This window comes from Paraburkholderia sp. RL18-101-BIB-B (assembly GCF_046026985.1).
Classification (GTDB): Bacteria; Pseudomonadota; Gammaproteobacteria; order Burkholderiales; family Burkholderiaceae; genus Paraburkholderia.
The window spans coordinates 1-107,302 of sequence record NZ_JARESV010000028.1 but is presented as its reverse complement, the minus strand read 5'-3'; the positions used below and the strand labels follow the sequence as shown (position 1 = coordinate 107,302).

At 62.6% G+C, this 107,302-nt stretch carries 111 protein-coding genes and 3 pseudogenes; 58 read left to right on the top strand and 56 right to left on the bottom strand.

Features of this window, described 5'->3' with window-relative positions; genetic code table 11:
• Positions 1 to 138 precede the first annotated feature (138 nt).
• From P0D73_RS30600 to P0D73_RS30590, 3 genes are read left to right on the top strand one after another with little or no spacing between them, the layout of a single operon-like run.
• A complete protein-coding gene (locus P0D73_RS30600) occupies positions 139 to 447 on the top strand; it encodes a Dabb family protein (protein WP_408314154.1) in 309 nt (102 codons plus the stop codon).
• Entirely contained in the window at positions 362 to 1,213 is an 852-nt protein-coding gene (locus tag P0D73_RS30595) for a sugar phosphate isomerase/epimerase family protein (RefSeq protein ID WP_408180304.1), read from the top strand. The genes P0D73_RS30600 and P0D73_RS30595 overlap by 86 nt, the downstream gene beginning before the upstream one ends.
• Before the next feature lie 40 nt (positions 1,214 to 1,253).
• Entirely contained in the window at positions 1,254 to 2,222 is a 969-nt protein-coding gene (locus P0D73_RS30590; RefSeq protein WP_408180303.1) for a Gfo/Idh/MocA family protein, read from the top strand.
• Between the two features lie 68 nt (positions 2,223 to 2,290).
• On the opposite strand, the gene P0D73_RS30585 is transcribed toward P0D73_RS30590, so the two are convergent.
• Positions 2,291 to 2,587, bottom strand: coding sequence for a hypothetical protein (locus P0D73_RS30585; RefSeq protein WP_494478261.1), 297 nt, complete (start codon positions 2,585 to 2,587; stop codon positions 2,291 to 2,293).
• A gap of 122 nt (positions 2,588 to 2,709) precedes the next feature.
• Between P0D73_RS30585 and P0D73_RS30580 the strand changes: the two genes are divergently transcribed.
• The gene (locus P0D73_RS30580; protein ID WP_408180302.1) at positions 2,710 to 3,291 is read left to right on the top strand and encodes a LysR family substrate-binding domain-containing protein; all 582 of its coding nucleotides are present in this window, start codon (positions 2,710 to 2,712) and stop codon (positions 3,289 to 3,291) included.
• 72 nt (positions 3,292 to 3,363) lie between these two features.
• Here P0D73_RS30580 and P0D73_RS30575 read toward each other — a convergent pair whose 3' ends face one another.
• From P0D73_RS30575 to P0D73_RS30560, 4 genes are all read right to left on the bottom strand, one after another.
• On the bottom strand, positions 3,364 to 4,662 hold the full coding sequence (locus P0D73_RS30575; RefSeq protein WP_408180301.1) for an L-fuconate dehydratase: 1,299 nt from the start codon (positions 4,660 to 4,662) through the stop codon (positions 3,364 to 3,366).
• 111 nt (positions 4,663 to 4,773) lie between these two features.
• Positions 4,774 to 5,712: an ABC transporter substrate-binding protein gene (locus tag P0D73_RS30570; protein WP_408180300.1), complete on the bottom strand. Its 939-nt coding sequence runs from the start codon at positions 5,710 to 5,712 to the stop codon at positions 4,774 to 4,776.
• Positions 5,713 to 5,797: 85 nt separating this feature from the next.
• Entirely contained in the window at positions 5,798 to 6,823 is a 1,026-nt protein-coding gene (locus tag P0D73_RS30565; RefSeq protein WP_132378608.1) for an ABC transporter permease, read from the bottom strand.
• A 17-nt stretch (positions 6,824 to 6,840) separates the two neighbouring features.
• Positions 6,841 to 8,352, bottom strand: coding sequence for a sugar ABC transporter ATP-binding protein (locus P0D73_RS30560; protein ID WP_408434274.1), 1,512 nt, complete (start codon positions 8,350 to 8,352; stop codon positions 6,841 to 6,843).
• Between P0D73_RS30560 and P0D73_RS30555 the strand changes: the two genes are divergently transcribed.
• A complete protein-coding gene (locus P0D73_RS30555; RefSeq protein ID WP_165923937.1) occupies positions 8,351 to 8,488 on the top strand; it encodes a hypothetical protein in 138 nt (45 codons plus the stop codon). The genes P0D73_RS30560 and P0D73_RS30555 overlap by 2 nt on opposite strands.
• Positions 8,489 to 8,675: 187 nt before the next feature.
• Here the strand turns inward: P0D73_RS30555 and P0D73_RS30550 are convergent, their stop codons facing one another.
• A complete protein-coding gene (locus P0D73_RS30550) occupies positions 8,676 to 8,882 on the bottom strand; it encodes a hypothetical protein (RefSeq protein WP_106278507.1) in 207 nt (68 codons plus the stop codon).
• A 234-nt stretch (positions 8,883 to 9,116) separates the two neighbouring features.
• Between P0D73_RS30550 and P0D73_RS30545 the strand changes: the two genes are divergently transcribed.
• From P0D73_RS30545 to P0D73_RS30520, 6 genes are all read left to right on the top strand, one after another.
• Positions 9,117 to 9,281, top strand: coding sequence for a hypothetical protein (locus P0D73_RS30545; protein ID WP_408434271.1), 165 nt, complete (start codon positions 9,117 to 9,119; stop codon positions 9,279 to 9,281).
• A gap of 55 nt (positions 9,282 to 9,336) precedes the next feature.
• A complete protein-coding gene (locus tag P0D73_RS30540) occupies positions 9,337 to 9,570 on the top strand; it encodes a hypothetical protein (protein ID WP_408283661.1) in 234 nt (77 codons plus the stop codon).
• Between the two features lie 14 nt (positions 9,571 to 9,584).
• On the top strand, positions 9,585 to 9,791 hold the full coding sequence (locus P0D73_RS30535; protein ID WP_408180297.1) for a hypothetical protein: 207 nt from the start codon (positions 9,585 to 9,587) through the stop codon (positions 9,789 to 9,791).
• 106 nt (positions 9,792 to 9,897) lie between these two features.
• Complete coding sequence (locus P0D73_RS30530) at positions 9,898 to 10,620, top strand: TetR/AcrR family transcriptional regulator (protein ID WP_408434268.1); 723 nt, start codon at positions 9,898 to 9,900, stop codon at positions 10,618 to 10,620.
• Between the two features lie 108 nt (positions 10,621 to 10,728).
• A complete protein-coding gene (locus tag P0D73_RS30525) occupies positions 10,729 to 12,066 on the top strand; it encodes a sensor histidine kinase (RefSeq protein WP_408283664.1) in 1,338 nt (445 codons plus the stop codon).
• Positions 12,067 to 12,276: 210 nt separating this feature from the next.
• A complete protein-coding gene (locus P0D73_RS30520) occupies positions 12,277 to 12,462 on the top strand; it encodes a DUF3563 family protein (RefSeq protein ID WP_408283666.1) in 186 nt (61 codons plus the stop codon).
• Between the two features lie 245 nt (positions 12,463 to 12,707).
• On the opposite strand, the gene P0D73_RS30515 is transcribed toward P0D73_RS30520, so the two are convergent.
• The 11 genes from P0D73_RS30515 to P0D73_RS30465 all read right to left on the bottom strand — a co-directional run bounded on the left by P0D73_RS30515 (position 12,708) and on the right by P0D73_RS30465 (position 22,564).
• Positions 12,708 to 12,968, bottom strand: coding sequence for a hypothetical protein (locus tag P0D73_RS30515; RefSeq protein WP_408434265.1), 261 nt, complete (start codon positions 12,966 to 12,968; stop codon positions 12,708 to 12,710).
• A gap of 217 nt (positions 12,969 to 13,185) precedes the next feature.
• Positions 13,186 to 14,232, bottom strand: coding sequence for a branched-chain amino acid ABC transporter permease (locus P0D73_RS30510; protein ID WP_408283671.1), 1,047 nt, complete (start codon positions 14,230 to 14,232; stop codon positions 13,186 to 13,188).
• A gap of 8 nt (positions 14,233 to 14,240) precedes the next feature.
• Positions 14,241 to 15,125 (bottom strand): branched-chain amino acid ABC transporter permease, encoded by an 885-nt coding sequence (locus tag P0D73_RS30505; protein ID WP_408434262.1) that lies wholly within the window; start codon positions 15,123 to 15,125, stop codon positions 14,241 to 14,243.
• Between the two features lie 14 nt (positions 15,126 to 15,139).
• Entirely contained in the window at positions 15,140 to 15,910 is a 771-nt protein-coding gene (locus P0D73_RS30500) for an ABC transporter ATP-binding protein (protein ID WP_408283676.1), read from the bottom strand.
• Positions 15,891 to 16,661 (bottom strand): ABC transporter ATP-binding protein, encoded by a 771-nt coding sequence (locus P0D73_RS30495; protein WP_408283679.1) that lies wholly within the window; start codon positions 16,659 to 16,661, stop codon positions 15,891 to 15,893. Before P0D73_RS30495 ends, P0D73_RS30500 begins: the two co-directional genes overlap by 20 nt.
• A gap of 47 nt (positions 16,662 to 16,708) precedes the next feature.
• Entirely contained in the window at positions 16,709 to 17,398 is a 690-nt protein-coding gene (locus tag P0D73_RS30490) for a DUF2848 domain-containing protein (RefSeq protein WP_408283681.1), read from the bottom strand.
• A gap of 56 nt (positions 17,399 to 17,454) precedes the next feature.
• Complete coding sequence (locus P0D73_RS30485) at positions 17,455 to 18,690, bottom strand: ABC transporter substrate-binding protein (protein WP_408314176.1); 1,236 nt, start codon at positions 18,688 to 18,690, stop codon at positions 17,455 to 17,457.
• A gap of 59 nt (positions 18,691 to 18,749) precedes the next feature.
• Positions 18,750 to 20,093 (bottom strand): amidase, encoded by a 1,344-nt coding sequence (locus P0D73_RS30480; RefSeq protein ID WP_408314178.1) that lies wholly within the window; start codon positions 20,091 to 20,093, stop codon positions 18,750 to 18,752.
• A gap of 2 nt (positions 20,094 to 20,095) precedes the next feature.
• Positions 20,096 to 20,482 carry a cupin domain-containing protein gene (locus P0D73_RS30475; RefSeq protein WP_408180286.1) on the bottom strand — a complete coding sequence of 129 codons (387 nt, stop codon included), beginning with the start codon at positions 20,480 to 20,482 and terminating at the stop codon, positions 20,096 to 20,098.
• Between the two features lie 40 nt (positions 20,483 to 20,522).
• Positions 20,523 to 22,001, bottom strand: a complete 1,479-nt coding sequence (locus P0D73_RS30470) for a 4-hydroxyphenylacetate 3-hydroxylase family protein (protein ID WP_408180285.1) — start codon at positions 21,999 to 22,001, stop codon at positions 20,523 to 20,525.
• Between the two features lie 32 nt (positions 22,002 to 22,033).
• Positions 22,034 to 22,564 (bottom strand): flavin reductase family protein, encoded by a 531-nt coding sequence (locus P0D73_RS30465; RefSeq protein ID WP_408180309.1) that lies wholly within the window; start codon positions 22,562 to 22,564, stop codon positions 22,034 to 22,036.
• Between the two features lie 276 nt (positions 22,565 to 22,840).
• Here P0D73_RS30465 and P0D73_RS30460 point away from each other — a divergent pair, with 276 nt between their 5' ends.
• Positions 22,841 to 24,064: an IscS subfamily cysteine desulfurase gene (locus P0D73_RS30460; protein ID WP_408283989.1), complete on the top strand. Its 1,224-nt coding sequence runs from the start codon at positions 22,841 to 22,843 to the stop codon at positions 24,062 to 24,064.
• 65 nt (positions 24,065 to 24,129) lie between these two features.
• Here the strand turns inward: P0D73_RS30460 and P0D73_RS30455 are convergent, their stop codons facing one another.
• The gene (locus P0D73_RS30455) at positions 24,130 to 24,672 is read right to left on the bottom strand and encodes a MarR family winged helix-turn-helix transcriptional regulator (RefSeq protein WP_408283691.1); all 543 of its coding nucleotides are present in this window, start codon (positions 24,670 to 24,672) and stop codon (positions 24,130 to 24,132) included.
• A 123-nt stretch (positions 24,673 to 24,795) separates the two neighbouring features.
• Between P0D73_RS30455 and P0D73_RS30450 the strand changes: the two genes are divergently transcribed.
• Positions 24,796 to 25,380, top strand: coding sequence for a hypothetical protein (locus tag P0D73_RS30450; RefSeq protein WP_408283693.1), 585 nt, complete (start codon positions 24,796 to 24,798; stop codon positions 25,378 to 25,380).
• Positions 25,381 to 25,551: 171 nt separating this feature from the next.
• Here the strand turns inward: P0D73_RS30450 and P0D73_RS30445 are convergent, their stop codons facing one another.
• On the bottom strand, positions 25,552 to 26,175 hold the full coding sequence (locus tag P0D73_RS30445) for an LOG family protein (protein ID WP_408283696.1): 624 nt from the start codon (positions 26,173 to 26,175) through the stop codon (positions 25,552 to 25,554).
• Positions 26,151 to 26,519, bottom strand: a complete 369-nt coding sequence (locus P0D73_RS30440; protein ID WP_408283697.1) for an NAD(P)H-dependent oxidoreductase — start codon at positions 26,517 to 26,519, stop codon at positions 26,151 to 26,153. The genes P0D73_RS30445 and P0D73_RS30440 overlap by 25 nt, the downstream gene beginning before the upstream one ends.
• A gap of 278 nt (positions 26,520 to 26,797) precedes the next feature.
• Here P0D73_RS30440 and pdxR point away from each other — a divergent pair, with 278 nt between their 5' ends.
• From pdxR to P0D73_RS30425, 3 genes are all read left to right on the top strand, one after another.
• Complete coding sequence (pdxR, locus tag P0D73_RS30435) at positions 26,798 to 28,219, top strand: MocR-like pyridoxine biosynthesis transcription factor PdxR (RefSeq protein ID WP_408180280.1); 1,422 nt, start codon at positions 26,798 to 26,800, stop codon at positions 28,217 to 28,219.
• Positions 28,220 to 28,345: 126 nt separating this feature from the next.
• Entirely contained in the window at positions 28,346 to 28,801 is a 456-nt protein-coding gene (locus P0D73_RS30430) for a carboxymuconolactone decarboxylase family protein (protein ID WP_132378624.1), read from the top strand.
• 178 nt (positions 28,802 to 28,979) lie between these two features.
• The gene (locus P0D73_RS30425) at positions 28,980 to 29,300 is read left to right on the top strand and encodes a DMT family transporter (protein ID WP_408314185.1); all 321 of its coding nucleotides are present in this window, start codon (positions 28,980 to 28,982) and stop codon (positions 29,298 to 29,300) included.
• A 25-nt stretch (positions 29,301 to 29,325) separates the two neighbouring features.
• On the opposite strand, the pseudogene P0D73_RS30420 reads toward P0D73_RS30425, so the two are convergent.
• The 6 genes and pseudogenes from P0D73_RS30420 to P0D73_RS30395 all read right to left on the bottom strand — a co-directional run.
• Positions 29,326 to 29,610 (bottom strand): annotated as a pseudogene (locus P0D73_RS30420) (polyamine ABC transporter substrate-binding protein); the annotation flags it as partial.
• Positions 29,611 to 29,799: 189 nt separating this feature from the next.
• The gene (locus P0D73_RS30415) at positions 29,800 to 30,903 is read right to left on the bottom strand and encodes a nucleoside hydrolase (RefSeq protein WP_408434258.1); all 1,104 of its coding nucleotides are present in this window, start codon (positions 30,901 to 30,903) and stop codon (positions 29,800 to 29,802) included.
• Positions 30,904 to 31,025: 122 nt separating this feature from the next.
• The gene (rbsK, locus tag P0D73_RS30410) at positions 31,026 to 31,958 is read right to left on the bottom strand and encodes a ribokinase (RefSeq protein ID WP_408283706.1); all 933 of its coding nucleotides are present in this window, start codon (positions 31,956 to 31,958) and stop codon (positions 31,026 to 31,028) included.
• A gap of 89 nt (positions 31,959 to 32,047) precedes the next feature.
• Complete coding sequence (locus P0D73_RS30405) at positions 32,048 to 33,049, bottom strand: ABC transporter permease (RefSeq protein WP_408283709.1); 1,002 nt, start codon at positions 33,047 to 33,049, stop codon at positions 32,048 to 32,050.
• A gap of 2 nt (positions 33,050 to 33,051) precedes the next feature.
• Complete coding sequence (locus P0D73_RS30400) at positions 33,052 to 34,665, bottom strand: sugar ABC transporter ATP-binding protein (RefSeq protein WP_408434255.1); 1,614 nt, start codon at positions 34,663 to 34,665, stop codon at positions 33,052 to 33,054.
• Between the two features lie 72 nt (positions 34,666 to 34,737).
• On the bottom strand, positions 34,738 to 35,703 hold the full coding sequence (locus P0D73_RS30395; RefSeq protein WP_132378634.1) for a sugar ABC transporter substrate-binding protein: 966 nt from the start codon (positions 35,701 to 35,703) through the stop codon (positions 34,738 to 34,740).
• Between the two features lie 122 nt (positions 35,704 to 35,825).
• Here P0D73_RS30395 and P0D73_RS30390 point away from each other — a divergent pair, with 122 nt between their 5' ends.
• Complete coding sequence (locus P0D73_RS30390; protein ID WP_408180268.1) at positions 35,826 to 36,770, top strand: LysR family transcriptional regulator; 945 nt, start codon at positions 35,826 to 35,828, stop codon at positions 36,768 to 36,770.
• Positions 36,771 to 36,790: 20 nt separating this feature from the next.
• On the opposite strand, the gene P0D73_RS30385 is transcribed toward P0D73_RS30390, so the two are convergent.
• Positions 36,791 to 37,747: a nitrilase-related carbon-nitrogen hydrolase gene (locus tag P0D73_RS30385; RefSeq protein ID WP_408434281.1), complete on the bottom strand. Its 957-nt coding sequence runs from the start codon at positions 37,745 to 37,747 to the stop codon at positions 36,791 to 36,793.
• A gap of 92 nt (positions 37,748 to 37,839) precedes the next feature.
• On the opposite strand from P0D73_RS30385, the gene P0D73_RS30380 reads away from it, so the two are divergent.
• The 3 genes from P0D73_RS30380 to P0D73_RS30370 all read left to right on the top strand — a co-directional run bounded on the left by P0D73_RS30380 (position 37,840) and on the right by P0D73_RS30370 (position 40,442).
• A complete protein-coding gene (locus tag P0D73_RS30380) occupies positions 37,840 to 38,739 on the top strand; it encodes a LysR family transcriptional regulator (RefSeq protein ID WP_408180266.1) in 900 nt (299 codons plus the stop codon).
• A 245-nt stretch (positions 38,740 to 38,984) separates the two neighbouring features.
• Entirely contained in the window at positions 38,985 to 40,025 is a 1,041-nt protein-coding gene (locus P0D73_RS30375) for a fatty acid desaturase (RefSeq protein ID WP_408434252.1), read from the top strand.
• Between the two features lie 72 nt (positions 40,026 to 40,097).
• Positions 40,098 to 40,442: a non-heme iron oxygenase ferredoxin subunit gene (locus P0D73_RS30370; RefSeq protein ID WP_408434249.1), complete on the top strand. Its 345-nt coding sequence runs from the start codon at positions 40,098 to 40,100 to the stop codon at positions 40,440 to 40,442.
• A 72-nt stretch (positions 40,443 to 40,514) separates the two neighbouring features.
• Here P0D73_RS30370 and P0D73_RS30365 read toward each other — a convergent pair whose 3' ends face one another.
• Positions 40,515 to 41,522, bottom strand: a complete 1,008-nt coding sequence (locus P0D73_RS30365) for a LacI family DNA-binding transcriptional regulator (protein ID WP_408434246.1) — start codon at positions 41,520 to 41,522, stop codon at positions 40,515 to 40,517.
• A 388-nt stretch (positions 41,523 to 41,910) separates the two neighbouring features.
• Between P0D73_RS30365 and P0D73_RS30360 the strand changes: the two genes are divergently transcribed.
• The 10 genes and pseudogenes from P0D73_RS30360 (at position 41,911) to P0D73_RS30315 (ending at position 49,161) form a co-directional block, all read left to right on the top strand.
• A complete protein-coding gene (locus P0D73_RS30360) occupies positions 41,911 to 42,735 on the top strand; it encodes an isocitrate lyase/PEP mutase family protein (protein ID WP_408434243.1) in 825 nt (274 codons plus the stop codon).
• Positions 42,736 to 42,932: 197 nt separating this feature from the next.
• Entirely contained in the window at positions 42,933 to 43,652 is a 720-nt protein-coding gene (locus tag P0D73_RS30355) for a hypothetical protein (protein WP_408434240.1), read from the top strand.
• A gap of 138 nt (positions 43,653 to 43,790) precedes the next feature.
• Positions 43,791 to 43,886: a LysR family transcriptional regulator gene (locus tag P0D73_RS30350; protein ID WP_408180308.1), complete on the top strand. Its 96-nt coding sequence runs from the start codon at positions 43,791 to 43,793 to the stop codon at positions 43,884 to 43,886.
• A gap of 132 nt (positions 43,887 to 44,018) precedes the next feature.
• A pseudogene (locus tag P0D73_RS30345) lies at positions 44,019 to 44,543 on the top strand (LysR substrate-binding domain-containing protein); the annotation flags it as partial.
• A gap of 17 nt (positions 44,544 to 44,560) precedes the next feature.
• On the top strand, positions 44,561 to 45,523 hold the full coding sequence (locus P0D73_RS30340; RefSeq protein ID WP_408434237.1) for an alkene reductase: 963 nt from the start codon (positions 44,561 to 44,563) through the stop codon (positions 45,521 to 45,523).
• A gap of 200 nt (positions 45,524 to 45,723) precedes the next feature.
• Positions 45,724 to 46,167, top strand: a complete 444-nt coding sequence (locus tag P0D73_RS30335; RefSeq protein ID WP_132378654.1) for a hypothetical protein — start codon at positions 45,724 to 45,726, stop codon at positions 46,165 to 46,167.
• 73 nt (positions 46,168 to 46,240) lie between these two features.
• Complete coding sequence (locus P0D73_RS30330; protein WP_408180259.1) at positions 46,241 to 46,624, top strand: hypothetical protein; 384 nt, start codon at positions 46,241 to 46,243, stop codon at positions 46,622 to 46,624.
• A 152-nt stretch (positions 46,625 to 46,776) separates the two neighbouring features.
• Complete coding sequence (locus P0D73_RS30325; RefSeq protein WP_408434235.1) at positions 46,777 to 47,940, top strand: patatin-like phospholipase family protein; 1,164 nt, start codon at positions 46,777 to 46,779, stop codon at positions 47,938 to 47,940.
• Between the two features lie 214 nt (positions 47,941 to 48,154).
• Positions 48,155 to 48,865 (top strand): SDR family NAD(P)-dependent oxidoreductase, encoded by a 711-nt coding sequence (locus P0D73_RS30320; protein ID WP_408180257.1) that lies wholly within the window; start codon positions 48,155 to 48,157, stop codon positions 48,863 to 48,865.
• Between the two features lie 59 nt (positions 48,866 to 48,924).
• Positions 48,925 to 49,161 (top strand): tautomerase family protein, encoded by a 237-nt coding sequence (locus tag P0D73_RS30315; RefSeq protein ID WP_132378662.1) that lies wholly within the window; start codon positions 48,925 to 48,927, stop codon positions 49,159 to 49,161.
• Positions 49,162 to 49,202: 41 nt separating this feature from the next.
• Here the strand turns inward: P0D73_RS30315 and P0D73_RS30310 are convergent, their stop codons facing one another.
• Positions 49,203 to 50,303 carry an NAD(P)H-dependent flavin oxidoreductase gene (locus tag P0D73_RS30310; RefSeq protein WP_408434231.1) on the bottom strand — a complete coding sequence of 367 codons (1,101 nt, stop codon included), beginning with the start codon at positions 50,301 to 50,303 and terminating at the stop codon, positions 49,203 to 49,205.
• A gap of 164 nt (positions 50,304 to 50,467) precedes the next feature.
• Between P0D73_RS30310 and P0D73_RS30305 the strand changes: the two genes are divergently transcribed.
• The gene (locus P0D73_RS30305) at positions 50,468 to 51,379 is read left to right on the top strand and encodes a LysR family transcriptional regulator (RefSeq protein ID WP_408434228.1); all 912 of its coding nucleotides are present in this window, start codon (positions 50,468 to 50,470) and stop codon (positions 51,377 to 51,379) included.
• Between the two features lie 39 nt (positions 51,380 to 51,418).
• On the opposite strand, the gene P0D73_RS30300 is transcribed toward P0D73_RS30305, so the two are convergent.
• Positions 51,419 to 52,423 (bottom strand): FUSC family protein, encoded by a 1,005-nt coding sequence (locus P0D73_RS30300; protein ID WP_408283995.1) that lies wholly within the window; start codon positions 52,421 to 52,423, stop codon positions 51,419 to 51,421.
• A gap of 426 nt (positions 52,424 to 52,849) precedes the next feature.
• Between P0D73_RS30300 and P0D73_RS30295 the strand changes: the two genes are divergently transcribed.
• The 3 genes from P0D73_RS30295 to msrA all read left to right on the top strand — a co-directional run bounded on the left by P0D73_RS30295 (position 52,850) and on the right by msrA (position 54,313).
• Complete coding sequence (locus tag P0D73_RS30295) at positions 52,850 to 53,275, top strand: Ohr family peroxiredoxin (RefSeq protein ID WP_408283737.1); 426 nt, start codon at positions 52,850 to 52,852, stop codon at positions 53,273 to 53,275.
• Positions 53,276 to 53,363: 88 nt separating this feature from the next.
• On the top strand, positions 53,364 to 53,636 hold the full coding sequence (locus P0D73_RS30290) for a hypothetical protein (protein WP_408283740.1): 273 nt from the start codon (positions 53,364 to 53,366) through the stop codon (positions 53,634 to 53,636).
• Between the two features lie 170 nt (positions 53,637 to 53,806).
• A complete protein-coding gene (msrA, locus tag P0D73_RS30285; protein ID WP_408180252.1) occupies positions 53,807 to 54,313 on the top strand; it encodes a peptide-methionine (S)-S-oxide reductase MsrA in 507 nt (168 codons plus the stop codon).
• 128 nt (positions 54,314 to 54,441) lie between these two features.
• Here msrA and P0D73_RS30280 read toward each other — a convergent pair whose 3' ends face one another.
• Positions 54,442 to 54,903: a MarR family winged helix-turn-helix transcriptional regulator gene (locus tag P0D73_RS30280; protein WP_121309326.1), complete on the bottom strand. Its 462-nt coding sequence runs from the start codon at positions 54,901 to 54,903 to the stop codon at positions 54,442 to 54,444.
• 226 nt (positions 54,904 to 55,129) lie between these two features.
• Between P0D73_RS30280 and P0D73_RS30275 the strand changes: the two genes are divergently transcribed.
• Positions 55,130 to 56,356, top strand: coding sequence for an NAD(P)/FAD-dependent oxidoreductase (locus P0D73_RS30275; RefSeq protein ID WP_408180251.1), 1,227 nt, complete (start codon positions 55,130 to 55,132; stop codon positions 56,354 to 56,356).
• 56 nt (positions 56,357 to 56,412) lie between these two features.
• Entirely contained in the window at positions 56,413 to 57,501 is a 1,089-nt protein-coding gene (locus P0D73_RS30270; protein ID WP_408180250.1) for an alpha/beta hydrolase family protein, read from the top strand.
• A gap of 16 nt (positions 57,502 to 57,517) precedes the next feature.
• On the opposite strand, the gene P0D73_RS30265 is transcribed toward P0D73_RS30270, so the two are convergent.
• The 3 genes from P0D73_RS30265 to P0D73_RS30255 form a co-directional block, all read right to left on the bottom strand.
• A complete protein-coding gene (locus P0D73_RS30265; protein WP_408180249.1) occupies positions 57,518 to 57,922 on the bottom strand; it encodes an ester cyclase in 405 nt (134 codons plus the stop codon).
• A gap of 63 nt (positions 57,923 to 57,985) precedes the next feature.
• On the bottom strand, positions 57,986 to 59,158 hold the full coding sequence (locus tag P0D73_RS30260; protein WP_408180248.1) for a glycosyltransferase family 9 protein: 1,173 nt from the start codon (positions 59,156 to 59,158) through the stop codon (positions 57,986 to 57,988).
• A gap of 267 nt (positions 59,159 to 59,425) precedes the next feature.
• Complete coding sequence (locus P0D73_RS30255) at positions 59,426 to 60,589, bottom strand: MFS transporter (protein WP_408434224.1); 1,164 nt, start codon at positions 60,587 to 60,589, stop codon at positions 59,426 to 59,428.
• A gap of 192 nt (positions 60,590 to 60,781) precedes the next feature.
• On the opposite strand from P0D73_RS30255, the gene P0D73_RS30250 reads away from it, so the two are divergent.
• Complete coding sequence (locus tag P0D73_RS30250; protein WP_408314215.1) at positions 60,782 to 61,213, top strand: PRC-barrel domain-containing protein; 432 nt, start codon at positions 60,782 to 60,784, stop codon at positions 61,211 to 61,213.
• A gap of 69 nt (positions 61,214 to 61,282) precedes the next feature.
• Here the strand turns inward: P0D73_RS30250 and P0D73_RS30245 are convergent, their stop codons facing one another.
• A complete protein-coding gene (locus P0D73_RS30245) occupies positions 61,283 to 62,272 on the bottom strand; it encodes a substrate-binding domain-containing protein (protein WP_408314216.1) in 990 nt (329 codons plus the stop codon).
• Between the two features lie 90 nt (positions 62,273 to 62,362).
• On the bottom strand, positions 62,363 to 63,697 hold the full coding sequence (locus tag P0D73_RS30240) for a leucine-rich repeat-containing protein kinase family protein (RefSeq protein ID WP_408434222.1): 1,335 nt from the start codon (positions 63,695 to 63,697) through the stop codon (positions 62,363 to 62,365).
• A 281-nt stretch (positions 63,698 to 63,978) separates the two neighbouring features.
• Here P0D73_RS30240 and P0D73_RS30235 point away from each other — a divergent pair, with 281 nt between their 5' ends.
• Together P0D73_RS30235 and P0D73_RS30230 are read left to right on the top strand one after the other, a co-directional pair.
• On the top strand, positions 63,979 to 64,611 hold the full coding sequence (locus P0D73_RS30235) for a methylated-DNA--[protein]-cysteine S-methyltransferase (protein WP_408283759.1): 633 nt from the start codon (positions 63,979 to 63,981) through the stop codon (positions 64,609 to 64,611).
• Between the two features lie 128 nt (positions 64,612 to 64,739).
• A complete protein-coding gene (locus P0D73_RS30230; RefSeq protein ID WP_408180243.1) occupies positions 64,740 to 65,045 on the top strand; it encodes a panthothenate synthetase in 306 nt (101 codons plus the stop codon).
• A 73-nt stretch (positions 65,046 to 65,118) separates the two neighbouring features.
• On the opposite strand, the gene P0D73_RS30225 is transcribed toward P0D73_RS30230, so the two are convergent.
• Together P0D73_RS30225 and P0D73_RS30220 are read right to left on the bottom strand one after the other, a co-directional pair.
• Entirely contained in the window at positions 65,119 to 66,000 is an 882-nt protein-coding gene (locus tag P0D73_RS30225; protein WP_408434219.1) for a GNAT family N-acetyltransferase, read from the bottom strand.
• Positions 65,982 to 67,223, bottom strand: coding sequence for a Zn-dependent hydrolase (locus P0D73_RS30220; RefSeq protein WP_408283765.1), 1,242 nt, complete (start codon positions 67,221 to 67,223; stop codon positions 65,982 to 65,984). The genes P0D73_RS30225 and P0D73_RS30220 overlap by 19 nt, the downstream gene beginning before the upstream one ends.
• Positions 67,224 to 67,369: 146 nt before the next feature.
• Here P0D73_RS30220 and P0D73_RS30215 point away from each other — a divergent pair, with 146 nt between their 5' ends.
• On the top strand, positions 67,370 to 67,972 hold the full coding sequence (locus P0D73_RS30215) for a phosphatase PAP2 family protein (protein ID WP_408283768.1): 603 nt from the start codon (positions 67,370 to 67,372) through the stop codon (positions 67,970 to 67,972).
• Positions 67,973 to 68,028: 56 nt separating this feature from the next.
• Here P0D73_RS30215 and P0D73_RS30210 read toward each other — a convergent pair whose 3' ends face one another.
• Together P0D73_RS30210 and P0D73_RS30205 are read right to left on the bottom strand one after the other, a co-directional pair.
• On the bottom strand, positions 68,029 to 69,021 hold the full coding sequence (locus P0D73_RS30210; RefSeq protein ID WP_408180239.1) for a helix-turn-helix domain-containing protein: 993 nt from the start codon (positions 69,019 to 69,021) through the stop codon (positions 68,029 to 68,031).
• A gap of 86 nt (positions 69,022 to 69,107) precedes the next feature.
• Entirely contained in the window at positions 69,108 to 70,694 is a 1,587-nt protein-coding gene (locus tag P0D73_RS30205) for an alpha/beta hydrolase family protein (protein ID WP_408180238.1), read from the bottom strand.
• A 102-nt stretch (positions 70,695 to 70,796) separates the two neighbouring features.
• Here P0D73_RS30205 and P0D73_RS30200 point away from each other — a divergent pair.
• A pseudogene (locus tag P0D73_RS30200) lies at positions 70,797 to 71,003 on the top strand (SDR family oxidoreductase); the annotation flags it as partial.
• Between the two features lie 154 nt (positions 71,004 to 71,157).
• Here P0D73_RS30200 and P0D73_RS30195 read toward each other — a convergent pair.
• Positions 71,158 to 71,865 carry a dienelactone hydrolase family protein gene (locus P0D73_RS30195; protein WP_132378700.1) on the bottom strand — a complete coding sequence of 236 codons (708 nt, stop codon included), beginning with the start codon at positions 71,863 to 71,865 and terminating at the stop codon, positions 71,158 to 71,160.
• Between the two features lie 226 nt (positions 71,866 to 72,091).
• Positions 72,092 to 72,985: an SDR family oxidoreductase gene (locus P0D73_RS30190; RefSeq protein WP_408434216.1), complete on the bottom strand. Its 894-nt coding sequence runs from the start codon at positions 72,983 to 72,985 to the stop codon at positions 72,092 to 72,094.
• A gap of 175 nt (positions 72,986 to 73,160) precedes the next feature.
• Here P0D73_RS30190 and P0D73_RS30185 point away from each other — a divergent pair, with 175 nt between their 5' ends.
• On the top strand, positions 73,161 to 74,507 hold the full coding sequence (locus P0D73_RS30185; protein WP_408434213.1) for a PQQ-dependent sugar dehydrogenase: 1,347 nt from the start codon (positions 73,161 to 73,163) through the stop codon (positions 74,505 to 74,507).
• 66 nt (positions 74,508 to 74,573) lie between these two features.
• Here P0D73_RS30185 and P0D73_RS30180 read toward each other — a convergent pair whose 3' ends face one another.
• The 3 genes from P0D73_RS30180 to P0D73_RS30170 all read right to left on the bottom strand — a co-directional run bounded on the left by P0D73_RS30180 (position 74,574) and on the right by P0D73_RS30170 (position 78,500).
• Positions 74,574 to 75,584 (bottom strand): porin, encoded by a 1,011-nt coding sequence (locus P0D73_RS30180; protein ID WP_408434278.1) that lies wholly within the window; start codon positions 75,582 to 75,584, stop codon positions 74,574 to 74,576.
• A 306-nt stretch (positions 75,585 to 75,890) separates the two neighbouring features.
• The gene (locus P0D73_RS30175; protein WP_408434210.1) at positions 75,891 to 77,528 is read right to left on the bottom strand and encodes a methyl-accepting chemotaxis protein; all 1,638 of its coding nucleotides are present in this window, start codon (positions 77,526 to 77,528) and stop codon (positions 75,891 to 75,893) included.
• Positions 77,529 to 77,732: 204 nt separating this feature from the next.
• Entirely contained in the window at positions 77,733 to 78,500 is a 768-nt protein-coding gene (locus tag P0D73_RS30170) for a DUF899 domain-containing protein (RefSeq protein ID WP_408180234.1), read from the bottom strand.
• 107 nt (positions 78,501 to 78,607) lie between these two features.
• Here P0D73_RS30170 and P0D73_RS30165 point away from each other — a divergent pair, with 107 nt between their 5' ends.
• Together P0D73_RS30165 and P0D73_RS30160 are read left to right on the top strand one after the other, a co-directional pair.
• Positions 78,608 to 79,828, top strand: coding sequence for a helix-turn-helix domain-containing protein (locus tag P0D73_RS30165; RefSeq protein WP_408434206.1), 1,221 nt, complete (start codon positions 78,608 to 78,610; stop codon positions 79,826 to 79,828).
• Between the two features lie 32 nt (positions 79,829 to 79,860).
• Positions 79,861 to 80,493 carry a Vgb family protein gene (locus P0D73_RS30160; RefSeq protein ID WP_408434203.1) on the top strand — a complete coding sequence of 211 codons (633 nt, stop codon included), beginning with the start codon at positions 79,861 to 79,863 and terminating at the stop codon, positions 80,491 to 80,493.
• A gap of 55 nt (positions 80,494 to 80,548) precedes the next feature.
• Here the strand turns inward: P0D73_RS30160 and P0D73_RS30155 are convergent, their stop codons facing one another.
• A complete protein-coding gene (locus P0D73_RS30155; protein WP_408434200.1) occupies positions 80,549 to 81,433 on the bottom strand; it encodes a LysR family transcriptional regulator in 885 nt (294 codons plus the stop codon).
• 118 nt (positions 81,434 to 81,551) lie between these two features.
• Here P0D73_RS30155 and P0D73_RS30150 point away from each other — a divergent pair, with 118 nt between their 5' ends.
• Positions 81,552 to 82,430 (top strand): SDR family oxidoreductase, encoded by an 879-nt coding sequence (locus tag P0D73_RS30150; RefSeq protein ID WP_408434197.1) that lies wholly within the window; start codon positions 81,552 to 81,554, stop codon positions 82,428 to 82,430.
• 157 nt (positions 82,431 to 82,587) lie between these two features.
• Here P0D73_RS30150 and P0D73_RS30145 read toward each other — a convergent pair whose 3' ends face one another.
• Positions 82,588 to 82,893, bottom strand: a complete 306-nt coding sequence (locus tag P0D73_RS30145; RefSeq protein WP_408314236.1) for a hypothetical protein — start codon at positions 82,891 to 82,893, stop codon at positions 82,588 to 82,590.
• A 122-nt stretch (positions 82,894 to 83,015) separates the two neighbouring features.
• On the opposite strand from P0D73_RS30145, the gene P0D73_RS30140 reads away from it, so the two are divergent.
• From P0D73_RS30140 to P0D73_RS30130, 3 genes are all read left to right on the top strand, one after another.
• Entirely contained in the window at positions 83,016 to 83,693 is a 678-nt protein-coding gene (locus P0D73_RS30140; protein ID WP_408180227.1) for a hypothetical protein, read from the top strand.
• A 107-nt stretch (positions 83,694 to 83,800) separates the two neighbouring features.
• Positions 83,801 to 84,664, top strand: a complete 864-nt coding sequence (locus P0D73_RS30135; protein WP_408180226.1) for an intradiol ring-cleavage dioxygenase — start codon at positions 83,801 to 83,803, stop codon at positions 84,662 to 84,664.
• A 105-nt stretch (positions 84,665 to 84,769) separates the two neighbouring features.
• A complete protein-coding gene (locus tag P0D73_RS30130) occupies positions 84,770 to 85,876 on the top strand; it encodes an SDR family oxidoreductase (protein WP_408434194.1) in 1,107 nt (368 codons plus the stop codon).
• On the opposite strand, the gene P0D73_RS30125 is transcribed toward P0D73_RS30130, so the two are convergent.
• A complete protein-coding gene (locus P0D73_RS30125) occupies positions 85,850 to 86,632 on the bottom strand; it encodes an IclR family transcriptional regulator (protein WP_132378724.1) in 783 nt (260 codons plus the stop codon). The genes P0D73_RS30130 and P0D73_RS30125 overlap by 27 nt on opposite strands.
• Before the next feature lie 233 nt (positions 86,633 to 86,865).
• Here P0D73_RS30125 and P0D73_RS30120 point away from each other — a divergent pair, with 233 nt between their 5' ends.
• The 3 genes from P0D73_RS30120 to P0D73_RS30110 all read left to right on the top strand — a co-directional run bounded on the left by P0D73_RS30120 (position 86,866) and on the right by P0D73_RS30110 (position 90,571).
• Positions 86,866 to 88,242, top strand: a complete 1,377-nt coding sequence (locus tag P0D73_RS30120; RefSeq protein ID WP_408434191.1) for an MFS transporter — start codon at positions 86,866 to 86,868, stop codon at positions 88,240 to 88,242.
• A gap of 60 nt (positions 88,243 to 88,302) precedes the next feature.
• Positions 88,303 to 88,758 carry a type II 3-dehydroquinate dehydratase gene (locus P0D73_RS30115; RefSeq protein ID WP_408434188.1) on the top strand — a complete coding sequence of 152 codons (456 nt, stop codon included), beginning with the start codon at positions 88,303 to 88,305 and terminating at the stop codon, positions 88,756 to 88,758.
• Positions 88,759 to 89,062: 304 nt separating this feature from the next.
• Complete coding sequence (locus P0D73_RS30110; protein WP_132379474.1) at positions 89,063 to 90,571, top strand: MFS transporter; 1,509 nt, start codon at positions 89,063 to 89,065, stop codon at positions 90,569 to 90,571.
• A 43-nt stretch (positions 90,572 to 90,614) separates the two neighbouring features.
• Here the strand turns inward: P0D73_RS30110 and kdgD are convergent, their stop codons facing one another.
• The 3 genes from kdgD to P0D73_RS30095 all read right to left on the bottom strand — a co-directional run bounded on the left by kdgD (position 90,615) and on the right by P0D73_RS30095 (position 94,420).
• On the bottom strand, positions 90,615 to 91,532 hold the full coding sequence (gene kdgD, locus P0D73_RS30105) for a 5-dehydro-4-deoxyglucarate dehydratase (RefSeq protein WP_408283813.1): 918 nt from the start codon (positions 91,530 to 91,532) through the stop codon (positions 90,615 to 90,617).
• 74 nt (positions 91,533 to 91,606) lie between these two features.
• Complete coding sequence (gudD, locus tag P0D73_RS30100; protein ID WP_408314242.1) at positions 91,607 to 92,956, bottom strand: glucarate dehydratase; 1,350 nt, start codon at positions 92,954 to 92,956, stop codon at positions 91,607 to 91,609.
• A gap of 132 nt (positions 92,957 to 93,088) precedes the next feature.
• Positions 93,089 to 94,420, bottom strand: a complete 1,332-nt coding sequence (locus P0D73_RS30095) for an MFS transporter (RefSeq protein ID WP_408434185.1) — start codon at positions 94,418 to 94,420, stop codon at positions 93,089 to 93,091.
• Between the two features lie 424 nt (positions 94,421 to 94,844).
• Here P0D73_RS30095 and P0D73_RS30090 point away from each other — a divergent pair, with 424 nt between their 5' ends.
• The 5 genes from P0D73_RS30090 (at position 94,845) to P0D73_RS30070 (ending at position 99,455) form a co-directional block, all read left to right on the top strand.
• Positions 94,845 to 95,555, top strand: a complete 711-nt coding sequence (locus P0D73_RS30090; protein ID WP_132378736.1) for a FadR/GntR family transcriptional regulator — start codon at positions 94,845 to 94,847, stop codon at positions 95,553 to 95,555.
• 258 nt (positions 95,556 to 95,813) lie between these two features.
• Positions 95,814 to 96,560 carry an SDR family oxidoreductase gene (locus P0D73_RS30085; protein WP_408434182.1) on the top strand — a complete coding sequence of 249 codons (747 nt, stop codon included), beginning with the start codon at positions 95,814 to 95,816 and terminating at the stop codon, positions 96,558 to 96,560.
• Between the two features lie 81 nt (positions 96,561 to 96,641).
• The gene (locus P0D73_RS30080) at positions 96,642 to 97,763 is read left to right on the top strand and encodes a Gfo/Idh/MocA family protein (protein WP_408434179.1); all 1,122 of its coding nucleotides are present in this window, start codon (positions 96,642 to 96,644) and stop codon (positions 97,761 to 97,763) included.
• Positions 97,764 to 97,840: 77 nt separating this feature from the next.
• Complete coding sequence (locus tag P0D73_RS30075) at positions 97,841 to 98,425, top strand: TetR family transcriptional regulator C-terminal domain-containing protein (protein WP_408283827.1); 585 nt, start codon at positions 97,841 to 97,843, stop codon at positions 98,423 to 98,425.
• A gap of 13 nt (positions 98,426 to 98,438) precedes the next feature.
• Positions 98,439 to 99,455 (top strand): LysR family transcriptional regulator, encoded by a 1,017-nt coding sequence (locus P0D73_RS30070; protein WP_408434177.1) that lies wholly within the window; start codon positions 98,439 to 98,441, stop codon positions 99,453 to 99,455.
• A 119-nt stretch (positions 99,456 to 99,574) separates the two neighbouring features.
• On the opposite strand, the gene P0D73_RS30065 is transcribed toward P0D73_RS30070, so the two are convergent.
• The gene (locus P0D73_RS30065) at positions 99,575 to 100,684 is read right to left on the bottom strand and encodes an alkene reductase (RefSeq protein WP_408434174.1); all 1,110 of its coding nucleotides are present in this window, start codon (positions 100,682 to 100,684) and stop codon (positions 99,575 to 99,577) included.
• A 235-nt stretch (positions 100,685 to 100,919) separates the two neighbouring features.
• Positions 100,920 to 102,179, bottom strand: a complete 1,260-nt coding sequence (locus P0D73_RS30060; RefSeq protein ID WP_408434171.1) for an MFS transporter — start codon at positions 102,177 to 102,179, stop codon at positions 100,920 to 100,922.
• A gap of 185 nt (positions 102,180 to 102,364) precedes the next feature.
• On the opposite strand from P0D73_RS30060, the gene P0D73_RS30055 reads away from it, so the two are divergent.
• Positions 102,365 to 103,282 (top strand): LysR family transcriptional regulator, encoded by a 918-nt coding sequence (locus tag P0D73_RS30055; RefSeq protein WP_408434168.1) that lies wholly within the window; start codon positions 102,365 to 102,367, stop codon positions 103,280 to 103,282.
• A gap of 19 nt (positions 103,283 to 103,301) precedes the next feature.
• Here the strand turns inward: P0D73_RS30055 and P0D73_RS30050 are convergent, their stop codons facing one another.
• Genes P0D73_RS30050 through P0D73_RS30040 form a run of 3 tightly spaced genes read right to left on the bottom strand, consistent with a single transcriptional unit; the run spans position 103,302 to position 106,303 of the window.
• Complete coding sequence (locus P0D73_RS30050) at positions 103,302 to 103,616, bottom strand: AtuA-related protein (protein ID WP_408180213.1); 315 nt, start codon at positions 103,614 to 103,616, stop codon at positions 103,302 to 103,304.
• A gap of 1 nt (position 103,617) precedes the next feature.
• Positions 103,618 to 104,973 carry an acyclic terpene utilization AtuA family protein gene (locus P0D73_RS30045; RefSeq protein WP_408434165.1) on the bottom strand — a complete coding sequence of 452 codons (1,356 nt, stop codon included), beginning with the start codon at positions 104,971 to 104,973 and terminating at the stop codon, positions 103,618 to 103,620.
• 25 nt (positions 104,974 to 104,998) lie between these two features.
• Positions 104,999 to 106,303, bottom strand: a complete 1,305-nt coding sequence (locus P0D73_RS30040) for a CitMHS family transporter (RefSeq protein WP_408180211.1) — start codon at positions 106,301 to 106,303, stop codon at positions 104,999 to 105,001.
• 99 nt (positions 106,304 to 106,402) lie between these two features.
• Here P0D73_RS30040 and P0D73_RS30035 point away from each other — a divergent pair, with 99 nt between their 5' ends.
• Positions 106,403 to 107,296 (top strand): LysR family transcriptional regulator, encoded by an 894-nt coding sequence (locus tag P0D73_RS30035; RefSeq protein WP_408180210.1) that lies wholly within the window; start codon positions 106,403 to 106,405, stop codon positions 107,294 to 107,296.
• Positions 107,297 to 107,302 lie beyond the last annotated feature (6 nt).

The following is a 107,302-nucleotide window of genomic DNA, read 5'->3' as shown; positions in this document are numbered from 1 at the left end:
CGCGTTCGCGCCCGGTGCGCTAAGCGTCCCCCCCCCCCCCGGGGGGGGGGGCGCACGTTTGTCGCGGGCGGTTGCCCCCCCCCCCCCCGGGGGGCGCGGCGGCTCGCGTTCTTCGAGCAGATCCGGCGGCTCACCGAAGTGCCCGGCATTGCCTTCACGAACTTTCAGTGCGGACCCAATGTGTCGCCGGAAGGCTACGGCATGAACTTCGCCGACGGCTTCATGATGGACTTCGAGAGCCGCGCGGCCTGCTTTGCGTATCTCGCACACCCGACGCATCAGGCGATCGGCGCGCGTCTGCTCGAAGCACTCGATGGCGGCGCGCAAGGCCTGCTCGTGTTCGATATCGATCTGGAAACTTATGAGAAACCTTCAGGGAAGACTCGACCTGTGCTCCATCAATACCGCCACGCTGGGGCATCGGGAGCCGCTCAGTCGCACGATTGACCGCATCGCCAGAGCCGGTTTCGGCGGGATTGCGCCGTGGCGTCGCGAAGTCGACGAAGCCGACGTCGTGCAGATCGCGAGACAGATCAAGGCGCTCGATCTCACGGTAACGGGCTATTGCCGCTCGACTTACTTGCCGGCGACGACATCGGCGGAATTCGCGGCGAACGTCGAAGCCAACCGCGCTGCGTTGCGTGACGCGGCCACCCTCGGCGCGCGTTGCTTCGTGATGGTGGTCGGTGGACTGCCCGAAGGCAGCCGGGATCTGACGAGCGCGCGAAACCAGGTTACAGAGGGCATTGCGATGCTGCTAGAAACCGCTCGCGACTGCGGTGTGCCGCTTGCGCTCGAACCGCTGCATCCGGTGTACGCAGCTGACCGTGCCGTGCTCAACACCATCGCGCAGGCATTGGAAATTTGCGAGCGCGTGGATAATGATCGCAGCGGAATGATCGGCGTCGCCGTGGATGTCTATCACTGCTGGTGGGACCCCGCGCTGACGGCGTCAATCGAGGCAGCGGGCCGCGCCGAGCGACTTCTTGCGTATCACGTGTGTGACTGGCTGCGCGAAACGCGCGACGTGTTGCTCGATCGAGGCATGATGGGCGATGGCGTGATCGACCTGCCCGCCGTTCGGCAAACCATTGAACGAGCCGGCTACGATGGGCTGATCGAAGTCGAAATTTTTTCCGCGCAAGACTGGTGGCGGCGTGATCCGGAAGAAGTTCTGGCAATCTGTGCCGAACGTCTGCAGAGCGTCTGCTGACAGCGCAACGCGGAACCGCATCAACAATAAAGGAAAGACAATGACAGACAGAGTCCGTTGGGGCGTATTAGGCGCCGCAAAGATCGCGAACAACTTCGTGGTGCCGGCCCTGCAACGATCGCGCAATGGCCGGGTGACTACGGTAGCCAGCCGCGATCACGCCCGCGCGCAGGCTTTCGCGACGAAGCATGATATCGCGCATGTATCGTCCAGCTATGAGGAAGTGATCGCGAGCCCGGACGTGGATGCGATCTATATTCCACTGCCGACGGCAAGCCACTTCGAATGGTGCAAGAAGGCAATGCTCGGCGGCAAGCACGTGTTGTGCGAGAAGCCGATTGCCATGAGTGCGGCCGAGGTGCAGGAACTGATCGCGTTGCGCGATCAAACGGGTCTTGTATGCGCCGAAGCGTTCATGGTGGCGCATCATCCGCAGTGGACCTTTGTGCGCGATAGTCTTGCACAAGGCTTGATCGGCGAGCTCAAGCTGGTTGAAGGCTCATTTACCTACTTCAATGACGACCCCGACGCGCTCAAGAACAACCTCGCACTCGGCGGCGGCGGCGTGCGAGACATCGGCGTATATCCGGTCGTCACTACGCGTCTTGCCACCGGCCTGGAACCCGATCGCGTCCAGAGCGAGGTCGTGTTGGACCCGCGTTTCGGCACCGACCGGTTCGCCCGCTGCGTCGCGGATTTTCCGGGGTTCACGCTGAGCTTCTATTGCGGCACACAAATGGCGCGCCGCCAGCACATGATCTTTCATGGCACCAAAGGATGGCTGAGCGTCGATGCGCCGTTCAATCCGGGAAGCTATGGCCCTGCGCAAGTCCGCCATCGTTCAAATGAAACAGGCAATGAACACTTGCAGAAATTCAGCGATGTAGACCAGTATCAGGCGATGGTAGAGGACTTCTCGGACACGGTCATCGGCCGCAAAACCGGACTCGCATTTTCTCTCGAGAGTTCGCTTGCCAATCAGCGCGTCATCGATCAGATACTTCGCTGACGATTAGAACGTCAGGCGGCCAGATCGTCGGATGAACCGCCAATCACGCCGCCACATTAAACGAAACCCTAGAACAAGGTGCGAATGCCGACGCGCACCGCCGTCGACGATTGGCCGGTACTCACATACTCGCCGTTTGCAAACACCGGCGCCACGCCACCGCCGAGAAACACAGGCGCCGCGCCGCCTGATGCACGCAGATACGTTGCACTCGTGTAGACGTCGGTACGCTTGGACAACGCATAGTCGAGCAGCGCCGTCACGTTCTGCCACTTCTGCCCTTCGAGTTTGCTATACCAGTAGCCGCCCATCAGCGTGGTGGCGGGCGTTAGCTGGAATACTTCGTTGGCCTCGTAAGTGGTCATAGAGCCGCTGTCGTCGCGAACGCGGAAATGCACATCGGTGAACAGGAGACGAGTAAGGCTACGGCCGAAGCGGTAACTGCCGCCAATGCCGAAGCTGCTGACGCTATACGAACGCGTCTTCGTTGTCGCCGCTTTTCCCGCGTCTGATTCACGCTTACCGCACGCAGCGGCCGAAGGTGAATATCTCGTTGCTCGAGCTGTCCTCGTCGTTGCAGATCGAGGCGATCGAACAGCGTGAGCTGGATGTCGGTTTGCTGCGGTTGCCGGACAACACGCCGCGGACCGAACTCGTTTTCACGCCGTTGATGGAAGAGCCGTTGCTTGTTGCCATGCATGCCGGGCACCGCCTGGCGAAGGCCACGTCGATCAAGATCAAGGATTTGCGCGGCGAGCCGTTTATTGCGTATCCGCGCGCCGCGGGTGTGGCCGTGTCGCAGCAGATACTTGCGCTGTGCGCGAAACGCGGCTTTGAACCGCAGGTGGTGCAAGAAGCGCAGCAGGCTTCGACGTTGATCGGCCTGACGGCGACAGGGCTTGGCATTGCGTTGGTGCCGGCTACGTTGCAAACCATCGCGGTGCCCGGCGTCGTGTTCAGAACGCTCGATGAGACCGACACCACGACTACGTTATATATCGCGCACCGTTACGGCGATGCGAACGCGCGAGCCATGCAATTTGCGGAGCTTGCGCTGGGGTTGCGGTAAGACGTCGAACCAAGAGAATCAGCGCTGCACAATTCAGCGCAACGCTTTCGCAGACTCAAGTCGGGCCACACCTCACCCCTTCCACGCTGCCCCCTCAGGAAAGTCATACTCATCAAGCGACGCCGCATGCATCTCGATGCTGTAACCCGGACGCTGCGGCGGCATATAACGGCCATGGCGGATCACAACCGGATCGACGAAATGCTCATGCAAATGATCCACGTATTCGAGCACCCGGTTTTCCAGTGACGCCGACACGCAGATATAGTCGAACAGCGAAATGTGCTGGACGTACTCGCACAATCCGACACCGCCCGCATGCGGGCACACCGGCACGCCGAATTTCGCCGCCATCAGCAGGACGATGATCACTTCGTTCAGCCCACCCAGGCGGCAGCTATCGACCTGACAGAAGTCGATGGCCCGCGCCTGCAGCAACTGCTTGAACATCACCCGGTTATGACAGTGCTCGCCCGTCGCGACGCCGATCGGCCGAATCCGCTCGCGGATGGCCGCGTGACCGAGAATGTCGTCGGGACTCGTGGGCTCCTCGATCCACCACGGATCGAATTGCGCCAGGCGCCGCATGTTCGCGACCGCTTCGTCGACATCCCACACCTGGTTCGCGTCCATCATCAGCTTCAGATCCTCGCCGATTTCTTCGCGCAGGATGCGAGCACGGCGCATATCCTCTTCGAGATTGCCGCCCACCTTCTGCTTGAAGTGCGTCCAACCCTGCGCGACGCCTTCACGCGCGAGCCGGCGGATCTTGTCGTCGTCGTAGCCGAGCCAGCCGGCCGATGTCGTGTAGGCCGGATAGCCTTGTGCAAGCATCTCCTTTTCGCGTTCGCCGCGCGTTTTCGCGTGACGATGCAGCATGGCGATGGCCTCCTCCGGCGTGATCGCATCCGTCACGTAGCGGAAATCGAGGCAACGCACGAGTTCTTCGGGGCTCATGTCGACGAGCAGCTTCCACACGGGCTTGCCTTCCGCTTTGGCCCACAGATCCCAGGCCGCGTTGACGACAGCCGCCGTCGCCAGATGAATCGCGCCCTTGTCCGGGCCGATCCAGCGCAACTGGCTGTCCGACGTCAGCGCGCGCCAGAAAGCGCCCATGTTCGCGGCGATATCCTCGAGCCGTTTGCCGACGATCAGCGGAGCAAGCGCCTGTACCGCGGTCACGCAAATCTCGTTGCCGCGTCCGATCGTGAAGGTAAGGCCGTGGCCAGTGAGCGCGTCGGGCGAATCAGTTTCGAGCGTGACGTAGGCGGCGGAATAATCCGGCGCGGCGTTCATTGCATCGGAGCCGTCCAATGAGCGCGAGGTGGGAAACCGAATGTCACGGACGGACAGCTTGGTGATCGTGGGCATCTGAACACTCTCCTCTGCGGCAGCCATCGACTTCGGTCCAAAAGCCAACAGGGCCGTGGCATCGAACGACGCCGCGACCCATCCCCTCTCACCGCGTTCAGGCGGCGACGATCAATCGTAGAGCACGGCTGCGATCTTCGGATCGGTCATATTGGTCTTGTCGTACCAGTAGAAGCCCGTGTCGACTTTCTTGGGCAGCTTCTCGCCCTTGAGCGCCTTCACCGCGGAGTCGACCACGCACTTGCCGATGCCGACCGGGTTCTGCGTAATGGCGCCGGCCATCAAACCCGAATTGATGTCGTCCTTCTGCTCCTTGCCGGAGTCGAAGCCGATCAGCACCAGTTTTTTGCCGGATTCCTTGACTCCGATCGCGGCACCTGCGGCCGAGCCCTCATTCGCCCCGAATATGCCCTTGAGATTGGGGGTGGCCTGGATCATCGTCTTGGCAATTTCCGCCGACTTCAAATGGTCGCCGCCGCCATATTGGACTGAAACGATCTTGATGTTCGGGTGCTTCGATTTCATTTCATTCAGGAAGCCATCGCGGCGATCGACGCCGGTGCGGCTCGTCTGATCGTGCACGATCACGCCGACTTCGCCGGCATTGCCGATCGCCTCGGCCATCTTGTCGGCGGCGAGGGCAGCCGCGGCGAGGTTATCCGTTGCACACGTCGTCAGCGGAATATCGCTGTCCACGCCGGAGTCGAAAGCGATCACGGGTATCTTGCCGGCCTGCGCGCGCTTTAACAGCGGAATGGCCGCCTTGCTATCGAGTGCGGCGATGCCGAGCGCCTGCGGCTTCTTGGCTAGCGCGGCCGAGAGCATGTCGATCTGCTTGTCGACCATGGCCTCCGTTTCCGGCCCCTCGAAGGTGATCCTGACGTTGTGCTCCTTGGCCGACTGTTCCGCGCCGGCTTTGACGGCCTGCCAGAACTGATGCTGGAAGCCCTTCGAAATGAGCGGGATGTAGGTGTCCGCATATGTCACGCTCGTCCCGCCAATGAGAGCGCCAACGCCTACCACGACACCGATTAGTTTTCTTTTCAACATGGTGTTTCTCCTCCTAAGATGGGCTATCAACTTCAGCCGTTGGGGAGCTTATGGCGCTCCATTCCTTATCCTGCCCCGCGTCGCGTCAGCTTTTCTTGCGCCGCAAAATATCGCCGTAGACCGCGAGAATGATGATGAGACCGGTCACCACGATCTGCCATTCCTGCGCGACGGACATGATGCGCAGACCGTTGGTCAGCACGCTCATGATGAACGCTCCGATGATCGTGCCGAGAATCGTGCCCGCGCCGCCGCTAAGAGAAGTCCCGCCGATGACCACGGCCGCGATCGCTTCGAGTTCGTACCCTTGGCCTAGCGCCGGCTGGGCCGAATTCAGGCGCGAGGCGATGAGCAGACCGGCGACGCCGCAAATCGCTCCGCTCAGACCGTAAATGGCGATCTTCCACCGATCGACATTCACGCCGGACAGGCGCACCGCCTCTTCGTTGCTGCCGAGCGCGAAGGTATAACGGCCGAGCGCAGTGCGATTGAGCGTGATCGAACTCACCACCGCCAGGAAAAACAGAATCAGGACCGCGTTCGGAACAGGCAGGCTCGGCAACAGGTCACCGATCAGCGAATCCTGCGAGATCATGTAGAAGTTTTCGGTGTCGGTGAAATAGATCGGCTTGTCGGCCGAGACGACCAGTGAAAGCCCTTTCAGCAGCATCATCATGCCGAGCGTGGCAATGAACGGCGGTATTTTCATTTTCGCCGTGAGGGTGCCCGAAACGGTCCCGCAGATCGCGCCCGTGCCAATCGCGGCAAGGACGCCGGTCCACATCGGCAAATGCCAATAGGTCAGAAACACGCCGCAAATCACCGCGGTAAAAGTCATCAACGTGCCGACGGACAAATCGATGCCTCCGGTAATGATGACGAACGTGCAGGCGATCGCCAGCACGCCGTTGACCGCCGTCGCCTGCAGAATCCCGAGCATGTTGTCCATCTGCATGAAAGCGGGAGACGCGAAGCTGAAAAACACCAACAGCAGGATCAGGCTCCCGAAGGCGAGCAGCTTTTGCAAAGCGGTCGGCGTGAAGACGCGGGCTCTAAGGCTCGAGGACCTCTTTTTATTGCCCAGCGCCGAAGTGTCCGATTGCAGTGTCATAAGAGACCTCTCGAGGCTCACGCCGCGTTTAGGGGTTCGCGCTGCGTGGCCAGTTGCATGATGCGCTCTTGGGTCGCTCCCGTCGCAGGAAGTTCGCCGGTGATGCGGCCCTCGCACATTACGACGATGCGGTCGCTCATGCGCAGGATTTCCGGCAGTTCCGACGAGATCATTACGATTGCCTTGCCCTGATCCGCGAGCGAGCGCAGAAGCTTGTAGATTTCACTTTTAGCGCCGACGTCGATGCCGCGCGTCGGCTCGTCGAAGAAGAGCACGTCGCAGTCGCGCTCGAGCCATTTCGCAATGACGATTTTCTGCTGATTGCCGCCCGAGAGCAGCCGCACCTCCTGCGTCGCGGAAGGCGTGCGAATGGCGAGCAGATTGATGAAATGCGCGGCGGTCTGGCGTATCTGCGTACGGCGCAGGAAAAAGTTCAGCGACAGGAATTTGCGCAAGTTGGACATCACGATGTTCGATTCGACGCTCATTCCGGTCGCAAGGCCGAAGCGCTTGCGGTCTTCCGATAGATAGCCGATACCGCGCGCCACCGCATCGCTCGGATTCCTGATCGTCGCTTTCACGCCTTTCACGACGATCTCGCCCGATTCGATCGGATCGGCGCCGAACACCGCGCGGGCGACTTCGGTACGACCGGCGCCCATCAAGCCCGCAAAACCCAGTATCTCGCCCTTGCGCAGCGCAAAGCTCACGTCTCTGACCAGCGGGCCGGCGTTCAGATTGGTGACTTCGAGTGCGACCTCGCCCTGGTTGGCGATGTGTTGGGAAGGCGCGGCGTCGGTCAAGGTGCGCCCGACCATCATGCCGATGATCGCCTGCACGCTGGTGTCTTTCGCCTCGACCGTTGCCACATATTCACCATCGCGCAACACGGTGACGCGGTCGGCAATCTGCTTCAACTCATCCATCTTGTGCGAGATATAGACGATCCCCACGCCCCGGCCCTTCAGCTCGCGGATGATGCGGAACAGCTCGGCGATTTCGGCGTCGTTGAGCGCCGAGGTCGGTTCGTCCATGATCAGGACGCGCGAGTCGTAGGACAAAGCCTTGGCGATCTCGACCATCTGCTGCTTTGCGACGGTCAGCGTGCTGACCACCGCGCGCGGGTCGAGACTCACATGCATGCGGGCGAGAATGTCGTGCGCCTGCGCGTTGAGCTTGTCTTCGTCGAGGAACAGTCCGAGTCGCCCGCGTGGCTCGCGGCCGATGAACATGTTCTGCGCGACGGTCAGATGGTTCATCAGCTGGAGTTCCTGATGAATGATGCCGACGCCCACGGCCTGCGCCTCGCGCGGGCTCTGGAAATCGACCGGCTGGCCGTCATAGATGATTTCGCCGGTATCCCGCGTGTACACGCCAGCGAGGATTTTCATCAGCGTCGACTTGCCGGCGCCGTTCTCGCCCATTAGCGCGTGGACTTCGCCCGTCATGAGCTCGAACTGGACTTCGTGAAGCGCCCTCACGCCGGGAAAGCGCTTGCTGAGCCGTTTGACGGAAATGAGCGGGGTCATGATGCGGATCGAACGACAAATCCGCGAGCGCCGCTGGCCTCATTGCGAGGAGCGGATCGAAAAAACGTGGAACCCCGCTGCGCCGGGCGCCGCCGGGTATCGCAGTGCAAAGACGGACGGTGCAAAGCGCGGTTGAAATCGCAACGAGAAGCCAGACGCATTGCTGGGCCCTCAAATCGATGTGCCACGATTTTACGACGCTGGACCTCGCCGGCTCAAGGTTAGGCATTCCCTAATAGGACGAGACTCCTGAATGCGTCGCTTGCCTGCTTCCCACTATTTGATTTGTCGCCGATTTCAGGCCGATGCGTTGGCCTTCAATATCAGAACAGTTGAGCGCCAAGCTCGCGCAGGCTGTTCCATTTCACGGTGCTGACAAAAGTGCGACCCGTGGTGTCGAGCGATTCAATCATCGCTCGCTGGCCGCGCGCTTCGGCGACAACGCGCACGATGCGCGCCTGGTAGCGCAGCAGCGCGCCAATCGGCGGGCACAGCGCTTCCCGGCGGATCCGCGATCGTTTCTTTTCCATACCCAATCTATCTAGATGTCCAGCGAGTTGCAGGGCCGCCGACTATCCACGGCGTCTCTACGCGCGATGCTACCAGGTTGGCCGGCAATGGTCCAGGCCGTCTAGCGGCGCTCGGCTTGGCCTCGCGTTGCACCGACCGTCGGCCGCGAAGCTTACGTTAGCCTGAAGCCGTGCTAATTCATCGCTAATTCAAGCCCGATACCCTCATCGTCATGGTAACGATGGGGATGACCCATGGCCGACGTGCTTGAATGGCTCATAGATATCTCGGTGGCGAGCGCGAGTGCCGCAGCCACCGGCTCGATCTTCCCGCTGCTGGTCGGCGTGGCCTGCGAGACGCGCCGGCACGTCGTCAAACATCGCGATGCCGGCAGGATGGAAAAGCACAGCGCCTTGTGAAAATCGGTGCAATTGCAACGACCGCGGCAGTTCGAACGCCTGCGCGCCGACATCAATGAACGCAAACATCCGCATCGGGATCAGCGAGCCAGTTTTAACGACAATCCATTCCCATATATTTTTACAGTGCAAAGATGACTTGACCGGCGTCACGCTAGGAGACGATATTTTTACCATTGTAAAGATTTGCGCTCGACGCGACCAGCGCGGTGATTCGATCAGTGGCACTACTGGAATTCCGGATCGCGCTAATGGCGCAGCCTGCCGCGCAAACAGGGAATCCATTTGATGACAGCCACCTGTATGAATACGCTTGGCGATGAACGTTTAGACACCTTAAGTGAAATAGCGATCGATTGTTTGGGCATCGAGCCCCTCGCTTCGCCAGTACAAAGGCAGGACGCGCGCTTTGTCGTGGTCCGCGCCGAAGATATTGCTCGCGCCCTCGAGAGCGCTTACGACGTCGGCCTGATCAACGGATACCGGCTGCATAGGCTGAACGGCATGTAGTCCGCGACGTATGGGTCGATATTTTCAGCGCGAAGATTTTGACTTTCCCCTTTCAGTCGGCCAATATATCTTTTCACTGTAAAAATACTGCTTGCGACCAACAACCATGAAAGAAGCAACGTCACGCCGCAAAGCGTCCGCGTCTCCAAAAACTACTGCCCCAGCCGATCACTCGTCACGCGACAAGCCCTATCATCACGGCGCCCTGCCCCACGCGTTGCTTGAAGCGGCGGAGGTCGTACTACGGCGCGACGGCATTCGCGGTCTGACATTGCGCGCTATCGCGCGCGAGGCCGGCGTATCGCATACGGCGCCCCAGCATCATTTCGGCGACACGGCTGGGGTGTTGAGCGAACTTGCCGCCAGCGGACACCGGCGGCTCGCCGCTTCCATGGCGGAGCAGGCGGACGGTATCGAAGCGGGCCAGGCGCGGCGCAAAGCCATCGCCCGCGGCTACGTCAGCTTCGCGGTGGCCAATCCGGATTTGCTGCACCTCATGTCGCGCAACGAAATGCTCGACGCGGCGCGCCCTGCTCTCACGCAGGCTCGGCAAGTGTCGGCGCGCGCCCTGGCCGGCGTATTCAGCGCGCCAGCCGAACGCACGGAGGAGGATAGATCCTCATTCGGCCGAACCACTGCGGCTCAGGCCATCGCCATGACTGCGGGCTGGGCCTACGTTCACGGACTTGCTTTGCTTCTGATCGACGGACGCCTGAATGCGCTGGCCGCATCCGCCGACGGCATACGAAGCGCCGAGGATCTGGTGGAAGCCGCGATCGAGCACGTCCAGATCGTTCCCGCCGAGCCCGCGGGCAAAGGCCGAAAATGAACTGGAAGGCTCACGCCGCGATGAAGCAACGCTCATGCTGAAGCCAATAACGGGAACGCGTGCTTCCTCTCGCGGCCTCGCCACTCGTTCCTTCTGACGTTCACATCCATGCTCAAATCGCTCCGCAACCAACTCGTTATCGCAATCGGCGCCGTGGTGAGCCTGTTCGCCATTCTGCAGGGCGTGAGCTCCTACCAGTTCTGCGTGGCAGGCATGAGCGCGGTGCTCGATCTGCGCATGGAACAGGTCGCATCGCGTTTGCGAGTTGGCTTCGGCGACGGCATCCCGACGGTTCCGGCGCGCGGGTCGCAAGACGCTCGCGATATTTTCATCGTCATCTGGAAAGAGGGCGAAACACAGCCCGTGCGATCCACCGAGCCATCGCTGCTCCTGCCGCGCGATGCGGCCACCGGTTTCACGTCGCCGGTGGTCAATGGCGAACGGTGGCGGATCTATACGGCGCGTGACGGCGCTCAGACTGTCCAGGTCGCACAGCGCCTGTCAGTACGTCATGAGATCGAGGAGACCGCCGCGACCAAGACCCTATGGCCGATCGTCGTGTTGATTCCGCTCGTCTGGGCCGCGGTGATCTTTGTCGTGAGCCGTTCGTTGCGGGAACTGAATCGGCTCGGCAACGAGGTCCGCGTTATCGACGTGAACCATCTGCAAGCGTTGCCGCTCACAGGTGTGCCCACCGAACTGCTGCCGTTCATCCGCTCCATCAATCTGATGATCGAGCGGCTTGCCCGCTCCGTCGAGAGTGAGCGCAAATTCATTTCCGATGCCGCGCACGAGTTGCGAACACCGCTCACGGCTCTGCAATTGCAGGCTGACAATCTGCAACGAGACATCATGCCCAGCAATCAGGAACGGTTTCGCGCGCTTCAAGGCGGGATCACGCGCAGCAGCAATCTGATTTCGCAGTTGTTGCGGCTCGCGCGCGCGGACGCGCCGCCCGTCGGCCAATCTCTGACACGGGCGATGGTCAGCGTCGATGTCGCGGCCGCCGTCGTCAACGCCATTGCCGACGTGTTGCCGATCGCCATGCAGCGTGGCATCGATATCGGCGCGGACGAAATGGTCAGCGCCAACGTGCGCGCAATCGAACTCGACGTCGGCACCGTGATCAAGAACCTCGTCAGCAATGCGGTTCGCTATACGCCCGACGGTGGCACGATCGATTTGTCGACCCGCGTGCAGAACGGAATGGTGGATGTCGAAGTGACGGACACCGGTCCCGGCATTGACGAAACCCTGCTGCCCCGCGTGTTCGATCGTTTCTTTCGCGCCAATACGGACATTGAGGGCAGTGGGCTCGGGCTCTCGATTGTGAAGGCGATTGTCACGCGGTATGGCGGGACGGTGACGCTCCGCAATCGCAGCGACGGACAGTCCGGCATCGTTGCCACGGTCAGTTTTCCAATTGAACCGGCCGGTGCTGCTTGATGGGCGGCGTACCCGGTTGCCGGAAACTGCGTGGCGCAATCTTGCGGCTCAACCTGCTCGGCGCATAACATCGCCCGGCGTTCATCGCCATCGTTCACCGCTCATTTGCAACTCATTCTTCGCGCCTACGATGATGTTCATCGACGGGCAGCGCTTCATTTCAAGGCCATTCATTCATCACGCTCGTCGTACTAACGAACGGAGCACGTCATGTTTGAAAAATTTGCCAAGGGCCTGGGTTCACTCTTCTTCGACTCACGAGACCGCCAACGCGACGCGTTTCTGGCCGAAGCGGTCGATTTCGCCGACCTCGAAAACCGCATGCGAATGATCGAGATGAACCATCAACCGTTCGCGTTTTATTCGCGCGACGCGTCCCGAGTACGGGCCGATTGACCCGCCTCGACGGCGGCACCGAAATGCAATAGCTGAGCGTGAAACGCGGGAGGACTGCGAAGGTCGGTCCGTGCCCGCGCAAATTGCCGGAAACAGGGAAGCCCAGTACGGTCGGCATTCGATATCGCCATAGGCCCGGTTAGACACCGAGTCCAGTTGACGACTCGCAAGCGTTGAACCGGCGATTACTGCCCGACATGTGTCGAGCGTAATCGCCGGTTGCGTTTTAATGTCTGCGTCATTATTTAGTGACGGAGGTAAATCGAATTCAAGCCCACGTTCGAGTTCGGACGCAGCAGTTCGGCTGGCATTGCGCCGACGTGCGCGCCGTGGTTACCGATAGCCGGAGTGGTATGCGTCGACATCGGCGGTGAATCGACACCGACGACTTCATAGGCCACCATCTCGACCTGCATTTCATCGACCTGGGCGACAGGTTGTGCGAACGCCGCAGTCGGCAAAGCGATCATGGCGGCGAGCAGTGTGGTGCGGAAAAACTTGTTCATGGTAATGCTCCTTCAAAGTTGCAGCTTCATTCTGGGTATGGGATACGGCTCGGGCTCTTGCAACGTCGCTTGCCAGGTCGATCCCGGCGCCGTCCGCAAATTAACGGCGGCAGTTCGATGCGGCGAAGTCACCGCGGCATCGATCTTTTCCACGACGATTGCCAACCACGAGAACATATTGCGCGCCCAGAATTAGCGCTGAATGAGGGAGCCCGGCTTACCCGCCCTGCCCTTCGGCCAGCCCGGCCCGCACCGCTTCGTGCTGAGCCGGACGTTCGAGACCGCGGGCTCGCATGCGCCCGCGCCGCTCCATCCATTGCGCGCATTCCCCGACGATGCCGCGTCTGAACAGCAAGACGCAGGCTACGAACATCACGCCGGTCAGCAAACTGACCGACTCGCCCAACCCCTGAAACCACGCGATCTGCGTCACATCGGCCAGCCAGCCGCCGAACGCCGCCAACCTGGATTCCAGCACGACGACGATCACCGCCCCCACCACCGGACCCAGCCGCGTTCCAAGCCCGCCGATCAGCGTCATCAGAATGACCGTACCGGATAGCGTCCAATGCACATCCGAGAGAGTCGCAAAACCCAGCACCAGCGTCTTCATCGCACCGGCAAGCCCCGCCATTGCCGCTGATAGTACGAACGCGAGAAGCTTGAAGCGGTCCACATCGTAACCAAGGGAAATCGTCCGTGCTTCGTTCTCTCCCAACGCCGTGAGGATTCTGCCAAACGGAGAATGAATGACGCGGCCAAGAAAGAGAAAGACGACCGCCGTAATCGACAGGATCACGAAATACAGTGTTAGATCATTCTCGAGCGGAAGCACGCCGAACAGACGCCCGCGCGGCACACCTTGCAAGCCATCTTCACCGCCCGTAAACGGCGCCTGAACGCAGAAAAAGAACAGCATCTGGGCAAACGCCAGCGTCACCATTGCAAAATAGATTCCCTTGCGCCGAATGGCGAAGAGCCCGAATATCAGTCCGAGCGCCGCGCCCACGCCGGTACCGAAAAGCAGTGCCACTTCCGGCGAGTAGCCGTGATCCCGCATGGCGCTGCCCGCGATGAAGGCGGCCCCGCCGAAGAACGCCGCGTGCCCGAACGACAGCAAGCCGACATAACCGAGCAGCAAATCCAGCGAGCACGCGAACAGGGCGAAACACATCAGCTTCATCAAGAACACCGGGTACGCACCCAGCCACGGAGCGACGGCCAAACAGCCCAATACGAGAGCCCCTACAATCCAGTTTCGCATGATGTGCCTCACTTCGAATTGCCAAAAAGACCGCTTGGGCGCACGAGCAGCACGAGCGCCATGATCACGAATACGACTGTCGCCGACCCTTCCGGATAAAACATCTTGGTCAGCCCTTCGATCAGGCCAAGGCACAGACTGGTAATGACCGACCCCGCGATCGATCCCATCCCGCCAATCACGACGATCGCGAACACGGTGATGATCACGCTCTGGCCCATCAGCGGCGACACCTGCATGACGGGTGCGGCAAGAACGCCGGCCAGCGCGGCAAGTGCCACCCCGCTGCTATAAGTCAACGTAACCATGGCCGGCACATTGACGCCGAATGCCGCCACCAGCTTCGGGTTCTCTGTCGCCGCGCGCAGCAGCGCGCCGAGGTTGGTCCGCTCGATCGTCCACCAGACTCCGGCACACACGAGCAACGACGCCACCACCACCCATCCCCGATACGCGGGCAGCACCATGAAACCGAGCTGCATGCCTTGCATCAACGCTTCGGGCGCGGAATAAGACATGCCCGATGCGCCATAAAAAGACCGGCCCAGCCCTTCTATAATCAGCGTCAGGCCCAACGTGAGCAGCAGACCGTACAGATGATCGAGCTTGTAGATCCGGCGCAGCATGGTCCGCTCGACGAGCGCCCCTAACGCGCCGGCCACGAATGGTGCGGCGATGAGCATCGGCCAATAGCCGAGAGCCAGATAGTTCGTGCCCATCCATGCCAATAGCGCACCGAGCATGAAGAACGCGCCGTGCGTGAAATTGATGACGTTCAGAAGCCCGAAAATGACGGACAAGCCCAGGCTCAAGACGGCATAGAAGCAGCCGTTCATGAGACCGAGGACCAGTTGGCTGGAGAACGCCGTAAGCGGAATACCAAAGATTTCCACGATGATCTTCCTGTTCAAACGTTGAGCAGTTCCTGAAGCACGCCCGTCTTTGCGGCTAGAAGGCTTGCGTCGAATGTTTCGACGATCTGCCCGTGCTCCATCACGTAAAAGCGATCGGCGAGCGGCGCGGCAAACCGGAAGTTCTGTTCGACTAGCAACACCGTAAAGCCGCGCGACTTGAGAAGCGTGATGACCCGCGCGAGCGTCTGGACGATCACGGGCGCGAGCCCCTCCGAGATTTCGTCGAGTAGCAGCAGGTTGGCTCCTGTGCGCAGAATCCGCGCAATCGCCAGCATCTGCTGCTCGCCGCCCGACAGGCGCGTGCCCTGACTCGCTCTGCGTTCCGCGAGGTTTGGAAAAATCTCGTAGATCTCTTCGAGCGACATGCCGGTCGCATTCGACACCGGCAGTCGCGGCGGCAGCAGCAGGTTTTCTTCGCACGACAAGCCCGCGAAGATGCCGCGTTCCTCCGGGCAATAACCTACTCCCAATCGCGCGACACCTTGCGGCGGCATCCCGATCGTTTCCCGGCCGTTCACGCAGATCGAGCCTCGCCGTGCGTCGGTGAGACCCATGATGGATTTGAGCGTCGTGCTGCGCCCGGAGCCATTGCGTCCCAACAACGTGACCACTTCGCCGCGTGCGGCGCGAACCTCGACGCCATGCAGAATGTGCGATTCCCCGTACCACGCATGCAGTCCCTTGATACTCAGAACATCGGCAGGCGCTTCCTGGTTGCCGGACGGTGCCGGACTCTTCAGGCGTTCAGTGTTCAAGCGATCCATTTTCGGTCCCCATGTAGGCTTCCCGTACCCGAGGGTCGGCGGCGACGGCTTCGTATGCGCCTTCCGCCAGGATCTCCCCGCGCTGCAGCACAGTGATCGTGTCCGAGATGCTGGAAATGATTTTCATGTTGTGCTCGACCATCAAAATCGTTCGACCGGTCGATACCTTCTTGATCAGCGCCGTGACTCGATCGACATCCTCATGCCCCATGCCTTGCGTCGGTTCGTCGAGCAACATCAGAACCGGGTCCATCGCGAGCGTCGTGGCAATTTCGAGCGCTCGCTTGTGGCCGTACGACAGCTCAGCGGTTTTGACGTCGGCAAATGCGGCGAGGCCCACTTCATCGAGCAATTCCAGCGCGTGTTTCCTAAGCCGGCCGAGAACCGCGCTACTCATCCAGAAACGGAACGACACGCCGAGCGCGCGTTGCAGTCCGATACACACGTTCTCCACCGGGCTCAGATGCGGAAATACCGCGGAGATCTGGAACGATCGAATCACCCCGCGTCGGGCAATCGACGCAGGCGCCGCGCGCGTGATCTCCTTGCCGTCGAAGAAAATCTGTCCTGATGTCGGCGTCAGAAACTTGGTCAGCAGGTTGAAGCAGGTCGTCTTGCCGGCCCCGTTCGGCCCGATTAGCGCGTGGATCGTGCCGCGCCGGACGCGCAAATCGACGGCGTTGACAGCCGTGAAGCCGTTGAACGACTTGGTGAGGCTGCTGGTTTCAAGAATCAGGTCGGTGTGCACCATACCCGCTCTCCTCGTCCCTTGGACGCGTGCGTTGTAAAAAGACGGCTTCAGCCGACCACGGGGAGCGTCTCGATTGCATAGCTATGGGTCAACGAGCGCCGCAGGATCGGATCTTCGAGTTCGATGTCGAAGCGCTCGGCCGGCCTGATGCCACCGAACGCGGCGAGCGTGCCGCACAACATGGCCGTGCCATCCACGAACCGGCCGTCACGACGCGCAAACTCGTCGAGCAGATCCTGCGGCGAGCGCATGGCTGTCACCTTGCCCTGCTGATACAGCACGCGCTCGCCGTCGATCGTCGCGTAGGAACGCAACACCAGTTCATCCCAATGGCCAGCAACCTCGCTCAGGCGCCAGAGCTTGCGTGAACACGGCTTGCCGCACATCTGCTTCGATACGGTGATGCCGTAGGTTTCCACTTCGCGATCGGTGTGGTCGGATGCGATACCGACGAACGTTTCGCCAGCATCCTTCAACAAAACGAATTCCACTTCGCCGCTGCTCTGCGTGCCTGTCGCCTGGATCTTCGGAGTCGGTTCGAGCCGTTCGGCCGCGACACGGTAAAAGACGGGTGTATAGGCGGGCCGCTTGACGCCCAACTCTTCCAGCTCGCGAATGTGTTTTTCCATAGCGACGGTATCGCGGCCAGTCCAGCCGGCGATGACCAGCGTATCGATCGAGATCGTTCGTACGAACGAACCCTGACAGTCCTCGACCTCAAACGAGATTTCTTTCATCACAGTCTCCTTGTAGGCGTGTGCCCGTTCGGCGCTCCGGCCACACGCGATTCGATTCAGTTGGATTTCGCGGTGACGAGCGGACAACGGCTCGCGCTGAGCGGCGCGAACGCTTCCTGCGCCGGAATGACCTGCTTGATCGTGTAGTAGTCCCACGGCTTTTTTGACTGCTGCGGACTCTTGACCTCGGCCAGATACATGTCGTGGACCATCAGGCCGTCGGCGCGAATCGTGCCGTTCCTGGCGAAGAAATCGTCGACCGGGGTCTTCCTCATTTGCGCCATGACCGTGTCGGCCGCGTCGGTTCCGCTTGCCTTGACGGCTTTCAGGTAGTGCAGTGTCGATGAATAGACGCCTGCCTGGACCAGCGTCGGCATGCGCCCGGTTCTCGCGAAGAAGCGTTGCGACCAGGCGCGGCTCGCGTCGTCACGGTCCCAATAGAAGGGCGTGGTCAGCATCATTCCCTGCGCAGCCTGCAGGCCAAGGCTGTTGATGTCGCTGATGAATAGCTGCAAGCCCGCGATTTTCTGTTTGCCTTGCCCGATCACACCGAACTCGCGTGCCGTCTTGATCGCATTCACGGTATCGCTGCCGGCGTTGGCAAGGCCGATCACCTTTGCTTTCGATGCCTGCGCCTGCAACAGATAGGACGACAGATCCGAAGAGTTGATCGGATGCTTTGCCTTGCCCACAACCTTGCCTCCGGATGCCGTCAGCGCGGCGGTCGCGTCCTTTTCCAGCGACGCGCCGAGCGCATAGTCGACGGTCAGAAAGAACCAGGTGTTGTCGCCGCTGCGCGCCATCGACTTCACGAGGCTCGTGGTGAACGCATACGTGTCGTACGAGTACTGAATCGTGTACGGCGAGCAATCTTCATTGCTGAGCCGCGTGGTTCCGGCGCCGCTTGCAATGGCGATCCGATGCTTTTCCTTCGCCACGTTCGACACCGCCAGCGCGACGGACGACGGCAACAAATCCTCCACCATGTCCACGTGCTGGTTATCGAACCAATCCCGCGCGACCGTGGCGGCCACATCGGTCTTGTTCTGATGATCGGCGCTGATCACTTTGATGGGGACGCCATTGACCTTTCCACCGAAATCCTCCGCCGCCATCTGCGCAGCGACAACGGAGCCTTTTCCACCGATGTCGGAGAAGATGGAAGACATATCGGTGAGCACACCGATTTTCACCACGCCGCCATTGGTCATGACCGGATCGGCGGCATGGGATAGACCGGCGCACAGCATCGCCGCGGCTGGCACCGCGGTAAGTACGAGACGTTTGAACATGGACTCCTCCTTGATTTGAATAGCGAGCGTGGTGCCCGACGGCTGACCAGCACGCGACGTCAGCCGGTTCGACGCAGAATCGCTTCGACACCCGCGCCGATTGCGAGCAGACGCCGGTCGCTCATGTGCCGTCCCATCAACATCACGCCGACGGGCGCGCGGCCCGCCTCGTGACATGGAATGGACAAGGCGCATAGATCGAGCATGTTGGCAATCGACGGATTGCGCAGTAGCAGCCGATTTGTCGATGTATAGACACGCTCGTCGGCAAGCTCCGCGATGCGTGGCGCGATAATGGGCACGGTCGGACACACCACGGCATCGAATGGCTGCAATTCGACATCGGCTTGCCTGCACAGCAGCGAGCGGCGAGCTTTGGTGCGGAGATATTCGGCTGTGCTTTGCTGGCTGCCGAAACGGATGCGGGACAGAACCCGCGGGTCATACTGATTCGCCTGGTTGCAAATCATATTCACGTGCCACGCCCACGCTTCGGCCGCTACCAGTCCGCCGTGCAGCGTCAACTCGGCGAGTGCGTTCCAGCTGTCGAATTCCACTTCTCGCAGAATCGCGCCGGCTGCCGCGAGTCGGGAGAGCGTGCGCTCGAATGCGCTGGCCACGTGCGCGTCCATGTCGTCGAGCACCGGTTTCGCCGGCACGGCGAGGCGCAAGCCACGTACCGAAGATGGCGGCGTTGGCGCGTCCGTTTCGCCTGCCATGACCGAATCGATCGAGGCACAGCACGCGACGCTCGGCGCCATCGATCCGACCGAGTCGTAACTGCACGACAAGGGCACCGCGCCGTCCAGTGGAATACGCGACGCGGTGGGCTTGAAACCGGTCACGCCGCACAAGGCCGCGGGAATCCGGCACGAGCCGCCCGTGTCCGAGCCGATCGCGGCTGCCGCCATGCCGTCCGCCACCGACACCGCCGCACCGGACGACGACCCGCCGGGAATGCGCGCTGTCTCGCGACCGAATGGATTGGCCGGCGTCCCGTAGTGCGGATTGATGCCGAGCCCCGAGTACGCAAACTCCGTCATGTTGGTGCGGCCCACGAATACGGCGCCGGCCGCACGCAACCGGCCAATCGCCACGGCATCGCGCGTGGCTGCGTGCTCAGGCAGAACGCGTGCCCCCGCCCGGGTGATCTCGCCTTGTACATCGAAGAGATCCTTGACCGAAATCGGGATGCCGGCGAGCGGGCCCGCGACGCCGTATCGCCGCAACGCATCGCTCGTCATCGCCTGCGTCGCCGCCGCGGGGCTGATGCCATGCGGGAAGACTCTCGCGCCCTCACCCGCATCGGCCTCGATGCTCTCGACACATGAGGCGAGCAGCGCCTGTGCGTCGAGATGGCGATCGGCGAGCTGAATACGCAGGGCGTCGATGGCGGGCAGCATGATCAGGCCGGATCGAAGTAGTGAATCTCGAGCAGCACGCAGCCCTTTTCCGACTTGAACGGGCCGTGGTAGGCGCCAGGCGGTCGCACCGCATAGGTGTAGCCCTTGAACGGCGTGCCGCCCTGACCGACTTCGTCGTTGCCGACCGTCAGGTCGCCTTCCACCAGAAACACTTCTTCCCAGTAGTCGTGCACAAACGCCTTTTTCGTAAAGAGCCCGGCAGGCAAGCGCAGCAAACGCGTGCGGCTGCCTTTCCTGTTGTCCGTATCCAGCGAGCCGGAAAGAATCAGTTCCTGCGCGCCGGAAGCGGGATCGTAGCCTTCCGGCAATTGCCAGCCCTGCTGCATTTCCAGCGTGTGAAACTCGTCATGAAGTTTGTTGATTGCCATGCTGCTCTCCTGTGTGAGTTGGAATCGGTGCAATGCGAAATCAGGCGGCCTGCAAGGTCGCGAGTTCGGCGCCGAGCGAGTAGCTCGACAACATCTCGTCGACGAGGCCCGTTGCGCGCGGCCAGTCGTACGTGCGGAATGCGTGGCCCTTCGTGACGAACGACGCGCCCGCATAAAACAGTTCGTATTGGTTGTGGCGCGACGCGAACTCGGAGCCGACGGCGTCCCACGCGAGCTTGAAGAACTTGACGCGTTCCTCCGGGCTGCAGACAGGTGACTTCTGGGTCTTTTCTATGATGCGCAGGAGGTCCGGATTCTCGAAGTCGCGAATGCTCGACGGCAGCATGATCATTCCGCCGCCCGCGAGTTCGCGCAGCGTGTTGAGCACCTTCGAATACAGTTGCTGGGTGACGACCTGCGAGCCGTAAAGCATGTTGCGGTCCGGTACGAAGTAGCCGTTTTCCACGTGGCCTTTCGCCTCCATGCCGTAGACCCACGCTTCCACCATCGACGCTTCAGAGGCGAGTTGCCCCAACGTTTCGCGGACCTGCGGGAAGCTGTTGGTCCCGTTGATTTCCGTGATCTTCAGCGCGAGACCGACGAGGAAGCGCAGCTTGACCATCAGGCGTACCTGGCACTGGTAGTTCTGATAGCTGTGGGCGGGCGTCGCGTGGAATTGCTTCGCGCACATCGCCACGTCGCCGGCCACGAAGATGCGCTCCCACGGCACTTTGACATCGTCGAAGTACAGCACCGCGTCGTTTTCGTCGTACCGGCTCGACAAAGGATTGTCGAAAACCGAAGGCGAGTTCTCTTCGTACGATTTGCGCGACATCACCTTCATACCCTTGGCATTCATGGGTATGGCGAATGACAACGCATACATCTCGTCGCCCGGGCGCAGCGGCTGGATGCAACTGCAGAAGACCTCGTTCGCCATGATGGCGCTGGTGGCGAGCATCTTCGCGCCGCGCACGGTGATGCCTTCCGCGTCCTGATCGACGATACCGACGGCCAGATATTTGTCTTCCTGCTCGTGCGCCGCTTTCGCCTGATTGGCTTGTGGATTGACGATCACATAGGTGAGAAAGAGGTCATTGTCGCGTGCGTACTTGTAGTAATCGCGCAAGGCGCCGGCGCGCGCCGGGTCGTACTGCTCGAACACCTCGATGCCCATGTACATGCCCGAGATGCACGAAGCGACGTGATCCGGCGAACGGCCCATGAAGCCGTAATGGAGTTCCGTCCATGCTTCGAGCGCGGCCCGCCGCTCGACCAGTTCGTCATATGAGGTCGGCAGTTGCCAGATCTTGCTGATGCGACGCCCGGTGTCAGGCGACGCGAAGGTCATCTTTTCGACGTTCTCCGGGCGAGCCTGGAAGTCGTACAGATTGGCGTAGCTACGAATGGAATTGCGGAACGCGGGATGCGCCGTCACATCGCCGACGGCTTGACCGTTGATATAGACCTGCCGTCCATCGCGCAGGGAGGCGATATGTTGAGTGCCGTTCTTGATCATGATGTTCTCCAAAAATTGGGGCCGCTATGCGCTCAAGCGGAAGGCTGGTGAGCACCGTTGAGCGTGTGGTACCGGCCGCCGAAGAAGACGAGCGGTCGACCTTCCGACCGGGTTTGATATTTCTTGACGCGACCGACGAAGATGACGTGATCTCCCCCGTCGTACTGCGCATAGGGTTCGCATTCGAAAGTAGCTAGCGAGTTAGGCAGAAGAACCGCATCAGCGCGTTTTTCCGAAACGCCGGCCATGCCTCCCCATTTGTCGCTGTTCGCCTTGGCGAAGCGGTTCGACAAATCCTGCTGGGCTTCCTCGAGCACGTTCACCGCATAGGTGCCGACCGCGCTCAGGTCGGGCAAGCTCAGGTTTCGCCGGTCGACAGAAAACAGAATCAAAGGCGGATCGAGCGAAACAGAGTTGAACGACGCCACGGTGATACCGATAGGCGGCGCATTGTTTCTAGGCGCCGTGATCACGGCCACCCCTGTCGCGAACATCGACAACGCCGTGCGGAACTGACGTTGCGGGTCCGCGTTGTCCTTGGACGTCACAGTGCTTTCACTCATCTCGGCCTCCTTCCGGCGCACCGCCGATCGGGCGATGCTAGAATTCATCACACAAAGCGTTGTTTATTAGCTTTGTTTCTTAGCTTTTATTACATGCTGTTTAATAAAGCTAATCAAGCTATCGTAAACCCCGATGTGAAGTTGGCATGGAAACGACGACCCTACTCGCTGGATGGATGTTGGCCAGGAGTCGCTCGACTCCGCGCTACACTCCGTTCGCTGCAACTGCCGGCATTCACCCGATACGAATCGACCGGGCCTTCTGGAATTGAAACAATGCAAACCAAGCAGTCATCTCGTCCGATTTATATGGACTACAGCGCAACAACGCCGGTTGATCCGAGAGTCGTTGCAGCCATGCTTCCGTTTCTGAACGAGAGCTTCGGCAACCCCGCCTCCCGCAGCCACAGTTACGGCTGGGAAGCGGACGACGCCGTGGAAACGGCTCGCACACAGGTTGCCGAGCTTCTGGGAGCGGACGCGCGTGAAATCGTCTGGATCTCCGGTGCGACCGAAGGCAACAATCTCGCGATCAAGGGCGCCGCCAATTTCTATAAGGGAAAGGGCCGCCACATCGTGACGGTTAAGACCGAACACAAAGCGGTACTGGACACGTGTCGTGAGTTGGAACGACAGGGTTTCGAAGTGACCTACCTGGACGTCCGGCAGGACGGTCTGCTGGATCTGGGCGCGCTAGAGAATGCGATGCGGCCTGACACGGTTCTCGTCTCGATCATGATGGTCAACAACGAAACGGGCGTCGTGCAGCCCATTGCCGAGATCGGCGCCATGTGCCGCGCCAAAGGCATCGTGTTTCATTGCGATGCCGTGCAGGCTGCGGGCAAGATTGCCATTGATGTGAATGCGCTGAATGTGGACCTTCTCACCGTGACGGCTCATAAGGTGTATGGCCCGAAAGGCGTGGGTGCCCTGTATGTGCGCCGCAAGCCGCGCATCCGGATCGAAGCGCAGATGCACGGCGGCGGCCATGAGCGGGGAATGCGCTCGGGAACGCTGCCCACCCATCAGATCGTCGGGATGGGTGAAGCGTTTCGAATCGCAAAGGAAGAGATGGTGTCCGAGAGCCGCCGCGTCGAGGCCTTGCGTAATCGGCTGCTGGCAGGCTTGAAGGAGATGAAAGAGGTCTACGTCAACGGCGACATGATGCACCGCATTCCGCACAACCTGAATGTCAGCTTCAATTTCGTGGAAGGCGAGTCCTTGATCATGGGCATCAAGGGGGTCGCGGTCTCATCGGGATCGGCCTGCACGTCGGCTTCGCTCGAGCCGTCATATGTCTTGCGAGCGCTCGGCCGCAGCGATGAATTGGCACATAGCTCGATCCGCTTCACGCTGGGACGGTTCACCACGGGGGAAGAAGTCGATCAGGTGATCCTGCAGGTGCAGACCACCGTGGCGAAGTTGCGCGCGCTGAGTCCGCTTTGGGACATGCACCTCGACGGGATCGATCTGAGCACGATTCAATGGGCCGCGCATTGAGCGGGTGGCGCGAAGGGTCTCAGTGCCGATTCGCTCCTTTACGCGGGACAGCGGTGGGCGAATCGCTACCGCTTTTCCTGCCGCGCGATCAGGTGCGAAAGATCGAGCGTGGCGCGATCGCCGTTGGCGACCAGCCGATCCACCACCGAACAAAGCACCTTGAACTCGGTTTTGGTCACGCCTTCGAACAGCACGTCGTTGATGTGCTGCTGCTTCGTGGCAAGCTCTTTCAGCAGCCTGGAACCCGCTGTGGTGACGGTCAGCCGCATCTTGCGTTTGTCTTCGGGATGGGAGCGTTTGTCGATCAAGCCCAGTTTTTTGAGCTTGCCGGTTTCGATGGTAATGAACGCTCCGCTCAAATGCAGGTGGTCCGCCAACTGGTTGACCGTGACGACATCGTCGTGCGAAAGCTGGGCGATCGCGATAAGCAACGAATACTGAATTCCCGTGAGGCCGATCAGCGTGCCGAACCCATCCCGAACCGACAGCAAGCGCGCCGCGAAAGGCAGCAACCCATTCACCAGATGCCGAAACTCCGCATCCGAGCCGTCGACCAGACAGGCTGGGTTTGTTACCGTCAGAACAACCTCCTCTTGACTCTTAGCCATAACCTCTCCACTCCGAGTGCCGCGTGCGCTTTTACCTTTGGAAGGTAATTATACTTCAAAGGTGAGCACGCCCTGCCCGGAGCGGTCCTCCCGGCTCCTCTCACTTCGATCTGAGGCTGATCTATGAATACTTCCCTCTCGTCTTCGTCTGTTCGGTCACTGCTTGACTGCTACCTTCGTGCCAAGGATCTGAATCAGCCGGAGTTGATCTCCGAATGCTTCTCGTCCGACGCTGAACTGACCTTTTCGATTGCAACCGACGATATCGATTTTCCCCGTCGCGTGATCGGTGCCCCCGCGATCGCCAAGACGCTGGTGGCCGACTTCGGCGAACGCTTCGACCGATGCCGGACCTACTATGTATGCGCAGAACCGCAGGTGGACGAAGGTCGAGTCTGCTCTATGCCGTGGCTCGTCGTCATGCGGCAGAGGGAAAACGAGTCGCTGCGGATCGGGAAAGGTGTGTATCGGTGGCGCTTCGGAAACGAAACCGGCCACGCGGATCGGATCGTCCAGCTACACATTCATATCGAACGCATGGATGCCGTCTCCGACCCGCAGGCGGGAAAGTTGAACGCGCTGCAAGCGTCCTTGCTTTATCCTTGGCTTCCGCCGGCGGCGCTACGGGATAGGTTGGCAAGCTTCATCGCTACGTCTTCGGACGCTGAGTTCGCCCTTCTATTCCAACAACCCGCCGCGGTCGACTGAGTCGCCTTATCTATTCATCGACGAATTGAACATGGACGTTGGAGTTCGTACGTGAAACGCGTATGCGCACGAACCATGGGCGGTTCGCGTGGGCGCTGGCTGAAGATTGAAGATGTGTGCCGGCCAGGCGATGGCCGACCGCACAGTGCTCCTGGTCGGCCCTAATGGACGTTACAGCCACTTGGGCACGTCGACACGTGCGTAGTTGTGAAGTTTTTCTATCAAGGCGCTTGCGTCTGCATCCACGGAAATCGAATGCCGATGCGCCGCCGGCAGGAATTTCGTGTCGACCATATGGTCGATAAATCCCAGAAATGCTGCGAAGAACCCGGCAGTGTTCAATAGACCCACCGGTTCGTCGATCTCCGAGAGTTGATTCATCGTCCACACCTCCATCAGTTCTTCAATGGTGCCGATGCCTCCTGGCAGGGCGACGAATGCATCAGCAAGCTCGACCATTCGTTCTTTCCGGCTACGCAAGGTCTGCACGATTTCGTGGTGAGTCAGACCCGAATGCGAGTGCCCGCGCTGATGCAGGCTTTGGGTAATAACACCATGTACGTTGCCGCCTGCAGCCAGAGCAGCATCGGCGACAACGCCCATCAGACCTTTTGTCGTTCCGCCATAGACGACGGTTATTCCCGCTTTTCCCAAAGCCCGACCGAGTGCTCGCGCACCGTCAGCGAATTCTTCGCTAGCGCCGTAGTTTGATCCACAAAACACGGCGATGCTTTTGATTGAACGTGTCGACATATCGCGTGTGAACTCCCTTATGGTGACAGCAAAAGATTGCATTCAGATCCAAGGCAAAGCGAAGCAAAGTGCGCTTGCAGCGCTTGATCGGTCTTGCGCGTCGCCTCGGCGACGACTTTCGGTCCCGCGCCTGTTCCTTCGACGGAGAAAAAAGTCAGATCATGCAGCCCGATGGTGCCCAGAATGAGCTTTAGATAGGGAGTCGGAAAATCCAGTTGTCGCGCATGCTCCCCAGAAAACTTTCTGCCCGAGGACACAGCGACAAAAACCGGACGGTCGCGTAGTGTGCCTATTTTTCCGTCCTTGGTCATGTTGAAAGTTCGACGGGCTCGGACCACGTGATCTATCCACGCTGTCAACGCAGAAGGAACGCTCAGGTTGTGCATGGGCGTTCCAATGACCACAACGTCTGAACTCCCCAGCTCCGTCGCTTCGAACTCTGGACGCCCCTAGGCCTCCCACCAGGCGGTGCAACTCTGAAGCACGATACAGGCGACCATTCTACAAACCGCATGGCCGATCAAAAAGGTCCATGAATCGACATATCAACTGAGCCATAATTCCGCAGGCTCGCTCACCGTCGTTTTAGATTGCTTCGAGCGGTCACTCCGGTTCATCATGGCGTAATCCCTTTCCCCTGCTTCCGTAAAGCTGACCAGTCCATATGCCCGTCGCCAAGAGCAGCAGCATCTCGCCGTTGGATCCGACAGCGGCCGCCCCGTTTTATAGACAGATCTACGATCGGTTTCGCGCCGCGATCGCCAGCGGGGTGTTGAAGCCGGGCGATCGAATACCTTCGGCACGTGCGCTGACCAAGGAACTGGGTTTGGCAAGAGGCACTATTGAGGCTGCTTATTCTCTACTAGCGGCAGAGGGATATATCCAGCCGCGTGGTCAGGCTGGAACCATCGTGACGCCCGACCTCAAACCGCGAACGCCCGTTGCCAGTGCGATGCCACGGCCCGATAGCAGCATGGCCGCGCCCAGTTTTCGTCCGGATTCGATCTGGCCGTTCCAGATGGGCTTGCCCGCTCTGGACGCGTTTCCGCGAAAAATCTGGGCACGCCTGGGCGCGCGATGCGTACGTGCCATGCAACCATCGGACATGGTTCACCCGTCTGTATACGGCCTGCCGGAACTGCGTACCGAGATCGCGGCCTATCTTCAGGTTTCGCGCGGCATCAACTGCTCTCCTTCACAGATATTCGTGACGTCGGGATATCGTCATACGATCGAGTTGATTGCTCATGCGCTGCTGAAGGCAGGAGACCGCGTTTGGCTTGAAAATCCTGGCTATCCGCCTACTCGCGAACTGTTGGGAAATATGAATATCACAGCGGTCCCGGTGCCTGTAGACCGGGACGGCATGGTCGTCGCCGACGGACTCAAGCTGGCGCCACGGGCGCGCGCGGCGGTGGTCACGCCTGCACATCAGAGTCCGCTATCCGTGTCTTTATCGTTGCCCCGCCGTCAGGCATTGTTGGACTGGGCCACTCGGAATAACGCATGGATCATCGAGGATGACTACGACGGCGAGTACCGGTATGTCAGCCGTCCTCTACCCGCTTTAAAAAGCCTGGACCGCGATGGACGAGTTCTCTATGCGGGCACGTTCAGCAAGGTACTTCTTCCGAGTATCCGGCTCGCCTATCTTGTCGTGCCGGAAACGCAGGTCGAGCGGTTCGAGCAGATCATTCAGGCTTTTGCGGGCGGTAGTCCGGAACTTACGCAGGCTATCGTCACTGCCTTTATCAAGGAAGGGCACTTCGCACGCCACATCCAGAGGATGCGGAAACTCTATGCCGAGCGTCGGGAGGCAACGGCTGCGGGCCTGGAAAGCGTGCTGGGGAAACACATGCGGATCGATTCGCAACCAGGGGGAATGCACTTGATCTTGCGATTGCAAGGTCGACGCTCGGATCGCCGGCTCGTTGCACGCATGCGGGAAGACCGCCTGTACGCGGAAGCGTTGACGGATTGGACCATCGGCACTGACGGAGCTTCGGCCTTACTTCTCAGCTTCACGAATATCGACACACAGCGCAGCGCCGAAAATCTCGGTAGACGTATTTTGACGCTGATTTAACGGTGGCGGCAACCGTCAAGACAGGCACAATCATGGTCTAGTTGATAAGACGGTTTATGGTTCTTCTACCATAGGCCAAGATGCATCACGATAGAGTCTCTCAATCATCAAACAAAGGGATTCGTCATGAGCCATCGTATCGACTACGCCAAAGCCTCGCCGGAAGGTTACAAGGCCTTCGGAGGCGTGTACGTCACGCTTCAGAAGTCCGGCCTTTCACAAGAACTCGTCGATCTCGTGTATCTACGTGTTTCGCAAATCAATGGCTGCGCATTTTGCATCGATATGCACACCCGCGATCTGCTCAAGCTCGGCGTGACGGTCGACAAGCTCGTACTCGTGCCCGTGTGGCGCGATTCGGGTGAAGTCTTCAGTACCCGCGAACGGGTCGCGCTCGCCTGGGCGGAAACGGTGACGCGTGTGGCCGAAACCCACGTTCCCGACGCCGAGTATGAAGCCGCGGCCGCAGAATTCAGCGACAAGGAACTCGCGGATCTGACCTACGCGATCGGATTGATGAACGCCTTCAATCGATTCGGGATCACGTTCCGTACGCCCCCGGCTGCTGCTTCCAAAGCTTGAGTTCCCCATTAGCGGACGCCTCACGCATGGCAGTGTCTATTCGGTGGCGTTCGCTTCTTCAAGGAGTGGCCGGGGTTAAAGCTTTCCGGCCCACATTTACATCAGTGGATCGAGCCGGATGTGGCTCCCGCTTCGGCGGCAGCCACACCTGGCGATTCAACGAACGGATCTGTCACCCATGTCATGGGCATTACTTAGTATCGCCGGTATTCTTGAGATCGCATTCGCCTTTAGCATGAAGTGGTCTGAAGGTTTCACGCGATTGACACCCGCACTGTTCACGGTCGCCACCGGCCTGTCGAGTGTCTTTCTTCTTTCAATCTCGCTCCGTACGCTGCCAGTGGGGACAGGCTACGCGGTCTGGACCGGCATCGGAGCGGCGGGCACCGCGATACTGGGCATGGTCGTGCTGGGCGACTCCGCTGCGCCGATGAGGGTGCTCTGCATTGTTCTTATTCTCGCAGGCGTTGTCGGACTCAAGTTGGTCTCGGGTAATTGAACGAGCATCCACCGGCCCCTCACACTCAATGAATATTTTTAAGTTGTGACCACAGCCGGTTTTCAAGCCGTAGAATTTCAATCGGCTTCGGCTTCATCAACGTCATCTTCTTGAACACGTCGTCCGGCGGATAGACCGACAGGTCCTGCGCAATGGCAGGCGTGACGAACTTGCGCGCGGGCACATTGGCCGTCGGGTAATACACTTCATTGGTGATTGCCGCGTTCACCTTCGGGTCTTCGATGTAGTTGATCCACTCGAGTGCCGCCTCAGGGTGCGGTGCGTCCTTCGGAATCGCCATCATGTCGAACGCGCGCCATACCGATGGACCTGCAGCCGCCACATTGAACACAGCTTTGCCGCAGCACCGGAAGTCGAGAGACTAGCCGAGCGCCGAGAAACACCTCGGTGGAACTCGTTCAGTCGAGCCCAACCGAGGACATGCCGCCTCAATATCGTTACTTCTCCAAGGCAGCCACCCAACACTCACCGTCCCACGTCACGGCAACGTAATCGGCACCGGCCTTGTCAGCAAATCAACATAAAGACCAAAAAACCGATTGTTATCAAACAGAGTAACGTACGTGATCTTCTGCGGCGAAGCACCCGCCGCCGGCTGATCCGGATACACCTTCACATGCCCCTGATCTTCACCGCTCGCAGTGTCGATATCCAGATACGCACTTTTCGTCTGCGTAGCGTAAGTAGGATCAAGGAAATACGCAATCGTCAAAGTATCAAACAAATCAGTATTACTCGCGAACGCCCCCGCATTGGTAATCCCATACGCCCTCGTCACCGCAGTCTGCTTGCTCGGGTTATTGACGATCTGGTCATACACGCTTTGAGTCAGCGGCACCGTATTCGTCACGTCGAGCGGAATCACGGCCTGCGGAATCGACGTCTGCAACACGGTGCGCACAGCAAGCGGATCAAACCACCAGTTGAGTTCGCCCACGGCGTTCGCATTGCCCGGCACGGCCATCGCGCCGCCCATATAGACGATCCGCTTGATCAGCGGCACGATCTCCGGCGCCTTCATGATCGCCGTGGCAAGGTTGGTGGGCGGCCCGACCTCGAGAATGGTGACCTGGTTCGGATAACGTTTGATGGTCTGGATCATGAAATCCGCAGCGCTCTGCGACTGCAGTTTCGTCGACACGGCGAACCCATCCGGCGGCGCAACGAGCTGAGCCTGCGACGTCGGTTCGGGCCGGCTCCACGCGCCAAAATAGCCTTGCGGATTGGCGCCCTGCTGCGCGCGAATACTCGCCACATCGTATTGCAATGGATAGTCGGCGCCGCCGTACACACCCACGACGTTCTGCAGACCCATGCGCTCCACTGCCTTGAGCGCATCCGATTCTTCCTGAAGCAGCCAGTCGTTGCCGGTAACCACGGTGAGGCCGAGCAGATTGACCTTGCCCTGCCCCATCAACTGCGTGGTCATGGCAAAAAGCTGGCCGTCGTCGCCCATCGTGTTGAAGTCTGAATCGATGATGACCTTCGGCGCATTGGCGAGGGGATCAGTGGTCGATATGCCGCCACCGCACGCAGCCAGTCCCAACGACATCATCAGTATGCCTATGCATTGTGATTTCATGTTTCGTCCATTCGAGAGCGTGATTAACAAGGGAACACCATCGTGAGATGGTGCCGATAAATCAACGTCGAGCCACCGAAAGTGGCAATGCGGACCGCCTCATGTCACAACCAGCATCCGTGTCAGGCTGCGCTTTCGACTTCCGCGCGAGTCGGTATCGACGGCTGCGCGCCCGCACGCGTCACGGAAATCGCCGCCGCGCGTTGCGCGAGGCTGATCGCGCCTTCCAGTGGCTGCCGTGAGGCGAGTTGCGCGGCAAAGACACCGATAAAAGTGTCGCCGGCCGCAGTCGTGTCGACCGCTTGCACTTGCGGTGCGGGGAAATGCATGCCCTCGCCGCCTTCCACCAATAGATAAGCGCCCTGCGCACCGAGCGTGACGATCACATTGCGCGCGCCGCCCTGTTGCAACTCCGTGGCGGCGCGCCGCGCGCCGCTTTGCGATTCGACCGGCAAGCCGGCTAGGATGGCGGCCTCGACCTCGTTCGGCACGAGGTAGTCGACCAGCGGCAGCCATTCCGCCGGCAACGGCCCCGTGGCCGGCGCCGGGTTCAACACAGTGATCTTGCCCAACCGACGAGCGAGCGCGAGCGTCGCGTGAACGGAATCCCACGGCGTTTCCAGTTGGCACACCACGACGTCGCAAGCCTTGATCGCCGCTTCATGGCGAGCTACGCTCTCAGGCGTGAGCTCGCCGTTGCTGCCGGCGACCACGACGATCGTGTTCTGCCCGTCGTCGGACACCGTCACCATGGCAACGCCGGTCGGCTGGCTCGGATGCACTTCAACTCCGCTGCAGTCGATCCCTTCCGCTTCCAGATCCTTGACCCGTTGAGCGCCGTTCGCGTCTTTCCCGACACATCCGACCATGGCCACCCGCGCGCCGATGCGCGCGGCCGCGACAGCCTGGTTCCCGCCCTTGCCGCCGGCAACCTGCGAGAACTCATGTCCGCCAATCGTCTCGCCGGGGCGCGGCAAATGCGGCGCGCGAGCGACAAGATCTGTATTGATGCTGCCCACAACCAGCACCCGGCCCTGCTTCGTTTCTTTTGACACCTTCTTTCGCTCCTGTGTCGACCGGAGTTAGCGCGTTAGCGCTTACTCGGGTCCCATGCAAAGCTCCAACCATTCACCGAATGGTCCAATTATGCGGCGCGACGCCGGCTTCGATAAGTATCCAGCACGACAGCCACGACAATCACGGCTCCCGTAATGATGCGCTTGGTCGGCTCGGTCGCGCCGATCTGCGCGAGCCCAGCGGCCAGCACCGAAATGATCAACACGCCGAAGAAGGTGCTCGTCACCGAACCGCGCCCGCCCATCAAACTCGTTCCGCCGATCACCACCGCCGCGATCACCTGCAATTCGATGCCCTGCCCTGCATTCGGGTCCGCAGCCTCGAGCCGCGAGATCTGAAACAGGGAAGCCAGGCCGGCCAGCAGGCCCATCATCGCGAACACGGCGATTTTGTAGGGCCGCGGATTGACGCCCGCGAGCCGCACCGCTTCCTCATTCGTGCCGATGCCGATCAGATAGCGGCCGAAAACCGTGCGCGTCAACACGAACTGCGCGGCGACCATCACCACAATGGCGATGATGAACGCCGGCGAGATGCCGAACGCGACCGGATTGGAGAGGAAATCGAAGGCGTCGCCGATATAAGCCGTGCGCGAGTTGGTCAGCTGATACGCGAGACCACGCGCCGCTTCCAGCACGCCGAGCGACACGATGAACGACGGAATGCGCCACGCCACGGTAATCGCGCCGGTCACGCAACCGGTCAGGGTCGCGCCCGCCATGCCGAGCAAGGCCGCGGGCAGCGCCGGCCAATGCCACTGCAAGGCCGCGACGCTCGTGAGCGCGGCGCCGAGCGCCAGCACCGAGCCGACCGACAGATCGATGCCGGCGATGATCAGCACAAAGGTCATGCCGATCGACATCACGACGAGGTCGGGGATCTGGTTCGCGATCGTGCTGAACGTGTCGTAGGTCAGGAAGTGCGAGCTCAGCAGCGAGAACAGCACGATCATCCCGAGGAGTGCGCCGAGCAATCCAAGATAGTTCGAGAATCCGAGTCGTGTGCCGAGCGGCTTCGCGTTTTTGGGTGGTTCGTTCTTCAGCGTAGGCAAGCTGGTTTCTACGGTCATGCTCAATACTCCACTAATTTTCTTTCGTCGGGCGCCTTCGCGTCGGGTTCGATCGGCTCGTGCAGCATGTCATCGCGTTTCGCGTAGCCCGCGAATGCCGCTGCCAGCAGCGCGTCCTGAGTCCACTCGCCGCGCTCGAACAGGCCCGTCATGCGGCCCGCCGACATCACCGCGATCCGGTCGCAAATCGCCATCAATTCGCGCAGATCGCTCGATACCACCACCAGCGCCCGGCCTTCGCGAGCCAGTGCGCCCATCAATGCATAGATGTCGAACTTCGCGCCGACGTCGATCCCGCGCGTCGGTTCGTCGAACAGCAGCACCGTGCAATCGCGCGCGAGCCACCGGCCGATCACTACCTTCTGCTGGTTGCCGCCCGACAATTCCGACACCGGCTGCGACGGCCCGGCGCTGCGGATGCGCATGGCATCGATCTGCCGATGCGCCAGCGCCGCCTCGCGACGGCCATCCACCACGCCCTTGCTCGATACCGAACGCAAGTGGCCCAGCGAGATGTTGGCGGCAATCGGCTGGGTCAGCAGCAGTCCCTCGCCCTTGCGATCTTCGGTGATCAGCGCGATGCCGTGCTCGACTGCGTCCGCCGGCGACGTGATCGTCACGGGCACGGGTGCGCCGCCTTCACGCCCAACCGACACCGTGCCGACGTCCGGGCGGTCCGCGCCGTAAATCAGCCGCATCAGCTCCGTGCGGCCGGCGCCGATCAGCCCGCTGATGCCAAAAATCTCGCCGGCCTTGACCTCGAAGGACACGTCGTGCACCACCGGCTCGCGCGTCATGCCGCTGACCTTGAAGGCCACCTCGCCGATGCGCCGCTCGCCGAGATCGATCCTGTCGCCGATATCGCGGCCCACCATCAGAGTCACGAGACGGTCGGTGCTGAGATTGGCCATCTCGTCGACATGCACGAGCCGGCCGTCGCGCAACACGGCCGCGCGCCTCGCGATACGCTTCAATTCTTCCAGCCGGTGCGAGATGTACACCAGCGCCACGCCACGCGCTTTCAACCGCTCGACTTGCTCGAACAGCAGGTCGACTTCGCGCGCGGTCAGCATCGCAGTGGGTTCGTCAAGAATCAGCACGCGGCAGTCGCCGATCAGATTGCGCGCGATCTCGACCATCTGTTGATGCCCGATACCCAGTGTGCCGACCAGCGTGTCGGGATCGATCGCGTCGAGGCCGACTTGCGCCATGGCGTGCCGCGCGTCCTCGCGCAGCTTGGCGCGGTCGATCCAGCCGAACATGCCGCGCTGCGGCAAACGGTTCAGAAACAGGTTCTCTGCCACGGAGAGCGTGGGCAGCAGATTCAGCTCCTGCATGACCATGCGCACGCCGAGCGCCTCGGCGTCCTTGCGGCTGGCCGGCGCGTAGGCCGCGCCGCCGAGGGTCATCGAGCCGGTAGTCGGCGTGACCAAGCCGCCGATGATCTTGGACAAGGTGCTCTTGCCCGCGCCGTTTTCGCCGGTCAACGCCAGCACTTCGCCCGCGCGCAATTCCAGCGAGACATCGGCGAGCACGGGCTCGGCATAGGTCTTGCCGATACCGTGCACGCGCAGCACGGGCGCGGCTTCAGCAAGAGATGAAATGGGAGTGGACATCAGAATGATCAGGCTGGACAGAAAACAGTCGGCGTGGCCCCTGGACCGAGCGGGCCACGCGTTGCACCCAACTTACTTGGTGACCAGATCGACCGGCGTTTCGACGACGCCGGACAATTCAGACTGTTTCTTGTGTTCGGAGATTGCCTTCAGAGCCGTGTCGATGCCGAACACCGCCTGCTTGGCGGCGTATTGATTGGCGGTGGCGAGCACGCGGCCGTCCTTGAGCATCGGCTTGATCGCGTTGATGTCGTCATAGCCGACCACCTGCACCTTGCCGGCCTTACCGGCCGCGCGCACGGCCGACACGGCGCCGATCGCCATGTTGTCGTTGCCGCACAGCAAGGCCTTCACGTCCGGGTTCGCGTTGAGGATCTGGCTCGCCACGGCGTTGCCCTTGTCGATTTCCCACTCGCCCGATTGCAGCGCGACGACCTTCATGCCGCCCGACGCCATGGCCTGCTTGAAGCCGGCAGTGCGTTGCTGCGCGTTGGTCGTGGTCGTCACACCTTCGATAATGCCGACGTTGTCGCCCGACTTCAGGTGCTTAGCCAGGTAGTCGCCGACCTTCTGCGCGCCCTTGGCGTTATCCGGCCCGACGAACGGGATGTTCAGGTCTTTCGACTTGAGGACGTCGTTGTCCAGCTTGTTGTCGATATTGACCACGATGATGCCGGCATCGACCGCCTTCTTCAGGACCGGCACCAGCGCCTTGGAGTCAGCCGGCGCGATCACCAGCGCGTCGACCTTCGAGACGATCATCTGCTCGACGATACGGATCTGGTTCGCCGTGTCCGTCTCGTCCTTGATGCCGTTGGTGACCAGGTCGAATTTCGCCGGATTCTGCTTCTGATAATCCTTGGCGCCCGTTTCCATGGTCAGGAAGAACTCGTTCGCCAGCGACTTCATGACAAGCGCGACTTTCGGTTTATGGGCGGCCTGAGCAAACGCCGCCGGCATCGGCAAAATCGACACGGCGAGGAAGGCTGCGCTGGCTGCAATGGCGCGACGCCGCGCCGGTAGGAAATGGCGAATCATTGATGTCTCCGTATCGCTCGTTCGGTCTACTGAGAGCCGTTGAGTCGTGTGATGGGTAGGAACGCCGCACTTGCCACCACTTGCTCAATCCCTCAGGTCTGGTCGCGTGATGCCGGGCAAGTATGGCCAGCTCCAATCCTATCCTCGCGAACTGCGTTATGCTATGCCAAATTTCAAAACCTATCGTTTCAAAAATGGAACACGTGGACTGGGACGACCTTCGGATTCTGGTGGCGATCGCCCGCGAGGGAACCATGCGATCGGCCGCCGCGGCGTGCGATCTGAGCGCGCCGACCCTGTCGCGCCGCCTTACCGAACTTGAAAGACGGCTGGGCGAACCGCTCATCGACCGCGTGCCGTCGGGTTGTACCGTGACGGCGTTCGGCGCCAAGGTGCTGGCCTGGGCGGAGCAGATGGAAGACCTGGCGCACCAGATCGAACGCGCCGCGGACGTCAACGGCGGCGCACCCGCGCATGGCACGGTGCGGATCAACGCCGTCGAATGGCCGTCGTACATTCTGCTGAAGCTGCTCGGCTCGTTTCAGGACAGGCTGCCGGGGCTCGCGATCGAAGTGCTGACGTCGCGGCGCCCCTATAGCCTTGCGCGGCGCGAGGCGGACATCGCACTGTGGTCCGAGTGCCCGGAAGAGGGTGACCTGTACGTTCGGCGGATCGGCAGGATCCGCTTTGGGCTGTTCGGCTCGCGCGATTACTATCTGCGCCACAAGGCGGCGATCGTGAAGAAGGAGTGGGACAAGCTGTCGTTCGTCGGCTATGACGACCGTCAACCGGACCATCCGGCGACGCAATGGCTGAAGGCGCTACCCGGCGCCCCGGCGCCGTCGCTTCGCAGCAGCTACGGCATGGGCGTGTTCGACGGCGTGCTGGGCGGCTCGGGGCTCGGCATACTCGCCCAGCTAGCCGGTGACACGACGAGCGATCTGGTCTGCGTGGAGAAGCACATCAAGGCGCTCGATCAGGATGTGTGGATGGTGCTGCATCCAGCTCTGCGCGACAGCGAGCGGATCCGGACCGTGGCGAACCTGATTGCCGAGATTTTCCGCTAACGTCGCCTGACGAACGAACGCTAGCGTATCGGCCGGTTGCGGCTAACCTGCGCGAAGCTGAGCGCGATCGCGCCTCGCGCAGAAACGCTGCGCGGCTCGAAATCCGCCGCTTGATGGCCGGATCGGGTCAGCAAGCCGTAGAGTTCCGGGCGGCGGGTGGTCAGCCATTGCTGCCCTGCACTTGCGTCGATCAGGCCTCTGTCCAGATCGGCGGAAATGAGTTCGTCTCGCGCGCTGCTCTCGGCGAGCACGCGGCCACATGGATCGATGATCATCCCTGCCCCGCTTGACTGTTCTGGGCCGTCGACCTCCACGCCTTCGCTGAAGACGACGAACATGCCGTTGTCTCCGGCTCGCGCCGGCAGCAAGCGGCGCAACGATTGCCCCATCGAAGCCGACCGCGTTCGGCGATCGTCGGTACAGTTCACGCCCCCGTCACTCCGATGCGGCGCAATAAGCAACGTCGCGCCCATGAGCGCCGTCATGCGCATGTTCTCAACCAGATAATTGTCGCCGCCGATGAGGATGCCGACGCGAAGGCCCCACGCCGTATCGAAGACGGTGAACCGGTCGCCGCTGCTGATCCGCCGATGTCCGAACGCATGCAGTTTGCGATGGCAATGACGCACGCCGTCCGGCAGGCACACCACGTAGCTGTTGAACAACCGCCCATCGCTGGCACGCTCGATGATCCCGACACCAGCGGCCACGCCGGAACGTTCGACCGCATCGGCAACCGCGCGGATCGACGGTCCGTCGAGCGGTTCTGCAAGCGCATCGAGTTCGGCGCGATGAAGCTTCGCCATGTCTCCGCAGCCGCCAATACAACTCTCCGGAAATACCACCAGCCCGATGTCTTTCTCAGCGGCAAGCGCCAGGCAATCCGCAATGCGCGCGACGTTATGCGGGGCGTCGCCGGGACGTGAAACGAGCGGCATAGCTGCAACGCGAAGCGATGGAACAGTGGAGGAGAACATCTTCACGACCGGAGGAACAGAACGACTCCATTGGACCGCTCCCCCTTCGATAAGTAAAATGAAAAATTCTATGCGTTCAATCACTTAGTGGAATGGAACTCAAACTACTGCGGGCGTTTCTGACAGTCGCCGAACTCCGCCACTTCGGGCACGCCGCCGAAGCGCTTTATGTCAGCCAGCCCGCTCTGAGCAAGCAGATCGTAGCGTTGGAAGCGAGCCTTGGCGCGCGGCTGTTCGAGCGCGGCCGGCACGGCGCGGAACTGACGGTCTTCGGCGAAGCATTTCTTGCCGACGCAGAAGCGCTGGTGCGCGACGCGGACAATATCCTCGCGCGTGCGCGCGAAGCGAGCAGCGGTACGCGCGGTTATCTACGCGTCGGCCTCGGACTCTCGACCTTGACCGAGGCGCCGCAACTGATCGCCCAATTCCGCAAGCTCCATCCGAATGTCAGCGTCACGCTGAACGATCTTTCTTCCGCGGAGCAAACCCGGCGGCTTCTCGCCGGCAAGCTCGACGTCGGTTTCCTGCGCTTGCCGGCCGACGCCGGCTTGTCCACGTTGCCGATACTCGACGAGGCGCTGGCATTGGCGATACCGCAGCACGCGCGCTGGAAACGCGTTCCATCGAATCTGCAGGAATTGAACGAGCCCGGGTTTATCGCGCTGTCACGCGGACGCGGTCCTGGCCTCGCGGCGCAGATCGACCACTGGTGTGGTGAACATGGCTTCGTGCCCAAGGTGATCCAGCAAGCCGACGACATTCAATCGGTACTCGCCGGCGTGGCGGCAGGCGTCGGCGCGGCGTTCCTGCCCTCGCGCGCGCAATACCTGTTACGCGACGCAAGGGTGCTGCCGTTGCGCGATGCCGCCGCCCGCTGGCGAGTCGGACTGGCGTGGCAGACCTCGCGCGACGATCCCGTGGTGGCGAATTTCGTCGCGTTCGTTAAAGCGGCGAAGAAGTCCCTGCGCGCAGGCGCCACTGCGTCGGCCTGACAGGTAACGCGTCGGCGAGCTTGCCCGCTTGGCAAAGCCTTCGCCGTCCATCGCACCGCGGCCGTTTCGAACTACACCACTGCCTTATCCGCCATGGCGCGCACGGCCATTGATGGAAAACCATCATTTTTCAGCGTGAATCCGCGCGTACCTTCCTCTATCGTTGACCCAACGAAAAGCGCGCCTGGCCCTTCGCATTGACGGGAAGCCCGCAAATAGAGAACCGTCATCTGGAGATACCCCCCATGTCCACGACTCCCGGCGTCGGTAGCACAGCCACACCTCGCGTCACCGACACAGCCTTCGAAGACGGCATCGGCCAGCAGTGGTATCAGCCCGTCATTGCGCGCGCCGCGCTCAAGGCATTGATGAAGCGCAGCGACGCCGAAGGCTGGCGCAACTTTGGACTGTGGCTGGCCTTGCTGATCGCGTCGGGTGTCGTCGCGGCAATGACATGGGGAAGCTGGTGGGCGGTGCCGGCGTTCTTCGTCTACGGCACGATCTATTCGTCGAGCGACGCGCGCTGGCACGAACTCGCGCACGGCACGCCGTTCAAGAGCCGCCGCGCCAACGACTTCTTCTATCACCTGTCGTCGTTCATGACGATTCGCGAAGCCTACTGGTGGCGCTGGAGCCACGCGCGGCACCACACGCACACCTACTTCCAGGCGCGTGACCCCGAGATCCAGGTCGCACGGCCAACCAAAGTCTGGCCGATCGTCATCGACTTTCTCGGCCTGATGGGCTGCACGGTGGAAATCGGCAAGGTCGTACGGCATGCATTCGGCCGTGTCGACGCCGCGACCGACGCGTTTCTCCCTGTCACCGAGAAACCCAAGATGATCTGGTCCTGCCGCATCTACCTCGCGGTGGTGCTGGGCACGGTCGCGCTCGCGATCGCCATGCGCAGTTTTCTGCCGCTCATGTTCGTCTGGACGCCGCGCTTCTACGGCGGCTGGCTGCATCAGTTGCTCGGCCTCACGCAACATGCGGGACTCGCCGTCAACGTGAAGGATCATCGCCTGAACACGCGCACGGTGCATATCAATCCGGTGTTCCGCTTTCTCTACCTCAACATGAATTACCACCTCGAACATCATCTGCTGCCGATGGTGCCGTTCCACGCGTTGCCGCGTCTGCACGAAGCGATCAAGGACCAGTTGCCGGCGGCCTATCCGAGTCTTTTTGCGGCGTATCGCGAGATGCTGCCCGCGCTGTGGAAACAGCGCTCCGATCCTGCGCACGTGATCGAACGGAAGATCCCGGTCGAGGACGCGCCCGCATGACCGGCGCGCCGCATTCCGCGCACAGTCGAACGCTTGAACGTCCCTGAATCCCATCGAACAATGGAGACTTTCGTGACCGTCGAAACCAGCAACATCAAGTGGGTGGTGGCCTGCGCCACCGGCGATATCGATGAAGAAGACGTGATTCGCTTCGACCACGCCGGCGCGAGCTACGCGGTGTACCGGATCGATCAGGGCTTCTTCGCATCCGACGGCTGGTGCACGCACGAACACGCACATCTCGCCGACGGCTTCGTCGTGAATCGCGAGATCGAATGTCCGCTGCATCAGGGGCGTTTCGACATTCCCACCGGCGAGCCGAAAAGCCCGCCTGTGTGCGTGCATCTGCAAACTTATCCGGTGCGTGTGGAGAACGGCGAAGTGCTGCTGGGCGTTCCCGCCAAGGACGAGTCATGACAAGCCATGCCGCGATGGTCATCGTCGGCGCCGGCCAGTACGGCACGCGAGCCGCGCATGCACGATGCGAGGCTAGTCGCTGAGCGGCAGATTCTCGCGCAATAGCACGGTGACGGGAATCTGATGCGGCATGGCAACGCCCGGATCGCGATGATAGTGTCGCAGAACGATTTCAATGGAACGCATGGCTTCGCCGGCCGGATTCTGATCGAGCACGGCGTCGAGCGTGCCTTCTATCAGCAGCCGGCGCGAACTTTCGTTGAGTTCGTGACCGACGAACACCGTCGAGCGCGTGCGCTCGAGCGCCACGAGCGCCGCGCCGACGCCTTCGTTGCCGACGGAAATGTTGTAGATGCCGCGCAAGTCGGGATAGCGCCGGAAGGCGTCGCGAGTAAGCCGTTCGGTGATCACCGACTGCTCGCGGCTCTCCACGGTCTCCGCGATCTCGCAGTTCGGAAAGCGCCGCCGCAGCACGGAACGGAAGCCGCTTTCGCGCTCTTCATGGCCGAGAAAATCATGCATGCCGGTCAGCACGAGCACCTTACCGCCCGCCTCGCCGATGAAGCGCCCGACCAGTTCGCCCGCGACACGTCCCGCGCAGCGGTTGTCCACGCCGACGTAGGCGAGCCGCCCCGTGCCCGGCAGATCGCTGGCGAGCGTCACGACCGGAATGGCGCGGCTGACCTGCCGCAGCGCCGCGGTAATGTCCGGATGCTCATACGCGACGATCACGAGCGCGTCGGCCTTCTGCGTGGCGCGGTGAATGGTGTCGACCACGCGCGCCGGATCGAGGCTGTCGAAGTAAGTGACCGCGCAGATCACGCGCTGCCCCTCGAACGTCTTTTGCGCCACTTCGAAGCCCTGCTTCAACGACACGTAGTAAGGCGACACCGGTTGCTGCAACAGGATCGCGATACGCAGCCAGCGTACCGACACCGAGTCGAGCGCGCGGTCGATCTTCAGCTTGCGCGCCCATTCGAGCACGCTCATTTCCTTCGCGCGCGACACGCCGCCTCGCCCGTTCAGCACTCGGTCGACGGTCGCCTCGCTGACACCGGCGGCTTTCGCGATGTCGGTCATGCTCGTTTTGCGGCGTGTGGAGCTGGGCATTCGCGTCGGGCTGACAGAAAGAGGAAGCGACGATGACCGGATCATCGCATCCCGGCTGTGGCGCATCAAGCCAGGCCGCCGGTTGCGTAAACATCGATCGGGGACGTCAACGAGCTGCCTCGTCAGTGCGCGTCGAAAGGCGCGCTCGCGAGGCTGGCGAGCAGCGACACCTCTCCGAACATACGTATGTCGCACACAAAAGAGTAAATTTCACGGATGATGAGACCCGCCGCAAGCGGCTCCGCCACGTCGACGAACCGCTCACCGCGGACACCGAAACCGACTTCCCGGTCGTGGACCTCGAGGTCGCATAACCAGTACGGGCGGTTCAGGCTCGCCCGCTTTCAGGAGATACGCCATGTCCCGCACCGTCGCCGAGAAGCGCGCCGCGTTCAAAGCGCTGCACACGTCCGGTTGCTTCGTCCTGCCCAATCCGTGGGATGCCGGCAGCGCGCGCTATCTGCATACGCTCGGCTTCCAGGCGCTCGCCACGACCAGTTCCGGCTTTGCCTGGTCCACCGGACACGCCGACAACACATTGCCGCGCGAGGCGATCCTCGCGCATCTGCGTAAGATCGTCGAAGCAACCGACCTGCCCGTCAACGCGGACTTCGAGAACGGCTTCGGCAGCACGCCGAACGAGGTCGCGGAAAGCGTCAGGCTCGCCGTCGAAACCGGCGTGGCCGGCCTGTCGATCGAAGACTCCACGGGCGACGCCGCCGCGCCGCTCTTTCCTGTCGAGGTCGCCGTCGAACGGATCAGCGCCGCGCGCCGCGCCATCGACGAAAACGGCGGCGATACGCTGCTGGTCGGCCGGGCGGAGAACTTCTTCGCCGGCTCGCCCGATCTCGACGACGCGATCGCGCGCCTCAAGGCCTATGCCGCGGCCGGCGCCGATTGCCTGTACGCGCCGGGCATCCAGACGCGCGAGCAGATCGAGGCCGTGGTCGCCGCCGTGGCGCCGAAACCCGTCAATCTGCTGATCGGTTCGACGTCGGCGTTCACGCTGCAGGACGTGGCCGCGCTCGGCGTGCGGCGCATCAGTGTCGGCGGGGCGTTGGCTCGCGCCGCGTGGGGTGGCTTCATGCAGGCGGCACAGTCGCTTGCGCAGGGCCGCTTCGACGGCTTTGCCGGCGCGGCGCCGGGCTCGCAACTCAATGAGCTGTTCCAGAACCATGCTTGAAGCGTGATGACGCGGCTTGCGGCTAACGCGCCTCATAGCGTCGGATAGCCAGCATAGCCGCGCACGCGCGTGATTGACCTGAAAGAGGGAACATTTGACGTACGGTGAATTCCGTATGTCAGATAGGATACTTTGGCTTCCAGAATATCCGAGCCAGCACCCTGCCGTTACCCGCGTCAACTCACGAGGTGGAACCCATGAACGATCTCCTGGCATTCGCTGTCGACGCACATGGTGGGATAGAACGCTGGGATAGCTTCACGCGACTCTCCGCCGAACTGTCCGTCGACGGCGCCATCTGGCATGTCAAGCAACAGCCTGGACTGCTCGTCGACAAGCGTATCGACCTCACGACGCATACTGAGAAGCTGACCATTACCCCGTTCACGGCGCCCAATCTGCGCAGCGTGTTTGTGCCTGAGCGCCTGACGCTGGAAACGCTCGACGGCGCGGTCACCGAAACGCGCGAGCATCCGGAGGCCGCTTTTGCCGGTCAGACGCTCGAGACGCCGTGGGACAAATTTCACGTGGCGTACTTCGCCAGCGAAGCGCTCTGGACCTACCTGACTTCGCCTTTCCTCTACACCTATCCGGGTTTCGAAAGCGAAGAGATCGAGCAGTGGCATGAGAACGGCGAAACCTGGCGCCGTCTGAAGGTGACGTTTCCCGAACACATCGCGAGCCACACGCGTACGCAGATTACGCATTTCGGCCCCGATGGACTGATGCGCCGTCATGACTACACCGTCGATATTCTCGGCGGCGCGACCGGCGCGAACTATGTCAGCGAATATCGCGAGTTCCAGGGTATCCAGATGCCGACGCGGCGTCGCATCTACGCCTATGACAGTGCGATGCAGAAGGTGCCCGAACCCTTGCTCGTCGCGCTCGACTTCGGCCATATCGAATTCCAGTAAGCCGCTTGCGGCAGGACGCAAGCGCCCGCGGGCCATAAAAGGATCGGCGAACTCGATGCATGATCGGATCGCACCGCCCGCCGGTGCGGCTCGAGCGAGCCAATTCAACAGGGGTGGCCCTTGGACAAATTTCAGGCGATGCAGGCTTTTGTGCGCGTGGTGGAAACGGGAACGTTCACGAGAGCCTCCGAGACCCTGAACATCCCCAAGCCAACCGTCACCAGGCTCATTTAAACGCTCGAAGCGGAGTTGGACACCAAGCTGCTCAACCGCACCACCCGCAAGGTCAGCCCCACCGCCGACGGCACCGCTTACTACGAGCGTGCCGTGCGGCTCCTCAACGAACTCCAGGAACTCGAAGGCGTGATGGCGCGCTCGAAGAGCAATCCTCGCGGCCGTCTGCGCGTCGATTTTCCGGTGCCGATCGGGCTCGGCCTCATCATCCCGGCGCTGCCCGATTTCGTCGCGCGCTACCCGGATATCAAGCTCGACTTCGGCGTCAGCGACCGGCCACTCGATCTCGTGGCGGAAAACATCGATTGCGTCGTGCGCACCGGCAAGGTCACCGACCAGTCGCTGGTCGCGCGACGGCTCGGCGAAGTGCGCCAGGTGCTTTGCGCGACCCCGGACTACTGGAAACGGCATGGCCGCCCCAAGCATCCCTCGGAACTGGAACATGGGCACGTGGTGATCCAGATGGTCGCGGCGCGAACCGGACGGGCGTTCCCGATCGCGGTCACCAGAAACGGCGAGAAAGTCGACCTGACGCCCGAGCGCACGCTGACCGCGAACGATTCGACGGCCTGTCTCGCGATGGGCCTGTCCGGCCTGGGCGTCGTGCATGCGCTGACGTTTCTGGGCCGGATGCATTTCGAAAGCGGCGCCCTGGAACCGGCCTTTGCCGATTGGTGGGCCGACCCCATTCCCGTGTATGTAGCCTCGGCGCACCCGGAATCTACTCGGATGCGCAGATTCCCGGCTGGAAGACAATCACTGAGGCCGTGCATGCAAAAGGCGGCCGCATTTTCCTGCAGTTGTTCCATGCGGGCCGCCAGTCGCATCGCGATATGCAACCGGATCGCGTGCTGCCTGTCGGCCCGTCTGAAATCGAATCGGAAGGACTCGCCTACACTGCCAGCGGCTGGGTGCCGAGCACGCCGAATCGCGCGCTCACCGAAGCCGAAGTCGTAGCGCTGGTCGAAGACTTTCGCTCGGCAGCACAGCGCGGTTTGGAAGCGGGATTCGACGGCGTCGAAATTCACGGTGCGAACGGCTATATCATCGACCAGTTTCTGCATGACGGCAGCAACCAGCGTAACGACGCGTACGGCGGTTCGATCGAGAACCGCGCGCGTTTCCTGCTCGAAGTCACGCAGGCTGCGATCTCCGTTTGGGGCAGCGATCGCGTGGCCGTGCGCATCGGGCCCAGCGGCTCGTTCGGCGACATGTCGGATAGCGATCCCGTCGCGCTCTTCACGCATGTCGTGAAAGAACTCGACAAGCTCGATCTCGCCTACCTCCATCTGATCGAACCGCGCATAGCGGGCAACGCCGCCGACGAAAGCCGGGATCAGAATCCGATCGCCGCGCGCCGGTTCCGCCAGTCGTATCGCGGCACGATCATCGCGGCCGGTGGATTCGACGCCGACTCGGCGCAAGCGATTCTTGCCGAAGGCAGCGCCGACCTGGTGGCGTTCGGTCGTTACTTCATCTCCAACCCTGACTTGCCCGAACGTCTTCGCCACAAACTGCCGCTGAATGACTACGATCGCGACACGTTCTACGGCGGCACGGCTGTCGGCTACACCGACTACCCGTTCTACCGGGCGCCTGAAGCGAGCCGTGACGCGGCGCTGGAATTGGCCGCCTGATCACGGGTTGAGCACGCACATGGGCACACGTCCCGCGCCGCTCGAACGCGCTCGCGCGTGCGGCGCGAGGCGCGCTTCCGCCCCAGATGCACGACGCCGCCAAAGTTCGCTGACGCACGTACGCTGTTCACGCAGCCATGAGAGACTGATGACTAGCGTGCGTTCAAGCCTGTCGACGCCCGCAGTTTGGGCCGTCAGTCATGGAACCTCGTCCTTTCAGAGTGCTTGCCGCACTCCTCGTCTCAAGCGTCGGCTTCTGCCCGGCGGCCTCGCATGCCTACGCGCTCGACGATCAGTTCGACTGCCAGGCGCGTCCCCACGCGTTCATCACGAAACTCATCGACGACAAGTACATCGAGTCCAATCCCATGCGGGTCGACAAGAACTCCGTCAACGCGTTTCGTCCCGTGCACGGCAGCGACATGACCGTCTTCGGCTTTCGCGTCTACGCCGTGCTCGGCTACGAGCCTGACGACGGGATGTTCAAGAAAGGCCGCGGCCAGGCTCTCGCGGGCCCGTTATACGGCGTCGTGCTGTCCGCGCCGAGCGAGTCGGTCGAAACGCGCGTGCGCGCGGCCGGAAGCACCGCCAAGGTGCACTCGGTCATTCCGTTGCTGCTGACCGCGGTGATCTGCACCGATTGACGAAGGGCGGCCGGGCGTCGCGGTGCTATGCTTTTCGCTCCTCATCGCACACGTCGCCAAGGACTTCACGCCGATGCCCTCATCCGTGCGCAACTCGCTCATCTGGATCTTCGACGCGTTCGAGCGCGATCCGACTTACATCAGCAAGCGGATGTTCGGCAGCGACGCCGCTTATATCGATGGACTCTTGTGCCTGATCGCCGCGGATCGCGACAAGCCGTGGAATGGCCTGCTGGTGTGCACGTCACACGACCGTCACGCCGCGCTGATCGAAGAAATACCGGCCTTGCGGCCGCATCCCGTGCTCGGCAAATGGCTCTACATACCGCAAGACGATCCGGCGTTCGAAACTGTCACCGAACGGCTGACGGCGCTGGTGCTCGCCCGCGATCCGCGCGTGGGCGTCGAGCCGAAGCCGCGAGAGCGCAGCAGAAAATCCAGGCTGCCGAAGGCGTAAAGCGTCGCGCCGCTCAAACGCTCGGCTCACCCGCGCGTTTGCGCCTGCCACCCGGCTCCACGGTTTGACTAAATTCACCACTGCCGGTGATGGTGCGGATCCATACCGTGGCAAAATCAGCGGCACCGCAGCAGGTGTCCAGGAGGCTTGTCATGGGCAACGAAACGCACGTCGAACACGAGACCGGCGCAGCCGGCGGGCCGGACGCCCCACCGAACATTCCCGGCCAGATTGTCCTGGTCTTTCAGGGCGGCGGCGCCCTCGGCGCGTACCAGGCGGGCGTGTATCAGGCACTTCATGACGGCAAAGTCGAACCGCACTGGGTCATTGGCACGTCGATCGGCGCGATAAATGGCGCGATTATCGCCGGCAATCTGCCCGAGAACCGCATGGCGCGCTTGACCCAGTTCTGGAACGGCGTGGCGCGTCATGGCGTCGAGGCAGCAAGCTGGCTGCCGGGACTCGCAAACTGGCTGCGCGACCTTGCCACGGTCACTCAAGGTGTGCCGTCGTTTTTCACTCCACAGTTGCAATCCTGGGCGGGCATTCAGGCACGCGTCCGTTCCGATCAGGCAGCTTTCTATTCAACCGGACCGCTGCGCGAAACCTTGTCCTCGCTAGTCGATTTCGACTACCTGAATCAGAAGGCGACGCGGCTGACAGTCGGCACCGTCAATGTCCGCAGCGGACGCATGCGCTACTTCACCAATCGCGACGCGCTGCTCGACGTCGAACACGTGATGGCCTCCGCCGCTTTTCCGCCCGGCTTCCCAGCGGTGCAACTGGAAGGCGAATCGTACTGGGACGGCGGCATCTATTCGAATACGCCGCTCGAAGCCGTGCTCGACGACCGCCCGCGGCGCGACTCGGTGATTTTTTCGGTGCAGTTATGGCCTTCGAGCGGTCCGGAACCCGAATCGATCTTGCAGGTCATGAGCCGGCAGCGCGACATTCAGTATTCGAGCCGCGCGGAAAGTCATCTCGATCGACAGAAGCAGATTCACCGCTTGCGCCACGTGATTCGTGAACTCGGACAGCATCTGCCCGAAGAAGTACGCGACGATCCGCAGGTGCGCGACCTCCTCGGCTGGGGTTGCGGCACCACGATGCGAGTGCTGGAACTCGACGCACCGGCATTCGATAACGATGACCTGAACAGGGATATCGATTTTTCGTCGGCGGGCATCAAGCGGCGCTGGCTTGCGGGTTACGAAGACACGGTCCGCTTGCTGAAGCGCGCGCCCTGGCGGGAATCACTGGACCCGATGGAAGGCCTCTCGGTCTTTCGCATGGCCTCGGCGGAAAGCCAAAAATAATCGCGTTAGCGCCGCCGGCAGCGACTAGCGATGCCGGGCGCGGCGTAAGCCTCGCGCGCCCAACCACCGCAAATCCCATTTGTACCTCGCACGCAAGACTGTTTGTCCATGGCGGGTGTTCGAGATCGGCGCCGATGCGCCTAGATTTCATACCCATCGGAGCCGCTGGCCCGATCAGCATTTGATCCCAAGTTACTTATCCGGAGATTTAGCCATGAACACGTCACAAAAAGTCGTCGTCGTTACGGGCGCATCGCAAGGCATCGGCGCCGAACTGGTCAACGCGTTTCGCAAGCTCGACTACCGCGTCGTCGCCACCGCACGTTCGGTCAAGCCCTCGGAAGATCCCAACGTCCTGACCGTGGCAGGCGATATCGGCGACCCGGCCACCGCGCAGCGCGTGATTGCCGAAGCCATTGCCCGCTTTGGCCGCATCGACACGCTCGTCAACAACGCCGGCATCTTCGTCGCCAAGCCCTTCACCAGCTATACGGCCGAAGACTACGCAAACGTCACCGCCGTGAACCTCAACGGCTTCTTTTTCATCACGCAACTCGCCATTGCCGAGATGGAAAAGAATGGCAGCGGCCACGTGGTCAGCATTTCGACGAGCCTCGTCGACCACGCTATCGACGGCGTACCCTCGGTGCTGGCCTCACTGACCAAGGGCGGCCTGAACGCGGCCACGAAGTCGCTGGCGATCGAATACGCGAAGAGAGGCATCCGCGCGAACGCCGTCTCGCCGGGCATCATCAAGTCGCCGATGCATGCGCAAGAAACCCATGCGGCGCTCGGCGGGCTGCATCCTGTCGGGCACATGGGCGAAATGAGCGATATCGTGGGCGCTGTCCTGTATCTGGATTCAGCGCCGTTCGTGACGGGCGAAATCCTGCACGTCGACGGCGGCCAGAGCGCGGGCCACTGATCACGCCAGGGCGCCGCTGATCGGCGCCTTCACGTCAACCGAGGATTACGGAGAACGCCATGCCTATCGTCACAATTCAGGTGACCCGCGAAGGTTCCAAACCCGGCAACGATGCCGTCACAGCCGACGAAAAAGCCCAGCTCATCGCAGGCGTCAGTCAGGTGCTGCTGGACGTGCTGAACAAGCCGCTCGCAGCGACCTTCGTTGTCATCGAAGAAGTGGACACCGAAAACTGGGGCTGGGGCGGATTGCCGGTCGAAGCCTATCGCAAGCAGCTGGCCCAGAAGCCGGGTTGAGCGTCGGGCGGGGATCGCTCTACCCGTTGGCCTTCCAGTTTTTAGTTCGCGAACTGCCGCAGCTGCTCGATGCTCTGCTTCAGTTCGCGCTCCAGCTGGACCATCAGTTCCGCCGCGGGCAACGACCTTGCCAGCGCGGCGGCCTGGCCTGCCCAATGCGCGCCGTAGCCGAACTCGCCTTTCGCCTTCGCTGCCGCATTCAGCGCCTTACCGGCGTCGTAGGCAATCGGATAGGCGGCCGGCCTGGGTGAATGCGGGTCGGCGCCGAGCGCCGTGAAGCTGTTCGCCATGCTTCTCGCCAGCCGCCCGGAGATCGCCGCCGTGAACGTCGTGCGGCGAGCCGCCTCACCGAGCATCGCGCGACGATAACCCTCGTCGATCGACGTTTCCGGGCACGTCACAAAGGCCGTGCCAAGCTGCGCGGCCTGAGCGCCGAGCGCGAGCGCCGCCGCAATGCCGGCGCCGTCCATGATGCCGCCGGCGGCGATCACCGGCAGCCGGCATTCCCTGGCCAGCAAACGCGTCAGGGCGAACGTGCCCAACCTGTCGTCGAATGCATCCGGGTCGAAGACACCGCGATGCCCGCCGGCCTCGATCCCTTGCGCCACGATCGCATCGACGCCGGCCGCTTCGACCTGCGCCGCTTCCTCCAGATTGGTCGCACTGGCAAGCAGCTTGATGCCCGCCTTCCTCAGTTCGGCGATGACATCGCCGGAAGGCAAGCCGAAGTGGAAACTGACGATCGCCGGCTTCTCCTCCAGAAAAACCGCCAGCATGGCGGGATCCGCAAGAAAGCTCGTGTAGATCTCCGACAGCTTGGCCGGCGGCGTTGCCCCATATTTTTCGAAGTGCGGCGCAAGCCAGCTCAACCATTGCTGCTCGAGCGCCGCGTCCGCTTGCGCAGGCTGATGGCAGAACACGTTGATGTTGAACGGCTTGCCCGTCAGTGCGCGCGTCTCCCTGATCACCTTGCGCGCGCCGTCAGCGTTCATCGCTCCGACGCCCAGCGAGCCGAGCCCGCCCGCATTGGAAACTGCCGCAGCCAGAGCAGGCGTGGTGACACCGGCCATCGGCGCCTGAATGATCGGTTTGTCGATGCCCAGCACGTGCAGCAAGGCGCGGTTGTCTGTCTGATTGCTCATGTCGCTTCCTCATCGAGTCTCACTACAATATAGTCCTGATATTCCGTTTGAACCCTTGTTCCGCATCCAACGCGGCCGCGCCGCCGTTGCGTTCGCGCTGCGGCCGTTCCGGGCGGCATTCCGCCCGGACAAGACAGCGCGATCAGGCACTTCGCCGAGAGACCATGCAGCGTCAATTTGAAGATGTCCTTCTGGGCAGTATCGAACTGTTCTGTCTCGCGGCCGAACTGGAGAGTTTCACCGAGGCCGCCAACGCCGCGAGCGTCACGCCGGCCGCCGTCAGTCGTACGGTCGCGCGTCTGGAAGAGCGCCTCGGCGTGCGATTGTTCGTGCGGACCACCCGACAGATCCGCCTAACCGATGCGGGACGACGCTACTTCGAACAATGTCGTCTGGCGCTGGCCCAGCTCGCCGAAGCCGAGCGCGAAGCGACCGGACAGCAAACCGCGCCGACCGGCGTGCTGCGCATCAGCATGCCGACGCCATATGGACACTACCGCGTGCTTCCCCTGCTGGCCGAGTTTCGCAAGCGCTATCCGGGCGTGACGGTGGAAACGCATCTCAGCAATCGCAACATCGATTTTGGCGAAGAAGGCTTCGACCTGGCCATTCGCGGCGCGGCGCCCGGAGACTCCGGGCTGATCGCGCGCACGATCGAGGACGCGGAACTGGTGGTCATCGCTTCGCCGGCTTATCTGAGTGGCGCCGCCAAGCTGAAAACGCCGGACGACCTGATCCATCACGACTGTGTCCAGTACGCGTTGCCGAGCACCGGCCGCAATCTTCCGTGGCTGTTCAAACACGAAGACGAAGTTGTCGAGACGATGACGAGCGGCGCTTGCACGTCATCGGGCGACGTGCTTGCTGGGGCGACGCTCGCGCGTCACGGTGCGGGTATTTTTCAAACCTACCGGTTCATTGTCGAGAAAGACCTTGCTGAAGGAACGCTCAAGGAATTGCTCATTCCCTATGGCGGTTGCTCGCGGCCGTTCGTGCTGCTTTACCCGCATGCGCGGCATCTGTCCTCGCGCGTGCGTAGTTTCGTCGACTTCCTGATGGAAAAGCTGGGGTCGTAGGCTTGCGGACGGTCGCGCGACGCTCTCCACCCCGGCCCGTCACAAGCGCAGCGGGAAGATGAACTTCGCCGCCAGCAGTCCAAGCACGCCGCCGAGGAGCGTCTCCCAGGCGCGCGCGCCAAGAATCGAAATGGAGTGCACGCCGCCGATCGCCAGCGTCACGATCAGCGTGAAGGCGAACGCTCCGCAAGCGATGTCGTAGCGATCGGGCAACGTCATCGCGTAGACGATCATGGCGGCCGCGACGGCGGCCCAGGCGAGCAGCGGCGCGTGCTCGACGAGCGGCAGGCAGGCTAAACCCACCGGAACGCCGATCAACGTACCGATGATCCGTCGGCGCACCCGTTCCGCCGTGCCGCTCGCGGAGCCCGCAACCACGTAGGTGCTTGCCGTGATCGCCCAGGCGGACTCCTTGAGTCCGATCGTCTCGTTCAAGACAACGACGACCAGCGCGCCGCTTGCCGCCTGCAGGCCCATGATGAGTTCAGCGGAAAGTATCCAGCGATCCGGCACGTTGACGGGCGAAAGCACCGTCATGGCGGGACGCTCCGCCGGGCCGCTGAGCAGCCGTGGAACGATGCACGCGATAATCGCGATCAGTCCCGCCACTCCGACCGCCGGCAGATCGACCGTCGTCAGATGGACGTTGTAAGCCAGCAATTGGCCGATGTATATCTGGGAGCCCATTCCCGCACCCAGAATGCCGAAGCGCTTGAGATAGCCGACCAGAAAGGCGCCTGTGACGAGCGTCAGTTCCGGGCCCGATTTGCCGATCGACTGCAGGAGCGGGGCGAATGCGATGAACATGGCCGCGCCGAGCACGGCGGCGGCACACAGGAGTGCCAGGTCGCGGCTGGATTCGGGCCGCGAGACGCGCGCTTCCGAGACGCTGGCCCACAGCGCGAAGTTGCCGGCCAGCGAGGCGACGAGCGTCGCGCCGGGCAAACCATGCGTGATGTCCTGCAACGTCCCGAGCGCAGCGGCGATGCCGTAGGCGGTGATAAGCCGCAGTCCCTTGATCCGGCGATGCGTGCCGGGATCCATCTGCTCAAGCCAAATCGTCGCTCTTCTTAGGACGCCACGCCCGTCCTCGCCCGTGGGTTCGCCTTGAATGCCATCGCTCGCCGCGCGGTTTTGCGCGTCGGCGCTGATCTCTTTCTTGTCGTTCTCCGGGATCGTCGTTCGCTTCACGGCGTTGGGCGCGTCGGATTGGGCTACCCGTAGTCTAGTTGATCGGAACGGCGCGGACCGGTCGGAAATCGTGGTCAGCGGCTTGTTTCGCCAACCCGGTTAAGACAACCGCTTCCTGACGGCCATCGACTAATCGCGGCTTTTGCTATCAAAAATCGTATGCGATTTAATCTCATGCGCTTGACAAGGCCAAACTTCTCCCTCATTATGCGACGCATGCGATCGCATCGCATGCGATTTAAAGCGATTAGACACCCTCTCTCTTTCAAGGAATTCATCATGACCAAGATCGAAACCGTCCTGCTCACCGGCAAAACCCACACGAAGTTCAGCGGCCGCGGCGGCCGCGTCGACCTCAATCTGTCGACGGCCAAAGGCGCCGGCGACGACATCGCGTTCCCGGCCGTCCAGGCGCATCCGACCGCGGAGCAGTTGTTCGCGGGCGCCTGGTCGGCCTGTTACATCTCCGCGATCGGCCTCGTGGCTCAGGCGAAAAAGGTGACGCTTCCGGCCGATCTGTCGGTGGATATCGAGGTGGATCTGGGCATGACCGGCGACGCCTACTTCCTCCAGGCCCGCTTCGACGTCAGCGTGCCGGGCGTGGCGCGCAAAGTTGCCGAGGCCCTCGCGCACGAAGCGCACGAAATCTGCCCGTATTCGAAAGCAACGCGCGGAAACATCGACGTCGTGGTCAACGTGGTCTGATCCTTTTCCATCACTGAATCGGCTTTTCGGGGCGCGATCCGGCAAGGCTCGCGCCTCTTACCAAACATCTTTTATGCGGAGTTCCATCATGAAAACCAAACTCGTTGCTGCATTGCTCGTCGCACTTTCTGCTTCCGCCGCCGCGCCCGCATTCGCCAGCGGCTATGGTCCGGCCCCCTTCTATCGCCCTTCGGTCGGCGCCCCAGCGTCGCAACGCGGGCAGAGCGCGCAAACCGTCGCGGCGAGTGCCGACGACGCAGCCGGCTCGCAAGCCGCGTATGGCGGTGTCGTCTCCGGCCACTCCGAGTCCGCAAGCCGCGCCGCCGTCGCGCCTCACGACAATCTTTACGCACGTCACTAAAGCGCGCAGCCGGCCGCGGCACGCAGCGCGGCCGGTTAGCTTGCCAATGCCCCAGGTCGGCACGAAGGGCTTTGCCTGCCGGCCGACTGGCCGTGCCGATCTCTGGCATGCTTGCGGGACCGCATCCGAAAAACGGCGAGCCAACCACTGACGAAAAGGATTGGATTGAAATGACGACGCAAACCGAAACCGCCATCCTGGCCGGCGGCTGCTTCTGGGGCATGCAAGACCTGCTGCGGCGCTATCCCGGCGTGCTGTCCACGCGCGTGGGCTACACGGGCGGCGACGTGCCCAACGCCACTTACCGCAACCACGGCACGCACGCAGAGGCGCTGGAAATCGTGTTCGACCCGCGCCAGATCAGCTATCGCAAGATCCTGGAGTTTTTCTTCCAGATCCACGATCCGACGACGAAGAACCGCCAGGGCAACGACATCGGCATGAGCTACCGCTCGGCCATCTTCTATCTCGACGATGAGCAGAAGCGAGTGGCCGAGCACACCATCGCCGACGTCGAGGCATCGGATCTCTGGCCTGGCAAGGTCGTCACCGAGATCGTTCCCGCCGGCCCGTTCTGGGAAGCCGAGCCGGAACATCAGGACTATCTGGAGCGCATTCCCGACGGATACACGTGCCACTTCGTCCGCCCGAACTGGAAGCTGCCCGAGCGCGGCTGAAGGTTAATTCAAGCGCCAACGGTCGAGCAACGCCGTGGCGCAACAAAAAAGAAGCCCGCGAACATCGTTCGCGGGCTTCTTCGTTTGGAAAGGCGCTTGATGCGCGCATGGATCGCGTGATCCGCCGCTCATTCCCCGTTCTGAACCGCTTTGACGAGATTGTTGCGCAGCGTCACGATCGCCTTCTGCACTTTCGAGAACTCGTCCGGCGCGAGGCCGGTTGCTTCGACGAGGTCCATGTTCAGGCCTTTTTCGCGCAACCGCCGACCGCTTTTCGTCAAGCCGACCCGCACCTGACGCTCGTCTTCGGGGTCCCGCTGCCGTTCCACATATCCCGCCGCCTCCAGCTTCTTCAGGATCGGCGTGAGCGTGTTGGACTCCAGGAACAGTTTCTCGCCCAGACTGCTGACGGTCTGGTTGTCCTCCTCCCACAGCGCAATGATCGTGATGTATTGCGTATAGGTGAGCCCAAGCTCTTCGAGAATCGGCTTGTATGCCTTGCCGAACGCCAGGTTCGCGGAATAGACCGCAAAGCACAGGAAGTCGGAGAGCTTCACATCCGCGGAAGCTGGTTGGTCGGTCGATTTCATCTGCGTCCTCGTTGGGTAGAGGCTAACGCCTCGCTAACGGCATTATACATCGCATGCGATTTTATCGTAATCGTGTCAAATCTGCCGGGTTGGCGGACGAGCACTGACGATCGGCTTCACCGGCCTCTTCGGCACGAGTAAGCTACCAGCGCAGACAATCACGACCTCGAATCGGCCGCTGCGCCGAGGATTTGAAGGTCCGCACGGATTTCCCTGGGAGAGCGTCTTGAAGCGGATCGTGGTGATCGGCGCAGGCTTCGCCGGACTCTGGAGCGCGGTGGGCGCGGCGCGCAAACTCGACGAACTGCGCGTTCCCGCCGATCAGGTGGAGGTGGTCGTCATCAACGGCACGCCGTACCACAGTATTCGGGTGCGGAATTACGAACAGAATCTGGACGAGACGCGCGTGCCGCTAGCCGATGTGCTCGAGCCGATCGGCGTGCGGCTCGTCGAAGGCACGGTATCCGGCATCGATGTGGCGAACGGCGGCATCACGCTTCAGACCCAAGGACAGACGCAAACACTGGCTTACGACCGGCTCGTCATCGCGGCGGGCAGCCAACTCGTCCACCCCGATATTCCCGGTTTGACCGAGCACGCGTTCGACGTCGATACATTCTCTGGCGCAACGAAACTCGCCGCGCATCTGCGCGGCTTGCCGTCGCTCGCGAGTGCGGCGAGTGCGTTTACGGCCGTGGTGGTCGGCGCCGGTTTGACCGGAATCGAACTGGCGGCCGAACTGCCGGCGCGGCTGCGCGGCATCGCGGGCGACGCGCATCGCGACGCCGTGCACGTCGTGCTGGCCGATCGCTCGGCGAAGATCGGCCAGGCTATGGGCGGCGCGCAGCCTGTCATCGAGCGCGCAATGGATGCCCTCGGCGTCGAGATGCTCGCCGGCGTGTCCTTGCAGTCAGTGGACGCCGACGGCGTCGAGCTCACGAATGGCCGGCGCATTGAAGCCGCCACGGTGATCTGGTGCGGCGGCATGCGCGCGAACGCGCTGACCGCGCAAATCCCTGTGACACTCGATCCGCTCGGACGCCTTCCGGTGGATGCGTTCATGCGCGTGGAAAACGTAGCGCATGTATTCGCTGCCGGCGATTGCGCGCGCGTGTTGATCGATGGCGCGCGGCCATCCGTCATGTCATGCCAGCACAGCCGGCCGATGGGACGCTATGCCGGTCACAACGTCGTCTGCGATCTGTTCGGCGGCGAGATGCTGCCGCTTCATATCGACTGGTACACGACCATTCTCGATCTCGGTCCCTGGGGCGCCGTATACACGGAGGGTTGGGACCGGCATCTCGTGTCCGAAGGCGACGCCGCCAAGACGACCAAGCAAACCATCAACTGCGTACGCATCTACCCGCCGCGCACTCGCGTTCGGGACGACATTCTGCAAGCTGCCGCGCCCGTCGTGCAGAGCCCGCCGCCGACAGCCGCGGCCCGATAAACACGCGGAGTTCACGAAACCACGCAAATCGATCCGGTTGTCAGAAAGAGGAAAAAATGAAAACAGCTCTGCTGACGAAGCGTGGATTGATCCGTCGGCTATCGGCGATCCTATGCGGCTGCATGGCCATGTGGTCTGCCATCACGTTTGCGCAATCCATCCAGCCTGGCGCACCCTATCCGGTCGGGATGAAACAACTCGAATACGTCGACACGGCGCAAGGCAACCGACACCTCGCGCTCACGCTGTTCTATCCCGCCGTGCCTGCCAGTTCCGCCATGCCGACGCGCATGGTTTTCTTCACCAACCTGCATCTCTACAAGAACGCCAATATCGTCTCCGACGGGATAAAGCGTCCGCTCGTCATGTTCTCCCACGGGCATGGCAGCAATGGACTTTACTATGCCTGGTTTGCGCAGTATCTTGCGTCGCGCGGCTATATCGTGGCCACGCTGTATCACTACCGCGCCAACACCTACGACGCCACGATCATGTACACGCGGAGCAAACTCTGGCAGCGCCCAGTCGACATCAGCAAGGACATCACTTTCCTTCTGAACGACAAACGCTGGGGACCGCATATCGATCCGGAACGGATCGGCGTTGCCGGCCATTCGCAGGGCGGCTTCACGTCGCTCTGGATTGGCGGCGCGATGGTCAATCCGGACAAGTACCTCGCCTATCAACGGGCCTGGAAGAACAACGAGCTGGCGCCGGCATCGCTGCGCAAGGAGTTGCCGCTCGATGCCGCGCCGGCGCTCAAGGTGTACGACCGCCGCGTCAAGGCGGTCGTCGCGATGGCACCCGGCGACTTACAGGGTTTCGGCATGGACGAGCAAAGCGTGGCGCAGTTGAAGGTGCCCGCTTATATCATCGTGGGTGCGAGGGACACGCAGGCCCCGCCCAAAGAGAATGCCGAGTTCGCCGCGAAATACGCGCCGCACACGCAACTGGATGTGATGCCGGGCCTCGTCGATCATGAAATCTTCGCCAACGAATGTGATCAGTACGGCCGGGACACGTGGCCGGAAATGTGTATCGATGCGCCCGGCGTGGATCGCACCGAACTGCACGAGTACATTGGAAATGCGGCGCTGAAGTTCTTCGACACCAATCTGAATGTGACGCGCAGCCCGCAAAACTAATCTGATGGCTCAACGTTCAAGCCGTGCCGTCGGATTCAAGCTGCGCTTCGATGGCCGCCTTATCGATCACTGACCACACCTGCTCGATCTTTCCATTGCGGAATTGATAGAACACGTTCTCCGTGAAGGAAACGCGCTTTCCGTTGACGGCGAGGCCGAGGAACGCGCCCTTTGGCGTACAGACGAAGCCGAGCCGGCTGGCTATATAAGGCGGATCGGAAATCAACAACTGAATGTCGAAATGAAGGTCCGGAATTTCACGGAAGTCTCTCTCCAGCATCTCGCGATAACCGGATAAGCCGATGCGCTGACCGTTGTAGTGCGCGTCGTCGTCGACGAACTGGCCGAGATTCGGCCAGTCCTGTTTGTTCAGGCAGGCAATGTAATTCCGGTAGAGGTTGGAGAGATCGGTCGTGTCCACGGCAATTGCTCCGTCCTTGTACGAGGTCCGTGCTGCGAGCCTAACGCATCCAGCGGCACGACGTCAGGCCGCCGCACCAACTTGCGCCCGTTGCGTACCAACCGCCTCCAGCACCGCCTGCGCGACCCGCTCGACGCTCGGCCAGTTCCGTGCGTGTTCACCCGCGACATACTGCTCGGGCGACACGCTGCGATACGGCGGCGGATAACCCCAGATGGCGTCGTGCCGGTCGGGTTTGGTCACGCTCCCGCCGATCACCGCGACGGTAGGACGACGAAACGCCGCCGCAACGTGCATGAGCATCGACGAGTTCGTCAGCACGACGCCGGCCCCTTCGGTGAGGGCGAACATGATGCGCATCGGCACTTCGCCCGCCAGCGAGCGGACCGGCACGTCCGGCCCCGCCGCTGCGATCGCCTCGGCGGCGCGCAACTGATCCGCCTTGCTGCCGACGATCACGATATCGCACGCGTCGCCGGCTTTTTCCAGTGTCTGTGCGATCTGCGCGAGCGCGGCGCCGACCTGGCGTGCGTCCCACGCCTTGGTGGGAACACCGGCCCCGACGCCGACGATCAACCGCACGGTTCGGCGCGCCGGCACGCTGCCCGCATTCCAGATTTGCGCGGCTGTTGCACGCTCGTCGTCGGTCAGGAACAGTTGCGGGCGCGCTTCCGGCAGCGCCGTCGCGCCGAGCAGTTCGCCCTGCGCGAGCGCCGCGCGTCCGCATTGGCGGGCAGCGAATTCGATAAACGCCTGACACCCGCTCCAGCCGCCGCGATAACCGCGCACGCCGATGCGATAGCGCACGCCCGTGCGCATCATCAGCAACGCGCCCATATAGCTGCCGAGCACGTCGATACCCACATCAAAGCCGCCGCGCGCGCGCAGTGCGGCGACCTGCGGAGACTTCCACAGAAAACGCAACACGTTGCCGTGCGAGCGGTCCTCGACCAGCTTGTTGTTCCAGGGCGCGTCGATCTCCACGATCTCGTCGACGAAGGGATTGTTCTCGAGTATCGGACGCCCCCAACTGCCCACACCGGCGATCAGGCGCGTCGTCGGAAAGCGTTTGCGCAGCGCCTCGAAGAGCGGCGTGGTGGTAAGCAGTTCGCCGAAATCGTTCGGACGCAGCACCAGAATCTCGCGCGGCGTGTCACGATTCGGATCGAACCGTGGCGGGTAGAAACGGGCCATCAACCAGACCGGCGTTTCGATCAGCAGACTTTTCCAACCCATTGCTTCTCCAATGCGGCAGGTGGTGATCGCCGTCACCGTGCATCGGTTCGCGCGGCAGGCGGCCCGGGCGCGCAGGGCGCAAGTGTGCCGCAGGCGCCGCCCGGATAGCGCTTTCGATTGTGCATGGTTGCCGCAGCGGGCTCTGTGGCCGGGCGTACAGAGCCGTGCGCTGCGCATGCGTGCGCCGCGTAAAATTCTCGCCGGTCGAATCTCGCCGCGTCGCCCGCGAATACCGCCGGGGACGCCGTCCGGTTCTGGGCCTCGCTCTCAGCAGGTCTCGACCGCGCGGCGATTTGCTGCACGGCCGGCGAACACCAGTATCAAGCCCGCCGCGGCCAGCACCGCGCCGGCAATCGGTACGGCCGTGTAGCCCAATCCCGCCGAAATCACCGCGCCGCCGGCAGCGGCGCCCAGCGCATTGCCGAGATTGAACGCGCCCACATTGACCGACGACGCCAGCCCCGGCGCGTCGGCCGCCGCGTGCATCACGCGAATCTGGACCGGCGGCACGATCGCGAACGTGGCCGCGCCCCACACGAGCATGCCGATCAACGCCCCCACGTGGCTGGTGAGAACGAACGGCAGCGCCACCATGATGACCGCCAGCGCGCCGAGAAACAGCTTGGTGCTGCCGTCGAGCGACCAGTCGGCGAGCCGACCGCCCAGCCCGTTGCCGATCGTGAAGCCGATGCCGATCAGCACCAGCGCAATCGTGACGAAACCGGCGGAGGCGCCCGTCATATTCTCGAGCACCGGCGCCACATAGGTGTAAAGCGTGAACATCGCGCCGGCGCCCATGACGGTGGTGGCCATCGCCATCAGCACGTCAGGACGCGCCAGCACGCGCAACTCGCGGCGAATGTCCGGCATCTTGCCTGCGTCGCCTCGAGGCAACGCGACGGCCAATGCGGCGATCGCCAGCACACCGAGTCCGGCGGTGCCGGCGAACGCCATGCGCCAGCCGATCTGCTGACCGATCCAGGTCGCCGCCGGCACGCCGCCGATGTTGGCGATCGTCAGGCCCATGAACATGGTGGCGACCGCGCTCGCGCGCTTCTCACGCGGCACGAGATTCGCCGCGACCACCGAGCCGATGCCGAAGAACGCGCCGTGGTTCAGGTTCGTCACGAGGCGCGCGGCGAGCAGCGTCCAGTAGCCGGGCGCCATCGCCGAGAGCAGATTGCCGATGACGAAGATCGACATGAGCGCGATCAGCGCTTTCTTCGCGCGCAGTCTGCCGAAGGCGAGCGTCATCAACGGCGCGCCCAGCATGACGCCGAGCGCATAGGCGCTGATCAGCAGGCCCGCGGCCGGAATGGAAACGCCCACGCCGTTCGCGATCACCGGCAACAAACCCATTGGCGCGAATTCCGTGGTGCCGATGCCGAATGCGCCGACAGCCAGGGCCAGCAATGCCCAGGTTGATTTCATGCCTTTTCTCCGTCCAGATATCACAAGCGGAGAATTGTCGGCTAACGGGCGGCCGACAAACAGCCCTGCCGCAGCAATTGAATCTTGATCGCGAGGCACGAATGACGATTCATGCCGGAGTCCGGGCACGTCACGTGCTTCCTCATACCAACGTACGAAGCTGACTGTTGAACAGTCATCAAGGAGCCGAAAATGAAAGCAAAAACTCTGATCTGCGCGACCGCACTCGCCGCGATCTGCGCCTCACAAGGCGCCTACGCGCAGATTGCCGGACTGCAACCGCTCGGTGGCACGGTCGAGCAAACCAATGCGCTGCTGAAGGGCTGGAGCGTGCGGCGCGCCCTTGTCGACCAGCCGGTCTACAACGATCTGAACGACAAGATCGGCAGCATCTATGACGTGATCATTTCGCCGGACCGTAAGGCGACGTATGCGATTGTGTCGGTGGGCGGCTTCCTCGGCATGGGCAAGCACTATGTGGCGATCCCGGTCGATCATTTCGAGATCCGCGACGGCAACCTGTTCCTCGCCGGCGCGACGAAGGATGCGCTGAAGTCGGTGCCTGAGTTCGAGTACAACAAGCTCGAAAAAGCGACCAAGCCGCATAAGGTCAAAGTGGAATAACCGGAGTGGCAAGCCGTGATGCGAGAGTGAGACGGCTCACGCTCGCACCGGCCATGCGACGGCTCGCGTTCAGTGATTCGCGGCCGTGACGAGTTGCAGCGGTGTTTCGATCACGCTCGACAATTCACTCTGCTTCTTCTGTTCGGTGACCGCCTTCAACGCGACATCGACGCCGAACACAGCTTGCCGCGCGGCAAACTGATTGATCGTGGCGAGCACGCGGCCATCGGCGATCAACGGCTTGATCGCATCGATATCGTTGTAGCCGGTGACGTAGACGCCGCCGGTTCTGCCCGCATCGCGGACCGCGTCGACCGCGCCCATCGCCATATTGTCGTTGCCGCACAGCAGTCCGCGGATCTGCGGATGTTCGCTGAGCATCTTCGAAGCGGCGTCGCGGCCCTTCCCATACTCCCAATCGCCGGCCTGAACGGCGACGATATTGATGCCCGCCGCGTTCATCGCATCCCTGCAGCCGTCCGTACGTTGCTGTGCATTGCGATCGGCTGAACTGCCCTCGATGATGCCCACCTGATCGCCCGCCTTGAGCCGCTGCGCCAGATAATTGCCCACCTGCTGCGCGCCCTTGCGATTGTTCGGACCGACGAACGGCACGGAAATGCCGGCCGCGTCCTGAAACGCCTCGTCGAGCGGATTGTCGATCGCGACCATGATGGTGCCCGCCTTGATCGCACGCGCGACGACCGCCGTTAGCGCCTTCGAATCGGTCGGCGCGATCACGATCGCGTTCATCTTCGCCTTGATCATGTCCTCGACCATGCGGATCTGCCCGGCCGTGTCACTTTCGGTGGCCGTGCCGCGCACCGTCAAATCGAATTGCGATGCGTAATGCTGCTGATAGTTCTGCGCGGCGTTCGCCATCGCCACCGTGAACGGATCGCTCAGGGACTTCAGCACGAGCGCGATCTTGAGCTTGCTGCCCGGCGTCACCGCTGCATCCGCCGCGCCGCTGATGCCGGCCGCGGCCAGCGCGCCGGCAAACACCACGCGGCGGCGCATCCCCCAGGAGGACGTCCTTCGGGGCGTCTTCTGCATCATCGAATCTCTCCTTCTGGACTTCTGGACCGGGCTGACGAATCGCTGCGCTGCACTCGGATGAAAAACTGCCGTGGCTCTGCCTGCCGCTCATCAATCGCCCTTCAGCGCCAGTAAACGCGCTGCGATTTCGTCGAACAACGGCCGGCTGTCGATAGCCTCGCTCAGGCAATTGTCCTTCAACTCCACCAAGCGCGCCTGGATGTTCGTCTGCGCGTGCGGCCAGTCGCATCGTTGGAGCAACTCTTCGAGCAGACAACCATAGGCTCGAACTTCGAGGCGCTGAAGCGCGAGACCGATGTCGCGATCGTCCAAAGCATAGAAAGACGCGGCGCCGAAATCTCCCAACAGCGCGCGCCCCTGTCCACCGTACAGGATATTGTGAGCGTACAGATCGCCATGCATGATGCCCTGCTTATGCAGATGACACGCCGCCGATGCCATCCCGTACGCAATGCCCAACGCCGCAGCCAAATCGAAGCGTGTGTCGGCGCCGTAGATATCGCGCGTGCAGGAGTCGAGGCTCGGCGGACCGGCAAGGTTGGTGAATTGCGGATCGATCAGTTCCATCACGAGACCGTGCGTGCCTGCGGGATGATCCTTCACTTTCCCCGCCACCGGAATCAGATTCGCATGATCGCCCGCGCGAATGCAGGCTGCCATTTCGCAGTCGGGCAAACCATCGCTGGTCACTGCGCCCTTGAACAGTTTCACCGCGACGTGGCGCAATGCGCCGTGCTGATCCGCCAGCTCCGCGCGATAGATGACACCGGAGGCGCCCTCGCCCAACGCCGCCTCGAGTTTCAAGTCAGGCCACGCGATCGAGGCGGTCGGCGTGTCGATCAACGCCTCCGCTTCGAGCGCTTCGCTGAACGGATTGCCGGCATACGCCAGCCAGGACAGCCGCGGCAGCCGCAACAGCCACGCAGGCAGTCCACTGAGCTGATTCGCCGCGAGACGCAGCAATTCGAGCTGCGAGCAGGCGGCCAATTCCTCGGGAAGCGTCCGCAGACGATTGCCCGCCAGCATCAACTTTTGCAATTGCGTGCAGCCGCCGATTTCGGCAGGCAACGCTTCGATCTCGTTGTCCGTGAGAATCAACCAGCGCAATTGCGGCGGCAGCGCATTGCCGCACACTCGCCGGATGCGGTTGGCCTTGAAGCCGACCATGCTCAATTGCGAGCACTGTCCCAGCACTTCCGGCAATTCGGTGAACGGGTTGTCGGAGCCGAAGAGAATACGCAGCTTGGTGAGCCGTGGCAGATCGTCGGGCAGCGACGTGAGCGCGTTGCCCGACAGGTCGAGAACTTCCAGTGTCTCGGCGAGGTCGAAAATCTCGCGCGGAAATTCAGTCAGGCCGCAGGCCAGTTTCAGCCGGCGCGTGCCCGCGAGTTGGCCGGCCCGCAATTGTTCAAGTGTCGTCGTCACAGTCGTGGAAGAGAGGTCCGGTTGCCGATGCGCTTCGTATCGAAGGTATCAATTCTACTGAGTCGCGGGCCTGGCGCGAAAAGGGTTGTACAGTGATGCATCGTCCCGTCCAGAACAACGAGCCGCCCGGCCGTCATCGGTCGCGAGGAATTGGACAGCAAGTTTCGGAGCGCAATCAGAGAGTACGAGGCTCACACTGTCGGATATCGGCGCGCTTGGCGCGTGTATTCGCAGACTCGTCTTGCAGCATCTGTGCCTCCAACCAGTCAGGAGCAAACAAAGTGACATACGCCTACAAGTTGATGAACTCGCCCGTCGGCCAGTTGAAACTCGTTGCAAACGGCGACCGCCTCGCCGCCATTCTGTGGGAGCACGACAAGCCGAACCGGGTGCGTCTCGGGGAGCTGGTCGAAGCGAACGACCGGCCTGTGCTGATCGAGACCGAGCGGCAGTTGAACGAGTATTTTGCCGGCACGCGGCATGAATTCGACCTTCCGCTCACCTTCCAGGGAACGGATTTTCAGAAGCAGGTGTGGGCCGCGCTGTTGACCATACCGTTCGGCCAGACGCGCAGCTACTCGGAAATCGCGACGCAGATCGGCAACGTCAACGCGGTGCGGGCGGTCGGCGCGGCGAATGGCAGAAATCCGATTTCCATCGTGGCGCCGTGCCACCGGGTGATCGGCGCGTCCGGTGATTTGACCGGGTTTGCGGGCGGTTTGGCGAACAAGATGCTGCTTCTGTCGCTCGAAGCCGGACAGACTTCGATCGAAGCGGAAGCAGACGGGCAAGCGGATATGTTCGCGGCCGAAGAAAAGACCGAGGCCAAGGCTCAGGTCAAATCCGAAACTCAGACGAAACCCCCGCGCCATGCGCCGAGCCGCGGCACGCAAGCCTCGCTGTTTGGAAACTGACCGGATGCATGGTCCGCGATGGCAGTGGACTCACTGCGTCGCGTTGAGCGCTTCGTGATAGATCACCTTGCCGGCCGCATAAAGCACCTATCCTTAAGATGCCCTTTGGGCGTCAACAGGAGGATGACATGCGCATGCTTCTCAACATACGAATCCCTCACGAACCGTTCAACACCATGGTGCGTGATGGCACCGCCGGACAAGTGATCGGGAAAATACTGGAAGAGATAAAACCGGAGGCCGTCTACTTCACCGAGCAGAGTGGAGCGCGCGGAGCAGTGGTCGTGGTGGATGTCGACAACGCATCGTCGATTCCCGCGCTCGCGGAGCCGTGGTTTCTAAAATTCAACGCCGACTGCGAAATGCGCATTGCGATGTTGCCGGAAGACCTGATGAAAGCCGGACTGGACAATCTCGGCACGAAATGGAAATAGTGCTTGCCATTGGCGGTCCGCGACTGGCACCGCCGATGGCTGCGCAAACAAGCCTCATCACGCTGCGCTCTGGTCAACCCAGCTCGAACGACGTCACGCCGAACACGCGTTCCATGGAAATAGCAGGCGTTTCCTGTGTGTACATCCTCGCGGTTTCGAACACGCTCGTCATGCCGTGCCGTTCGGCCAACGCAACGGCATCCACGTTGATCTCCGGCACATCGAAGAAAAACACCTCGCCCGCAATGCTCGACGTCAACGCAGAGAACAGACGACCGGCAATCTCGTCGTTATCGGCGAAGAGCGGGCCGATCTTGTAACCCGTCAGGCAACGCCGCAACACGCCGTAGCCCGCCACGCGGCCGTCGCGCACCGCGACTCGCGCCATCGCGCCAGGCTGCGCGAGCCATGCAGCGAGAAAGCGCTCGCGCGCCGCGGGAAAGCACTGCCGATCGTAGTCGCTCAACGATTCGAAGGGCAGCGCCGAAGCATTCAACATGTCTGCATAGTGCTCGCCCTGAGTGGTCTCTTGCGCGACGCCCTGAAAGCGAATGTTGCGATAGGCAAGCTGAAATCCGGACTTCTTATAGTTCGCCTGCTGAGCGACCACGCCGTCCAGACCGATATTGCGGTTGCGCAAATAGTCCATGCCGTGCTGCCAGACACGCATGCCGAAGCCTCGACCGCGAAACGCCTGTTTCACGATATAGAGCCCGATAAAGCCAAAGTCCTCGCCGTACGCGACAGCGGATAGACACGCCACCGGCTCGCCGCGCCATTCGCCGATGAAAAACCCGTCAGGGTCAGCCACACGAAAACAGGCGGCATCGTGCAGACCGGGGTTCCATCCTTCCTGCGCGGCCCATTCGACCGCCAATGCGACGTCCTCGGCCGACATCGTGCGCACGACAAAATCGCCCGGCTCGCTCACGTTCGTCACGATCGTTTCGCCCATTGTTCCTCCAGAATCGCCGCGGCAGCCGTGGCCGCGACCTGACAGCCGAGAACGATATGCGCCTCGGCCGTATCCTCGATGAAATCGTGGCTCACGCCGCCGATGCTCGGCACGAACATCATGCAAGCCGGCATGCAGCGGGCGATGACCTGCGCGTCGTGCGCGGCACCGCTCGGCATGCGGATCCATTGGCCGGGCGCCACCGCGTTGGCGGCGCGGGCGAGATGGTCCGCGAGCGCCGCGTCCATGGTCACCGGTTGCATCGGTTCGTCGATGGTCGTCAGCTCCACGTTCACCGAACCGCGCGCATTGAAGTCACGCACCAGCTCGGCGAGCCGAACTTCCATCGCTTGCAAACGCGCGGCGTTCGCATCGCGGAATTGCAGGTCCATGTCGGCCGCGCCCGGCACGACGCTCAGCGAGCCAGGGTCGAGGTCGATGCGGCCCACTGTCCAGACGGTATCGGCATCCGCGAGTTGCGCGAACGCTTCGTTCATCTGCGGGACAAAGGCGACCAGCGCCGCGCCCGCGTCGCGCCGGATCGCCATGGGCGTCGTGCCGGCATGGTTGCGCTGCCCCGTGAAGCGCAGCCGCAATTCGCGCAGCCCGACGATCGTGGTGACGACCCCGATGGACTTGCCGGCCGCTTCCAGCCGGCCGCCCTGCTCGATATGCGGCTCGAGATAGGCGACCTGCCGGCCCGGCTCGAAGCGCGCACGCGGCCGCCCGGCGAGACCCGCGGTTGCGAGCACGTCGTTAAGACGCTGGCCTTGCCGGTTCGTGGCGTCGCGAATCGACTCGTCGACGCTATCGCCCACGAAGCTGCGGCTGCCGAGCAGGCCGGAGAACGTGCCTTCTTCATCGATCCACGATGCCACGTCCACGGCGAGGTGACTCGTCGCGTCGTTCTCGGCCAACGCGCGCGCAATCTCCAGCCCGTAGATCACGCCCATCGCGCCATCGAGCCAGCCGCCGGTCGGCTGCGTGTCGGTATGAGAGCCGATCACGAGCGCGGGGCCGCTTTTGCGCGAGCGTCCGAATACGGTCCCCACGCCGTCGATCACGGCCTCGAGTCCCGCCTCCGTCATGCGCCCGGCCAGCCATTCGCGCGACGCCAGATCCACCGGCGACAACGCCAGCCGGACAACACCTGGGCCCGTGGCGCCGAAACTGCGCAGCCGCTTGAGATCGGTCAGCAACCGGTCCGGATCGATCTTCACCACGTTCTCATCTCCTTCGATTATCGGTTCATGATGCCTTGTCACATCGACAGATTACACGGCCTAAGCCTTTCCTAAGGTTGGCTCGTTATCATCGCTCGACATCAGTGCGCCGGAGCGGCGCAGATGTCCATCGAGAAACACACTGTATGCAGACACTTGAAGCGTTCAACCAGGCGCTCTTTCTGATGATCAACGCCACGCCATCGACACCCGCGTGGCACATCGACCTCGCGCGTTCAATCGCCGATTACGTCATCTATCTCGTGCCGCTCTGCCTGATCGCCATGTGGCTCTTCGGCGACGAAGGTCAGCGCGAAACCGCCCTGCGCGCATGCTGCGTGACGTTCCTCGCGCTCGGCATCAATCAGCTCATCGGTCTGGCGTGGCCGCATCCGCGGCCGTTCGTGATGGGCATCGGCCATACGTTTCTCGAACACGCGCCGGACCCGTCGTTCCCCAGCGATCACGGGACCATCTTCGCGAGCATCGCACTGAGCTTGCTGCTCGGCGGCGTGCGGCGGTACGGCCTGCTCATTGTACTGTCGGGGCTCGCGGTCGCCTGGGCGCGCATCTTTGTCGGCGTTCACTTTCCGCTCGACATGGCAGGCGCCGTCGTCGTGGCGGGCGTGGCCTTCCTGTTGGTGGCGCCGCTGTGGCGGCTCGCCGGCGCGAGCGTGACGCGCGGACTGGTCGCGCTGTATCGCAAGTTGCTGGCGTGGCCGATCGAACGTGGCTGGCTATCGCTTTAGCCGATGTGTCGACACGCAAGCGCGAGTTCACGCCCACCGCGGCGAGCCGCCATCCCCTATCGGGTCAACGCCCGGAAATCGCTCGGCGACATGTCGTAAGCTCGACGAAACGCGCGAGTGAAATCCGACGCGCTATTGAAGCCGAGGCCATAAGCGATCTCGACGATCGCTTTGTTCCGGTATCGATGCAGATCATCGGCGGCTTCGCGCAGCCTGCGGCTGCGGATGTAGGCGGCCAGCCCGCCTTCGGGCTCGAACAGGCGATAAAGCGTAGACCGGGACAGTCGCGACGCGGCGAGCACGCTGTCGGGCGTCAGATCCATCTGGTCGAGATTGGCATCGATATAACGGCGCGCCGCGGCAAACATGGCGGTGCGAGCAGCGGCGCGCGCATTGCCGCTTAAACCGACCTGCTTCCCGAAGGCCGCCGCGATCAGCAATGCGCAGCTCTGGATGGCGTCGTATGCCGCCTGCCCGCTCATCGTGGGCAAGCTCCGGCTCAGGTCGGCGAGCTGTGCGGGAATCATGCGCGCAAGCGGCGAGTGATAGTCGATCACACTGCCATGAATCGACTCCGCTTCCGGCAAAACGGATTCCACCAGCTCACGCGGCAGGAAAAACGCCTGCACGCGGCAGGCGCTGCGGTCCATGTGCATGGGCTGGTTCATATCGAGCGCGAGAATGCCCGGCGTGGACTGGGTGGCCTTGCGCTTCGGATGCGGTCCGGTGCCGGTTTCGATCGTGCCTTCCACGGCCACGTGGAATACGAACTGGCGCACCGAGTCCGTGGAAATGCGCGCGACGGATCGCGTCTGCGAGACCGGATCGGTACGGCAGTCCATGAATGCCAGATCGGCCACACGGTAGCTGTCGATCAGACCACTGAAGCCATCCGCCAGTTGCCGGCGCGAAATGGGCACATCGAGAAAATGGCCCAGACGGTCGCGCCACGCGGGCAACTGCGCGCGCGGCGCTTCGTGGTGCGTACTAAAGTGGCTATGGATGCAGTTCGCGGGAGCCGCATCTCTCGTCACGGACTCGGTCGTCAAGTTTTCCCCCGCCAGATTCGTTGTCTGCGCATGATAGCCGCACTTCGCGAACATCGCTCGGGGCGGAATTTCAGCTTTGCACGCGCTCAGAAGGTGTCGAAGAACGCCCGCGCCACCACCAGGCAGAACGACGCGACCAGTTGGCCATGATAGGCCCGCAGCACCGCTGACGCCCCGCCATCAGTCGCACCGCCGGCCACGGCCTGACTCGCGACCTCCGCCTTCGCACTCGCGAACTCCCGCTTGATGGACGCATACGGATCGCCGGGCCCGACAACGGGAGAGTCTACATCCAGCACGGACGTGAGCCCCGCGGGCACTTTGGCGTTCTGCCAATACGCCTGCTCGATGCGCGCGTTGAAAAAGAACACCGTGGGATCCGACTCGCCGCCACACATCAAAACGGGCGTAACCGGCAGCCAGTTGCGCAAGTCGTTGCGCTTGAACGCCTGGCGCAAGGGATGCAGCGGATTCGCGGCCGGTTTCATCGCAAGCGTCGGGTTGGGAAACGCACCGTCGGGATTGGCGGCGGCGTCCTCGAGCAGCGTCAGGCGATAGGCGTTGCGCACGAGGTTGGGATTGCCGAATCCCGCGGCAAACAGCGGTGTCAAGGCGGGCGGCGTCAAAGGCGGCGAAGCAGGCGGCGTCATCGAGGCGAACTGCGGCGCGGGCGGCAACTTGCTGAAGAGATGCGCGGACGGCAGTTTGCCCGTGGTGAATAGCGTATTGAGCGGCTGCAGACTCGGCAGCAGCGTTTCGATACCCGGCGCGTAGGCCGCGTCGTAGAAGTCGCCGGGGCGGCGGTAGATATTCTCGTAGGCATGCTGATAACCCGTCACGATCAGCGTCGAGAACAGCGTCGAGCCCAGGTTGACCTCGCCTTCGATGAGTGCGTCGGCGGTAGCGGCGAGTGCGTATGGCCCCGAACCCGGTGCGGACGCTGTCACCTTGACGCCAGCCGCCTGCAGCGCGCGATGCGTTGCCATTGCAACGAAGCCGCCTTGCGAATAGCCGGTGACGAACAGCTTGCCGTTTTCGCGCGGCCTGCTGTCCGGCGCTATTCCGGCTAACGCCACGCGCGCAGCCCGCAACGAGTCGATCATATCGGCGGATTGCTGGTCGGCATTGAGATACGGGTGGTACGGGAGATCGGAGCCGGCGTAGCCCGCGTAGTTGGTCGCCACCACAATGTAGCCTTGCGCCGCATACATGGCCGCCACGCTGATGCCTTCCCCGGCGCCGTCGCCGTTGCCCGGATCCGTTTGCGTGATATCGGCGAGGTTGTAGTTGCGATACGCGGTGGTGCCATGTGCATAGAGCATCAGCGGAAGCGCTCGGCTGCATGCCGCCGAACGCCCCGAAGGGATCATCAACGCACCGCTCGCGTTGGTGGGCTCGCCCGCGCCGCCGATGGTCCCGTAGCGAAAGCTCACGATCTCGATGCCGCACGCGGGCGCGCCGGCAATCTGCACGAGCCGCCGGCCGCCCGCGCTCGACGCCAGCAATTTTGAAAACGCCGCGGCGCTCAGCGTGAGCGTGACGCGGTGATCGAGAAGCTGGCCGCGCGCATGGCACCCTTCGTCGCATCCGGAGTCGGCTTGCGCAGCGGCACTGGCGCCCAACGTGAAACATGTCAGCAGCCCGAGGGCCGCGCTTCGCATTGCTACAGACATGTGAGGCTCCGTCTTGTTGGTATGACGACGAGTGGACGGCCTTGCAGAGTGACAGGAGTATAGGTAAACGGGTCGGCGCGCCGCCAGCCTGACCGCTCTGGAAATGCGGTGGCGCCGGATGTGGTTGAAACCGATATGTCGAACTTCACGAAGACCGACGCGGGACGCGCGGTGACGCTTGAGATGCAGGCGTTGAAACGCGTGGCGCAACCGGATGACATTGGCGGCGCGGTGGCCTTTCTCGCCTCGGATGCTGCTCGCCGGATTATCGGCGAAACGTTGCATGTCGACGGCGGGTCGAAACTCTGAATCCGTAAAAGCGATTCTGTTTGCGATCTCGCCGGGAAGCCTTTCTGGAATGCCGCCCATGCATGGCGGCACGCCCGCGGACTTCACCGGCGCGACCCGACGCGCTCCGCCCCGTTAGCCGGACGTAGCGCGTCTCAAGCGGCGAGCGAGCCGCTTACTTCCACAAGGTGCGGCCGAAAAACGTCAGCGTGCGATCCCAAGCCAATTGCGACCACACCGGATCGAACTGCGTCCTGGCGATACGGCCCGGACCGACCGCCGTTTCGTTCGCGAACGCGTGGTGTGCGAGATAGCGGTGAAACTCGACGTCGACATTCGCGTCTTTCAATTTCCTCTCCAGCGCGTCGACCGTTTCAGACACGAAGAACTCGTCTTGCGTCGCCCAGTGACCGATTAGCGGCGCCTTGATTTTCGAAGCGTCGATATATTCCAGCGGCGGGAAGCCGTACCAGACCACGCCGGCCGACACTTCCGGGATATTGCACAGCGCGAGCAAGGTCAGCGCGCCGCCCATGCAAAAGCCTGTCACGCCGACATTCGTCGCGTGCTGCTTCAGATATTGGACAGCGCCGCGCACATCCTGAGTAGCGGCGTCGCCGAAATTGAGCCCGTCGAGCAGATGGTGGGCTTCTTCCTCTTCCACCGTCGTTTTGCCTCGAAAGAGATCGGGCACCAGCGCCAGATAGCCGGCCTGCGCGAGCCGGTCCGCCACGCCGCGAATCTGGTCGTTGACGCCCCACCACTCCTGAATCACGACGATGGCGGGCGCGCCCTCCAGCTTCTGCGGCTTGGCCAGATAGCCCTGGATCTGCTGGCCGTCGGGCCGGTTAAAGGTGATCATCGAACCTGCTGCCTGTTTCATCAGTTGCTCCTCGAAGTAGACGAAAGCGCTAGCATAGTCCTAGCGAGGCAGGTTCTGCTCGCCCGCTGCCGCGTCCGGCCGGTCGATGCGAACAGCGCGCCGTGCAGCGAAGGAATGTGCCGCTTGGCGCCAGCTTGACCTGGTCGAGTTGCAACGTCGTGAAAGGCCGCTCCGCGTCGTCAATGGAATCCCCGGCCATCAAAAAGGCCGAGCGGCAAGTTGCGCCTCAGGTCTGGAAATACCGCGGCCGGTCGAGGTCGGCGATCAAGCCCGGCTGCTTCGGTTCCCAGTCAAGCAGCTTGCGCGTCTGCTCGCTCGAAGTCGCGGCATCCATTCCGGCAAACAGCGCGAACCAGCCGAAATGGTGGGCCGCCTCATCAACCGATTGCGCGACGACCGGCACGTTCAGGCGTCGGCCGATCACACCGGCGATCTCGTTGAACGGCACACCTTCTTCGGCAATGGCGTGATACCGGCTGCCGGCGGCGCCGCGTTCGAGCGCGAGCCGGTAGACACGTGCGGCGTCGAGCCGGTGCACGGCGGGCCAGCGGTTGAGGCCCTCGCCGACGGTCGCCGAGACGCCCTTTTCGCGCGCGAGAGCGATGAGATGCGGAACGAAAGCATGGTCGCCATCGCCATGCACCGACGGCGGCAGACGAACTACCGACGCACGCACGCCGCGCTCCACCAGCGACGCAGCCGTCGCCTCCGACACGCGAGGATAGGCGTCGGAGCGTGCAACCGGCGCGTCGTCCTCGGTCGCGATGCGGCCCGACGCCAGCAGCGCGACCCCGGACGTGACGAGGAGCGGCCGCTCCGAGCCGACGAGCACGGAGCCGAGCGCTTCGATGGCGCGCCGGTCCAACTCGCAGTTCTCCGCGAATCGGGAGAAGTCGTGGTTGAAGGCCGTATGAATGACACCGTCCGCAGCGGCCGCTCCGGCTTTGAGGCTGTCGAGATCCTCGAGCGAACCGCGCAGGACCTCCGCTCCGGTTCTGGCCAGAGACTCGGCCGCGGCGTCCGAGCGTACCAGGCCGAGCACGGAATGTCCGGCGGCAATGAGTTCGGCAACGACGGCGGAGCCGACGAATCCCGTCGCTCCGGTAACAAAGACGCGCATCGTAAGACCCTCCAGTTGAAAACGAAGGTCGACTATCGGCGGGTTTCCTTCCGAGGTGAAGTAGTGACGTTTTAGGGGTATACGGACTAACAGGCTGCGCCGTTCAGGCGCCAGGCAAGCATCTTGCTAAGCTTACCGAAGGTGGGTCGTGCATCTTCACTGTCGGGAGCGCGGGATGCGTCAGTTAAACCGCTTTGTCTTATTCATGCTGCTGCCGCTCGCCGCGTGCGCGGCGGGGCCGTCGGGCCCCACCGATACCGGCTTTGGGCCGTCACCCGTATTGCCCGCGCCGGAATCGTCGCTGGTTACCACGGTCAATATCGCGCCCGTCCGGCCGAGAACCGCCGACTTTCTCCCGACCGCTCCAAACGGCTTTGTCGTGACGGAATTCGCTCGCGGGCTGACCCACCCGCGCTGGCTCTACCCGTTGCCGAACGGCGACGTGCTCGTGGCGGAAAGCAACGCGCCGCAGCGGCACGACGAAGGCAGCGGCGTATTCGGCTGGATTAGAAAGCAGGTCATGAAGCGCGCGGGAGCGGGCACACCGAGCCCCGACCGTATCGTGCTATTGCGCGATACCAACGGCAGCGGCGTCGCCGATCAACAGACGGTGTTCCTACGTGGCCTGCACTCGCCGTTCGGCATGGCGCTGATCGGCAACCAGCTCTATGTCGCCGACACGGACGCCATTCTGCGCTTCGACTACACGCCCGGCGCCACCCAGATCGACACGCCCGGCGTGAAGGTGGCTGACTTGCCGGCTGGCCCAATCAATCATCACTGGACCAAAAACATCCTGGCCGACCGTTCGGGCAAGCATCTCTATGTGACGGTGGGATCGAACAGCAACGCGGGAGAAAACGGCGCCGAGGCCGAAGCGGACCGCGCACGGATTCTCGAATTCGACGTGGCGTCCGGCCAGATGCGGCCCTTCGCGACCGGCTTGCGCAACCCAAACGGACTGTCCTGGCAGCCGGAGAGCGGCGCGCTGTGGACCGCCGTCAACGAACGGGACGACCTGGGCAACAACCTCGTGCCGGATTACATGACTGCCGTGAAAGACGGTGCGTTTTACGGGTTTCCTTACAGCTATTACGGCCAGCATGTCGACACGCGCGTCAAGCCTCAGCGCCCCGACCTGGTCGCCACGGCAGTCGCACCGGACTATGCGCTCGGCAACCATACGGCATCGCTCGGGCTGGTTTTTTACGACCGGACGCTGTTCGCCGCGCATTACCGCGGCGGTGCCTTTGTCGGTCAGCATGGGTCATGGAATCGCAAGCCGTACAGCGGCTACAAAGTGGTGTTCATCCCATTCGTAAAAGGCCAACCCGCGGGCGCCCCGGAAGATTTCCTGAGCGGCTTTCTGACCGCCGACGGTCACGCCGTGGGCCGGCCAGTCGGTGTCGCGCTGGATAAGCGCGGGGCACTGCTGGTGGCGGACGACGTCGGCAATACGGTCTGGCGCGTGGCCCCGCGCACCGATACCGGCGCGGCAGTTGGCACGTCGCCCGCTCAATGACAGCGGATCCGCCTGCCACTTGCGTGGCATAACAACGGACGATCCACTTCAGTCTGCTCACGCAGATCAGAAGCGCTCCAACACGCCAAGCTGCACACCCTTGACCGGCGCGCCGGGATACGCGACCGGCAGCCCGGTGACGTTGACGCCACGCAGCGTGAAGCTCGCGTCGTCGTGATTCGCCAGATAGGCCGCGCTGAAATAGAACAGCAAAGTACGCGACACGTTGTATTCGAACGCCATGCTGAACTGGTCGGCGCTCGCGCCCGCGCCGGTATAGTCGCGCACGTGCGCATAGCCCAGTGACGCGCGCGCATTCGCAGAAAAGCTGTATTGCGCTGAGAGCGATCCGCCCGCGCCGTGATAGAGCGGCGTGCCGCCATCGCCGTTGAAGAACGCGAGCCACACCCGCACTTTATCGATCGCGTAGGTCGCGCCGCCGAGATTCGCTCGCAGCGCACCCGCGCCGTGCGTCTGCTGACGCGCGTACAACAGCCTGAGGTTGTCGAGCTGGTAGGTGGCGGTGACGTAGTATCCGTCGATACCGTTGCCGTCGTTCTCCGACGGATCGCGCGTGGCCATCATGACCGTCGCGCTGAATCCGCCGACGACCGGCGACAGATACTCGATCGCGTTGCTCGCGTAGGGTGTGATCTTCGACAGGTTGTTCAGCCCGGACGCGATCGTGCCGGCGCCGAACGCATCGAGGTCGCCCTTGAACGGGATATAGATGGGCGAGTATTGCCGGCCGAAGCGCACCTCGCCCCAGGCGTTCCGCGCGCCGATCCACGCCTGTCGGTTGAATAGAACACCGGGAGTCTGAAGCGTGCCGTCGACCGAGCTAAAGCCGTTTTCCAGCGTGAAGAGCAGGTCGGTGCCGTTGCCGAGCGGCTCGCTGCCCCGCAAGCCGACCCGCGAACCGCGATAGGCACCCGAGTCCAGACGTGGGGTCCAGCCGGACCCTGGGTCGGTTACTTCGAGACTCGTGTCCAGCACGCCATACAGCGTAACGGTGCCCCCGCCGCCATCCGAGGCCGCCGCGCACTGCAAGCAAAATAGCAGCCCCGCGCCGCCCATGCCCGCGCGCCAGTCCACACGACGGCTCCAGGCGGCGATCTGCGCGACCGGATCCCACTTTCGTCGCGGCTTGTCGAGTGAAGTTTTCGCGGCGCCGACCAGATGCAGTCCTCCATAGGCACGTCGAACGTGTGTTCCGGGAACGAACTTCTGCCATGTTGAGACTGGACGCTCGCCGCCGAATCACGAGTGGGATGTGAACAGGCATTGAACGGTCCAGCAGCGAACATAACAGACCTGAGCCGGTTTGCAATTTTCAGCGCCCTTAATTCGGAGGGTTCAGGTGCGTCTCTGGGTGAGCAACGCTCAAACGACGGCTGCGAATTCGCGTGCTTCTTTCGCCGACGGCCTATGGACCCGCAACGACCCGCCTTCGTCGCCGGAACCCTGCGGCTGCAAGTTGAACTGGCTGATCGACACTTGCAGCAGCCGCGCCTGTTCGGTCAGCGTCTGCGCCACCGCCGCGGCCTGCTCGACCAGCGCCGCGTTTTGCTGCGTCACGCTATCCATCTGCGCGACGGCGTCGCCGACCTGATTGATACCGGCGCTTTGCTCGGCGGCCGCCGCCGCGATATCGCGCATGACGCCCGACACTTTTGCAATGGCCCCGCGCGCGGAGTGAATCGTCGCGCCGGTTTGCCCGACGAATTCGGCGCCGGTCCCCACCTTGTCCACCGCGCGGCTGATCAACGTGCGGATTTCCTTCGCGGCCGCCGCGCTGCGCTGCGCGAGCGTGCGCACCTCGCCGGCGACCACCGCGAAACCACGCCCCGCATCGCCGGCCCGGGCCGCTTCCACCGCCGCGTTCAGCGCGAGAATATTGGTCTGAAAGGCGATGCCTTCGATGACCGAGATGATCTCCACCATCTTGTGCGACTCCGTCGATATCTCCTGCATCGTCGATACCGCTTGCGCCGCCATTTCGCCGCCGCGATTGACGATCTGCTCCGCGCCGGAGGTCAGTTGGCTCGCTGTCTGAGCGTTCTCCGCCGTCTGTCGCACCATTGCCGTCATCTGCTCCATGCTCGCCGCGGTCTCCTCGAGCGACGCCGCCTGATTCTCCGTGCGCGCCGACAGATCCGAGTTGCCGCCGGCAATCTCGCGCGCGCCTGTCGCCACCTTGTCGGCCGCGCCCTTGATCTGTTCGATCGTGTGGGCCAGCGCGTCGCGCATGCGCTGCATGGTGTAAAGCAGGCTCGAGTCGTCGCCGTGACGGAGGTCGATGGGAATGGCCAGGTTGCCCTGCGTGATTTCGCCGGCCACTTGCGCAACGTAGGCCGGATCGCCGCCGATCGTGCGCTGGATGCTGCGATTGGTCAGCGAGACCAGCGCCGACAGCAGCAGCGCGACGACGGCAAAGATTCCGCCGACGAAATACAGCGACTCCTTGAACGCGGCGTCGATGTCGTCCACGTAAGCGCCCGTCGCGATGATCCAGTCCCACGGCGCGTAACGCACGACGTAGCCGATCTTGCCGACCGCGGCGGCGGGCGGGTTCTGCGGATGCGGAAACACGTAATCGACGAAGCCGCCGTTCGGCGCCTGCGCGACCTTGGCGAATGTGAGGTAGTGGTGACGGCCGTCGGCATCGGCGGTGCCGGCGAGATCCTTGCCGTTCAACGCGGGCTTCATCGCATGCATGACCATGCGCGGTGTCGAATCGATCACGAGGAAGTAGCCGTCCTCGCCGTAACGCATACCGCGCAGCCGTTCGAGCGCCTGCCGGCGGGCGTCCGCTTCGCTGAGCGCGCCGCTTTGCGCCAGCGCCGCATATTCCGTCACGATACTGAGCCCGACATGGGCCACGTTCACCAGATCGTTCTTGCGCTCCTCGATGCGGGTCTGCCGCGACAGCCACGCCGCCGACACCGACACGGCGAGAAGTGCCACGAGGCTGACGACCAGCGGCAGCCAGAGCTTCTGTGTGAAACTGAATCGGACCATGCACGCGCCCCGCATCTGTATCGAATGATCGAGCCGGGTCTCATCATGGCAACACGTGCCGATATCGGAATCGACACGTCGTTGCTTGGATGCGACCACCCGATTCATTTATCGGCAATCGCGTGCATGTTTTGTGTAGAGACAAACCCTTTACGGGGAATGAGCGAGCCTGAGCTACAGCAATGCGTTCGGCCCACAGTTGCCTCAGTGCTTCTCATACTCGTCATGCCGACGCCACCACACCCCCGTTTCGTTACGCCCTTTGGGCGCGCGGTCGAGCCACTGATACATGCCCCACAGCGCGTCCACGCCGCGTCCATAAGTGGAATACGTGTGGTACACCACGCCGTCTTCGAGCACGAACGCGCTCATGCCGGGCCGGTCGAGCGAATACGTCGGCGCGTCGGTCCCGCAGGCGGCCGCGAACTCGACCACGGGCGCCGGCGCCGGTGTCGCATCCATCGCATGGCCGCCACGCTGGAAGTTGTATTCGACGCTTCCTTCGCGTTGCTGCTGCTCGGTGAACGAGACGTTGATATCGAAGTTGAAGTCGCTGCCCGCCGACGACGCCCACGGAAACGTCCATCCCATGCGCCGCTTGTACGCCTGCAGCTTCGCGAGCGGCGCGCGCGATACCGCCGTCATCGCGACATCGTGATTCGCCAGATGGACGACGGAACCGTTGAACCCGTCCGCGACCGCCGAACACGACGGGCAGCCCGCGGTGTAGTCGGGGCCGAACATGAAGTGATAGACGAGCAACTGCGAGCGTCCTCGAAAGAGATCGGCCAGCGAGGCGCTGCCTTCATCGGTCTCGAACCGGTAGGCCTTGTCGATTCGGACCCAGGGCAGCGCCTGCCGCTGCCGGACCAGTTCGTCGCTCTGCCGCGTGAGCGCCTTTTCCGCTTCGAGCAGGTCGAGCCGCGCGGCCAGCCATTCTTCCCGTGTGCCGATGCTGTGTTTCGTCGTCATGCTTGCCTCCTTGCTTCGCTATGCGAAGTGCTGTGAGTTGGTCGTGCTAGATTAGCCCCGGGCTTCGAACGACGGGAGTGACAAGTGTGGCGTGATTCACCTGGACCATGGACTCGCTAATCACGGCGGCGGCGCGCGCGCTCGCCGCGGGCGATCCGCTCGGCGCGCTGAATCGCGTCGCCTTGCGCGACGACGCGCCCGCGCTCGCGTTGCGCGGCATCGCCATGGCGCAGCTCGGCGATCTGGTGCGGGCGAAGGCGCTCGTGCGAAGCGCCGCGCGTGCCTTCGGTGCGCGGGAGCCGGTGGCCCGCGCGCGATGTATCGTCGCCGAGGCCGAGATCGCGCTCGTCTCACGCGATCTGAACTGGCCCACGAAGGCTCTGGAAGCCGCTCGCGCCACGCTCGAAGCGCACGGCGACCGGCTCAACGCCGCTCATGCGCGCTATCTCGCGGTGCGGCGCCTGCTGCTGATCGGACGTCTCGACGAAGCCGAACGCGCGCTCGCCGGGCTCGATCCCACACCGTTCCCACCGTCTTTGAGGACCGCGCACGAACTGGTCGTGGCGGGCGTCGCGCTGCGCCGTCTTCAGACCAAAGCGGCGCGCTCCGCGCTCGAACGAGCCCGGCGCGCAGCGGGTCTCGCGGGTATTCCTGCCCTGACGGCGGAGGTCGACAACGCCGCGCTCGTTCTGAACGCACCCGCGGCGCGGCTGCTCGCGCGTGGCGAGGAACGCCCGTTGCTGCTCGACGAAGTGGAAGCGCTGCTGGCATCGAAGGCATTGATCGTGGACGCGTGCCGTCACGTCGTGCGCGACGCCGGCGCGGTGATCTCGCTCGCCAGCCGTCCGGTGTTGTTCGTGCTCGCAGGCGCGCTGGCCGAAGCATGGCCGGAGGACGTATCGCGCGACGTGCTCGTCGCGCGAGCCTTCAGGGCCAAGGCCGCCGATGAATCGCATCGCGCGCGCCTGCGGGTCGAACTCGGGCGGCTGCGTTCGGTGCTTCGCGCAGTGGCCAGCGTGAGCGCGACGCGGCGTGGGTTCGCGCTGGTGCCGCGGCATGCGCAAGAGGTGGTCGTACTGGCGCGGCCAGTCGAGGACAAGCATGCGCCCGTGCTTGCCTTGCTCGCCGACGGCGAGTCGTGGGCGAGTTCGGCCCTCGCGCTCGCGCTTGGCGCGAGCCAGCGCACCGTGCAGCGAACCCTCGACACGCTCGCGGCGCAAGGCAAGGTGCAGCCTCTCGGCCAAGGGCGGGCGCGTCGCTGGATGACGCCGCCCATGCCCGGATTCACGACGACCTTGTTACTCCCCGCTCCGTTGCCGGTTGATTAGGATGGCAACACGATAACCACGAGGGACAAACCATGAAACGATCAGCCGCGGAAATCATCAACGAGTACGGCCCCTTTGCGGGCATAGAACGCGTGCATGGCGTGACGTACGACGGCCAGCACGTCTGGTTCGCGACGGGCGACGCGTTGAACGCGCTCGACCCGGAGAGCGGCAAGACGGTCCGCTCGATCGACGTCGCCGCGCACGCGGGTACGGCCTTCGACGGCCAGCATCTGTACCAGATCGCCGAGGACCGTATCCAGAAGATCGACCCCACCACTGGCCGTGTGCTCGCCACGATCCCCGCGCCCGGCGGCGGTGCCGACTCGGGACTCGCGTGGGCCGAAGGGACGCTGTGGGTCGGACAGTATCGGGAGCGCAAAATCCATCAAGTCGATCCGGAGACGGGCGCGATTTTGCGCACCATCGAATCCAATCGCTTCGTGACGGGCGTCACGTGGGTAGACGGTGAACTTTGGCACGGCACGTGGGAAGGCGACGAAAGCGAATTGCGGCGAATCGATCCGCGCACCGGCGAAGTTCAGGAGCGGCTCGAGATGCCGTCCGGCGTCAGCGTGTCGGGGCTTGAATCGGACGGCGGCGATCGGTTCTTTTGTGGCGGCGGAAGCAGCGGCAAGGTACGGGCGGTGCGGCGGCCTAAGTGAGGTTGTGAGGTGGGGCCGATTGCAAAATTAAGCCGCAATCGGCACCTACATCAGCCTATTTGCGCTCGCGTCCCGGCAAATCCTGCAACAGATCCATGAACGCCCGCACCTTGGCGCTCAGTAGACGCCGCGAGTTGTACAGCGCCCAGATCTCGACCGGCGGCCCATCCGCCACACCCCAACAAACGAGCCGCCCCGCCGCCACATCCTGCTCGACCAACAACTTGGGCAACAGTGACGCGCCCAGCCCATCGAGCACCGCTTCGCGCACCATCAGCAGCGATGAGAGCCGCAGCACCGGTATCGGCGCAAACGTCCTCACTCCACCTTCCGTGCGCACGCTCCAACTCGCACCCGCCGATGCCGCCACCAGCACGACCGCGGGCACCGCCAACGCGGCAGCGTCGCCGGTGGGCTGAGAAGGTACCGACATCGTGGGCGCCGCGACCATGAGCCGTTCGTCGCCGAGAATGCGCCGCCCCACGAGTTGCTGGTCAGGCGATGGATTGATGCGGATAACCAGGTCGTAGCCGTCCTCCACTGGATCGACGACGCGGTCTTCCGCAATCACTTCGAGCTCGACCTGCGGATAGGCCAACGCAAAACGCGTCGCGATCCGCACCAGCACCACATGCGCGAACACGACCGGCGCGCTGATCCGCAATCGTCCGCGTGGCACCGGCGCGCGCGACGCCACCGCCTCACCCGCCTCCTGAATTTCCGCCATCAAACCCCGCGTGCGCTCGTGCAGCACGAGACCTTCTTCGGTCAGCCGCAGTGTGCGCGAGCCTCGCTCGATCAGCCGCACGCCAAGCGTTTCCTCCAGTTCCGCCACGCGCCGCGACAACGTGGCCTTGGGGCGGTCGAGCGCCCGGCTAGCCGGGCCGAAGCCGCCGTGCAGCGCCACCGCATTGAAATCGGCCAGTGACGTCAAATCCATGATCGTTCCAAATATGAGACGAGGTGTCTGGATTTTTGCACTTTCGCGGTTCAAATGGAACATCTATTGTGTGTCTACGGGCTGACTTCCAGTCCATCCAACCCTCAAGGAGAAAGTCATGGCAATCCTCGTAACCGGCAGTACGGGCGTAGTTGGTAAGCAGGTCCTCGAACATCTGAGCGGCAGCGGCGCGCAAGTTCGCGCGCTGACTCGCACGCCGGAAAAAGCGCAATTCCCGGACAGTGTCACCGCAGTCCAGGGCGACCTGTCCGACGTGGACGGATTGCGCCGCGCGATGAACGGCGTCAGCACGCTGTTCCTGCTCGCACCCAACGCCCCGGACGAACTGACGCAAGCGCTGCAGACCCTGAGCGTGGCGCGCGAAGCCGACGTGAAAGGCGTCGTGTACCTGTCGGTGTTCAAGGGCGCCGAGTATGTCGACGTGCCGCACTTCACCGGCAAGCACACGGTTGAGCGCATGATCGAGCACTGCGATCTGCCCGCCACCGTGTTGCGCCCCGCGTATTTCATCCAGAACGACGTGCGCCAGAAAGAGCCGCTGCTGACGCACGGCGTGTACGGCATGCCGATCGGCGCCAAAGGTATTTCGATGGTCGACGTGCGCGATATCGGCGAGGCCGCCGCGCGCGAACTGCTGCGCCGCGAGCGGGCCGCAAGCCGCTTGCCGCGCGAGACTTATGAGCTGGTCGGGCCTGACGCGATCACGTCGGAAACAGTGGTGTCGATCTGGGCTGAAGCGCTGGGCCGCACCGTGCGCTACGGTGGCGACGATCTCGACGTGCTGGAACAGCGTTTGAAAGCGGCCGCTCCGGGCTGGCTCGCTTACGACATGCGCCTGATGATGAGCCGCTATCAGCAGGACGGCGCGGTCGCATCGCAAGCGCAAATCGATCATCTCGCGACGCTGCTCGGCCGGCAGCCGCGATCTTATCGGGACTTCGCGGTGGATATGGCGGCGGCTTGGGCGAAGGGTTAATGCCCGAGCATATATGCGCCGGCGCGCTGCACGTCTTCAACCGCGCGCGCAAGGCGCTGGACTTGATACGCGAGATTGCCGAAGGCGTAGCGTGCCTGAAAGCGGGGCGTCGTTTCGTGGGATAAAAGGCCCTGCCGAAGCGGGACGTTTTGACAACTTAATCTGCATCTTCGGCGTACAGCCCTTTGTACTTGACTTGTCCGAACATTAAAGCAAATCCAACCGTATCCTGAAGACCTTCATTTACCCCTGCGATTACCAGTGCGGCCGGCGCGCTGCGAATCGCCATGCAGATCAGGTCCGGCTTTACGACTCCCATGAGAAGAATCTCACGGTTTACACCAAGAAGCATGAATGAGCCTGTGCCGCCGAATAGATATCCGGCGGTGCCTTCCACATAGATCGTCCCACCTTCGAGGTTTTCCGGATTACCCGAATTTTCTAAAGCCACCAATAAAAACATCCCTCAAGTTCTGGATTCACCCGGCCGTTTACACGGCATGCGCCGTGTACCACATCATTCACGCTGCATAAAACAACGCTAATTATTTGCCAAAATACCAACCACACTCCTTTCAATTCGTAATGAAAAAGTACATCGCACTCTTTGCCATTGCCGGCGCGCTATTGACGTCAGGCTGCGCGACTGTTTCCACCATGTCGCCGACCACATCGACGAGTTCGGTCGACACCACGAAAAACTCGTACGCGCTAATGACGGTGACGCTCAAGAACGCTTATCACACCAGTTACCAGCCGAGTCCTATCGTCGTGCATATGGAGCGCGGTGCGGCAGACTCGCGGGATGATCGTTTGAATTTCAAATTCGACGATCAAGCCACCACGACGAGCGACATGGGTAATCACTATTTCATTCGCCTCCCGCTCGCGCCGGGCAAATATGTGATGCGCGGCATTACCGGTCAAAGCGGCGTATTCCCATTCCACGGCATGTTCTTTACGCCGCTTCACGAAGTCGTCGAAATCAAACCAAATTCGATCGTGTATCTCGGCCATATCGACGCCACGATCGTCGAACGTAAAGACGGTGAATTGCGCGCGGGACCGGTCATTCCGCTGGTCGATCAGGCGGTGGCCGGTTTCAGCGGCGGGACGTGGGACATCAGCGTGACCGACCAGTTCGACGACGACGTGACGGCATTCAAAAAGGACTTTCCGGCGCTGACCAACGCATCCATCGATCGTGAAGTGCTGCCCGCCTGGGATAAACAGAAAGCCACCCAATGGTGGAATAACCACTAAATTCAAGCTGTAAATTTGAACGGCGCGCGCAGCGCAATCCGCTTGCCTGCGCCCGATTCCAAACAAGCCGATAATCGCATGACCGACAGGATGGAGACGTCACGGTCATGCGCAATCTCGACGAAAACACGATCACGGAAGCGGTTCTGGCGCGCCACGCGCACGCAGGCGACGAGCGGCTGAAAACCGTCGTCACGAGCCTCGTGCGGCATCTGCATGCGTTCGCGCGCGAGGTGAACCTGAGCGAGAACGAATGGGAACAGGGCATTCGTTTCCTCACCGACGTCGGCCATATCACCGACGACAAACGCCAGGAATTCATCCTGCTCTCGGACACGCTCGGCTTGTCGATGCTCGTCACGGCAATGGCCAACCGCAAGCCGCCGGGCTGCACGGAAGCGACGGTCTTCGGGCCGTTCTTCGTCGAAGGCGCGCCCGCCTATCGAAACGGCGACGACGTATCCAACGGCGCACGCGGCGAACCCTGCTTCGTGTCGGGAACCGTCAAGGGCGCGGACGGCGAAGCGGTGGCCAACGCACGCATCGAAGTCTGGCAAGCCGACGCGGACGGCTTCTACGACGTGCAACACGCCGGCAACGACACGCATCGCGCCAGAGGCGTGCTCCATAGTCTCGCCGACGGGCGTTATCACTTCCGTTCCATCGTCGCCGAGCCTTATCCGATTCCGCACGACGGTCCGGTCGGGCGCATGCTCGCAGCGCTCGGCAGGCATCCGTGGCGTCCGGCCCATCTGCATTTCATGATCACTGCGCCGGGCTACGAGCGCCTCGTCACCCACGTGTTCCGCGAAGGCGACCAGTACCTCGATTCGGACGCTGTGTTCGGCGTTCGCTCATCGCTCGTCGCACAGTGGAAGCACCATGAGGCAGGCACGGCGCCGGACGGAACGTCCATGACAACGCCGTTCAGCACGCTCGAATTCGACTTCGTGCTGAACCGATCCACATAACACGAGTCACTTTTCTATCGCAGAAGACGCATTGAGCCCGCGGATCAAAGCCGGTCGTAGAACCGCTCCGCGTCGACAGGCATTCACCTACTCACTTTGATTCCCATGGAAAAACGAGCACTCATCATCGGCGCGAGCGGCATTGTCGGCGGCAATCTGGCAGACCAGTTGCTTTCGAACGGCTGGCAGGTCGCCGGACTCTCGCGCGGCCGCACGCCGGTGTCACCGGCAATCGAATCGATTACGGCCGATCTGCAGTCGGCCGACTCAGTCAGCGAGGCGCTCGCGGGTCAGGCATTCAGCCATGTGTTCCTCACCGCGTGGTCGCGCCAGGCCACGGAGAAAGACAACATTCGCGTGAACGGCGCGATGGTGCGTCACGTCATGGACGCCGTGGGCCCGTCAGGCACGCTCGAACATGCCGCGCTCGTGACAGGCCTCAAGCATTACCTCGGCCCGTTCGAAGCGTATGCGACCGGCTCGGTGCCCATCACACCGTTTCGCGAGGAACAGGGCCGCCAGCCAGTCGACAACTTTTACTATGAGCAGGAAGATCGTTTGTTTGAAGCCGCGCAACGCTACGATTTCAGTTGGAGCGTGCATCGTCCGCATACGATCATCGGCTTCGCGCTCGGCAATGCGATGAACATGGGCGTGACGCTCGCCGTCTACGCGACGCTGTGCAAGCAGACCGGCCAGCCGTTCGTCTTCCCCGGATCGGCGGCGCAATGGAACAGCCTCACCGACATGACCGACGCGCGGCTGCTCGCGCGCCACCTCGAGTGGGCCGCCACGTCCGAGAAGGCGCGCAACGAAGACTTCAACGTGGTCAACGGCGACGTGTTCCGCTGGAAATGGATGTGGTCGCAAATCGCCGGCTACTTCGGGATCGAAGCTGTACCGTTCGATGGCGAAACACGTCCGCTGGAAGGCCGTATGCAGGACGCGGGCAAGGCATGGGCCGATATCGCCGCGCGCTTCGATCTGAAGGAGGCCGACATCGGCAAGCTCGCCTCGTGGTGGCACACCGACGCGGACCTTGGCCGCCCGATGGAAGTGCTCACGGATATGAGCAAGAGCCGGCAGGCAGGCTTCCTCGATTATCAGAGCACGCCCGACGCCTTCTTCGCGCTGTTCGACCGGTTGAAGGCGGAGCGCATCCTGCCCAGCGATACGCGCACGCGGCTAGCGGCCTCGATTGAACAGAGGTGACGCGTGGCTCGCGGCGGCGAGTTCCGAAGCGGCCGCGAGCAGTGTCGAGCCGAGGCTGGCCATGCGTTTTTCGTCGAGCCGCACGAGCGGCCCGGCAATACTGATCACGCCCATGGCGGGATAACCGCGCCGCTGCACGGGCGCGGCCATGGCCGTCATGCCGGGGGCAAAGACTTCATTGATGGTCGCATAGCCTCGTTCGCGCGCGGCGTGCACGAACTTCAGCAGTCCGCTGATCGTGGTCGGCGCGTTGGGACCGTATTGTTTCGGCTGCCCGAAGCCCTGGCGTGATACGAGTTCGAGCGCGCGTTCGTCGGTCATGGTCATCATCCATGCGTGGCCCGTGGCGCTGCACGAGAGGATCGTGTCCATGCCCATGTCCGGGTCGTAGCGCAAGCCCTTCAGCGCACCCTGCGCCTTGGCGACCCACGTCAGCCGGTCGCCGTCCACGATCGCGAGCCGCACCAGTTCGCCGGATGTCTCGGCGAGCCGATCGAGCATCGTCTGCGCAATGTCCACGATGCCGGAGGTCGCGAGAAAACCGAGCCCCAGTCCGACGAGCTTGGTGGTGAGCACGTAATCGCCGTGCTCGCGCAACTGCCGCACATAACCGCATTGCTTCAGATCGACGAGCAGCCGATGGCATGCGCTACGCGGAATATCGAGCTCGTCCGCGATCATTGCGAGCGGCGTTCCCTCCATTTGCGTGGCGAGAAATTCGAGTACCGCGAGGGTGCGCTCCGTAACGCCGGGCATATCGGTCTCCGTTTGCAGGGGTTCGCGCAGGCAGTTTTGCACATTATGGGATCAAATTCCACCCTGGAACGGCATCCCACCCAAGGATGCTAACCTTGGTTCCAAGGCGGCGCGACGCGCATAGCGATTCGAAAGCACCCCGAGTTCATCGATCAGACAAGAGAGCGGGAAACGGTTGGCGGCGCTCATCGCTTGCGACCTGCATCCCGCGCGGCGACGGTTAAGGAGACAACATGATTCAGGAAACGCAACAAGGCACGCATGCCGCGATGCGCACGCGAGCGGTCACGGCGGCGGCCGTCGGCACCGCGCTCGAGTGGTTCGATTTCACGCTTTACGGCGCATTGGCCGCCACGGTTTTGCCCAAACTGTTTTTCCCTTCGATGGACTCGACGTCCGCCCTGCTCGCCTCGCTCGCGACTTTCGGCGTAGGGCTCGCCGCGCGGCCGCTCGGTGCGATCATCTGCGGCCATTTGGGCGACAAGCTCGGGCGACGCAACCTCATGCTCGGCACCGTCACGGTGATGGGTCTCGCGTCGATGCTGATGGGCCTGTTGCCGACCTACGCGAGCATCGGCGTATGGGCGCCGGTCCTGCTGGTGCTGCTGCGCATTCTGCAAGGCTTCGCGCTCGGCGGCGAATCGACCGGCGCGCAATTGATGGCGATCGAACACGCCAGCGCCGACCGGCGCGGCAAGTACTCCGGGCTGCTGGGCCTGTGCTCGCCGCTCAGTCAGATCATGGCCAATGGCGTGCTGCTTCTGCTGTCATCCACGATGTCGGCGCAGGCGTTCGATTCGTACGGCTGGCGCATCCCGTTCGTGCTGAGCTTCGTTCTCGTGATCGTCGGCGTGTATATCCGCTTGCGAGTCAGCGAGACGCCTGCCTTCGTGGCGCTGCGCAAAACGGAAGTCGTACACGTGGGCAGCCCGCTGCGCGATGCATTGCGTCTGCATTGGAGAACCGTTCTGCGCTGGATGCTGTTCTTCTGCGGGCCGGCGGCGATCTTCTACCTGATCGTGGTGTTCTCGCTCAGCTACATCACGAAGACGCTCGCCATCCCGAAGCAAACCGGCTTTCTTCTGCTGATGGGCGCCAATGTCTGCGCGATCGTCGGCGCGCTTGCCGGGGGCATGCTGAGCGACCGGATCGGCCGCAAGAAAGCGCTCGCGATCGGTTCGACCGCGACCTTGCTGATGCTCTTCGTGTACTTCCAGATTCTCGACACCAAAAGCTTTGTACCGATGCTCGCGGCGATGGGCTTCTTCCTCGGCTTCACGCAGTTTCAAAGCGGCATTCAACCGGTCGCGTTCGCCGAAGCGTTCCCGACCAATGTGCGTTACTCCGGCTCCGCGCTCGCCTACACCGGTGCGAACCTGGTGGCGGGCGGTCCGATGCCGGTGCTGGCCGTGTGGCTCTTTGCCGTGTGCAACGGTTCGCCGTGGGGCGTGGTCGCCGTGTGCGTGGTCTTCAACGTGATTTCGCTGGTGATGATCCTGACGGCGCGCGAAACCCTCGGCATCGACATGAACCGCACCGACTCGACGGCGGCCGTCACGGGCGAGGCGGACTTTGCGACGGCGGGCGTGAGCAACAGCCATCGCACGTAATAAACGTGCTCTACAGCGTAACAGTGAATCATCGAATATTTGCAGACAGGCGACCGAACAATGACTGAACTCGTATATGTACTGAATGGCTCGAACCTCAACATGCTCGGCAAGCGTGAGCCGCATCTGTATGGGACGACCACGCTGGCGCAAATCCAGCAACAGGTGGAGGCGCTCGCGGTCCGGCTGGAGCTCGAATGCGAGTTCCGCCAGACCAACAGCGAGGCCACCATGGTCGACTGGCTGCAGGAAGCGTTCGAACGCGACGCCGCGGTGATTATCAATCCGGCGGGCTTTTCGTTCGCGTCGGTGCCGGTCTTCGACGCGGTCAAGCTGATCAAGCGACCGTTGATCGAACTGCACATCACCAACATTCATAAACGCGACGAAACCTATCGCCATTCGCTCATCTCGCGCGCGGCGACCGGCGTGATTTGCGGACTCGGCGCCAACGGCTATCTCATCGCGCTGCAGGCGATGGCGATGGCGCTCGGCAAAAGTCCGAGTTTCGGCTGAAGCTGCGTGCGCGGAGCGGCCAGTACATCGCCCCGCGCGCAACCCCGACGCCCCTTGCCCGCTCGCTCCACCCATCATGCCGTGCCGGCTGCGCACGGCATTTTTTTGCCCCGAAATTCCAGAGAATAGTTTCGAATAAGGGAAAACCCGTATAATCCCTTCCAAGAGGTCAGACAACTAGAGGACATCAGTCGTCAAGACCCTGGCCTGCGCCGGCCGCGCAGCGTCCACCTTGAAAAGCTTTCCCCTCAGATCCGTGAATCCGATTGCCACTGCCCTGCCTTTCCGAAACGCGCTGTTCGCCATGCTCGGCATCGGCCTCGTCAATATGCTGGTCGCACTCGATCAGACGGTCGTCAGCACCGCGCTGCCTTCCATCGTCGCCGAGCTGCACGGCTTCGAGTACTACGCGTGGATCGCCAGCGCGTATCTGCTCGCTTCAGTGGTGACGGTCCCGGTGTTCGGGCGGCTCGGCGACTACTTCGGCCGCAAGCGTTTCGTGCTCGCCGCGGTCATCACGTTCACGGTGGCGTCAGTGCTCTGCGGAGTCGCGAACGACATGCTGTTTCTCGTGATCGCGCGCGGCTTGCAAGGTGTCGGCGGCGGGATGATGGTCGGCACGGCGTTCGCGTCGATTCCCGATTTGTTTCCCGATCCGCGCGCGCGAGTGCGCTGGCAAGTGGTGATGGCCGCCGCGTACGGCATTGGCACCGCGGCGGGACCGTCGCTCGGCGGCTGGATGAGCGAACACTGGGGCTGGCGCTCGACCTTTCTGATCAATTTGCCGGTCGGCGCGGCGGCGCTCTATTTCATCTGGGCGCATCTGCCGAGCTTCCGGCGTCCGCATGAAGGCGAAGTCAAAATCGACTGGCTCGGCGCGGCGCTGGTTGCCGCTGTGCTCGGCGGTCTGCAGGCTTTCATCGAAGCAGTGCCGAAAAGCGGCCTGACCGCCGGCAATCTCACCTTGGCCGTTTGCGTGATCGTGGGCACGGTCGCACTGCTGATCTGCGAGAAGCGCGCCACGCATCCGATCATTCCGCTCGATCTGTTCAAGGACCCGCAACTCGTCACGCTGTTCACGCTCGGCATGCTGTCGGGCTTCGTGATGTTTTCGCTGATCTTCTTCGCGCCGCTGCTGCTGCAAGGCGGCTTCGGACTGTCGCCGCAGCAGGCCGGCCTGCTCGCGACGCCGATCGCCGCCTGTATCGCGCTCGGCAGTCTGCTGAATACGCGCATCGTGATTCACATGAAGAAGCCGACGCAGATCCTGTCGATCGGCTTCGCGCTACTGCTGTTCGCGTCGATCGCGCTGGCGTTTGCGAATCCGGACACACCGCACGTGCGGATCGAATTGCCGATGGCCGCGGTCGGTATCGGTCTCGGTTTCATCCTCAACAATCTGAATGTGTTCGGCCAGGAGATTGCCGGGCGCGAGCGCTTCGGCATCACCACGGCACTGCTGCAATCCACGCGCATGGTTGGCGGGATGCTGGGCACGAGCATTGTCGCGACTGTGGTGCAGCATCACTATCGCGACGTGGTCACGCGCACGATGAGCGTGCTCGGCGAGCCGGCCGCGTCGCAATGGCGGCCTCGCTTCGTCGACCTGCGCATTCTTATCGACGAAGCGTCGCGTCTGAAGCTGATCGCGGATATGAAGCCGTCAGGGCTCGATACGTTCGCGTTGATCGACACGGCGCGCGATGCGCTGGTGCAGTCGATTCATATCGGCGTGTGGCTGACGGCAGTGGCGGCGCTGGCGGCCGCGCTGCTGGTGCAGCGGATCTCGCACGTGGTGTTTCGCAAGAGTTGAAAACGGCGGTCGGCCCCGACCGCCGCTGTAGCTGGCACGTTGCTTACTGCGCACCGAGCTTCCTGATCAGCGCATCGAGTTGCGCGATCTCTTCGTCGGTCAGATCGGTCAGCGGCGCGCGGACCGGACCGGCGTCGTGGCCTACCAGCTTCGCACCCGCCTTCACGATGCTCACCGCGTAACCCGCGCGACGATTCCGGATCGCCAGATACGGCAGGAAGAATTCGTCGAGCAGCCTGCCTTGCGTTGCATGATCGTCCGCAGCGACCGCGCGGTAAAACTCCATCGCCGTCTTCGGAATGAAGTTGAATACCGCCGACGAATACACCGGCACACCCAGCGCCTTATAAGCCGCGGCATAGACTTCCGCGGTCGGCAGCCCGCCGAGATATGAGAAACGGTCGCCGAGACGGCGGCGAATCGTCACCATCGCTTCGATTTCACCCACGCCGTCCTTGAAGCCGATCAGGTTCGGGCAGCGGTCCGCGAGACGCTCGAGCATGTCGGCGTTCAGCTTCGAATTCGCGCGGTTGTACACGATCACGCCGATGTTCGGCACGGACTTGCACACCTGCTCCACGTGCGCCGCGATGCCTTCCTGCGACGCCTCGGTCAGATAATGCGGCATCAGCAAGACGCCGCTTGCGCCGAGACGTTCGGCTTCCTGCGCGTAGTCGATCGCCACGCGGGTCGGGCCGCCCGCGCCCGCGAGAATCGGCACCTTGCCTCTGCAGGTATCGGTCGCCGTGCGGATCACGTTCGTGTAGTCGCTTTTCGTCAGCGAAAAGAATTCACCCGTGCCGCCCGCGGCGAACAGCGCGGTCGCGCCGTAGGGCGCCAGCCATTCGAGACGCGCAGCATAGGTGTCGGCACGGAAATCGCCGTGCGCGTCGAAGTCGGTCACGGGAAAGGACAGCAGCCCTTCGGAAACGATGGCTTTGAGTTCTTGAGGTGAAGTCATGGCGTGAATAGCGTTTAAGGCTTCAAGTGTGGTGAGCGCGCGGTGATGCGCGCCCCATCCGGATCATCGTCGGTTTAGCGCACCAGGCACGGGCGCTTGTTATCGAACTTCCAGTTCGGAATCAGATATTGCATGGCCACGCCGTCGTCGCGCGCGCCCAGGCCGTGCTGCTGATAAAGCGCGTGCGCCTTCTCGATCTCATCCATGTCGAGTTCGATACCGAGCCCCGCGGCCTGCGGCACCTTGACCTTGCCGCCGACGATCCGCAGCGGCTCACGCGTCAGACGCTGACCGTCCTGCCAGATCCAGTGCGTGTCGATTGCGGTGATCTTGCCGGGCGCGGCGGCCGCCACGTGCGTGAACATGGCGAGGGAAATGTCGAAGTGATTGTTCGAGTGCGAACCCCACGTAAGGCCCCAGTCATTGCACATCTGCGCGACGCGCACCGAGCCTTGCATGGTCCAGAAGTGCGGATCGGCAAGCGGAATATCCACGGACTGCAACTGGATCGCGTGGCCCATCTGGCGCCAGTCGGTAGCGATCATGTTGGTCGCCGTCGGCAAGCCGGTCGCGCGGCGGAACTCGGCCATCACCTCGCGGCCCGAATAGCCGTTTTCCGCGCCGCACGGATCTTCCGCATAGGCGAGCACGTCGTGCTGGTCGCGGCACAGGCGCACCGCTTCCGCCAGCGACCAGGCGCCGTTCGGATCGAGCGTCACGCGGGCCTTCGGGAAACGTTCGGCGAGTGCGGTGACGGCTTCGATCTCGGCGTCGCCGGACAGCACGCCGCCTTTGAGCTTGAAATCGTTGAAGCCGTAGCGCGCCTGCGCGGCTTCGGCGAGACGCACGACGGCCTCGGGCGTCATGGCTTCTTCGGTACGCACGCGCTCCCAGTCGTCGCGGCCATCGGCGCCGCTCGCGTATTCCAGGTCGGTCTTCTTGCGATCGCCGATGTAGAACAGATAGCCGAGCATTTCCACTTCGTCGCGTTGCTGGCCTTCGCCGAGCAGCGCGGCGACGGGCACGCCCAAATGCTGGCCGAGCAGATCGAGCAGCGCGGCTTCGAGCGCGGTCACCGCGTGAATGGTGGTGCGCAGATCGAAGGTCTGCAAACCGCGGCCGCCTGCGTCGCGGTCGGCGAATTGCGTGCGCGCCTTGTTCAGAACCGCTTGCAGATTGCCGATCGACTGACCGACGACGAGCGGACGCGCATCGTCGATGGTCTTGCGGATGCTCTCACCGCCCGGCACTTCACCGACGCCGGTATGCCCCGCGCTGTCGCGCAGAATGACGATATTGCGCGTGAAGAACGGGCCATGCGCGCCGCTCAGATTGAGCAACATGCTGTCGCGGCCGGCGACAGGCACGACACGCAGTTCAGTAACGACCGGAGTGGCGTTCGATTCGGAAGGTTTCGTGGACATGATGTTGGACCGGATGAGTTAGTGAGCCGGGCGGCGGAAATCAAGGCGCTGTGCAGTCGCGCTCGACACGGGCACCGGACGGAAACTGGAAAGTGCGTGACGCATGATTGGCGGTTCTGTCAGTCAGTGTAGTCAGTGGACTTCATGCTGGAGCGATTCCGGCAGCACGTCGTGGTTCACGCGCCGGTTGCGGGTCAGGAAACCGGCCGCCGCCGCGATCAACGAAGCCACGGCAAGGCCATACAGGCCGCCGGTAATCGACCCGGTGTGCTGCTGCAAATAGCCGAACGTGGCCGGCGCGAAGAATCCGCCGAGGTTGCCTACCGAGTTGATCAACGCGATCACCGCTGCGGCGACGCGTGCGTCCAGGTAACCTTGCGGGATCGGCCAGAAGAGCGAAGCCGCCGCCTTGAAGCCGATCGCCGAGAAACAGATGGCCACGAACGACAGCACCGGATTGCCCGAAGTCGAAGCGAGCAGCCCACACGCCGCAATGACGAGCGCCACGGCCAGCCACGCCTGCTGGAAGCGCCATTTCGCCGACAACAACGCGAAGCAGTACATCGCGAACATGGCGATGAGCCAGGGAATCGCGTTGAGCATGCCGACCTCGAAGTCGGACAGGCCACCCATTTTGCGGATGATCGTGGGCAGCCAGAAGGTGGCCGCGTAGATGGTCAGTTGAATGGCGAAGTACAGAAAGCAGAACAGCAGAATCTGCGGATCCTTCAGCAGCTTCATGGCCGGCAGATGCGCGCCGCCGTGCGCCTCGCGTTCGGCCTGCTCGGCCGCGATCGACGTCTGCAGCACGTTCTGCTCTTCAGCCGTAAGCCACGAGGCATCGCGAATACGCGACTTCAGCAGCATCCAGCTCATCGCGCACAGCACGATCGAAAAGCCGCCTTCGATGAGAAACATCCATTGCCAGCCGTGCAAACCGAAGCCGCGAATGGACAGCAGACTGCCGGTGACCGGACCGGACAGAACCGATGCGAGCGCGGAGCCGCCGAGAAACACCGCCACCGCCTTGCCGCGCTCCTTCTGCGGCAGCCACTGCGTGAAGTAAAAAACCACGCCGGGAAAGAAGCCGGCCTCGGCGACGCCGAGCAGGAACCGCAGCACATAGAACGAGGTGTCGTTCCAGACGAACGCCATCGCCGCCGCGACCAGCCCCCACGTCCCCATGATGCGGGTGAGCCACGCGCGCGCGCCGTACTTCTGCATCAACACGTTCGAGGGCACCTCGAACAGCGCGTAGCCGATAAAGAACAGACCGCTCCCGAGGCCGTAAGCCGCGGCGCCAATGCCCAGGTCCGTCTGCATGTGGGAATTGACGAAGCCGATGTTTACGCGGTCGATGTAGTTCGCGATGAACATGATCAGAAACAGCGGCAGCACGTGCCGCTTGACCTTGGAGACCGCGGATTCGAGCGGATCGGCGGCGGTGGTGAGAGCAGAGGTCAAGATGGTCTCCAGTTTCGGCCGCTCAGGCGACCTGATCGAGCGCAACGCGGCGCATTCAAAAGGCCGGTCTTCCGTCCCGAAACGCGTGATACGTTGTCTGACGACAGTCTACCGTGCTTTTATTTGCAATTCCAATGCAGTGTTTACCCTGCCAATGTGCCTATACCACCGTACTGGCAACGCACTCAGTCCGAATGAAGACGAATATTTAGAATTTGAACTAGGATGTCTGATGACATAGAAATCACTCCCGCTTTTCATCTGTCATGCCGGGGCCAAACCTCATCTCCGCCAACCATAGCGAACGCGAGGATCAAATCGTGCTGATCCGGACAGGCGCTATGATGGCTATGTCGACGCGTCGCACGACGCCACTCGCACGCAACGTGTGTATTTCCAGCCGAACAATCAACCAGCCACAGAAATGAGCAGCCTAACTGAGAAGGTGGTGGCCACCCTTTCCGATGAAATCCGCCGCGGCACGTTGAGGCCGGGCGACCGCATTCCCACCGAAGTCGCGATGATGAAGCAGCTCTCGGTGAGCCGCTCCGTGGTGCGCGAGGCGATTTCGCGGCTGCAGGCGGCCAAGGTGGTCGAAACGCGTCACGGCATCGGCACCTTCGTGCTGGCACCGGCCACGGAAAAATCCATGCAGTTGCCCGCCGCCGATCTCTCCAGCATGCTGGACGTGATGGCGATCATCGAATTCCGTATCGACGTCGAAGCCGCCTCCGCCGCGCTCGCCGCGGCGCGGCGCACCGACCAGAACCTCAAGCAGATCCGCGGCGCGCTGGAGCGTTTCGAGTCCGAACTCGAGCGCGGCAGCACCGATACGCTCGCGCACGACATCGAGTTTCATCTGCAGATCGCGCGCGCGAGCGGGAATCGCTATTTCTTCGACGTGCTCAGCCAGCTTGGCCGCGCGGTGAGTCCTCGCACGCGGCTCGGCTCCGCGGAGATCGCGGAACTCGACCATATCGAGCATCTGCGCAACGTGCTCAGCGAGCATCAGATGATCTATCGCGCGATCGAACGGCAAGACCCGGACGACGCGCGCGCCGCCATGCGCATGCACCTGAGCAACAGCCGTGAACGGCTGCGCCGCGCTCACGAGTTGAGTAAAGCGGGCGGCTGATTCGCCGTCAGCGGGCGCCCGTCCGCCGCCCTCCTTTCTTCTGGAAAATACAACCGTACTGGTTCAGGTACAGGCCGGGTGGAACGACGCGACCACATGCCTCGCCACTCGTGCAGCATTGTTAGTCTCAGCGGAATAGTGCATTCATATCGAGCCGCTTGATGGGTTTAATACGTTCGTCCATATTTCCCCCATCGCGCGCTTGCTGTCCAACTCCGACGACAACGCGGACCTTGAATCCACTTTGAGATATCCATCATGAAACTCACGGGCAACACTATTTTCATCACCGGCGGCGGTTCGGGCATCGGCCGCGGACTCGCTGAAGCGTTCCACAAACTCGGCAATCAGGTCATCATCGCCGGCCGCCGCAAGGCGAATCTCGAAGAAACGATTGCCGCCAACCCCGGCATGCTGTCGGTCGAACTGGATATCACGGACCCGCAGAGCATTGCCTCGGTCTCGCAACAACTGATCGCGCAGTACCCGTCGCTAAACGTCCTGATCAACAACGCCGGCATCATGCAGATCGACGACCTCAGCAAACCGGTCGACGACGCGCTGATCGTCTCCACGCTCACCACCAACCTGATGGGCCCGATCCGTCTGACAGGCGCGCTAGTCGAGCATCTGAAGCAGCAAGAGGACGCGACTATCATCAACGTGTCGTCGGTACTCGGCTTCGTGCCGATGGCCATCTCCGGCGTCTATTCGTCGACCAAGGCCGCGATCCACTCGTACACGCAATCGCTGCGCTACAAGCTGAAGGACACCTCGGTGCGCGTCGTCGAAATTGCGCCGCCGTGGGTGCAGACGGACTTGCTCGACAGCAAGAACGAACCGCGCGCCATGCCGCTTGCGCCGTTCATCGAACAGACCATGCATGAACTCGGCACGGACGCCGACGAAGCCGTCGTCGAGATCGCCCGCCCCATGCGCAACAACCCCGGTCCGAACGAAGCCGCATTCGTCACGCAGTTCAACGACCAGTTCGCCGGCGTCTAATCCATCGTTGTTTGGTCCGGCCGGAAACAGGCTAGTGCGTTGCCGGCCGGACCCGTCGCGCGCTCTCGCGCAGGTGTTTCCATGACTCAAAATTCCGCAGTATCCAGCGCCGCGCCGATCCGCGTCGGTATCGTCGGCGTGGGCAACTGGGCGCAACACGGGCACGTACGCGTGCTGAGCCTGCTGCCCCAATACGAACTCACCGCCGTGTTCAGCCAGCGTCGCGAGGCGGCCGAGGCCGTCGCCGAACGCTACGGCTTCAAATATGTGGTCGATTCACTTGATGAGTTGGTCAAGCATCCCGAAGTCGATCTGGTCATCGTTCTGACGACGGCGCCGCAGCACGCAGAAGGCGTGCGCGCCGCGATCGCAGCCGGCAAGGACGTCTACTGCGAGTGGCCGCTGACGCCGAGCGTCGCCACCTCGCAGGAACTGATCGATCTGGCGCGCAAGGCCAACGTGCGTCACGTGGTCGGGCTGCAAAGGCGGCTCGCGCCGCACAACCGTTACGTGCGTGATCTGCTCGCACAAGGCTATGTCTGCAAGCTGCGCTCGGTGCGCATTCACGTGAGCATGAATTACTTCCAGGCGCTGCGCTCGCAGTCGCTGCGCTGGACCGTGCCGCCGGAAAACTTCTCGAGCGTGATCGCGATCTACGCGGGCCACTTCCTCGACATGCTGTTCGAAGCGACCGGGTGGCCGCACAGCATTGCCGCGCTCAGCATCAATCAGTTCGAGCAGGTGACGATCGCGCAGACCGGCGAAGTCATGCCGACCACCACGCCCGATCAACTCGTGCTCGCCGGCCGCCTTGCAGACGGCGCGGTACTGTCGGTGCATATCGAAGGCGGCAAGCGCAATGGCTCGGGCGTGCAGATCGACATCACGGGTACGGAAGGCGATCTGCGCATCACGAATCGTTCGGCGTTCGGCAATGTCGGCGACGACTACGTGATCGAAGGCGCGCACGGCGACAACCTGCCGCTCGCGTCGCTGCCCGTGCCCGCGTCGTATGACCAGTTGCCGCCGTCCGATCTGCCATCGGCGGTACTGGAACTCGCCCAGTTGTACGCAGCCTTCGCCGACGACGTCCGCACCGGCAGCCACACCGCGCCGACCTTCGAACATGCGGTGCGTCTGCACAAGCTGCTCGACGCCGCCGTAGAATCATCGGACAGCGGCCGCCATATCGAACTCGATTGACGCGGTCCATTCATCAGCCCCCCGCACTTGTGCATGACACAATGCGGGGCGCCCGTCTTGCCAGAGAACTTCCGACCATGCCGAAACCTTCACACAAAGACACGCTGATCGCCGAAGGCATGCGCGTCATCCACGAATTCGGCTTCAATGGCGCGAGCGTGCGGGACATCGTCAAGGCGGCGGGCGTGCCGCATGGCTCGTTCACGAACCACTTCACGTCGAAGGAAGCATTCGGCCTCGAAGTGATCGAACTGTATTTCGACCGGGCACAGGCCGAGATGCGCGAGACGTTGCTCAACGACGAACTGAAACCGCTATTTCGTCTCAGCAAATACATCGACGTGCATATCCGGCTCATCAGCCAGAACGATTCGCGCAATGGCTGCCTGCTGGGCAATTTCGCCGCCGACTCGAGCGACAGCGAAGCGATCCGCTCGCGGCTCAATGCGATCTTCGCCGAAATCGAAAAGTCCGTTCTGTATTGCCTGCGGGCCGCTGTCACGGCGCGCGAGGTGCGAGCCGATACGAACTGCGAGCAACTCGCCACCTTCATCGTATCGTCGATGCAAGGCGCGTTTCTGCTCGCCAAAGCGCAGCGCGATCCGGCGCCGGTCGTCAATCTGAAGGAAGTGCTGTTTTCCAGCGTTTTGCAGCGGGCCTGACAAGGAGCTCCCGATGACGCCGCCCAATCACGCAGGCCGTCCTGCCGCAGTCGCGGCGCGTTCAACGACGCCGGCTGCTACCGGTGAGAGCGGCGCTTCGCAGGGTGCGATGGACCGGTTCGGTTCGCTCAACGTGTTCGTGCGCGCCGCCGAAACCCGCAGCTTCACTGAAGCGGGCCACCAGTTGGGTATTTCGTCGTCGGCGGTCGGCAAGGCGATCTCGCGGCTCGAAGGACGGCTCGGCGTGCGCCTCTTTCACCGCAGCACGCGCAGCATCGCGTTGACGCCGGAGGGCGCGACCTTTCTGACGCGCTGCCAGCGCATCATCGGAGAAATCGAAGCGGCCGAGACCGAACTGGCGCTCGCCAATTCCGCGCCACGCGGACTGCTGCGCGTCAGTATGCCCATGGTGAGCACGCTGATGATGCCGGTGATCGGCGCGTTTATGAAGGAGTATCCAGATATCACGCTCGATATCGATTTCTCTGATCGCATGGTCGATGTGATCGAGGAAGGGTTTGACGTCGTGGCGCGTACTGGCGATGTGAGCGACTCCACGCTGGTTACGCGCGCGATGGGCACGTACCGGCATGTGATCGTCGGCTCGCCCGCTTACTTCGAGCAGCGCGGTGTGCCTGGCGAACCCGAGCAACTGCGCGACCACGCCTGCCTGCAACATCGTTTTCCGACCACCAACAAACTGCGCCGCTGGCCGCTGAGCCGCGATGGTGAAACGCTGGACATCGACCTTCCAACGGTGGCCATTGCCACCGCCGTCGAGCCGTTGACCATGCTTGCCGAACAGGACCTGGGCCTTGCCTGCGTACCCGACTTCACGATACGCGCACAGCTCGCGCGAGGCTCGCTGGTTGCCGTGCTGCAACCGTACACGGATACGCCTACCGTGTTTCGCGCGCTGTGGCCGTCCGGGCGTCAGATCTCGCCTAAGGCGCGAGTCTTCGTCGATTTTCTGAGCGAGCATCTGTTTCCTGACTCCACTGCGGCGGCACGTGGCGCTGGCCGCGCTTGAGTGGACGATCCGCGCTCGGGACTTTTCACCGCGTATTGCCCTGCACGAAAAAGCCGGCGTATTCATCAACACACTGAACACGCCGGCTTTCACAAGATCTGCTTCGACAAGCAACGAGCTTATGCGCTCACCGCCTCTTCTTCATAAAACGGATAGTCCGTGTAGCCCACTTCCGTGCCGCCGAAAAACGTCGGCCGATCGTACGTATTGAGCGGCAACTTGCGGCGCAACCGCTCCGGCAAATCCGGATTGGCGATGAAATCGCGGCCGAACGCGACGAGATCGGCATCTCCATCAACAAGAATCGCTTCCGCCGAATCGCCCTTAAAACCACCCGCAGCGATGATCGTCCCCGCGTAGTGCTGGCGGATCGTCTGCGCGGCGACCGGGCTCGGATCGCGGCTTTCATCTTCGACATTGCCGGCAATGCGCGGCTCGATCAGGTGCAGATACGCGAGATCGAGCTTGGCCAACTCGGCCGCAACGTAGGTGAAAAGACCGACCGGATCGTTGTCCGACATATCGCCCCACGACCCGCTCGGTCCGAGACGCACGGCGACCTTGTTGCTGCCCCACACGGAAATCACCGCACGGGTGGCCTCCATCAAAAAGCGCGCGCGATTCTCGAACGAGCCACCATAGGCGTCCGTGCGCTTGTTGCTGCCATCTTGCAAGAACTGGTCGAACAGATAGCCGTTCGCAGCGTGCAGTTCGACGCCGTCGAAGCCCGCCTTCACGCCACGTTCTGCCGCCGTGCGAAAACTCTCGACGATCGCCGCAATCTCGTCGATCTCCAGCGCGCGGTTCGGCGTGTTCGGAATCCAGCCGGCCTTGGTATAAGCGACGCCGCCATGCAGCACTTCCGACGGGCCCACCGGCCGGCGTCCTTCGGGCTGCAATTCGGCATTCGACTGACGTCCTGCGTGATAGAGCTGCAGGAAGATCTTGCCGCCTTTCGCGTGCACCGCGTCGGTGACTTCGCGCCAGCCGGCGATCTGACGGTCTTCAAAAAGGCCGGGCGCGCCGAGGTAACCGTTGCCTTCAACAGCGGCAATCGTCGCCTCGCCGATCAGCAATGCGCCTGCGGAAGTGCGCTGCGCGTAATACTCGGCCATCAGAGGACCGGGGCGCGCGCCATCTTCGGCACGCATGCGGGTCAGCGGTGCGAGCACGACGCGGTGTGCGAATTCATAAGGTCCTACTTTGACGGGGGTAAACAGCTTGCTCATGATGTTCTTTTCTCTTGAAGTCGATCCGGTGAATGATTGCCGCCGAGCGCTTCACGGCGCTGTCCGGCGTTGATTGACAATCTATAGGCGCGGCCCGCGCAGAAAAACGGGCCTCCGCTCCGAAGACTTCGGAGCGTGCAGTCCGCAATGCGCCGAAACCCTTGCGCCTGCTGGACTGCACTCCCATCACCGATTGTTTGGATTGCGCGGCGACTGTGTTTCAACAGCGTGCCGGCTACTTGTCGAGCACGTTCTTCAGGCTCGCGTGACGCGTGCTGAACGTCATGATTACGAGCATGCTCAGCACAGCGAGCAAGCCGCCGAAGTGCATCGTCGAGGCGATGCTGAGGTGATCGACCACCGCGCCGCCGGCCAGCGAGCCGAGCGCGATCGAAGTCTGCACGGTGCTGACGAACATCGACGAACCGGCTTCAGGGCGGTCCGGCGAAGTCCATTGCATCCAGATGCTCAGGCTCAGCGGGATCGCGCCGTACGCGATGCCCCACGCCATCACCGCGGCGATCATACCCACACGCGAGATTTGCAGCATCGGCAACGCGAACAAGGTGAGCGCCATCAGCGCGCCCAACATCAGCAGCGAGACCTTCAGATGGCGCGTCACTACAGCGGAAACCGCGAAATTCGCAGCGAAGCCGACCACGCCGAAACCGAGCAACACCGCCGTGACCCACGACGGACCGAACGCCGCATTGCGCTCGAGGAACGGCGCGATGTACGTATAGGCGGCGAAGTGCGCGCCAAACAGCAACCCGACCAGCCACAGACTGCGGCGCACGTTCGAGCGTTGCAGCATGGCGCGGAAGTCGTTCATGCGGATTGCGGCCTTGGGCGGCAGCGACGGCAGAAACACGGCCTGCGCGGCCAACGCGACGGCCGCGAGCACCGAGGTTGCGAGAAACGACATGCGCCACGAACTCAAATCGGCGATCAAGGTGCCGAGCGGCACGCCGATCACCGTCGCCAGCGTGATGCCCATGAAAATCGTCGCGCCGGCGCGGGCCGCCTGGTCCTCGCGCACGAGTTGTCCCGACGCGCCGAGCGCGACGGTCCAGAACCCGCCGAGGCTTGCGCCCAGCAACGCGCGGCCCACCAGCATCACGGCGAAGCTCGGTGCGATCGCGGAGATCACGTTCGACGCGAGCAGCAGCACGGCCAGCAGCAACAGGATCAAACGGCGGTTGATGCGGCCCGCTGCCAGCAGCAACGCCGGCGCCGAGATCGCGGCGATGATGCCCGGCGTCGTCACCATCAGTCCTGCTGTGCCGGGCGTGACGCCGAGATCGTGCGCGATCTGCGGCAACAAGCCGACGGGCATGTACTCCGTGGCGACGAAAGCGAATGAGCCGACCGCGACGGATAAAACCGCGGCCCATGACGGTCCGCGCGTGGCCGCCGCCACGGTCGGCATGAGCGGCGTACCGTCGCTCGCGAGTGCCGGTCTCGCGGACGAGCTGGCAAGTTGATTGGCATCCATGGATGTTTCTCCGATTCAGACATTGAAATTGAGGGCATTGCGTCCTGAACGGAGAGTAGGAGGATCGATGGGGAATGTGGCTCCCCTTCACCGCGACAGACGGGCGACGCGCTATCATCGGAGCGCGACGGATCGCGCGAAGCCGCTCATCCACGTTGCACACACCCGTTGGGGAGGATCTCGACTTGGCGCTCGGCAACATCAACGACATCGCGACCTTCGTCACCGTGGTCAAGGCCGGCAGTTTTACGTCGGCGGGGCAGCAACTCGGGATCACGCGCTCGGCGGTCGGCAAGATCATTGCCCGTCTCGAAGCACGCTTGCAGGTGCGGCTGCTGCATCGAACGCCGCATAGTCTGGGACTCACGGACGACGGCTCCGTGTTTTACGCGCGCTGCACGCAGATTCTCGAAGACCTCGAAGAGACCGAGACGGCCATGGCGGTGCGCAGCGGGACGCCGGCAGGCACGTTACGCATCAGCCTGCCGATTGCGCTCGGTCACCGCCAGGTGTTGCCGATCATCACGTCGTTTCTTGAACGCTGGCCGGCGGTCAGCGCCGAGGTCAGCTTCACGGACCGCTTCGTCGATCTCGTCGACGAGGGGATCGACGTCGCCATCCGCGTCGGCGAACCGAAACCGGACTCGCGGCTCATCGCCCGTACGGTGGCCACGCAAAAGCTGATCACGTGTGCGTCGCCGGCTTATCTGGCGAAGCGCGGCGCGCCGCTCTCGCCGCTCGATCTCGCGCACCACGAGTGCCTGCAATTCGTCAGCCTGGGACGACCGCAACCGTGGCTCTTTGCCGGCGTCGAGCAACAGGTCGTGGAAACCGGCGGCAGATTGAAGATGGACAGCGCCGAGGCTCTAATCGGCGCGGCGGTGAATGGCGTGGGCATCATCAATCTGCCCACCTATCTGGTTGCGAGCGAAATCCGCCAAGGTCGCTTGCAACCGTTGCTGCAATCGTTCGCAGCGCAGGCGCTGCCGATTCGCGCAATCTATCCGACGCGCCGGCACCTGACTCCGAAAGTGCGGCTTTTCATCGATGAGTTGATCGAAGCGTGGCAGCCGGTGCCGCCTTGGGAAGAAGCGGACGCCTGAAGGCGGCCGCATTCGCGTACTACGCGGTCGGCGCCTCGACATCGAGATCCATCAACGACGAACTCAGCGACTTGCCGTGTGCGTCGAGTGCGAGCGAACGCGTCACGCCGCCGCCGAGCGCATTGCCCAGCACGAAGTTGAACGCGGCAATCGCGGGCAGGTCGTAGCGCGCCACCTCGCCCTGCACTACATCACGCAGATGCGCTTTGACCCGCTCCGGCGTCAGCACCGTGCGTAGATGTTCATAGTTCTTCGCGTCATAGCAGATCACCGAGATGTTCAGCGTATTGCCTTTGTCGCCGGTACGCGAATGAGCCAGCTCACGTAATTTCATCTCACGCCTCCACCATCGAGAATGCCGGCGTCACATGCTCGCGCGGCAGTAAAACCGATTGCACCGCGACGACTTCGCGCGCCAACTTCGTGACGCCGCCTCCGCCTGCCGGACCATTGGTGTAAAGCGTCTCCACCTCGTTGCCGATCCGCACCGCTTCCGCGAGCGAGGCCGTGCGCCCCGCCACTCGCGCACGCACCTCATACGGCTCGGCATAACCGGCAGCCGCCGTTTCGCCGTGCAATGCGTTCACGCCGATCAGATCGAAACGCAATTCACGCGTCTGCACGCCGGTCAGCGTGAGCCGTTCCCGCACGATATCGAGCGCGAGCCGCGCGCGCGCCAACGCGCCGGGACCGCCGTACGAAATTTGCCCTTCGCCGATATAACCATCGAAATAAGCAACCGACACCTTCAGCGTATCCGTGCGCGGCGTGCCTCGTCCGCCGCTCACGCGAACGCGATCCGGCGCTTCCTGCGCGACACGCACCTGTGAGAAATCCGCGACCACATCCGGTTGCAGATAGCGCTGCGGGTCATGAATCTCATACAGCAGTTGCTCCTTGCAGGTCGCCTCGGTGACTCGTCCGCCGGCTTGAGCGAGCTTGGTGACGATCACCGCGCCGTCCGGTCCGACTTCGGCAATCGGAAAACCGAGCCTCGCCAGTTCAGGAACATCCTTGAAGCCCGGATCCGCGAAATAGCCGCCGGTGATTTGCCCCGCGCATTCGAGCAGATGGCCGATCACCGTCGCCTGCCCGAGCGTCTGCCAGTCGTCCATGCGCCAGCCGAATTCGTGAATCAGCGGCGCGACGAACAGCGACGGATCGGCCACGCGCCCGGTCAACACAATCTGCGCGCCGGCCGCAAGTGCATCGATGATCGCGCTCGCGCCGAGATACGCATTTGCGGACACGAGCCGATCCTTGTCCGACACACGTTCTCCGGATTCCACGAAGCAGAAATCGCCCTGACGAACGACGTCGAGTACATCGTCGCCGGTGACCGCTGCGATCTTCACCTCGCCAAGCCCGAGCGAGCGCGCGATCTCCGCGGTCTTGCGCGCCGCCGCGAGCGGATTCGCCGCGCCCATGTTCGAAATGATCCGCACGCCGTTGCGCAACGCGGCGGGCAGCACCGCCTTCATGCGCGTTTCGAGCAACGGGTCGTAGCCGAGCTGCGGGTCCTTGCTGCGCGCCTGCTGCGCGATCGCAATCGTGCGCTCCGCGAGGCACTCGAAGACGAGGTAATCGAGCGCGCCGTGTTCCGCCAGTTCGACGGCGGGTTCGATACGGTCGCCGGAATAACCCGCGCCCGCGCCGATGCGCACGGTCCGTTGAGATTGAGTGGCTGTCATGCTGGTCACATCCATTCGGTGAAGCTCACAGTGAGAATATCCCCAGCGCGACGCAGGCGATCGTCATCACGATCGACGCGCCGAACAGCAAGGGGAACGTGAATTTCTGATGGTCGGCGAGATCGATCCCGCACAGGCCGACCACGAGGAAGGTGGCGGGTGTCAGCGGGCTGACCGGAAAGCCGGTGGTCATCTGGCCGAGCAACGCGGCCTGGCCGACGTGCACCGCGGGCACGCCGAGTTGGCCGGCCACTTCGGCGATCACCGGCAGCACGCCGAAATAGAACGAGTCGGGGTCGAACAACATGCTGAGCGGCATCGACAGCAAGCCGAGCGCAACGGGAATATGACTGGCCATCGCGGGCGGCACGAAACCGACCGCCGACTGCGCCATCGCCTTCAGCATGCCGCTGCCTTGCATCACGCCGGTGAACACGCCGGCCGCGAGCAGAATGCCGGCCATCATCAAGGCCGCGCGGGCATGCGCGTCGATCCGTTTGCGCTGCATGTCGACGTTCGGATAGTTCACCATCAGCGCGATGCACAGGCCGACCATGAACATGATCGCCGGCGGAATTTTCTCGCCCATCACGACCATCGTGCCGAGCACAACCAGCGTCAGCACGATGTTGAACCAGAAGTTCTTTGGCCGGCGCAGCGCCTGTTCTTCGGGCGTCAGTTCGCGTTTAGGCATGGGCACCGAACCGCTCGCGGCCGTGAGACCGAGGCGTTTTTCCTCGCGCCGCCCGAGCCAGAACGCCATGCCGAACACGAATACGAGGCCGATCGCCTGCACCGGAATCAACGGATTGAACAGAGCTGAGATCGGCAGATGAAGCGAGGCGGAGGCGCGAATCATCGGCCCCGTCCACGGCAGAAAGTTGATGCCGGCCGCCATCGAAACCGCTGCGGCCAGCACGCGCCGGTCCATCTTCAGCCGATCGTAGAGCGGCAGCATGGCGGGAATCGTGACCAGAAAGCACACGGCGCCGGAGCCGTCCAGATGGATCAGCAGCGCGAGCAGCGTGGTGCCCATCACGATTCGCGTGGGCCGCGTGCCGACCGCGCGCAGAATGCGGTCGATGATCGGATCGAGCGTGCCCGCGTCGGTGATGGTGCCGAAATAAAGAATCGCGAACACGAACATGCCGACGACCGGCGCAAGGCTCTTGAGCCCGTCGATCACGAACTTGCTGGTCTGAAAGCCGAAGCCGCCGATGAGCGACGCCGCAATCGGCACGATGATGAGCGCCACCAGCGGCGACATGCGTTTCGACAGAATCGCGCCGAGCAGCACGACGATGGTAGCGAGCCCCAGTAATGGCAGCATGTGCTTGTCTCCGAGATTGTTTTTTACTGCGATCCAGCGTAAGTTCGAAGCGACTATAAATCAATTGAAATGATTTGATCGCAGCAATTACAAACCATCATGGATCTGAATCTTCGGGACATCCGCGCGTTTATCGCCGTCGCGCAAACGGGCAGCTTCACGCGCGCGGCGACGCGGCTGCATCTCTCGCAACCGGCGTTGACGGTGCAGATTCGCCGCCTCGAAGAAACGGTCGGCATGCGCCTGTTCGACCGCAACAGCCGCAATGTCGCGCTCACGCCGACCGGCCGTGAACTGCTGCCGCTCTTGCAGAAGTCGCTCCATGACATGGAGCACGTGCTGATCGACGCGCGCGCGCTCGGCGAAGGCGCGAGCGGCACCGTGCGGATCGCTTGCTTGCCGACGTTCGCGGCCAGCGTGTTGCCCGAGCTCGTACAGGGCATCAAGAAGGCCGTGCCGCGCGTGAGCTTTCATGTGCGCGACGTGGTCGCCAGCATGGTCAATACGTTGGTGCGCAATGAAGAGGTCGATATCGGGCTGACCGGCGGCCCGCTCGACGACGCCGCTTTCGAGGTGCTGCATGCGGGCATCGACCGGCTGGTTGCCGTGTTCCCGAAGCGGCATGCGCTTGCCCGGCGGCGGCACATCACGCTCGCCGATCTCGCCGCCACGCCGCTCGTGCTGACCGCCCAAGGCACGAGCGTGCGGGCGGTGGTCGACAGCGCTTTCGCGAATGCTCACTGCACGCCCGAGATCGCGTGCGAGCCGACCTACATGATGAGCGCGGTCGCGATGGTGCGCGCGGGACTCGGCGTGACGATCCTGCCGGCGTCGGCCCGTGAAGTCAGAGCGGAGCCCGAACTGATCGTGCGCGCGGTCGACGACCCCGCGTTCACTCGCCCCATCGCTCTCATCAAGAAACGCGGCCGGACACTGCCGCCCGTGACGGAAACCTTCGTTGCGATGCTGATCGAGAAACTCGCCGAAGATTGAACGGCG

Coding starts and splice junctions, on each gene's coding strand:
- P0D73_RS30295 (WP_408283737.1), top strand. CDS start 52,850: ATGACCAAGATCGAAACCGTCCTGCTCACCGGCAAAACCCACACGAAG.
- P0D73_RS30180 (WP_408434278.1), bottom strand. CDS start 75,584: ATGGGCGGCGCGGGGCTGCTATTTTGCTTGCAGTGCGCGGCGGCCTCG.
- P0D73_RS30495 (WP_408283679.1), bottom strand. CDS start 16,661: ATGGTGCACACCGACCTGATTCTTGAAACCAGCAGCCTCACCAAGTCG.
- P0D73_RS30325 (WP_408434235.1), top strand. CDS start 46,777: ATGGGCAACGAAACGCACGTCGAACACGAGACCGGCGCAGCCGGCGGG.
- P0D73_RS30035 (WP_408180210.1), top strand. CDS start 106,403: ATGGATCTGAATCTTCGGGACATCCGCGCGTTTATCGCCGTCGCGCAA.
- P0D73_RS30315 (WP_132378662.1), top strand. CDS start 48,925: ATGCCTATCGTCACAATTCAGGTGACCCGCGAAGGTTCCAAACCCGGC.
- P0D73_RS30540 (WP_408283661.1), top strand. CDS start 9,337: ATGAACGCAAACATCCGCATCGGGATCAGCGAGCCAGTTTTAACGACA.
- P0D73_RS30575 (WP_408180301.1), bottom strand. CDS start 4,662: ATGCCCACGATCACCAAGCTGTCCGTCCGTGACATTCGGTTTCCCACC.
- P0D73_RS30310 (WP_408434231.1), bottom strand. CDS start 50,303: ATGAGCAATCAGACAGACAACCGCGCCTTGCTGCACGTGCTGGGCATC.
- P0D73_RS30375 (WP_408434252.1), top strand. CDS start 38,985: ATGTCCACGACTCCCGGCGTCGGTAGCACAGCCACACCTCGCGTCACC.
- P0D73_RS30445 (WP_408283696.1), bottom strand. CDS start 26,175: ATGCAATCTTTTGCTGTCACCATAAGGGAGTTCACACGCGATATGTCG.
- P0D73_RS30395 (WP_132378634.1), bottom strand. CDS start 35,703: ATGATTCGCCATTTCCTACCGGCGCGGCGTCGCGCCATTGCAGCCAGC.
- P0D73_RS30195 (WP_132378700.1), bottom strand. CDS start 71,865: ATGAAACAGGCAGCAGGTTCGATGATCACCTTTAACCGGCCCGACGGC.
- P0D73_RS30080 (WP_408434179.1), top strand. CDS start 96,642: ATGACTCAAAATTCCGCAGTATCCAGCGCCGCGCCGATCCGCGTCGGT.
- P0D73_RS30355 (WP_408434240.1), top strand. CDS start 42,933: ATGAACGATCTCCTGGCATTCGCTGTCGACGCACATGGTGGGATAGAA.
- P0D73_RS30470 (WP_408180285.1), bottom strand. CDS start 22,001: ATGATCAAGAACGGCACTCAACATATCGCCTCCCTGCGCGATGGACGG.
- P0D73_RS30255 (WP_408434224.1), bottom strand. CDS start 60,589: ATGAAATCAACCTGGGCATTGCTGGCCCTGGCTGTCGGCGCATTCGGC.
- gudD (WP_408314242.1), bottom strand. CDS start 92,956: ATGTCCACGAAACCTTCCGAATCGAACGCCACTCCGGTCGTTACTGAA.
- P0D73_RS30570 (WP_408180300.1), bottom strand. CDS start 5,712: ATGTTGAAAAGAAAACTAATCGGTGTCGTGGTAGGCGTTGGCGCTCTC.
- P0D73_RS30145 (WP_408314236.1), bottom strand. CDS start 82,893: ATGTTTTTATTGGTGGCTTTAGAAAATTCGGGTAATCCGGAAAACCTC.
- P0D73_RS30300 (WP_408283995.1), bottom strand. CDS start 52,423: ATGGATCCCGGCACGCATCGCCGGATCAAGGGACTGCGGCTTATCACC.
- P0D73_RS30245 (WP_408314216.1), bottom strand. CDS start 62,272: ATGATGCAGAAGACGCCCCGAAGGACGTCCTCCTGGGGGATGCGCCGC.
- P0D73_RS30260 (WP_408180248.1), bottom strand. CDS start 59,158: ATGGGTTGGAAAAGTCTGCTGATCGAAACGCCGGTCTGGTTGATGGCC.
- P0D73_RS30140 (WP_408180227.1), top strand. CDS start 83,016: ATGAAAAAGTACATCGCACTCTTTGCCATTGCCGGCGCGCTATTGACG.
- P0D73_RS30065 (WP_408434174.1), bottom strand. CDS start 100,684: ATGAGCAAGCTGTTTACCCCCGTCAAAGTAGGACCTTATGAATTCGCA.
- P0D73_RS30045 (WP_408434165.1), bottom strand. CDS start 104,973: ATGACAGCCACTCAATCTCAACGGACCGTGCGCATCGGCGCGGGCGCG.
- P0D73_RS30350 (WP_408180308.1), top strand. CDS start 43,791: ATGCAGGCTTTTGTGCGCGTGGTGGAAACGGGAACGTTCACGAGAGCC.
- P0D73_RS30090 (WP_132378736.1), top strand. CDS start 94,845: ATGAGCAGCCTAACTGAGAAGGTGGTGGCCACCCTTTCCGATGAAATC.
- P0D73_RS30555 (WP_165923937.1), top strand. CDS start 8,351: ATGATGCGGATCGAACGACAAATCCGCGAGCGCCGCTGGCCTCATTGC.
- P0D73_RS30185 (WP_408434213.1), top strand. CDS start 73,161: ATGCGTCAGTTAAACCGCTTTGTCTTATTCATGCTGCTGCCGCTCGCC.
- P0D73_RS30390 (WP_408180268.1), top strand. CDS start 35,826: ATGGCCAGCTCCAATCCTATCCTCGCGAACTGCGTTATGCTATGCCAA.
- P0D73_RS30585 (WP_494478261.1), bottom strand. CDS start 2,587: ATGACCACTTACGAGGCCAACGAAGTATTCCAGCTAACGCCCGCCACC.
- P0D73_RS30465 (WP_408180309.1), bottom strand. CDS start 22,564: ATGAGTGAAAGCACTGTGACGTCCAAGGACAACGCGGACCCGCAACGT.
- P0D73_RS30595 (WP_408180304.1), top strand. CDS start 362: ATGAGAAACCTTCAGGGAAGACTCGACCTGTGCTCCATCAATACCGCC.
- P0D73_RS30485 (WP_408314176.1), bottom strand. CDS start 18,690: ATGTTCAAACGTCTCGTACTTACCGCGGTGCCAGCCGCGGCGATGCTG.
- P0D73_RS30270 (WP_408180250.1), top strand. CDS start 56,413: ATGAAAACAGCTCTGCTGACGAAGCGTGGATTGATCCGTCGGCTATCG.
- P0D73_RS30155 (WP_408434200.1), bottom strand. CDS start 81,433: ATGGATTTGACGTCACTGGCCGATTTCAATGCGGTGGCGCTGCACGGC.
- msrA (WP_408180252.1), top strand. CDS start 53,807: ATGACGACGCAAACCGAAACCGCCATCCTGGCCGGCGGCTGCTTCTGG.
- P0D73_RS30530 (WP_408434268.1), top strand. CDS start 9,898: ATGAAAGAAGCAACGTCACGCCGCAAAGCGTCCGCGTCTCCAAAAACT.
- P0D73_RS30040 (WP_408180211.1), bottom strand. CDS start 106,303: ATGCTGCCATTACTGGGGCTCGCTACCATCGTCGTGCTGCTCGGCGCG.
- P0D73_RS30225 (WP_408434219.1), bottom strand. CDS start 66,000: ATGGGCGAAACGATCGTGACGAACGTGAGCGAGCCGGGCGATTTTGTC.
- P0D73_RS30365 (WP_408434246.1), bottom strand. CDS start 41,522: ATGACCGACATCGCGAAAGCCGCCGGTGTCAGCGAGGCGACCGTCGAC.
- P0D73_RS30440 (WP_408283697.1), bottom strand. CDS start 26,519: ATGCACAACCTGAGCGTTCCTTCTGCGTTGACAGCGTGGATAGATCAC.
- P0D73_RS30480 (WP_408314178.1), bottom strand. CDS start 20,093: ATGCTGCCCGCCATCGACGCCCTGCGTATTCAGCTCGCCGATCGCCAT.
- P0D73_RS30070 (WP_408434177.1), top strand. CDS start 98,439: ATGACGCCGCCCAATCACGCAGGCCGTCCTGCCGCAGTCGCGGCGCGT.
- P0D73_RS30205 (WP_408180238.1), bottom strand. CDS start 70,694: ATGTCTGTAGCAATGCGAAGCGCGGCCCTCGGGCTGCTGACATGTTTC.
- P0D73_RS30525 (WP_408283664.1), top strand. CDS start 10,729: ATGCTCAAATCGCTCCGCAACCAACTCGTTATCGCAATCGGCGCCGTG.
- P0D73_RS30150 (WP_408434197.1), top strand. CDS start 81,552: ATGGCAATCCTCGTAACCGGCAGTACGGGCGTAGTTGGTAAGCAGGTC.
- P0D73_RS30515 (WP_408434265.1), bottom strand. CDS start 12,968: ATGAACAAGTTTTTCCGCACCACACTGCTCGCCGCCATGATCGCTTTG.
- P0D73_RS30115 (WP_408434188.1), top strand. CDS start 88,303: ATGACTGAACTCGTATATGTACTGAATGGCTCGAACCTCAACATGCTC.
- P0D73_RS30545 (WP_408434271.1), top strand. CDS start 9,117: ATGGCCGACGTGCTTGAATGGCTCATAGATATCTCGGTGGCGAGCGCG.
- P0D73_RS30565 (WP_132378608.1), bottom strand. CDS start 6,823: ATGACACTGCAATCGGACACTTCGGCGCTGGGCAATAAAAAGAGGTCC.
- P0D73_RS30120 (WP_408434191.1), top strand. CDS start 86,866: ATGATTCAGGAAACGCAACAAGGCACGCATGCCGCGATGCGCACGCGA.
- P0D73_RS30460 (WP_408283989.1), top strand. CDS start 22,841: ATGCAAACCAAGCAGTCATCTCGTCCGATTTATATGGACTACAGCGCA.
- P0D73_RS30305 (WP_408434228.1), top strand. CDS start 50,468: ATGCAGCGTCAATTTGAAGATGTCCTTCTGGGCAGTATCGAACTGTTC.
- P0D73_RS30520 (WP_408283666.1), top strand. CDS start 12,277: ATGTTTGAAAAATTTGCCAAGGGCCTGGGTTCACTCTTCTTCGACTCA.
- kdgD (WP_408283813.1), bottom strand. CDS start 91,532: ATGACTTCACCTCAAGAACTCAAAGCCATCGTTTCCGAAGGGCTGCTG.
- P0D73_RS30280 (WP_121309326.1), bottom strand. CDS start 54,903: ATGAAATCGACCGACCAACCAGCTTCCGCGGATGTGAAGCTCTCCGAC.
- P0D73_RS30430 (WP_132378624.1), top strand. CDS start 28,346: ATGAGCCATCGTATCGACTACGCCAAAGCCTCGCCGGAAGGTTACAAG.
- P0D73_RS30075 (WP_408283827.1), top strand. CDS start 97,841: ATGCCGAAACCTTCACACAAAGACACGCTGATCGCCGAAGGCATGCGC.
- P0D73_RS30385 (WP_408434281.1), bottom strand. CDS start 37,747: ATGTTCTCCTCCACTGTTCCATCGCTTCGCGTTGCAGCTATGCCGCTC.
- P0D73_RS30160 (WP_408434203.1), top strand. CDS start 79,861: ATGAAACGATCAGCCGCGGAAATCATCAACGAGTACGGCCCCTTTGCG.
- P0D73_RS30135 (WP_408180226.1), top strand. CDS start 83,801: ATGCGCAATCTCGACGAAAACACGATCACGGAAGCGGTTCTGGCGCGC.
- P0D73_RS30230 (WP_408180243.1), top strand. CDS start 64,740: ATGCGCATGCTTCTCAACATACGAATCCCTCACGAACCGTTCAACACC.
- P0D73_RS30490 (WP_408283681.1), bottom strand. CDS start 17,398: ATGAAAGAAATCTCGTTTGAGGTCGAGGACTGTCAGGGTTCGTTCGTA.
- P0D73_RS30290 (WP_408283740.1), top strand. CDS start 53,364: ATGAAAACCAAACTCGTTGCTGCATTGCTCGTCGCACTTTCTGCTTCC.
- P0D73_RS30050 (WP_408180213.1), bottom strand. CDS start 103,616: ATGAAATTACGTGAGCTGGCTCATTCGCGTACCGGCGACAAAGGCAAT.
- P0D73_RS30110 (WP_132379474.1), top strand. CDS start 89,063: ATGCTCGGCATCGGCCTCGTCAATATGCTGGTCGCACTCGATCAGACG.
- P0D73_RS30060 (WP_408434171.1), bottom strand. CDS start 102,179: ATGGATGCCAATCAACTTGCCAGCTCGTCCGCGAGACCGGCACTCGCG.
- P0D73_RS30170 (WP_408180234.1), bottom strand. CDS start 78,500: ATGACGACGAAACACAGCATCGGCACACGGGAAGAATGGCTGGCCGCG.
- P0D73_RS30175 (WP_408434210.1), bottom strand. CDS start 77,528: ATGGTCCGATTCAGTTTCACACAGAAGCTCTGGCTGCCGCTGGTCGTC.
- pdxR (WP_408180280.1), top strand. CDS start 26,798: ATGCCCGTCGCCAAGAGCAGCAGCATCTCGCCGTTGGATCCGACAGCG.
- P0D73_RS30165 (WP_408434206.1), top strand. CDS start 78,608: ATGGACTCGCTAATCACGGCGGCGGCGCGCGCGCTCGCCGCGGGCGAT.
- P0D73_RS30380 (WP_408180266.1), top strand. CDS start 37,840: ATGGAACTCAAACTACTGCGGGCGTTTCTGACAGTCGCCGAACTCCGC.
- P0D73_RS30360 (WP_408434243.1), top strand. CDS start 41,911: ATGTCCCGCACCGTCGCCGAGAAGCGCGCCGCGTTCAAAGCGCTGCAC.
- P0D73_RS30125 (WP_132378724.1), bottom strand. CDS start 86,632: ATGCCCGGCGTTACGGAGCGCACCCTCGCGGTACTCGAATTTCTCGCC.
- P0D73_RS30215 (WP_408283768.1), top strand. CDS start 67,370: ATGCAGACACTTGAAGCGTTCAACCAGGCGCTCTTTCTGATGATCAAC.
- P0D73_RS30330 (WP_408180259.1), top strand. CDS start 46,241: ATGCCCTCATCCGTGCGCAACTCGCTCATCTGGATCTTCGACGCGTTC.
- P0D73_RS30590 (WP_408180303.1), top strand. CDS start 1,254: ATGACAGACAGAGTCCGTTGGGGCGTATTAGGCGCCGCAAAGATCGCG.
- P0D73_RS30335 (WP_132378654.1), top strand. CDS start 45,724: ATGGAACCTCGTCCTTTCAGAGTGCTTGCCGCACTCCTCGTCTCAAGC.
- P0D73_RS30425 (WP_408314185.1), top strand. CDS start 28,980: ATGTCATGGGCATTACTTAGTATCGCCGGTATTCTTGAGATCGCATTC.
- P0D73_RS30560 (WP_408434274.1), bottom strand. CDS start 8,352: ATGACCCCGCTCATTTCCGTCAAACGGCTCAGCAAGCGCTTTCCCGGC.
- P0D73_RS30320 (WP_408180257.1), top strand. CDS start 48,155: ATGAACACGTCACAAAAAGTCGTCGTCGTTACGGGCGCATCGCAAGGC.
- P0D73_RS30450 (WP_408283693.1), top strand. CDS start 24,796: ATGAATACTTCCCTCTCGTCTTCGTCTGTTCGGTCACTGCTTGACTGC.
- P0D73_RS30415 (WP_408434258.1), bottom strand. CDS start 30,903: ATGAAATCACAATGCATAGGCATACTGATGATGTCGTTGGGACTGGCT.
- P0D73_RS30500 (WP_408283676.1), bottom strand. CDS start 15,910: ATGGATCGCTTGAACACTGAACGCCTGAAGAGTCCGGCACCGTCCGGC.
- P0D73_RS30405 (WP_408283709.1), bottom strand. CDS start 33,049: ATGACCGTAGAAACCAGCTTGCCTACGCTGAAGAACGAACCACCCAAA.
- P0D73_RS30510 (WP_408283671.1), bottom strand. CDS start 14,232: ATGCGAAACTGGATTGTAGGGGCTCTCGTATTGGGCTGTTTGGCCGTC.
- P0D73_RS30400 (WP_408434255.1), bottom strand. CDS start 34,665: ATGTCCACTCCCATTTCATCTCTTGCTGAAGCCGCGCCCGTGCTGCGC.
- P0D73_RS30250 (WP_408314215.1), top strand. CDS start 60,782: ATGAAAGCAAAAACTCTGATCTGCGCGACCGCACTCGCCGCGATCTGC.
- P0D73_RS30475 (WP_408180286.1), bottom strand. CDS start 20,482: ATGGCAATCAACAAACTTCATGACGAGTTTCACACGCTGGAAATGCAG.
- P0D73_RS30130 (WP_408434194.1), top strand. CDS start 84,770: ATGGAAAAACGAGCACTCATCATCGGCGCGAGCGGCATTGTCGGCGGC.
- P0D73_RS30455 (WP_408283691.1), bottom strand. CDS start 24,672: ATGGCTAAGAGTCAAGAGGAGGTTGTTCTGACGGTAACAAACCCAGCC.
- P0D73_RS30085 (WP_408434182.1), top strand. CDS start 95,814: ATGAAACTCACGGGCAACACTATTTTCATCACCGGCGGCGGTTCGGGC.
- P0D73_RS30535 (WP_408180297.1), top strand. CDS start 9,585: ATGAATACGCTTGGCGATGAACGTTTAGACACCTTAAGTGAAATAGCG.
- P0D73_RS30190 (WP_408434216.1), bottom strand. CDS start 72,985: ATGCGCGTCTTTGTTACCGGAGCGACGGGATTCGTCGGCTCCGCCGTC.
- P0D73_RS30550 (WP_106278507.1), bottom strand. CDS start 8,882: ATGGAAAAGAAACGATCGCGGATCCGCCGGGAAGCGCTGTGCCCGCCG.